At 68.8% G+C, this 112,031-nt stretch carries 115 protein-coding genes, 2 tRNA genes and 1 riboswitch (2 of these 118 cut by a window edge); of the genes, 71 read left to right on the forward strand and 46 right to left on the reverse strand.

Annotated features, from left to right (window positions below; translation table 11 throughout):
• Positions 1-251: the 3' portion of a very short patch repair endonuclease gene (locus IU476_RS19610; protein ID WP_228823966.1), read on the forward strand. The gene continues 133 nt to the left of window position 1, outside the view; the window shows 251 of its 384 coding nt (coding positions 134-384); its start codon lies off the left edge, out of view; it ends in the stop codon at positions 249-251.
• 575 nt (positions 252-826) lie between these two features.
• The gene (locus IU476_RS19615) at positions 827-1,771 is read left to right on the forward strand and encodes a NaeI family type II restriction endonuclease (protein ID WP_324194145.1); all 945 of its coding nucleotides are present in this window, start codon (positions 827-829) and stop codon (positions 1,769-1,771) included.
• Between the two features lie 512 nt (positions 1,772-2,283).
• On the opposite strand, the gene IU476_RS19620 is transcribed toward IU476_RS19615, so the two are convergent.
• On the reverse strand, positions 2,284-2,628 hold the full coding sequence (locus IU476_RS19620) for a VOC family protein (protein WP_195102157.1): 345 nt from the start codon (positions 2,626-2,628) through the stop codon (positions 2,284-2,286).
• A gap of 167 nt (positions 2,629-2,795) precedes the next feature.
• Between IU476_RS19620 and IU476_RS19625 the strand changes: the two genes are divergently transcribed.
• From IU476_RS19625 to IU476_RS19635, 3 genes are all read left to right on the forward strand, one after another.
• Complete coding sequence (locus IU476_RS19625; protein ID WP_195102159.1) at positions 2,796-4,208, forward strand: NAD(P)/FAD-dependent oxidoreductase; 1,413 nt, start codon at positions 2,796-2,798, stop codon at positions 4,206-4,208.
• 62 nt (positions 4,209-4,270) lie between these two features.
• Entirely contained in the window at positions 4,271-4,675 is a 405-nt protein-coding gene (locus tag IU476_RS19630) for a MerR family transcriptional regulator (protein WP_195102162.1), read from the forward strand.
• Positions 4,672-5,541, forward strand: a complete 870-nt coding sequence (locus IU476_RS19635; RefSeq protein ID WP_195102163.1) for an LLM class F420-dependent oxidoreductase — start codon at positions 4,672-4,674, stop codon at positions 5,539-5,541. The genes IU476_RS19630 and IU476_RS19635 overlap by 4 nt, the downstream gene beginning before the upstream one ends.
• A gap of 74 nt (positions 5,542-5,615) precedes the next feature.
• On the opposite strand, the gene IU476_RS19640 is transcribed toward IU476_RS19635, so the two are convergent.
• Positions 5,616-6,161: a TetR/AcrR family transcriptional regulator gene (locus IU476_RS19640; protein WP_195102164.1), complete on the reverse strand. Its 546-nt coding sequence runs from the start codon at positions 6,159-6,161 to the stop codon at positions 5,616-5,618.
• A 92-nt stretch (positions 6,162-6,253) separates the two neighbouring features.
• Here IU476_RS19640 and IU476_RS19645 point away from each other — a divergent pair, with 92 nt between their 5' ends.
• From IU476_RS19645 to IU476_RS19665, 5 genes are all read left to right on the forward strand, one after another.
• On the forward strand, positions 6,254-6,733 hold the full coding sequence (locus IU476_RS19645) for a nuclear transport factor 2 family protein (RefSeq protein WP_195102165.1): 480 nt from the start codon (positions 6,254-6,256) through the stop codon (positions 6,731-6,733).
• A gap of 224 nt (positions 6,734-6,957) precedes the next feature.
• Positions 6,958-7,707 carry a bestrophin-like domain gene (locus tag IU476_RS19650; protein WP_228823967.1) on the forward strand — a complete coding sequence of 250 codons (750 nt, stop codon included), beginning with the start codon at positions 6,958-6,960 and terminating at the stop codon, positions 7,705-7,707.
• A gap of 14 nt (positions 7,708-7,721) precedes the next feature.
• Positions 7,722-8,654 carry a hypothetical protein gene (locus IU476_RS19655; RefSeq protein ID WP_195102168.1) on the forward strand — a complete coding sequence of 311 codons (933 nt, stop codon included), beginning with the start codon at positions 7,722-7,724 and terminating at the stop codon, positions 8,652-8,654.
• A 130-nt stretch (positions 8,655-8,784) separates the two neighbouring features.
• The gene (locus IU476_RS19660) at positions 8,785-9,243 is read left to right on the forward strand and encodes a pyridoxamine 5'-phosphate oxidase family protein (RefSeq protein WP_195102171.1); all 459 of its coding nucleotides are present in this window, start codon (positions 8,785-8,787) and stop codon (positions 9,241-9,243) included.
• 85 nt (positions 9,244-9,328) lie between these two features.
• Positions 9,329-10,132 (forward strand): SAM-dependent methyltransferase, encoded by an 804-nt coding sequence (locus tag IU476_RS19665; protein ID WP_324194146.1) that lies wholly within the window; start codon positions 9,329-9,331, stop codon positions 10,130-10,132.
• Positions 10,133-10,200: 68 nt separating this feature from the next.
• On the opposite strand, the gene IU476_RS19670 is transcribed toward IU476_RS19665, so the two are convergent.
• Positions 10,201-10,680, reverse strand: a complete 480-nt coding sequence (locus IU476_RS19670) for an SRPBCC family protein (protein WP_195102173.1) — start codon at positions 10,678-10,680, stop codon at positions 10,201-10,203.
• A 248-nt stretch (positions 10,681-10,928) separates the two neighbouring features.
• Here IU476_RS19670 and IU476_RS19675 point away from each other — a divergent pair, with 248 nt between their 5' ends.
• A complete protein-coding gene (locus IU476_RS19675) occupies positions 10,929-11,924 on the forward strand; it encodes a hypothetical protein (protein ID WP_195102175.1) in 996 nt (331 codons plus the stop codon).
• Positions 11,925-11,969: 45 nt separating this feature from the next.
• Here IU476_RS19675 and IU476_RS19680 read toward each other — a convergent pair whose 3' ends face one another.
• From IU476_RS19680 to IU476_RS19690, 3 genes are all read right to left on the reverse strand, one after another.
• A complete protein-coding gene (locus IU476_RS19680; RefSeq protein ID WP_228823968.1) occupies positions 11,970-13,196 on the reverse strand; it encodes an alpha/beta hydrolase in 1,227 nt (408 codons plus the stop codon).
• Positions 13,197-13,574: 378 nt separating this feature from the next.
• Entirely contained in the window at positions 13,575-14,579 is a 1,005-nt protein-coding gene (locus tag IU476_RS19685) for a Gfo/Idh/MocA family protein (RefSeq protein WP_195102180.1), read from the reverse strand.
• On the reverse strand, positions 14,576-15,583 hold the full coding sequence (locus IU476_RS19690) for a LacI family DNA-binding transcriptional regulator (RefSeq protein WP_228823969.1): 1,008 nt from the start codon (positions 15,581-15,583) through the stop codon (positions 14,576-14,578). Before IU476_RS19690 ends, IU476_RS19685 begins: the two co-directional genes overlap by 4 nt.
• 273 nt (positions 15,584-15,856) lie before the next feature.
• Here IU476_RS19690 and IU476_RS19695 point away from each other — a divergent pair, with 273 nt between their 5' ends.
• The 6 genes from IU476_RS19695 to iolD all read left to right on the forward strand — a co-directional run bounded on the left by IU476_RS19695 (position 15,857) and on the right by iolD (position 22,475).
• Complete coding sequence (locus tag IU476_RS19695; protein WP_195102182.1) at positions 15,857-16,759, forward strand: TIM barrel protein; 903 nt, start codon at positions 15,857-15,859, stop codon at positions 16,757-16,759.
• Positions 16,760-16,891: 132 nt separating this feature from the next.
• A complete protein-coding gene (locus IU476_RS19700; protein ID WP_324194147.1) occupies positions 16,892-17,824 on the forward strand; it encodes a substrate-binding domain-containing protein in 933 nt (310 codons plus the stop codon).
• Complete coding sequence (locus IU476_RS19705; protein WP_438944045.1) at positions 17,821-18,882, forward strand: ABC transporter permease; 1,062 nt, start codon at positions 17,821-17,823, stop codon at positions 18,880-18,882. Before IU476_RS19700 ends, IU476_RS19705 begins: the two co-directional genes overlap by 4 nt.
• Positions 18,879-19,661 (forward strand): ATP-binding cassette domain-containing protein, encoded by a 783-nt coding sequence (locus tag IU476_RS19710; RefSeq protein WP_195102188.1) that lies wholly within the window; start codon positions 18,879-18,881, stop codon positions 19,659-19,661. Before IU476_RS19705 ends, IU476_RS19710 begins: the two co-directional genes overlap by 4 nt.
• Positions 19,658-20,632, forward strand: a complete 975-nt coding sequence (gene iolC / locus IU476_RS19715; RefSeq protein WP_324194148.1) for a 5-dehydro-2-deoxygluconokinase — start codon at positions 19,658-19,660, stop codon at positions 20,630-20,632. Before IU476_RS19710 ends, iolC begins: the two co-directional genes overlap by 4 nt.
• Positions 20,633-20,645: 13 nt before the next feature.
• Complete coding sequence (gene iolD, locus IU476_RS19720) at positions 20,646-22,475, forward strand: 3D-(3,5/4)-trihydroxycyclohexane-1,2-dione acylhydrolase (decyclizing) (protein WP_195102191.1); 1,830 nt, start codon at positions 20,646-20,648, stop codon at positions 22,473-22,475.
• Positions 22,476-22,491: 16 nt separating this feature from the next.
• Here the strand turns inward: iolD and IU476_RS19725 are convergent, their stop codons facing one another.
• Positions 22,492-23,139, reverse strand: a complete 648-nt coding sequence (locus IU476_RS19725; protein WP_195102193.1) for a dihydrofolate reductase family protein — start codon at positions 23,137-23,139, stop codon at positions 22,492-22,494.
• Positions 23,140-23,238: 99 nt separating this feature from the next.
• On the opposite strand from IU476_RS19725, the gene IU476_RS19730 reads away from it, so the two are divergent.
• The 3 genes from IU476_RS19730 (at position 23,239) to IU476_RS19740 (ending at position 24,790) form a co-directional block, all read left to right on the forward strand.
• On the forward strand, positions 23,239-23,727 hold the full coding sequence (locus IU476_RS19730; protein ID WP_195102196.1) for a winged helix-turn-helix transcriptional regulator: 489 nt from the start codon (positions 23,239-23,241) through the stop codon (positions 23,725-23,727).
• 93 nt (positions 23,728-23,820) lie between these two features.
• Positions 23,821-24,033 carry a cold-shock protein gene (locus tag IU476_RS19735; RefSeq protein ID WP_195102198.1) on the forward strand — a complete coding sequence of 71 codons (213 nt, stop codon included), beginning with the start codon at positions 23,821-23,823 and terminating at the stop codon, positions 24,031-24,033.
• Positions 24,034-24,583: 550 nt separating this feature from the next.
• Positions 24,584-24,790 carry a cold-shock protein gene (locus tag IU476_RS19740; protein ID WP_195102200.1) on the forward strand — a complete coding sequence of 69 codons (207 nt, stop codon included), beginning with the start codon at positions 24,584-24,586 and terminating at the stop codon, positions 24,788-24,790.
• Positions 24,791-24,854: 64 nt separating this feature from the next.
• Here IU476_RS19740 and IU476_RS19745 read toward each other — a convergent pair whose 3' ends face one another.
• Positions 24,855-25,970, reverse strand: coding sequence for an alkaline phosphatase family protein (locus tag IU476_RS19745; protein ID WP_228824001.1), 1,116 nt, complete (start codon positions 25,968-25,970; stop codon positions 24,855-24,857).
• Positions 25,971-26,222: 252 nt separating this feature from the next.
• On the opposite strand from IU476_RS19745, the gene serA reads away from it, so the two are divergent.
• The 3 genes from serA to IU476_RS19760 all read left to right on the forward strand — a co-directional run bounded on the left by serA (position 26,223) and on the right by IU476_RS19760 (position 30,063).
• Complete coding sequence (gene serA / locus IU476_RS19750; RefSeq protein WP_195102203.1) at positions 26,223-27,821, forward strand: phosphoglycerate dehydrogenase; 1,599 nt, start codon at positions 26,223-26,225, stop codon at positions 27,819-27,821.
• Positions 27,822-28,363: 542 nt separating this feature from the next.
• Complete coding sequence (locus IU476_RS19755) at positions 28,364-29,371, forward strand: 3-isopropylmalate dehydrogenase (protein ID WP_195102205.1); 1,008 nt, start codon at positions 28,364-28,366, stop codon at positions 29,369-29,371.
• Between the two features lie 92 nt (positions 29,372-29,463).
• Complete coding sequence (locus tag IU476_RS19760; RefSeq protein WP_195102207.1) at positions 29,464-30,063, forward strand: Uma2 family endonuclease; 600 nt, start codon at positions 29,464-29,466, stop codon at positions 30,061-30,063.
• A gap of 113 nt (positions 30,064-30,176) precedes the next feature.
• Here the strand turns inward: IU476_RS19760 and IU476_RS19765 are convergent, their stop codons facing one another.
• Entirely contained in the window at positions 30,177-31,364 is a 1,188-nt protein-coding gene (locus IU476_RS19765) for an MFS transporter (RefSeq protein WP_195102209.1), read from the reverse strand.
• Positions 31,365-31,544: 180 nt separating this feature from the next.
• On the opposite strand from IU476_RS19765, the gene IU476_RS19770 reads away from it, so the two are divergent.
• The 4 genes from IU476_RS19770 (at position 31,545) to IU476_RS19785 (ending at position 34,235) form a co-directional block, all read left to right on the forward strand.
• On the forward strand, positions 31,545-32,318 hold the full coding sequence (locus tag IU476_RS19770) for a fumarylacetoacetate hydrolase family protein (RefSeq protein WP_195102211.1): 774 nt from the start codon (positions 31,545-31,547) through the stop codon (positions 32,316-32,318).
• Positions 32,319-32,332: 14 nt separating this feature from the next.
• The gene (gene gltX / locus IU476_RS19775; protein WP_195102213.1) at positions 32,333-33,793 is read left to right on the forward strand and encodes a glutamate--tRNA ligase; all 1,461 of its coding nucleotides are present in this window, start codon (positions 32,333-32,335) and stop codon (positions 33,791-33,793) included.
• Positions 33,794-33,962: 169 nt separating this feature from the next.
• Positions 33,963-34,034: transfer RNA gene (locus tag IU476_RS19780), tRNA-Gln, on the forward strand.
• A gap of 128 nt (positions 34,035-34,162) precedes the next feature.
• Positions 34,163-34,235: transfer RNA gene (locus IU476_RS19785), tRNA-Glu, on the forward strand.
• Between the two features lie 44 nt (positions 34,236-34,279).
• On the opposite strand, the gene IU476_RS19790 is transcribed toward IU476_RS19785, so the two are convergent.
• Positions 34,280-34,777, reverse strand: a complete 498-nt coding sequence (locus IU476_RS19790) for a pyridoxamine 5'-phosphate oxidase family protein (protein ID WP_195102216.1) — start codon at positions 34,775-34,777, stop codon at positions 34,280-34,282.
• 63 nt (positions 34,778-34,840) lie between these two features.
• Positions 34,841-35,542 carry an IclR family transcriptional regulator gene (locus IU476_RS19795; RefSeq protein WP_195102218.1) on the reverse strand — a complete coding sequence of 234 codons (702 nt, stop codon included), beginning with the start codon at positions 35,540-35,542 and terminating at the stop codon, positions 34,841-34,843.
• Between the two features lie 96 nt (positions 35,543-35,638).
• Between IU476_RS19795 and leuC the strand changes: the two genes are divergently transcribed.
• From leuC to IU476_RS19810, 3 genes are all read left to right on the forward strand, one after another.
• Positions 35,639-37,063, forward strand: coding sequence for a 3-isopropylmalate dehydratase large subunit (leuC, locus tag IU476_RS19800; protein ID WP_195102220.1), 1,425 nt, complete (start codon positions 35,639-35,641; stop codon positions 37,061-37,063).
• A gap of 34 nt (positions 37,064-37,097) precedes the next feature.
• Positions 37,098-37,706: a 3-isopropylmalate dehydratase small subunit gene (gene leuD / locus IU476_RS19805; protein ID WP_195102222.1), complete on the forward strand. Its 609-nt coding sequence runs from the start codon at positions 37,098-37,100 to the stop codon at positions 37,704-37,706.
• Positions 37,707-37,862: 156 nt separating this feature from the next.
• On the forward strand, positions 37,863-38,522 hold the full coding sequence (locus IU476_RS19810) for an HU family DNA-binding protein (protein WP_195102224.1): 660 nt from the start codon (positions 37,863-37,865) through the stop codon (positions 38,520-38,522).
• Between the two features lie 75 nt (positions 38,523-38,597).
• Here the strand turns inward: IU476_RS19810 and IU476_RS19815 are convergent, their stop codons facing one another.
• The 3 genes from IU476_RS19815 to cofC form a co-directional block, all read right to left on the reverse strand.
• Positions 38,598-39,563: an NUDIX hydrolase gene (locus IU476_RS19815; RefSeq protein ID WP_195102226.1), complete on the reverse strand. Its 966-nt coding sequence runs from the start codon at positions 39,561-39,563 to the stop codon at positions 38,598-38,600.
• Between the two features lie 35 nt (positions 39,564-39,598).
• Positions 39,599-41,782, reverse strand: a complete 2,184-nt coding sequence (locus tag IU476_RS19820; RefSeq protein ID WP_195102228.1) for an RNA degradosome polyphosphate kinase — start codon at positions 41,780-41,782, stop codon at positions 39,599-39,601.
• A 66-nt stretch (positions 41,783-41,848) separates the two neighbouring features.
• Positions 41,849-42,568 (reverse strand): 2-phospho-L-lactate guanylyltransferase, encoded by a 720-nt coding sequence (gene cofC, locus IU476_RS19825; RefSeq protein WP_195102230.1) that lies wholly within the window; start codon positions 42,566-42,568, stop codon positions 41,849-41,851.
• Positions 42,569-42,723: 155 nt separating this feature from the next.
• Here cofC and IU476_RS19830 point away from each other — a divergent pair, with 155 nt between their 5' ends.
• Positions 42,724-43,719, forward strand: a complete 996-nt coding sequence (locus IU476_RS19830) for an NAD(P)H-dependent glycerol-3-phosphate dehydrogenase (RefSeq protein ID WP_195102232.1) — start codon at positions 42,724-42,726, stop codon at positions 43,717-43,719.
• A gap of 34 nt (positions 43,720-43,753) precedes the next feature.
• The gene (locus tag IU476_RS19835; protein ID WP_195102234.1) at positions 43,754-44,848 is read left to right on the forward strand and encodes a D-alanine--D-alanine ligase family protein; all 1,095 of its coding nucleotides are present in this window, start codon (positions 43,754-43,756) and stop codon (positions 44,846-44,848) included.
• A gap of 128 nt (positions 44,849-44,976) precedes the next feature.
• Here IU476_RS19835 and IU476_RS19840 read toward each other — a convergent pair whose 3' ends face one another.
• Complete coding sequence (locus tag IU476_RS19840; RefSeq protein WP_438944046.1) at positions 44,977-45,711, reverse strand: DUF3515 domain-containing protein; 735 nt, start codon at positions 45,709-45,711, stop codon at positions 44,977-44,979.
• A gap of 325 nt (positions 45,712-46,036) precedes the next feature.
• Between IU476_RS19840 and IU476_RS19845 the strand changes: the two genes are divergently transcribed.
• Genes IU476_RS19845 through IU476_RS19855 form a run of 3 tightly spaced genes read left to right on the forward strand, consistent with a single transcriptional unit; the run spans position 46,037 to position 48,003 of the window.
• Positions 46,037-46,981, forward strand: a complete 945-nt coding sequence (locus tag IU476_RS19845; protein ID WP_195102238.1) for a thiamine-phosphate kinase — start codon at positions 46,037-46,039, stop codon at positions 46,979-46,981.
• Between the two features lie 39 nt (positions 46,982-47,020).
• Positions 47,021-47,698, forward strand: a complete 678-nt coding sequence (locus IU476_RS19850; RefSeq protein ID WP_195102674.1) for a uracil-DNA glycosylase — start codon at positions 47,021-47,023, stop codon at positions 47,696-47,698.
• A 38-nt stretch (positions 47,699-47,736) separates the two neighbouring features.
• A complete protein-coding gene (locus tag IU476_RS19855) occupies positions 47,737-48,003 on the forward strand; it encodes a hypothetical protein (protein ID WP_195102239.1) in 267 nt (88 codons plus the stop codon).
• Here the strand turns inward: IU476_RS19855 and IU476_RS19860 are convergent.
• On the reverse strand, positions 47,966-48,502 hold the full coding sequence (locus tag IU476_RS19860) for a GNAT family N-acetyltransferase (protein WP_195102241.1): 537 nt from the start codon (positions 48,500-48,502) through the stop codon (positions 47,966-47,968). The two genes, IU476_RS19855 and IU476_RS19860, sit on opposite strands and share 38 nt — an antisense overlap.
• An 84-nt stretch (positions 48,503-48,586) precedes the next feature.
• On the reverse strand, positions 48,587-48,778 hold the full coding sequence (rpmB, locus tag IU476_RS19865) for a 50S ribosomal protein L28 (protein ID WP_011210730.1): 192 nt from the start codon (positions 48,776-48,778) through the stop codon (positions 48,587-48,589).
• Positions 48,779-49,077: 299 nt separating this feature from the next.
• Between rpmB and IU476_RS19870 the strand changes: the two genes are divergently transcribed.
• Positions 49,078-51,018 (forward strand): DAK2 domain-containing protein, encoded by a 1,941-nt coding sequence (locus IU476_RS19870; RefSeq protein ID WP_195102243.1) that lies wholly within the window; start codon positions 49,078-49,080, stop codon positions 51,016-51,018.
• Positions 51,019-53,286 (forward strand): ATP-dependent DNA helicase RecG, encoded by a 2,268-nt coding sequence (gene recG / locus IU476_RS19875; RefSeq protein WP_195102244.1) that lies wholly within the window; start codon positions 51,019-51,021, stop codon positions 53,284-53,286. It begins immediately after the preceding gene.
• A gap of 3 nt (positions 53,287-53,289) precedes the next feature.
• Here recG and IU476_RS19880 read toward each other — a convergent pair whose 3' ends face one another.
• A complete protein-coding gene (locus IU476_RS19880) occupies positions 53,290-53,754 on the reverse strand; it encodes a VOC family protein (protein WP_195102245.1) in 465 nt (154 codons plus the stop codon).
• A gap of 216 nt (positions 53,755-53,970) precedes the next feature.
• On the opposite strand from IU476_RS19880, the gene IU476_RS19885 reads away from it, so the two are divergent.
• Positions 53,971-55,092, forward strand: coding sequence for an alpha/beta hydrolase (locus tag IU476_RS19885; protein WP_195102246.1), 1,122 nt, complete (start codon positions 53,971-53,973; stop codon positions 55,090-55,092).
• A 26-nt stretch (positions 55,093-55,118) separates the two neighbouring features.
• On the opposite strand, the gene IU476_RS19890 is transcribed toward IU476_RS19885, so the two are convergent.
• Complete coding sequence (locus IU476_RS19890; RefSeq protein ID WP_195102247.1) at positions 55,119-55,679, reverse strand: TetR/AcrR family transcriptional regulator; 561 nt, start codon at positions 55,677-55,679, stop codon at positions 55,119-55,121.
• Between the two features lie 249 nt (positions 55,680-55,928).
• On the opposite strand from IU476_RS19890, the gene IU476_RS19895 reads away from it, so the two are divergent.
• Together IU476_RS19895 and IU476_RS19900 are read left to right on the forward strand one after the other, a co-directional pair.
• The gene (locus IU476_RS19895; RefSeq protein WP_195102248.1) at positions 55,929-56,807 is read left to right on the forward strand and encodes an alpha/beta fold hydrolase; all 879 of its coding nucleotides are present in this window, start codon (positions 55,929-55,931) and stop codon (positions 56,805-56,807) included.
• A 38-nt stretch (positions 56,808-56,845) separates the two neighbouring features.
• The gene (locus IU476_RS19900; protein ID WP_195102249.1) at positions 56,846-57,904 is read left to right on the forward strand and encodes a GlxA family transcriptional regulator; all 1,059 of its coding nucleotides are present in this window, start codon (positions 56,846-56,848) and stop codon (positions 57,902-57,904) included.
• A 104-nt stretch (positions 57,905-58,008) separates the two neighbouring features.
• Here the strand turns inward: IU476_RS19900 and IU476_RS19905 are convergent, their stop codons facing one another.
• From IU476_RS19905 to IU476_RS19915, 3 genes are all read right to left on the reverse strand, one after another.
• Positions 58,009-58,320 (reverse strand): EthD family reductase, encoded by a 312-nt coding sequence (locus tag IU476_RS19905; RefSeq protein ID WP_195102251.1) that lies wholly within the window; start codon positions 58,318-58,320, stop codon positions 58,009-58,011.
• Between the two features lie 235 nt (positions 58,321-58,555).
• Positions 58,556-59,014: a hypothetical protein gene (locus IU476_RS19910; RefSeq protein ID WP_195102253.1), complete on the reverse strand. Its 459-nt coding sequence runs from the start codon at positions 59,012-59,014 to the stop codon at positions 58,556-58,558.
• Positions 59,015-59,203: 189 nt separating this feature from the next.
• The gene (locus IU476_RS19915) at positions 59,204-59,791 is read right to left on the reverse strand and encodes a hypothetical protein (protein WP_195102256.1); all 588 of its coding nucleotides are present in this window, start codon (positions 59,789-59,791) and stop codon (positions 59,204-59,206) included.
• A gap of 121 nt (positions 59,792-59,912) precedes the next feature.
• On the opposite strand from IU476_RS19915, the gene IU476_RS19920 reads away from it, so the two are divergent.
• Together IU476_RS19920 and IU476_RS19925 are read left to right on the forward strand one after the other, a co-directional pair.
• The gene (locus tag IU476_RS19920; protein ID WP_195102257.1) at positions 59,913-60,422 is read left to right on the forward strand and encodes an HIT family protein; all 510 of its coding nucleotides are present in this window, start codon (positions 59,913-59,915) and stop codon (positions 60,420-60,422) included.
• A gap of 270 nt (positions 60,423-60,692) precedes the next feature.
• Positions 60,693-61,529, forward strand: a complete 837-nt coding sequence (locus tag IU476_RS19925; protein ID WP_324194150.1) for an EamA family transporter — start codon at positions 60,693-60,695, stop codon at positions 61,527-61,529.
• Positions 61,530-61,615: 86 nt separating this feature from the next.
• Here the strand turns inward: IU476_RS19925 and IU476_RS19930 are convergent, their stop codons facing one another.
• Both IU476_RS19930 and IU476_RS19935 read right to left on the reverse strand, forming a co-directional pair.
• A complete protein-coding gene (locus tag IU476_RS19930; protein ID WP_195102260.1) occupies positions 61,616-61,828 on the reverse strand; it encodes a DUF397 domain-containing protein in 213 nt (70 codons plus the stop codon).
• Positions 61,825-62,715, reverse strand: a complete 891-nt coding sequence (locus IU476_RS19935) for a DUF5753 domain-containing protein (RefSeq protein ID WP_195102262.1) — start codon at positions 62,713-62,715, stop codon at positions 61,825-61,827. Before IU476_RS19935 ends, IU476_RS19930 begins: the two co-directional genes overlap by 4 nt.
• A 588-nt stretch (positions 62,716-63,303) precedes the next feature.
• Here IU476_RS19935 and IU476_RS19940 point away from each other — a divergent pair.
• The 6 genes from IU476_RS19940 (at position 63,304) to IU476_RS19965 (ending at position 67,198) form a co-directional block, all read left to right on the forward strand.
• The gene (locus tag IU476_RS19940; RefSeq protein ID WP_195102264.1) at positions 63,304-63,486 is read left to right on the forward strand and encodes a hypothetical protein; all 183 of its coding nucleotides are present in this window, start codon (positions 63,304-63,306) and stop codon (positions 63,484-63,486) included.
• Positions 63,487-63,499: 13 nt separating this feature from the next.
• Positions 63,500-63,847 (forward strand): hypothetical protein, encoded by a 348-nt coding sequence (locus IU476_RS19945; RefSeq protein ID WP_195102267.1) that lies wholly within the window; start codon positions 63,500-63,502, stop codon positions 63,845-63,847.
• Positions 63,848-63,912: 65 nt separating this feature from the next.
• The gene (locus IU476_RS19950) at positions 63,913-64,440 is read left to right on the forward strand and encodes a DUF3558 domain-containing protein (protein ID WP_195102269.1); all 528 of its coding nucleotides are present in this window, start codon (positions 63,913-63,915) and stop codon (positions 64,438-64,440) included.
• 26 nt (positions 64,441-64,466) lie between these two features.
• Positions 64,467-64,850, forward strand: a complete 384-nt coding sequence (locus IU476_RS19955; RefSeq protein WP_195102270.1) for a hypothetical protein — start codon at positions 64,467-64,469, stop codon at positions 64,848-64,850.
• Positions 64,851-64,855: 5 nt separating this feature from the next.
• Entirely contained in the window at positions 64,856-66,217 is a 1,362-nt protein-coding gene (locus IU476_RS19960) for a hypothetical protein (protein ID WP_195102271.1), read from the forward strand.
• Positions 66,218-66,472: 255 nt separating this feature from the next.
• The gene (locus IU476_RS19965; RefSeq protein ID WP_324194151.1) at positions 66,473-67,198 is read left to right on the forward strand and encodes an ESX secretion-associated protein EspG; all 726 of its coding nucleotides are present in this window, start codon (positions 66,473-66,475) and stop codon (positions 67,196-67,198) included.
• Between the two features lie 68 nt (positions 67,199-67,266).
• On the opposite strand, the gene IU476_RS19970 is transcribed toward IU476_RS19965, so the two are convergent.
• The 6 genes from IU476_RS19970 to IU476_RS19995 all read right to left on the reverse strand — a co-directional run bounded on the left by IU476_RS19970 (position 67,267) and on the right by IU476_RS19995 (position 73,933).
• A complete protein-coding gene (locus IU476_RS19970; RefSeq protein WP_195102273.1) occupies positions 67,267-67,641 on the reverse strand; it encodes a hypothetical protein in 375 nt (124 codons plus the stop codon).
• 157 nt (positions 67,642-67,798) lie between these two features.
• The gene (locus tag IU476_RS19975; protein WP_195102274.1) at positions 67,799-69,223 is read right to left on the reverse strand and encodes a short-chain fatty acyl-CoA regulator family protein; all 1,425 of its coding nucleotides are present in this window, start codon (positions 69,221-69,223) and stop codon (positions 67,799-67,801) included.
• 152 nt (positions 69,224-69,375) lie between these two features.
• Complete coding sequence (metE, locus tag IU476_RS19980) at positions 69,376-71,640, reverse strand: 5-methyltetrahydropteroyltriglutamate--homocysteine S-methyltransferase (RefSeq protein WP_438944038.1); 2,265 nt, start codon at positions 71,638-71,640, stop codon at positions 69,376-69,378.
• 141 nt (positions 71,641-71,781) lie between these two features.
• Positions 71,782-71,981: riboswitch (cobalamin riboswitch) on the reverse strand.
• Between the two features lie 97 nt (positions 71,982-72,078).
• Positions 72,079-72,795 carry a GAF and ANTAR domain-containing protein gene (locus IU476_RS19985; protein ID WP_195102277.1) on the reverse strand — a complete coding sequence of 239 codons (717 nt, stop codon included), beginning with the start codon at positions 72,793-72,795 and terminating at the stop codon, positions 72,079-72,081.
• A gap of 32 nt (positions 72,796-72,827) precedes the next feature.
• On the reverse strand, positions 72,828-73,634 hold the full coding sequence (locus tag IU476_RS19990) for a GAF and ANTAR domain-containing protein (RefSeq protein WP_195102279.1): 807 nt from the start codon (positions 73,632-73,634) through the stop codon (positions 72,828-72,830).
• Positions 73,631-73,933: a hypothetical protein gene (locus tag IU476_RS19995; protein ID WP_195102281.1), complete on the reverse strand. Its 303-nt coding sequence runs from the start codon at positions 73,931-73,933 to the stop codon at positions 73,631-73,633. The genes IU476_RS19990 and IU476_RS19995 overlap by 4 nt, the downstream gene beginning before the upstream one ends.
• A gap of 565 nt (positions 73,934-74,498) precedes the next feature.
• Here IU476_RS19995 and IU476_RS20000 point away from each other — a divergent pair.
• Entirely contained in the window at positions 74,499-77,903 is a 3,405-nt protein-coding gene (locus IU476_RS20000) for a pyruvate carboxylase (protein ID WP_195102285.1), read from the forward strand.
• A 43-nt stretch (positions 77,904-77,946) separates the two neighbouring features.
• Complete coding sequence (rsmD, locus tag IU476_RS20005) at positions 77,947-78,510, forward strand: 16S rRNA (guanine(966)-N(2))-methyltransferase RsmD (RefSeq protein WP_195102288.1); 564 nt, start codon at positions 77,947-77,949, stop codon at positions 78,508-78,510.
• 15 nt (positions 78,511-78,525) lie between these two features.
• Here rsmD and IU476_RS20010 read toward each other — a convergent pair whose 3' ends face one another.
• Complete coding sequence (locus IU476_RS20010; RefSeq protein WP_195102290.1) at positions 78,526-79,104, reverse strand: helix-turn-helix domain-containing protein; 579 nt, start codon at positions 79,102-79,104, stop codon at positions 78,526-78,528.
• An 80-nt stretch (positions 79,105-79,184) separates the two neighbouring features.
• Between IU476_RS20010 and IU476_RS20015 the strand changes: the two genes are divergently transcribed.
• Positions 79,185-80,204, forward strand: coding sequence for an NAD(P)/FAD-dependent oxidoreductase (locus IU476_RS20015; protein WP_195102292.1), 1,020 nt, complete (start codon positions 79,185-79,187; stop codon positions 80,202-80,204).
• Between the two features lie 155 nt (positions 80,205-80,359).
• Here the strand turns inward: IU476_RS20015 and coaD are convergent, their stop codons facing one another.
• The 3 genes from coaD to IU476_RS37085 all read right to left on the reverse strand — a co-directional run bounded on the left by coaD (position 80,360) and on the right by IU476_RS37085 (position 82,958).
• Positions 80,360-80,845: a pantetheine-phosphate adenylyltransferase gene (gene coaD, locus IU476_RS20020; protein ID WP_195102294.1), complete on the reverse strand. Its 486-nt coding sequence runs from the start codon at positions 80,843-80,845 to the stop codon at positions 80,360-80,362.
• Between the two features lie 62 nt (positions 80,846-80,907).
• Positions 80,908-81,855 (reverse strand): PDDEXK family nuclease, encoded by a 948-nt coding sequence (locus IU476_RS20025; protein WP_324194152.1) that lies wholly within the window; start codon positions 81,853-81,855, stop codon positions 80,908-80,910.
• Between the two features lie 368 nt (positions 81,856-82,223).
• Positions 82,224-82,958 (reverse strand): GtrA family protein, encoded by a 735-nt coding sequence (locus tag IU476_RS37085; protein WP_324194153.1) that lies wholly within the window; start codon positions 82,956-82,958, stop codon positions 82,224-82,226.
• A 287-nt stretch (positions 82,959-83,245) separates the two neighbouring features.
• Here IU476_RS37085 and IU476_RS20035 point away from each other — a divergent pair, with 287 nt between their 5' ends.
• The 7 genes from IU476_RS20035 to IU476_RS20065 all read left to right on the forward strand — a co-directional run bounded on the left by IU476_RS20035 (position 83,246) and on the right by IU476_RS20065 (position 88,253).
• Positions 83,246-83,992, forward strand: a complete 747-nt coding sequence (locus IU476_RS20035) for a DivIVA domain-containing protein (protein WP_195102682.1) — start codon at positions 83,246-83,248, stop codon at positions 83,990-83,992.
• Positions 83,993-84,075: 83 nt separating this feature from the next.
• Complete coding sequence (locus tag IU476_RS20040) at positions 84,076-84,738, forward strand: YceD family protein (protein ID WP_195102684.1); 663 nt, start codon at positions 84,076-84,078, stop codon at positions 84,736-84,738.
• 2 nt (positions 84,739-84,740) lie between these two features.
• A complete protein-coding gene (gene rpmF / locus IU476_RS20045; protein ID WP_195102298.1) occupies positions 84,741-84,923 on the forward strand; it encodes a 50S ribosomal protein L32 in 183 nt (60 codons plus the stop codon).
• A gap of 20 nt (positions 84,924-84,943) precedes the next feature.
• The gene (gene rnc / locus IU476_RS20050; RefSeq protein ID WP_438944039.1) at positions 84,944-85,681 is read left to right on the forward strand and encodes a ribonuclease III; all 738 of its coding nucleotides are present in this window, start codon (positions 84,944-84,946) and stop codon (positions 85,679-85,681) included.
• A gap of 9 nt (positions 85,682-85,690) precedes the next feature.
• Entirely contained in the window at positions 85,691-86,548 is an 858-nt protein-coding gene (mutM, locus tag IU476_RS20055) for a bifunctional DNA-formamidopyrimidine glycosylase/DNA-(apurinic or apyrimidinic site) lyase (protein ID WP_195102300.1), read from the forward strand.
• Positions 86,549-86,640: 92 nt separating this feature from the next.
• The gene (locus tag IU476_RS20060; protein WP_195102301.1) at positions 86,641-87,222 is read left to right on the forward strand and encodes a dihydrofolate reductase family protein; all 582 of its coding nucleotides are present in this window, start codon (positions 86,641-86,643) and stop codon (positions 87,220-87,222) included.
• A complete protein-coding gene (locus IU476_RS20065) occupies positions 87,222-88,253 on the forward strand; it encodes a PHP domain-containing protein (RefSeq protein ID WP_324194154.1) in 1,032 nt (343 codons plus the stop codon). Before IU476_RS20060 ends, IU476_RS20065 begins: the two co-directional genes overlap by 1 nt.
• Positions 88,254-88,256: 3 nt before the next feature.
• On the opposite strand, the gene IU476_RS20070 is transcribed toward IU476_RS20065, so the two are convergent.
• The 8 genes from IU476_RS20070 to IU476_RS20105 are packed head-to-tail and all read right to left on the reverse strand — an operon-like array spanning position 88,257 to position 95,040.
• A complete protein-coding gene (locus IU476_RS20070; RefSeq protein WP_195102302.1) occupies positions 88,257-88,706 on the reverse strand; it encodes a DUF350 domain-containing protein in 450 nt (149 codons plus the stop codon).
• 39 nt (positions 88,707-88,745) lie between these two features.
• Positions 88,746-89,912: a glutathionylspermidine synthase family protein gene (locus tag IU476_RS20075; RefSeq protein WP_195102303.1), complete on the reverse strand. Its 1,167-nt coding sequence runs from the start codon at positions 89,910-89,912 to the stop codon at positions 88,746-88,748.
• On the reverse strand, positions 89,912-90,856 hold the full coding sequence (locus IU476_RS36235; protein ID WP_228823970.1) for a hypothetical protein: 945 nt from the start codon (positions 90,854-90,856) through the stop codon (positions 89,912-89,914). Before IU476_RS36235 ends, IU476_RS20075 begins: the two co-directional genes overlap by 1 nt.
• A gap of 24 nt (positions 90,857-90,880) precedes the next feature.
• Positions 90,881-91,159, reverse strand: coding sequence for an acylphosphatase (locus IU476_RS20085; protein WP_195102304.1), 279 nt, complete (start codon positions 91,157-91,159; stop codon positions 90,881-90,883).
• A 7-nt stretch (positions 91,160-91,166) separates the two neighbouring features.
• The gene (locus IU476_RS20090; RefSeq protein ID WP_195102305.1) at positions 91,167-91,616 is read right to left on the reverse strand and encodes an OsmC family protein; all 450 of its coding nucleotides are present in this window, start codon (positions 91,614-91,616) and stop codon (positions 91,167-91,169) included.
• Between the two features lie 46 nt (positions 91,617-91,662).
• Positions 91,663-92,358, reverse strand: a complete 696-nt coding sequence (locus tag IU476_RS20095; protein ID WP_195102306.1) for a response regulator — start codon at positions 92,356-92,358, stop codon at positions 91,663-91,665.
• 46 nt (positions 92,359-92,404) lie between these two features.
• Positions 92,405-94,894 (reverse strand): ATP-binding protein, encoded by a 2,490-nt coding sequence (locus IU476_RS20100; RefSeq protein WP_195102307.1) that lies wholly within the window; start codon positions 94,892-94,894, stop codon positions 92,405-92,407.
• Entirely contained in the window at positions 94,891-95,040 is a 150-nt protein-coding gene (locus IU476_RS20105) for a hypothetical protein (RefSeq protein WP_195102308.1), read from the reverse strand. The genes IU476_RS20100 and IU476_RS20105 overlap by 4 nt, the downstream gene beginning before the upstream one ends.
• 282 nt (positions 95,041-95,322) lie before the next feature.
• On the opposite strand from IU476_RS20105, the gene IU476_RS36240 reads away from it, so the two are divergent.
• From IU476_RS36240 to IU476_RS20125, 5 genes are read left to right on the forward strand one after another with little or no spacing between them, the layout of a single operon-like run.
• Positions 95,323-95,415 carry a potassium-transporting ATPase gene (locus tag IU476_RS36240; RefSeq protein WP_228824085.1) on the forward strand — a complete coding sequence of 31 codons (93 nt, stop codon included), beginning with the start codon at positions 95,323-95,325 and terminating at the stop codon, positions 95,413-95,415.
• Entirely contained in the window at positions 95,412-95,498 is an 87-nt protein-coding gene (locus IU476_RS36245) for a potassium-transporting ATPase subunit F (RefSeq protein WP_324194170.1), read from the forward strand. The genes IU476_RS36240 and IU476_RS36245 overlap by 4 nt, the downstream gene beginning before the upstream one ends.
• Positions 95,499-97,175 carry a potassium-transporting ATPase subunit KdpA gene (kdpA, locus tag IU476_RS20115; RefSeq protein ID WP_195102310.1) on the forward strand — a complete coding sequence of 559 codons (1,677 nt, stop codon included), beginning with the start codon at positions 95,499-95,501 and terminating at the stop codon, positions 97,173-97,175.
• A complete protein-coding gene (gene kdpB, locus IU476_RS20120) occupies positions 97,172-99,322 on the forward strand; it encodes a potassium-transporting ATPase subunit KdpB (protein WP_195102312.1) in 2,151 nt (716 codons plus the stop codon). Before kdpA ends, kdpB begins: the two co-directional genes overlap by 4 nt.
• Before the next feature lie 16 nt (positions 99,323-99,338).
• Positions 99,339-100,232 carry a potassium-transporting ATPase subunit C gene (locus IU476_RS20125; protein ID WP_195102313.1) on the forward strand — a complete coding sequence of 298 codons (894 nt, stop codon included), beginning with the start codon at positions 99,339-99,341 and terminating at the stop codon, positions 100,230-100,232.
• Between the two features lie 44 nt (positions 100,233-100,276).
• Here the strand turns inward: IU476_RS20125 and IU476_RS20130 are convergent, their stop codons facing one another.
• The gene (locus IU476_RS20130; protein WP_195102314.1) at positions 100,277-100,891 is read right to left on the reverse strand and encodes a TetR/AcrR family transcriptional regulator; all 615 of its coding nucleotides are present in this window, start codon (positions 100,889-100,891) and stop codon (positions 100,277-100,279) included.
• Between the two features lie 151 nt (positions 100,892-101,042).
• Here IU476_RS20130 and IU476_RS20135 point away from each other — a divergent pair, with 151 nt between their 5' ends.
• The gene (locus IU476_RS20135) at positions 101,043-101,540 is read left to right on the forward strand and encodes a nitroreductase family deazaflavin-dependent oxidoreductase (protein WP_195102315.1); all 498 of its coding nucleotides are present in this window, start codon (positions 101,043-101,045) and stop codon (positions 101,538-101,540) included.
• 73 nt (positions 101,541-101,613) lie between these two features.
• Here the strand turns inward: IU476_RS20135 and IU476_RS20140 are convergent, their stop codons facing one another.
• The gene (locus tag IU476_RS20140; protein WP_195102316.1) at positions 101,614-102,960 is read right to left on the reverse strand and encodes an SCP2 sterol-binding domain-containing protein; all 1,347 of its coding nucleotides are present in this window, start codon (positions 102,958-102,960) and stop codon (positions 101,614-101,616) included.
• Positions 102,961-103,218: 258 nt separating this feature from the next.
• On the opposite strand from IU476_RS20140, the gene IU476_RS20145 reads away from it, so the two are divergent.
• Positions 103,219-104,544, forward strand: a complete 1,326-nt coding sequence (locus IU476_RS20145) for a cytochrome P450 (protein WP_195102317.1) — start codon at positions 103,219-103,221, stop codon at positions 104,542-104,544.
• Positions 104,545-104,550: 6 nt separating this feature from the next.
• Here the strand turns inward: IU476_RS20145 and IU476_RS20150 are convergent, their stop codons facing one another.
• Positions 104,551-105,780: a L,D-transpeptidase gene (locus IU476_RS20150; RefSeq protein WP_195102318.1), complete on the reverse strand. Its 1,230-nt coding sequence runs from the start codon at positions 105,778-105,780 to the stop codon at positions 104,551-104,553.
• A 231-nt stretch (positions 105,781-106,011) separates the two neighbouring features.
• On the opposite strand from IU476_RS20150, the gene IU476_RS20155 reads away from it, so the two are divergent.
• Genes IU476_RS20155 through thpD form a run of 6 tightly spaced genes read left to right on the forward strand, consistent with a single transcriptional unit; the run spans position 106,012 to position 110,971 of the window.
• The gene (locus IU476_RS20155) at positions 106,012-106,734 is read left to right on the forward strand and encodes a response regulator transcription factor (RefSeq protein WP_195102319.1); all 723 of its coding nucleotides are present in this window, start codon (positions 106,012-106,014) and stop codon (positions 106,732-106,734) included.
• Positions 106,721-107,737 carry a sensor histidine kinase gene (locus tag IU476_RS20160; protein ID WP_195102321.1) on the forward strand — a complete coding sequence of 339 codons (1,017 nt, stop codon included), beginning with the start codon at positions 106,721-106,723 and terminating at the stop codon, positions 107,735-107,737. Before IU476_RS20155 ends, IU476_RS20160 begins: the two co-directional genes overlap by 14 nt.
• A 51-nt stretch (positions 107,738-107,788) precedes the next feature.
• Positions 107,789-108,412: a diaminobutyrate acetyltransferase gene (ectA, locus tag IU476_RS20165; RefSeq protein ID WP_267466516.1), complete on the forward strand. Its 624-nt coding sequence runs from the start codon at positions 107,789-107,791 to the stop codon at positions 108,410-108,412.
• Positions 108,409-109,671, forward strand: a complete 1,263-nt coding sequence (gene ectB / locus IU476_RS20170; protein ID WP_195102322.1) for a diaminobutyrate--2-oxoglutarate transaminase — start codon at positions 108,409-108,411, stop codon at positions 109,669-109,671. Before ectA ends, ectB begins: the two co-directional genes overlap by 4 nt.
• 3 nt (positions 109,672-109,674) lie before the next feature.
• Positions 109,675-110,067 (forward strand): ectoine synthase, encoded by a 393-nt coding sequence (locus tag IU476_RS20175; protein WP_195102323.1) that lies wholly within the window; start codon positions 109,675-109,677, stop codon positions 110,065-110,067.
• 19 nt (positions 110,068-110,086) lie between these two features.
• Entirely contained in the window at positions 110,087-110,971 is an 885-nt protein-coding gene (gene thpD / locus IU476_RS20180; RefSeq protein ID WP_195102324.1) for an ectoine hydroxylase, read from the forward strand.
• 146 nt (positions 110,972-111,117) lie between these two features.
• Here thpD and IU476_RS20185 read toward each other — a convergent pair whose 3' ends face one another.
• A protein-coding gene (locus IU476_RS20185; RefSeq protein ID WP_195102325.1) for an acyl-CoA dehydrogenase family protein crosses the window boundary here: on the reverse strand, positions 111,118-112,031 show its 3' portion. It continues 214 nt past the right edge of the window; the window shows 914 of its 1,128 coding nt (coding positions 215-1,128); its start codon lies beyond the right edge, outside the window — the gene reads right to left on this strand; it ends in the stop codon at positions 111,118-111,120.

The following is a 112,031-nucleotide window of genomic DNA, read 5'->3' on the forward strand; positions in this document are numbered from 1 at the left end:
TTACCGCTCGCAAGGTGGCCGTGTTCGTGGACGGTTGCTTCTGGCACGTCTGTCCGGAACATGGACGAGAGCCGACTACCAACGAGTGGTACTGGACGCCGAAGCTTCGCCGGAACGTCGAACGCGACCGTGCCGCGGATGCGGCACTTGCCGCCTCTGGCTGGCAGGTGGTCCGCCTGTGGGAGCACGAAGATCTGGACAGCTCTGTCGCCACTGTCACCAGAGCTTTGGAGGCGGACCCGAACATGTGAGCGATCATATGGGATGGATCAGGGGGTGACGGGGACACGCCCTCGACACGCCTCGAATTGAGCAATCGATGGCGCGTCGGCGAGAGTTGTGCCGCTGGATGGACGTCGCATGAACTGGCACGGCTGGTCGAGTGGTAGTACACCTCGGGACATGCCACTGTGCCAAGTCCTATCCGCAGGGTCCATATCTGGAGATCGCCTAGGCTGCCGTGACCCGTCGTGACGCACGGGCTCGCGTTCGGGCGTGTCGACGTGTCCAGGATGCACCGGCCGAAGCGAAGGGTTGATGACACACCGAGCACTGTCGCGAGCGTCCGCTCTTCTGACTCGGGCGGTCAGGAGGTCGACAACTTCGAACGAGCAAGTCTGAGAACCGCTGTCGCGCAATTCGCACGCCGACAACTATGCGTGAAATCTTCGTAGCGCTATGATTACTGATTGTGCTCTGACCTCGGATCTAAGTCAGTGTGCGTCGCTTGTTTGTGTTGACGATCTGCAGTAATTCCGGGATGGGCGGCGCCATTGGACGCAATCACGCTATGATGGTGACCTGAAGCCTAGTGTGGGGAGTAAGGGTGTCCTGGGATTTTCAATGGCTTGACATTGACGGTGAACTCGCCATGGTGCGGGCCGAGTTATATCGAATGGATAGCACTGGTGCCCGCGTAGCCATGGTATTACGTGACACATTGGATCAGCTTTATGATGGTCAACGCACAGGGCGCTGGGCTTTCTCTCAGTTATTCAAAACCGAAAAAACCCATATGGGCACACTCGTTGAGATCAACCTGCAGCGAGAATTCAAGTTTGCAGACGGTGATGCGACTGACTACCGAATCGCTGGCATCGAGGTCGATTGCAAATATTCTATGAGAATCGGCGGCTGGACTCTCCCGCCGGAGGTAATCGGTCATCTAGCTCTGCTTGTTAACGCTGACGATCAAGCTTCCACTTGGAGAGTGGGCCTCGTTCGGGTCAAAGAGGAGCATCTCAATCTGGGTAAGAACAGGGACGCGAAGACTACGTTGTCCGAATTTGGCCGTGAGCAGATAGTATGGCTCTGGGGCGGCACTCAACATCTGGCGCCCAACTTGTTCATCCACATAGATCCGGATACTCGAAATAGGATATTTTCCGCTAAGGCAAAACGCGGTGACAAGCATGGTCAGGCGAGGGTGAACGAACTTTTCCGTAGCGTTCGCGGGAGAATAATAAGGCGGGCAGAGCTGGCAACTGTCGCACAACAAGATGATTTCATGAAACGGGCTCGCGGTAATGGGGGAGCGCGAACACATCTCAGAGACGAAGGGATCCTCGTACTCGGGCATCAGGATAGAGATCCTGATGTAGCAAGAGCTCTCGGTCTCCCTGTGCCCCGGAAAGGGGAATTCGTGTCGGCTCGCGTGATTCCTGCACGTACTGAACGATCCGATCCGGTAGCGGAAATAAATGGAACCTTCTGGGCATTGGCGAGAGAAGGCGATGCCGCTGTCACTGCACCAGATGTGCCGCGAAAATAGCACACGCACTATGGATCAAATATTCCATAGAGGCAAATGAGCTAATTCCGACAAGAGGTTCAGTGCGCAAGGGGTATTTCAGAAATCTATTTTATTGGGTAGCATCAACGATCTCCAACGCGCTCGGATTGAGATTCGACGAATTCCGAAACCGAACTTTTCCGCGTATATGTCATAGAGCTCCAACTTGGGCGGGGGATTCCCCTTATCCCGCTGTTTGCAGTCGATTTCGGATATTCAGGCGTAGTCGATCTCGCGGTTGCTAGAGGTGGCTCGTGCGCATGGTGCGGATGCTGTCGTTGTTGCCGATCTAGGGCACGTCGCCGGAAGTCTCGCATGTCTGCGTGCGGTGTGTGATGTCGAGACTGTTTATCCGCCAGCTACTTTCACGTGCACGGGCGACGGCGTCGAGGGCGAGATATGAGTTGCCGATCGGGGCCGTACGGTTGGAGGCGACCGGGCGGCTCGTACGTCATTGGTCGAGGCACCTGTGAGAGTCGCCCGCGTGCCGTTCAGCCCTGGGCCAGGCCGATGACATTGCCTTGTGCATCGGCAACGATCGCGACCTGCTTACCCCCGCCGACATCGTGCGGCTCCTCGCTGACGGTCCCGCCGGCCTCGACCAGAGACTTGACCTGGCCGGCGATGTCGTCGACGGTCCAGAACGGGGTGGGGCCGGTCATGCCGCGCTGGTGGCCGTTGGGGACCAGGCCGACTGCCAGGCCGTCGGAGGTTTCGAAGTGGACGTAGTAGGGCTGGTCGACGGCGGGGGCGGTGCCGAGCAGGGCGGTGAATTGGGCCTTGGCGGCGTCGATGTCGGTGACCGGGTAGAGGATCGCGTCGAGGGTCTTGGACATGGGAGGGGCTCCTTTTAGGGGGTGGGAACTTCGTTGGTTCACACGTTATGGCGGGGGCGGGGCCTGGGACTTCTTGATTCCTGACCGATGCGCGGGCGGTGTCGCGGACTGCAGGGCGGGCGTCCAGCGGGGTAGGGTCGCGGTGCTCGCTCGTGGAATGAGGACGGGTGGGCGTGGAAGCGGTGGCCGCCCCATGGCCGAGTGGTGTGGCGGCCGCGGGCACCGATGAGGAGGACGCCGTGGGCCGGACAGGCGAGCGCCGCGCCGGAGGCCACGCGGTGGTACTCGGGTGTGGGATGGCGGGATTGTTCGCGGCGCGGGTGCTCGCGGATCATTTCGCGAATGTCACGGTGTTGGAGCGAGATCGGTTGGGGGAGGGGGCGAAACGTCGAGGCGTCCCGCAGGGGGAGCATTCGCACGGACTGCTGATGCGTGCCGCGGAGATCGCGGAGGCGCGGTTTCCCGGGCTGATCGACGAGCTGATCGCCGACGGCGCAAAGCCTTTCGGCGCGTTCGAGGACTTCCGCGCGGTGTTCTTCGGCAATGTGCTGAATCGTGCTGCGACGGGACGAAGTTCGCTGGCTGCCAGCCGGCCGTTTCTGGAGTCGCATGTGCGGGCGCGGGTGGCGGCGCTGCCGAATGTGACGCTGTGCGAGGACGTTGTCGTGGCGGGGCTGGTCGCGTCGGGGTCCGGTGTCGGCGGCGTGTGGGTTATCCGCCGGGAGACCGAGGGCGAATCGGAGTCCATCGCCGCCGATCTGGTCGTCGACGCGATGGGGCGTGGTTCACGGGTCGGCGCGTGGCTTGCCGAGCTGGGGTACCCGCGGCCGCGCGAAGACCGTGTTCCCGTCGACATCGGTTATGCCACTTGCCATTTCCATTTGCCGCTGGATGCGGTGGGTGGCGATCGGGTCGTCTTGGTCGGGCCGACGCCGAACAGGCCACGCGGGTTCGGGTTCGCCGCGCAGGAGGGGCCGACGTGGGTGCTGTCGGCGTTCGGCGTCGGAAAGCACGATCGTCCGCCGGCCGACCCGGAAGCGTTGCGGGAGTTCGCCGCCGACTTCGCACCGCGTGACGTCGGTCCGGTGATCCGCCGCGCGACGCCCGTCGACACGGTGGCGACCTATCGGTTCAAGACCGCGGTGTGGCGCAGATACGAACTGCTGCAACGGTTTCCCGACGGGATTCTGTCGATCGGTGATGCCGTGTGCTGTTTCAACCCCGTCTACGGGAGCGGAATGACGGTCGCGGCCGTCACGGCGGAACTGCTCGACGAGGTATTGAGCGAGGGAACCGAGGAGCTGCCTCGCCGCTATTACCGCCGCGTCGGTCGCATGTTGCGGACGCCGTGGTGGGTGACGAAGGTCAGCGATATGACGCTGCCGCCAGTCCCGGTCGGGCCGCCGTGGGTGAAGTCGCTGCTGTATTCGGGGGCCGACCGAGTATTCCGCGCCGCCGCGAACGACCGGGTCGCGGCGGCCGCGTTCCTGGACGTGCTGAATATGGATAAATCGCCGCTGCACATGCTCAAACCGCGGGTCGCCGCCGCTACCGTCGGGCTGGTGGGCCGTCGTCGCTAGTCGCACACCTTGCCTTGACATCGACGTCAAGGTTTAGCGTCGGGGTGTAGCGAGGAGGTTGCATGCTGATCGGAGAACTGGCCGAACGAGCCGGGACGAGTACGCGGACGCTGCGGTATTACGAGCAGCAGGGGTTGGTTCGGCCGGAGCGGTCCAGTAGTGGATATCGGGTGTACGACGAAGGCGAATTGCGGGTCGTCCGGAAGATTCGGGCGCTGCTCGAATTGGGATTCGAGCTCGCCGATACGCGGCCGTTCGTCACCTGTTTGCGGTCGGGATTCGACAGCGGGGACGAATGCCCGGAATCGGTGGAGTCGTTGCGCCGCAAGCTCGCCGAGGTCGACGAGGCGATGGACCGGCTCGCGGACGTCCGGAAACGGCTGACCGAACGACTCGACGACACGATCGGAGAACCGCCGGAACCATTGTGCGAGTTCACCTATCAAGGGTCGGAGGCGCATCGGTGAAGTTCGCGATCAGCTACAACACGGCGTTCAACGGCACCGACCCCGACCGCCTGACCGCCTTCGCGCAGCACGCCGAGAACTGCGGGTTCGAGGCGATCTACGTGCAGGACCACATCGCCCTGTATCCCGGTGCCTCGTACGGAGGGAACGAACTCCCGCCGACGCTGACCTACCTCGACCCCCTGGACTGCCTGAGCTTCATCGCCGCGGCCACCACGCGGATCCTGCTCGGCACCGGCGTGCTGTTGCTGCCCTACCGGCATCCGGTCGTACTCGCCAAACGCCTTGCGACAGTGGATGTGCTGTCCAAGGGGCGGATGCGGCTGCTCACCGTCGGGCTCGGCACCTTGCCTGGTGAGGCGCGGGCGGTCGGCGTGGACTTCGCCACCCGAGGACGACGCGCCGACGAGGCCATCGACGTGCTGCGGCTGTTGTGGGCGGGCGGCTCGGAAGGCGTCACGCATCACGGTGAGTTCTTCGGCTTCGACAAGCTGTGCAGCTACCCGAAACCTGTTGGGGTGCAGACGCTGCCGATCCATGTCGGCGGCTCCAGCCGTGCGGCCGCGCGTCGGGTCGGTCTGCGCGGTGACGGGTACTTCGCCGGAGGCATGCTCACCGAGCACGAGCGCGACCACCAGATGACGTTGGCGCGCAAGGTTGCTGCGGAAGCGGGTCGAGACCCTGCCGCCCTGGAGTATACGCGTTGGGGGTCGAGCGACATGCCTGTCGAGCGCGTGCAGGACCTGGCCGAGCACGGGGTGGATCGGGTCGTGGTGAACTTCGCGGGGAGCGAACCGGCGCAGCAGTACGACCAGATGTCGGAATTCGCAGTACGATTCGGCCTCTCCTCCGTGCCCGCGGCATAACCGCTGGGTTCGAGGCTCTGCGGGATTGCCGACGACACCGCGGCCGAGTCGCCGGTGTGTTCGTTGCCAGCCGGTCAGGTGCTCCGAATCCCCGCGAGCACGATATCTATTGCCCGGCTCAGGGTCTCGGCATCCGTAGGCTGAGAGGCCGAGGCCTGCGCCAAACCCCTGATGAGTAAATAGATCTCGTCGACGGTCACCGCGGAGCGGACCGAACCGTCCTCGCGAGCACGGGACAGCACCGCGTCGACCTTCCCGCGCAGATCTCGCGAGATCGACCGCACCGAGGCGGGCATCCGCCCGTCGGCGTCGAGCAGCGAGGCCAGTGTCAGCTTGGTCGCGCCCGTTTCGATCATCACGCGGATCAGTGTGCGCAGCGCGTCCCACGCGTCGTCGCCCGCAGCGAGCTCGTCCGCTCGACTGCCGAGGTCGCTGAAGTGGGCGAGCAGGGTGGCCTCGAGCAGGTCGGCCTTGGTCGGGAAGTGGCGGAAGACCGTCGCCACGCCCACGCCGGCGCGCCGTGCCACCTCCTCGGTGGAACCGGCCGCGCCCTGCTCGCCGAACACCGACGCCGCGGCGGCGAGGATGCGCTCGCGGTTCTGCCGGGCGTCGTGCCGCACAGTCCTTCTCCTCTCGACGGCCGCGACCACTTTAACCGGAGTCGAGACTTCGCTACAGTAAGCGGAGTCGTCACTTCGTTTAGGGGATGGATATGAAGACTCCGGCCGACGTCGTCGAAGCCGTGACCGCCGGCGTGAGCCGTTTGGTGGCGGGCGGGCTCGATGAACGTGAGCGCGAGGCTCAGCTGGACGAGCTCGCCGGGTACTACGCCGAGCGGACCGACGTGCGGCACCCGTTCGCTCCGCTGGGCGACACCCCGCTGCGCACACGCGCCGAGCTGCGAGCGCATTTCGCCGCCGGGCCGGGGCGGACCGGAGCGGTCGAGAAGTTCGGGCCGCGGCAGGTGGTGGTGCACGAGACCAAGGATCCCGAGGTGGTGATCGTCGAATTCGCTTATCACGGAAGGGCGCACGGCCGGGAGTTCGAGATGCCGTGCATCTTCGTCGTGCGGGTGCGTGACGGGTTGATCGTCGAATCCCGGGATTACGCAGACCATGTCGGTTCCGCGCGCGGCTTCGGCAAGCTCGGCGCGCTCGCCGCCGCGCTGGCTGCCGAGGCCGAAAACGACTGAGCGGCAAGGCTTAAGTGGCGCGCTGGGCCGCCGTCGAAGTTTCGCGAGACCATGCCTCGCGCGGTGACACGCCCGGGCGGGATCGGTCGGACGAGGGGCCAATCCGCCGCGGGTGACGGGCACGAATACACCTTGACCGCAAGCTGTTTCGTTGTGCCGGGCTTGCACCAGATGGCTGGTGTGCCCGGTTCGTGGTGCCCGGAGGCGGAGGCATGGTTCCGGAATTGGTTGTCACAGTGCTGGCCGCGTTGGCGGCGGTGCTGGTGTTCCTGATCGGTTCGCGGTTGCGGCCCAAATCGTGGCAGCAGACCGAGGAACATGCCGCCGGGGAACTCGTGCTCGACGTGGTGAAGAACTTCTTCGTCGCGGTCGTGGCATTCGTGGTGGTGCTGTGCTGGCAGCAGTACGACAACGCGCAGACCCACACCGTCGCCGAGGCGAAGGGCCTGGTCGACACGTATTGGGCCGCGCATCAGCTGCCCGAACCCGAACACGAGCGCATTCAGGGCCTGGTGCGCGAATACACCGAGCAGGTAGTCGGGCCGGAATGGGACGCCATGAATCACGAGGGGCGCCTCAGCGAGGACGCGGAGCACACCCTGGATTCGCTGCGCGACGCCGCGCAAGCCCTGCCCGCCGACGAACCCGCCGCCGAGGACCTGCGCTCGCGGGCGCTCGACAGCCTCGACGATGTGGCCGACGCCCGGCACGACCGCGAGGTCGACGTGCGGCGCAGCGTGCCCGGATTCCTGGTGGTGGCACTGATTTTCGGCACGATCCTGATGTTGCTGATCCCGGTGCTGTCCGGGTTCCGGCCGACCGTCAGCAGCGTGCTGATGATCGCGGTGCTGGGCGTGGTGGTGGGCCTGATCCTGCTCGAGATCCGCAACCTCGACCGCCCCTTCTCCGGCGCGACCATCGTCCCCCGCGACGCCTACGAGCTGGCCCTGTCCCGCTACCAGCACGTCGACTAGCGACGGAGGGTCGGATGATTGCCGAAAACCACAGGGGCGCAACGGCACTCGCCCTCGCCGCACTGACCTCGCTGGCGCTGTGCGGTCCGGCGGCGGCCGAGCCGGTCGATGCCCCGTCCATATCCGGTGACAGTCCGCGTAGCAATGGTGCCCCCGATGCGGTCCGCGATGTTCTGGGTTGGACCGGCAGTGCGGATCCGGAGCCGGGAAACGCCGGGGCGCGCAGCGCGGATGACGGTACGGAGTTGCGTATCACCGGCAGTGCGGAGTCCGGCCCGAGCCGCAGTGCCGGCCAGCGTTTCGGCGGCGCTCCCGACGAAGTACCGCTGATTTCGAGCACAGCCGATCCACCAGCGGTCGTCCGTCCACCCTCGGAGACACGGGATTATGCCGCGGCCCCCACAGCGGCTCTCGGCCTGGACACCGGCAGTGTCGCCGCCGCGTGCACGGGCAGTGCGCTCGTCGGTGGCTCGGCGCTCGTCCTCGGATCGGCGGCGGGTAGCGGTGTGCCCGGGCTGATCGGCACCGGTTCGGGTGGATCGGCGGGGAGCAGCCTGGTGCCCGGCCTGGTGGGTACCGGTTCGGGGTCGGGCGTGGGCAGTTCCGCGGTGGGCAGCGCGATGACCGGCAGTGCGCTGCTGACCTGCCTGCTGTTGCTGCCGACCGGGCCGCCACCCGAACCCGAACAGCCGCTCCGACTGCGCCCGCCCGAACCACCGCACGCTGTCACCCCCGCTCCGCCCGTGGCCATCGCCCGCAACGCGACCCCACCGATATCCGAGTCCGAACCCGACGCCGAACCGCCACGACACGAGGCCCGAGCCGCTGCGCAACAGCCCGAACCGCACAACGCCTGGAACACCGTGATCATGATGACCATGCTGGTCACGGTGATCGTCGCCGCCAGCGCGCGCGGCCGCGCCTCCATCCGCCGCGGCTATCACTGACCCGAGTCGGGATTGATCGTGAGCCGCACCTCGCCGTCGCTGGCCGCCGCAGTGTCGCCATACCGCGCCTGTTCGCCCCACCTTCCCTGCCAGCCGCCTTGTCCGCCGCCCTGTCGCTAAGGTGCATTGCGTGCGGGAACGCGAGGTGTTGGAGGACTACATCGGCGGGGGCGGGCTGATGCAGTTGTCGACCGTGGGGGTCGAGGGGGCGCCGGTGGTGTGCACGGTTTGGTATGTGTCGGCGTTTCGGCCGGATCGGCTGTACTTCGTGTCGCGGACGGATCGGGAGCATTCGGTGAATATTCGCCGCAATCCTGTTGTCGCCGGGGCTGTTGTGCAGCAGCGACCGGCGGAACTCGGGCTGACGGCGCGCGGGACGTCGTTCACGGGGCGGGCGGTGGAACTGCCCGGTACCGGCATCGACGCGGTGAAGGAGGCGTTCGCGGCACAGTGGCCGCGCGCCGCGGGTCTGCTCGAGGCCATGCCCGACTGCGCGTCGCGGATGTACGAGATCGCCGTCGACCGGTGGGTGCTGTACGACGAGGAGAATTTCCGGGAGCGCCCGCGCCGGGAGATCGCCGCGCGGTAGGCGCGATAGGTCTCGAAGAGCGATGATGGTCGAGCCGGGCGGCTCGAGGGCGAGCGCGCGATCCGGCCGAGTGCGAGGAGGTCGCGTGGAGCGCACACCCGATTGGTCGCCCGACGACATCGATCCGGCCGTGCCCAGCTCGGCCCGCATGTACGACTACGTACTCGGCGGATTCAACAACTTCGAGGTCGACCGCAAACTCGCCGACTGGGTGTCGCAGACCATGCCGGAGGTCGCGCAGGGCGCCCGCGACAATCGCGCGTTCCTGCGGCGGGTGGTGACGTTCCTCGTCCGCGAGGCGGGAATCCGGCAGTTCCTCGACCTCGGCTCCGGCATCCCGACCGCCGGCAACGTGCACGAGATCGCGCAGCGCCTGGACCCCGACACGCGGGTCGCCTACGTCGACATCGACCCGGTCGCGGTGACCGTGTCGCAGCGACTCCTCGCCGGGGACCCGCACGCCACCGCCGTCCGCGGCGACCTCACCGACATCGCGCCGATCCTCGCCGATCCCGAAGTCCGCGGCCTGCTCGATTTCAGCCGGCCGGTCGCGGTGCTGCTGGTGTCGGTGCTGCACTTCGTGCCCGAGAGCGCCCGCCCGGCGGACATCATCGCCGAACTGCGAAAGACGTTGGCGCCGGGCAGTTCTCTGGCCATCTCGCACTTCACCCACGAAGGGCGGGAGGAGTACGCGAAACGCATCGTCGCCATGTCGCGGCAGACGCCCACCACCACGACACCGCGCACCCGCGAACAGATCGAGGAGTTGTTCGCCGGGTTCACCCTGGTCGAACCCGGTCTGGTGGACGCGGTCGAGTGGCGGCCCGAGGAACCGGAGCCGCCGACGACGCGATCGGGTTGGTACGCCGGCGTCGGCATGTTGAACTGACGCGACCAGGCCCGCTTCGGCAGCGGGCCGCGAGGCGACCGGCGTGTCGGTCCGACCAGAAGTCGCTGCTACGCCGCGGCGCGTAGGGCGCGCACCACGGGACTCCACCGCACCGGCCGGCGCACCGATCCGGTGACCGCCTGTTCCGCGCGATCGAACGCGTCCTCGACGCACGCGTCGTGCATCCACCGGATGGCGAGTGGCCAGCTCAGGCGTGCCCGGCCGCGCAGACGCAGGACCAGCAGATGTCGCAGTTCGACCATCGTGTTCCCGTCCGGCCGGACCGAGAATTCGTGGAAACCCTCGAGACCGCGTGATTCGTTGAACGCGAACCGGATTCGGCGGCCGGGCTCGTATTCCTCGACGGTGTAGCGCACGGGTCCGTGCCCGCCGACCGCACCGACGCCGAGCGGCCGGTCGAACCGCATGGGCGGCCAGCGATCTCCCGGCCAGAGTCGATCGTCCTCTCCCGCAAGGGAATCGAGGAGTGCACCGGCTTCGGTGACGCTGCCGGGGAATCGTCGAATGTGGATGTTGAGCACGGCCATTGTCGTACAGCCTTTCGGTTCGATATGAAGTGAACGCTCTAGATTGAATTAGAGCATGCCTTCCATTTCGGCGGAACCGGTCCGGTGCATGACCTGGGCCACTCCGAGATTCGGGTGAAGGCGGACGGGCGAGATTGCTAGCTGGTTGCCGATAGCTGTAGGGGGCGAGGGGTGACACTGTTCACAAATCCGCTTCCTCGCGCGAGATCGATTAGGCGTCGCGCCCCGGATCCGCTGTACCGTCGTGCATGACCTCCGAAGTGATCGCGAACGCGAACCACCCCGGTGGGACGGCGACCGCCCGGCGCACCGTGGCGGACCGGGCGCGGGTGTGGGCGGCGTTGTTCCTGGCCGCGCTACCGTCCGCGGCGGTGATGACCGTACTGCTCTACGGACTCGGGCTGGCGCTGGGATTCGCTGCGGCCGCAGTTGTTCCGGTGCTGTGGTTCCTAGTGTGCACGGCGTGGGGCGCGGTGTATTTCCGTGCTGCGGAACGGCGTTGGCCGCTGCGCCGATTCGGCCTGCGGCCGCCCACCTTCGACGAGCGAGCCGTCCTCACCGCCGCGTGGGACGACGTCGCCCGCACCGCCGGCGTCCCCGCCTCGTCGTCGTCGCTGTGGGTGCGCGAAGCCCATCGACAAGACCTACCGCCGGACCGGTTGGTATCGGTAACCGCGGGATCGCTGAACGCGTTGTCGCCCCGGGAGCTGGAGGCGGTGCTGGCCGTGAAACTGGCGCGCCGAACGCATGGTCGTGCGGCGTTCTGGCGGTTCGTGTTCCGGCGCTACAACGCGCCGGTGGTGCTGGGCGAGCAGGTGTTGCTGTCGGGTCCGGTGATCGCCGGTGAGGCGTTGGCACGGCAGGTCCCGGCGCGGAGCGCGCGCGTCTTCTCGAGTGTGTGGAATGCGGTGAGCCGGCTGCTGGTGGCCTGTCCGATCGTGGCGACGGCCACGGTGATCGTGGGGCTGCCCGCCGCGTTGCTGCTGCGTGTGGCGCCCGAGGTCGCGGTGGTCGTGCTGCTTCCGCTGGTGCGGAGCGCGGTGTTCCGAGCCGACGCGACCGTGGTCGACCTGGGCTACGGGCCGGATCTCTGTGCGGTGCTGCGAGATCGGCCGTCCCCCGGAACTCGGATGTCGGACCCGCTCTCGCTGTCGGCGTCGGTGCTCGACCCGACCTCGGACGATCGGATCGGGCGGATGCGTGACCGGCTCGATGAACTGGCCCGGCTCGGGCGGGTGGGGTGAGCGTGGTGCCCTACTCGGCGGACGGCCTGTCCCGCGGCAGAGCGACTAGCCTGCGGGGCAGTGGGAATTGGGCTGCGGGACAGTGAGGTCGAGGAGGTATCGGTCGGCTGTGCCGGTGGTGCAATCGTTTCGGCCGTAGACACCGTGGCCCCACCCGTCATAGGTGAGCAGTACCGAATTCGGTGTGTTGGCAGCGACATTCGTGGCCCACTCGTAAGGGGTCGCGGGGTCGTGCCGTGAATTCAGCAGCAGCACAGGGGGTGCGGCGGTGACGCGGGGCCGGTGGGGCGGATCGGGCGGCGGCGGCCAGTTCGAGCAGACGCTCGCGGCGATCCAGGCGAAGTGGGAGCGCAGGGTGCCTGCGTGTTGTTGCTGGTCTCGCCAGAGCTGTTCCCAGCGCGCCTGATCGGGGATGTCGAAGGACCAATCGGAGCAGGCGATCAGCTCGGGGGCGGGTGCCGCCTCGCCGCGTCGCTGCGGTGCCGGGACAGGCGCCGGTGCGGGCGGCTGATCGTGCATCGTGCGCAAGGCGTTCGCGAGACCCGGCCAGTCGGGCTGGTAGAGGGGCTGGATCGCGGTGCGGCCCAGATCGAGCGGGCCGAGCGGGGTTCCGGTCGGGCTCGACAGCTCGCCGCGGACCGCGCGTTCGTACAGTTCGTCGTAGCGCGCCGACACATCGGTGCCGTGCAGTGCGCACGTGGCGTCCCGAGCGCACCAGGAAACGAACTTCGCGAAGGCATCCCGGCCGGCGCGCGCCTCGGTGGCGAGGAAATCGGGTCCGCCGAGACTGTGATCGTCGATGCTGTCGAGCACCATGGCGCGCACCTGCCGGGGGAACTGTTCGAGATACGCCTGGCCGGACATCGTCCCGTACGACCTGCCGTAGAGGCTGATGGTGTTCTCGCCCAGCGCCTTTCGTAAGGCGTCGACGTCCCGTGCCACGCTCGCGCTGTCGAGATGGTCGAACAGCGGGCCCGTGTATTCGCGGCAGCTCTCCGCGAGTTGCCGTGCGTAGGACGCGACTTCGGACAGTCGGCCGCCCGCGTCCGGCACCAGGTTCGGCCGGGCCGCCGCCAGTCCCGCGTCGCAGCGCATCGGGTGGCTGCGTCGCACCCCGCGCGGGTCGAAGCTGACGATGTCGAAGCGGGCACGTACTTCCGGGGAGAAGCGGTCGCCGCGCAGCAGTTCGTCGACGCCCGATGTGCCGGGGCCGCCGGGTAGCGAGATCAGGGTGCCGATCCGGGCGGCGTCGCGGGTTCGCTTGCGTGCCATGGCCATATCTATCGTCGAGCCGTCCGGGTGCGACCAGTCGACCGGAACTGCGACTGTCGCGCACTCGACCTCCGCGTTCTCCGGACACGGTTGCCATGCGGGGGTCGGTGGTCGGCTCTCCGCCGGAGAGCATGCGGCCAGCCCGGCCGTCACGCTCAGCAGGGCCAGCACAACCATGAGAACGGTTCGGCGCAATCGCATGGGAGCAGCCTGTCCTGCCGGGGTACCGCCAGGCATCACCATGTGGGGGGATGTCGCCGTCCCTCCGGGGTACCGGTCGGCCGGAATCGTGCGGTCTATTGCACGGGCTGCGGTCGCGGGTCAAAGGCCGTGGGTCGCAGGCCAAGCACCACAGCCCGCCCTGTACCACCCGCCCCCTCAGCGCGTCTCGTCCACGGCAACCGGTCGTCGTTCGCGCCGCGACAATTCGCACGCCTCGGCAATGTAGAAGGCCTCCAACGCCTCTCGCGGGGTACAGGGGCTCTCGACGCGGCCGGTCACCACCTCGGTGAATACCGCCAGCTCTCGTGCGTATGCGCGACGGAAGCGCTCCATGAAACCGGGGTACGCCGAATATGGTGATGCGGAGCGACCGGGCTCGACCGAGCGCAGGGGCGCCCGATCGTCCAGCCCGACAACGACATTGCCCTTGGAGCCGAGGGCTTCCAACCGCACGTCGTATCCGGCCCCGTTGTAGCGGCTCAGCGAAACCGTCGCCAGCGCACCGTCGTCCAGCCGCAGCAGCGCCGCGGCGGTGTCCACGTCACCGGCGTCGGCGAAGAATCGCGCACCGCGATTGGCGCCCAGCACGAACACCTCGGTCACCTCGCGCCCGGTGACCCAGCGGATGATGTCGAAATCGTGCACGCCGCAATCCCGGAACAGCCCACCCGAGCGCGGGATGTAGTCCGCGGGCGGCGGGGCCGGGTCCAAAGTGGTGGCGCGCAGGGTGTGCAGCCAGCCGAGTTCGCCGGACGCGACGGCGGCCCGCGCGGCGGTGTACCCGGCATCGAAACGACGCTGGAAACCGATTTGCACTGGCACCGAAGCTTTTTCGACGTGGTCGACGACGGCGCGGGTGCCCGCGATGTGGGCGGCCACCGGCTTCTCGCAGAAGACCGGGAGGTTGCGGTCGACGGCCGCGAGCACGAGTTCGGGATGGGAGTCGGTGGCGGTGGCGACCACCAGACCCGAGATATCGGCGTCGAACAGGGCATCGACGTCGGGCGCGAAGTCGACGCCGAGCTTCGTAGCGGTGGCCCTCGCTCGTTCGGGATCGGCGTCGGCGACCACGACCCCGGCGACGTTCGGGAGGCTCTTCAGGATCTCCGCGTGCGCGCCGCCGATGCGGCCCGTGCCGGCGAGGCCCAGCCTGATGGTCATGAGGGACTCCTGTCGGTGGTCGATCGGACGACCAGCGTCGGCCGCACGCGCCGGCGCACCGGTGCGGTACGGCCGTCGCGCAACCGTTCGGCCAGCGCCGTGACCGCCAGTCGGCCGATCTCGACGCGCGGCTGGTCGATGGTGGTCAGCGAGAGGTGACGCAGCGCGGCCAGCGACGAGTTGTCGTAGCCGACGAGGGAGACGTCCCGCGGGATCCGCAGTCCCGCGTCCGCGAGCGCGGACATCGCGCCGACGGCGTTGAAGTCGTTGCCGCACACCAGTGCGGTCGGAAACGCGCTGGGAGAGAACACCTTCAGCAGCTTCTGAACCGCGGCGGCCCCGGCCGCGTCGGTGTGCTCACTCCGAATCACCATGGGCTCCAGGCCGTGTCGCTTCATGGCGGCCAGGTAGCCCCGGCGGCGCGGGGCGGCGGTGAAGGCCGCGCCCCCGTCGAAGTGCACGATCCGCCGATGCCCGAGCGACACCAGATGTTCGACGGCCAGCGCGGTACCGGCCGCGCCGTCGTCGTTGACGGTGTCGACGGTGCCGAGCGTCGAACCGCGCGACACCAGGACGACCGGACACTGCCGCGACGCCTCCCGGATGGCCGCCGCGGGCAGCACCGGAGACAGCAGAACGATCCCGCCGGGCCGGAACCCCTGCAGACTCTCGAGCGCGGCGCGTTCGCGAGAAGCGTTGCGGCACCCGGTGTTCAGGATCAACTCCAGCCCTACCTGCTGGGCCGCCGCGTCCATACCCGCCACGACATCGGCGAAGAACGGGTTGCGCAGATCCGAGACCAAGACGCCGACGAGCGCCGAGGTGCGACTGGCCAGCGAGCGCGCCATCGCGTGCGGCCGGTAACCCAGCTCCGCGGCCGCTCGCTGCACCGCGCGGCGACGGTGGTCGCTCACCTTCGGCGACCCGCGCATGACCAGCGAGACCAGCGCGCGGGAGACGCCCGCCTCGGCGGCGACGTCCTCCATGGTGGGCCGGGTCGTCATGGGTGCTCCTGGGCGCTCGAACGCGGCGGATCACGGCACGCGTGCTGGACGTTACAGCGTTCCCGATCGGCGGACAATAGAGCGCTCCAACAGCTGGAAACGCCCGGGCGGCAAGCCCTCCGGGCTGCGGGTTCGCGGCCATATCTGCAGGTAGAAGAGTGGATGGCGGACCGGCCCGGTGCCTTGACACGGAAGTGACGCAGGTTACATAGTTGGAGCGCTCCAAGAGTGTGAACGCCGCCGATCGCACACCCGACAGGCCGGAGAAGTCCGATGACCGAACCGCTGCAGCCGCTGCGAGTCGCCGCCGCGCCGATCTCCTGGGGTGTCTGCGAGGTGCCGGGCTGGGGGCACGTCCTCGACGCGGCCACCGTGCTGGGCGAGATGCGCGCGCTCGGGCTCACCGCTACCGAATTCGGGCCGCCGGGGTATCTGCCGGGGCGGCCGAGTGCCGCGCGGGAGTTGTTGGGGCGCTACGGAATCACCGCTGTCGGCGGGTTCCTGGCGCTGCCGCTGCACCGAGCGACCGGCCACGTTCGCACCGCCGCCGCGACCGCCGCGGCCTTGTTCGCCGCCACCGGCGCGGAGGTTCTGGTGCTGGCGGCCGCCACCGGCGCACACGGCTACGACCTCCGCGTGCCGCTCAGGGACCGCGAGTGGCGGATGCTCGTCGACACCGCCGCCGCCGTCCGCGATATCGCCGCCGAACACGGCCTGCGCACCGTGCTGCATCCGCACGTCGGGACGCATGTGCAGACCGGGGCGGAGGTGGAGCGGTTTTTGGCCGATTCCGACCTCGACCTCTGTCTCGACACCGGTCACCTGCTGGTCGGCGGCACCGATCCGGTGGACTGGGCGCGCGACCACGCCGACCGGATCGGGCATATTCACCTCAAGGATGTCCGAAACTCCCTCGCCGACGAGATCCGCGGCGGAACAATGGCATACGGCCGAGCCGTGCGGCAGGGGCTGTTCGCCCCGCTGGGGGAGGGGGATATCGACATCGAGGCCTTGGTGCGCTGCGTACACGATGCCGGCTACCGCGGCTGGTACGTCATCGAACAGGACACCGCGCTGCGGCCGGGCGACACCGCCGCGGCCGCGACCCGCGACACCGCCCGCAGCCTGCGCTGCCTGGCGGACATCGGCGCCGCGCTGGAGACGGCGCGAATCTAGGTTGGAGCCATGACGACGAAGTCTCGACCACCCGGCCCGGGGCCAGGGCCCAACGGTGATGAGCGGCGTGACCTGCGTGCAGTGCGTGGTGGGGTGGGCTGGTGGCGTGTACTGCCGTGGTTGGTGGTCGGGGTGGTGTTGGCTGCTTGCAGTGGGCCGGGTGCCGACGCGCCGGTGGGGGAGACCCGGGCACCGGTGGCCGCGGGGAAGCTCGAGTCCGTCGCGGTGGTTACGCACGGGACGCCCGGCGACGCGTTCTGGAATGTGGTGAAGAACGGGGCGCAGGCCGCCGGGAAGGATCTGGGGATTCGAGTCGAGTACAACTCGGCCGGGGATCCCGGTGAGCAGGCCAAGCTCGTGGACAACGCGGTGGCGCAGGGCGTCGGCGGGCTCGTGGTGTCGATGGCCAACCCGCAGGCGCTGGGCCCGTCGATCGAACGTGCTGTGACAGCGGGCATTCCGGTGGTCACCATCAACTCCGGCGAGGCCGAGAGCGCGCGGTTCGGGGCCATCGGGCACGTGGGCCAGAGCGAGCGCGCCGCGGGCGAGGCCGCGGGGCGGCGGCTGAAGGAGGCCGGAAAGTCCAAGATGCTCTGCGTGATCCACGAAGCGGGCAATGTCAGCGCCGCCGAACGCTGCGGCGGCGCGATCGGCGGCTTCGGCAATGCCACCACCCTGCAGGTCGACATCAACAACCCGACCGACGCGCAGTCCCGCATCAAAGGCGCGCTGGAGGCCGACCGTGCGATCGACGCGGTGCTGACCCTGAATTCGCAGATCGCGGCGCGGGCCGTCGCGGCGGCGGGGGAGTCCCGGTCGAGCGCTACGGTCGCCACCTTCGACCTGAATTCCGATGTGGTGGAAGCGATCCGGGCGGGCAAGCTGCTGTTCGCCGTCGACCAGCAGCAGTACGAACAGGGCTACCTGCCGGTCGTGATGTTGCAGCTGTACCGCACCAATCTCAATGCCGTCGGCGGCGGCCGGCCGGTCCAGACGGGACCGGCCTTCGTCGACTCCGGCAATGTCGACGCCATCGCCGCGCTGGTGGCGCAGGGCACCCGCTGAGTACAGGAGTGGACGAGATGAGTGCTGCCACAGCCACTTCCGACGCGGTCCCGGCGCGCGCCGCGCTGCTGAACCGGCTGGTCGTGCGGCCGGAGATCGGTTCCGCGCTGGGCGCGGTGCTGGTGTTCGTGTTCTTCTCGGTCATCACGGACAAGTTCCTGAGCCCGCTCGGCGTTGCCACCTGGCTCGACGACGCCTCCACCCTGGGCATCATGGCGGTGGCCGTGGCGCTGTTGATGATCGGCGGCGAGTTCGACCTGTCCGCCGGTGTGATGACCGCCTCGACCGCGCTGGTCACCGCGCTGCTGGCGGTCGAGGCGGGCTGGAACGTGTGGCCCGCGCTGCTGGTTTCGCTGCTGTTCGCGCTGGCTGTGGGCGCGCTCAACGGCTGGCTGGTGATGCGCACCGGCCTGCCGAGCTTCATCGTCACCCTCGGCACCTTCCTGGCGCTGCAGGGCGTGAATCTCGGCGTCACCCGCCTGGTGACCGGCACCGTGCAGGTCTCGGGCATGCGTTCGGCGTCCGGATACTCTTCGGCCGGTTGGGTTTTCGCCTCGACGACCGATCTCGGCGAGGCCCGGATCCAGGCGTCGGTGGTCTGGTGGGTCGTGCTCACCGCGATCGCCGCGCTGGTGCTGATGCGTACTCGGTTCGGCAACTGGGTCTTCGCTGTCGGCGGGGCGCCGGACAGCGCCCGCGCCGTCGGCGTGCCCGCGGTGCGGACGAAGATCCTGCTGTTCATGACCACCGCCGCCGCCGGCTGGGTGGTCGGCTCCTGCAACATCCTGCGCTTCGCGAGCGTGCAGGCCAATCAGGGTGTGGGACTGGAGTTCCAGTACATCATCGCCGCCGTCGTCGGCGGGTGTCTGCTCACCGGCGGGTTCGGCTCGGTGCTCGGAGCCGCGATCGGCGCGTTGATCTTCGGCATGGCGCGGCAGGGAATCGTGTTCGCGCGCTGGGACAGCGACTGGTTCATGTTGTTCCTCGGCGTCCTGCTGCTCTCGGCGGTGCTGGTCAACAACGCGTTCAAGAAGCGGGCGGAAAGGGTGCGGCGATGACGGTTCCGCTGATCGAAACCCGCGGCGTCGGAAAGAGTTACGGCGGCGTGGTGGCACTGCGCGACGTGTCGACGGTGGTGAATGCCGGTGAGGTCACGTGCGTGCTCGGCGACAACGGCGCGGGCAAGTCCACGCTGATCAAGATCCTCGCGGGGGTGCACCGCCACGACACGGGCGAACTGCTGGTCGCCGGTGAGCCGACCGTATTCGGTTCTCCCCGTGCGGCTCTGGACGCGGGGATCGCCACCGTGTACCAGGACCTGGCCGTGGTGCCGCTGATGAGCGTGTGGCGCAATTTCGTGCTCGGTTCCGAGCCCACGATCGGGGCCGGGCCCTTCCGGCTGCTGGATCGGCGCAAGGGCACCGACATCGCCCGGAAGGCGCTGGCGGAGATGGGGATCGAGCTGCGCGACCTGGAGCAGCCGGTGGGGACGCTGTCCGGCGGGCAGCGCCAGTGCGTCGCCATCGCCCGCGCGGTGCACTACGGCGCGAAGGTGCTGATCCTCGACGAGCCGACCGCGGCGCTGGGCGTCAAGCAGTCCGGGATCGTGCTGCGCTACGTGGTACAAGCCCGCGACCGGGGTCTCGGCGTCGTGCTCATCACCCACAATCCGCATCACGCCTATCCTGTCGGCGATCGGTTCCTGCTGCTGAAGCGAGGCAGTGTCCTGGGCTCCTACGAGAAGTCCGACATCGACCTGCCCGAGCTGACCCGTCAGATGGCCGGCGGCGCGGAACTCGAAGCGCTACAGCACGAATTGGAGCGGACGGAGCCGTGACCGGGACGGCGGAGCCGCTGGAGGTGCTGACGGTAGGACGGGTCGGAGTCGACCTGTACCCGCAGCAGAGCGGCGTGCCGCTGGCCGAGGTGCGGACGTTCGAGAAGTTCCTCGGCGGCACCGCGACCAATGTGGCGGTGGCCGCCGCCCGGCTCGGTCGGCGCAGCGCGGTGCTGACCAAAGTGGGGCCGGACGGGTTCGGCGACTTCGTGCGCACAGCGCTCACCGGTTTCGGCGTCTCGCCCCGCTACGTGTCGACCGCGCCGGGCTTGCAGACGCCCGTGGTGTTCTGTGCCTTGCGGCCGCCGGCCGATCCGCCGCTGGTGTTCTACCGCGCGCCGATCGCGCCCGATCTGACGATCACCGCCGACGAGGTGCCCTGGGACGTGGTGGAAACCGTTCCGCTGCTGTGGGTTACGGGGACGGGCGTGAGCGCCGAGTCCGCCCGCTCCACGCAGCACGCGATCCTGGAGCGGCGGGCGCGGTCCGGCCACACCGTGCTCGACCTCGACTACCGGCCGATGTTCTGGCCCGACGCCGCCACCGCGGCCCGCGCGATCGGCGCGCTGCTCGAGCACGTGAACGTGGTGGTGGGCAACCGATCCGAGGCCGAAGTGGTGGTCGGCACCGCCGATCCGGACGAGGCAGCCGATCGCCTGCTGGACCGCGGAGTGCGGCTGGCAGTGATCAAATGCGGCTCCGAGGGCGTACTGGCCGCCACCGGAGACGGGCGCTGGACGGTCCCGGCCTGCCGCGTCGACGTGGTGTGCGGGCTCGGCGCGGGCGACGGCTTCGGCGGAGCACTCGTACACGGCCTACTGTCCGGCTGGCAACCCGACCGCATCGCGGCCTATGCCAACGCGGCCGGGGCAGTGGTGGTTTCGCGCCTGGCATGCGCCGACGCCATGCCGACCCCGGCCGAAATCGAGGCCATGCTGTGCGGTGAGTGTGCGGCCTCGCAGCGAGGGTGAAGGGTTGTTGGATATGAGGCTCACTACCGCACAAGCACTTGTCGCCTGGCTGATAGCGCAGCACTCCGAGACTCTCGACGGTCGCGAAGTGCCGTTGTTCCCGGCGGTTTTCGCGATCTTCGGGCACGGCAATGTGCTGGGCCTAGGTACCGCGCTGGAGGAGCGTCGGGACATTCTGCCGGTCTGGCGTGGTCACACGGAGCAGGGCATGGCGCTGGCGGCGGTGGGACTGGCCAAGGCGACCCATCGGCGACAGGTGGGTGTGGCCACCTCGTCCATCGGGCCCGGGGCACTGAACATGGTCACGGCGGCAGGGGTGGCACACGCGAATCGCCTTCCGCTGCTATTGCTTCCGGGTGACACCTTCGCCGGCCGCGCGCCGGATCCGGTCTTGCAGCAGGTCGAGAATTTCGGCGACGCCACCGTCACCGCGAACGACGCGTTCCGGGCCGTCAGCCGCTACTTCGACCGCATCACCCGCCCCGAACAGCTGATCTCCACGCTGCCGCAGGTGGCCCGCGTCCTCACCGCCGACGTCGGTCCGGTGACACTCGCGCTGCCACAGGACGTTCAGGCCGAGACTTACGACTTCCCGCCCGCACTGTTCCAGCCGGTTGTGCATCCACTCGTCCGGCCGCGTCCGGATCGCGGCCTGCTCGCACGGGCGGCGCGAGCCTTGACCGCCGCCGCCCGGCCGCTGCTGGTACTCGGCGGCGGGGTCCGCTACTCCGGCGCCGGTGGGCGCGCGCTGGAATTCGCTCAGCAGCACGGTATTCCGGTCACCGAGACCACGGCGGGGCGCACGCTGGTGCCGCACGACCACCCGCTGTACGCCGGGCCGCTGGGCATCACCGGTTCCGCGTCGGCGAATGGCGTTGCGGCCGAGGCCGATCTGGTACTCGCGGTCGGTACCCGTTTGCAGGACTTCACCACTGCCTCGTGGACGGTGTTCGGTCCCGACGCCGATGTGGTCAGCGTCAACACGGCCGCCTTCGACGCTGTCAAGCACGGTGCGCTCGCCGTCGTCGGCGATGCCGAAGCGGCCCTGGACGAGCTGTCCCCGCACCTGGCCGGCTGGCACGCCGACCGCGCCTGGAGCGCCAGGGCCGCGGCCGTCCGCGCGCAGTGGGACGACTACATCGGCACACTGCGCGAGCCCACGGCCGGTGTGCCGAGTTACGCCCAGATCGTCGGCGCGGTCAACGATCTCAGCGAAGCCACCGACTACGTGATGACCGCGTCCGGCGGCCTGCCCGGGGAACTGGTCGGCGGCTGGCGCGCGGTCGGCGGCGAGCCGACCATGGACGTCGAGTACGGATTCTCCTGCATGGGTTACGAACTCGCCGGGGCGTGGGGCGCGGCCATGGCCCACCGCCGCGGCCTGGTGACCACGCTGCTCGGCGACGGCTCCTACCTGATGCTCAACTCCGAGTTGTTCTCCGCCGCCTTCGCCGGTCACCCGCTGGTGGCGGTGGTGTGCGACAACGACGGCTACGCGGTGATCGCGCGGCTGCAGGAAGGCCAGGGCGGCAACGCCTTCAACAACCGGTACGACGACTGCCGCTCCAATCACGCCGAGCCGCCGCGGGTCGACTTCGCCGCGCACGCGCGGTCCCTCGGCTGCGCCGTGTTCACCGCGACCGACCTCGCCGAGTTCCGGTCCGCCTACGCCGAGGCCCGCACCGCGGCGCTCGCCGAGTCCCGCCCGGCGGTGGTCGTGGTGCGCACCCGGCCCGCGTCTTGGACGGAGACGGGCGCGTGGTGGGAAGTCGGTGTGCCGGAACACCTTTCCGGGCGGGCGAACTACGACGAGGCCAAGCCGCGGCAGGTGCGGTACCTCTGAGCCGCGGGCGCTCCGATCAGCGTTCCGCCTTCGTGAACCGGACGTGGGTGACCCGCTCGCTCGACACCAGCTGGGTGCACTCGTACCCGGGCAGCGTCCCGAGGCCGTCGAAGATCCGTTCGCCCCCACCGAGCAGGATCGGCACCACCGCCAAGTGCAGGTCATCGACCAATTGCTCCTGGAGGTACTGCCGCACGGTGGCCGCCCCACCGCCGAGCCGCACGTCCTTGCCCGCCGCGGCCTCGAACGCGCGGTCCAGCACAGCTCGGGGAGAGTCGTCTACGAAGTGGAAGGTGGTGCCGCCCTCCATCTTCAGCGACGGGCGCGGGTGATGGGTGAGGACGAAGACGTCGTGGTGGTACGGCGGGTTCGGGCCCCACCAGCCGGTCCAGGTGTGATCGGGCCACTCGCCGCGCACCGGGCCGAACATGTTGCGGCCCATGATCGTCGCGCCGATGTTCTGCTCACCGGCGTAGCCGAAATCGTTGTCGACGCCGGTCGACCCGCCCGGTTCTCCCGTCATCTCCCGGCCGAATCGGGTCTCGAAGATCCACTCGTGCAGTTGTTCGCCGCCGATCCCGAGCGGGTTGTCGCGGCCCTGATCGGGTCCGGCCAGGTAGCCGTCCAGGGAGATCGACAGGTTGTGGGCACGCAATGCGGGCATGAAACTCACCTCAAACTGGTTGTGTTTTGCAATCGGTAGATACGATAACGCAAGCAGTTGTAGACTGCAACCAGTTCGTCGAGACGGAGGTGAGCGATCGTGCAGGCACGCTCGGGATGTCCCATCAACGCCACGATCGAGGTGATCGGTGACAAGTGGACGATGCTGGTGCTGCGGGACGTCATGTTCGGCAACCGGCGGCACTTCCGGGAGCTGCTGGCCGGCTCCGAGGAGGGCATCGCCTCCAACATCCTCTCCGACCGGCTGAAACGGCTGGTCGCGGCCGGTCTGCTGAGTCGCGAGGACACGCGTCCGGGGCAGAAGGCCGAATACCGCCTCACCGAGCCGGCCATTCAGCTGGTGCCGGTGATGGCGCAGCTGGGCAGCTGGGGCCTGCGGCACCGCCAGACCACCGAGCGGCTGCGCGTGCGCGCGGAACTGCTGGAGGAAGGCGGGCCGCGGCTGTGGGAGGAGTTCATGGACGAACTGCGCGAATCACACCTGGGCATCCCGCGTCCCGCCGCGGCCGGTCCGGCGCCTTCGGAACGGCTGCGCGAGGCCTACGAGCGCGCCGTGGCGAACGGCTGACCGCGCGCCGTCGGCAACGCGCCGGGCCCGCTTGGACTCTCGCCGCTGACCTCGTTATCGTCTGCCTGGCTCGTAGGCGAGAAGGTAAGTGGGATGGCGCACGGCACGGTCAAGTGGTTCGACAGTAAGAAGGGCTTCGGTTTCATCACCGCCGACGACGGTGGCCCGGATGTCTTCGTCGACTACGCCGAGGTCGAGGGCGTCGGGTTCCGATCGCTCGAGGAGGGCCAGTGGGTGGAGTTCGAAATCCGCCGGGCCAAGGCGGGCCCCGAGGCGCGGGGTGTGCGGGTGCTGCGCGGCCGATAGGTGTGGCCTGGCGCACATTTTGGCGATTATGTCGCTCGAGTCACTTTCCAGCAAATCTGGATAACGGTTGTTTATCTAGGTCGTATATACCGGTTGTCAGCCAGTTCGACTGGGATTCGCAAAGGAGAGTTATTCAATGATCCCCGTTATCATCGACACCGGTAGCGCCGCCCTGAACGGCCTGTGGGACACCTTCGGCGCCGCCTTCCACGGCCTGATCGACACCCTGTGGACCGGCTCGTTCGGGGGCTGACCTCGTACGATGGTCGTGTTGATCGACCCTGGGCCCGGCCTCGGACGCTAAGCGTCCGAGGCCGGGCCATTTTCGTCGGAAACCGGCTCCGACGTCCGGAAGTGCGGCCTCCGCGCCAATCACGGTGCGATAACGTCGCGGTGAACCGGATGTTGTGGACGATCTCGCGGCGTGACCGCAAACACTGTCCGCACCGGACCGAGGGTGGCGAGGCCGCCGGGGTGATGGCAATGTGGACGAGTGAGACCGAGGCGGCCGTAAGGTTGGTCGGCTCGGCTCGTCAACAGAAGGTATGAAATGGCGCAAGGCGTAGTTAAGTGGTTCAACAGCGAGAAGGGCTTCGGCTTCATCGCGCAGGAAAACGGCGGCCCCGATGTGTTCGTGCACTACTCGGCGGTCTCCGGGTCGGGCTTCCGCTCCCTCGATGAGGGTCAGCGTGTGGAGTTCGAGATCGGCCAGGGCCAGAAGGGCCCGCAGGCCCAGGGCGTCCGCGTAATCGCGTGACCTGACCCCACCGACTTGCCAAGGGCCCCGCGCCGTTTCGGTGCGGGGCCCTTGCGCGTTCGGATCAGTCGTCGCGCGAACCGGCGCCGACCTTGCAGCCGGCGTCGGCCGGAAACGGCAGTGCCGCAAGGCGAGTGGTCGCGGGATCGGCGGGGTGGCCGATCACCGGAGTGTGCGGCGGCGCGACCTTCGGATCGCCGGATCCGCCCGCGCGCAAGGACTTTCCGTCCAGCCCGGGCGCCACGGGCAGGCCGAGCAGGTCCAGCACCGTCGGGGTGACATCGATCAGCGAGTAGCCGTTGTAGTTTCGGCCGCCGGTGAAGTCCGGTCCCCACGCGATCACGAAACTGGCTGTCTCGTAGGCGGTCTGGCTGCCGTGTCCGCCCTCCGGTTTGTGGCCGTGGTCGGTGGTCACCAGGATCGTCCAGCGCTCCTCGGGGTGCTCTTCCGAGCGCGACCGGACCGCGTCGGCGATCCGGCCGACCAGCACGTCGACCCGGCTGATCGCGTCCCGGTAGGCCTGCGGATTGCTCGCGCGCAGCCGGTGACCGGCGATGTCGACCTGGTCGAAGTGGGTGAACACGAAGTCGGTGCCGTCGGCGACCGCGCGGACCGTCTCGGCGGCGGTCGCGGTGTCGATGTCGGCCTCGCAGCCGTAAGTGCCCAGGGGATTGGCGCCGGTGGTGAGGACGGTGTCGGCGTGCGGATCGCCCAGGCGCGCGATCATCGAGATGGTGTCCCAAGTCGCGATCGACGCTGTACGCCGTTGTGGCGCAGCGGTTTTGATCCGGTTGAACACCGTGGGGAAGCGGCTCAGACGTTCGGGGGAGCAGGAGTCGCCGTTGTCGCAGACGCCGGTGCGGGTGTCCCACACCCCGGTCAGCACCGCCGACCAGGACGGGCACGACACCGTCGTGTGCGGGGCGATCGAGTACCGGCTGAGGGTGCCCTCCGCGGCCAGGCGCTGCAGATTCGGCGTGATCGCGGCGAGCAGTTCGCTGTAGAGGCAGCCGTCGATCCCGATCACCGCCACCTTGCCGGTCGCGGGCGCGGCCCCGGCCCGCGGCAGCGAAGCGCCGGTGACCAGCGCCGCGAAGGATGTCACCAACAGTGCCGAACACGTACGCCGCGTGATGACCATGATCACACCATGACCGCCGAAATGCCCGCCGACCAGCATGTATGCCAAGGTTTCGCGCAACCCTCACGCGGCCGACGGACCCGGTTCACCCCGTTCACGCACCGGACGCGCGGTGGTCATGCTGCGCGTAAGTGCGGGAGGGACACACTGGTGGGAGCCGTCGGAGAGGTGGCGAATGGGATCGCGGCGTACTGACGGCACCCGCCTACCGGGCGGTACCCCGGCCCCGAAACCGGCACATTAAGCTGGGCGGCGGTAAATGCCGATCCTCTTCCCCAGGAGTGCCCCACAGTGAGCCAACATGGCCGTCCGGTAGTTCTGATCGCCGACAAGCTCGCCCAGTCGACCGTCGATGCGCTCGGTGACGGTGTCGAGGTTCGCTGGGTCGACGGCCCGAACCGACCCGAACTGCTGGCCGCGGTGCCGGAGGCGGACGCGCTGCTGGTGCGCTCGGCCACCACCGTCGACGCCGAGGTGCTCGAGGCCGGGAAGAACTTGAAGATCGTCGCCCGCGCCGGTGTCGGCCTCGACAATGTCGACGTGCCCGCGGCCACCGAGCGCGGCGTCATGGTCGTCAACGCGCCGACCTCCAACATCCACACCGCCGCCGAGCACGCCGTCACCCTGCTGCTCGCCGCGGCCCGCCAGATCCCGGCCGCCGACGCCACGCTGCGCGAGCACACCTGGAAGCGCAGCAAGTTCAACGGCGTCGAGATCTTCGGCAAGACCGTCGGCGTGGTCGGCCTGGGCCGCATCGGCCAGCTGTTCGCCGCGCGCCTGGCCGCGTTCGAGACCAAGATCATCGCCTACGACCCCTACGTGTCGCCCGCGCGCGCCGCGCAGCTGGGCATCGAGCTGGTCTCGCTGGACGAACTGCTCCAGCGCGCCGACCTGATCTCGGTGCACCTGCCCAAGACGCCGGAGACCAAGGGCCTGCTCTCGCAGGAGAAGCTGGCGCTGACCAAGCCGGGCGTCATCATCGTCAACGCCGCCCGCGGCGGGCTGATCGACGAGCAGGCGCTCGCCGACGCCATCACCTCCGGCCACGTGCGCGCCGCCGGCATCGACGTGTACGAGACCGAGCCCTGCACCGACAGCCCGCTGTTCGAGCTGCCGCAGGTCGTCGTCACCCCGCACCTGGGCGCGTCCACCTCCGAGGCGCAGGACCGGGCCGGCACCGACGTCGCCAAGTCCGTGCTGCTGGCGCTGGCGGGTGAATTCGTGCCGGGTGCGGTGAACGTGACCGGCGGCGCGGTGGGCGAGGAGGTCGCGCCGTGGCTCGAGATCGTGCGCAAGCAGGGCGTGCTGCTCGGCGCGCTGGCCAGCGAGCTGCCGGTCAGCCTGGAGGTCGTGGTGCGCGGCGAGCTGTCCTCGGAAGACGTTGCGGTGCTGAAGCTTTCGGCGCTGCGCGGCATCTTCTCGGCGCTGGTCGAGGACCCGGTCACCTTCGTCAACGCGCCGCAGCTGGCGCAGGACCGCGGCATCGAGGCGTCGGTCTCCACCGTGTCGGAGAGCCCGTCGCACCGCAGCCTGGTCGACCTGCGCGCGGTGTTCGGCGACGGCCGCACCCTCAACGTCGCCGGCACCCTGACGGAGCCGCAGCAGGTCCAGAAGATCGTCAACATCAACGGCCGCAACTACGACATGCGCGCCGAGGGCCTCAACCTGGCCATCCTCAACTACGACGACCGTCCCGGCGCGCTGGGCCGCATCGGCACCAAGCTCGGCGAGGCCGAGATCGACATCCAGGCCGCGCAGCTGAGCCAGGACATCGACCAGGAGGGCGCCACCGTGGTGCTGCGCGTCAACAAGGACGTGCCGGCGGACGTGCAGGCCGCGATCGCCGAGGCCGTGGGCGCCGCCAAGGTAGCCCAGGTCGACCTGAGCTAGCTTCCGCGTCCGCAGCGCTCCCGTCATTCCGGCCTGCGTGCGCAGCGCCCTTCCTCACGGCTTGCGTGCGCAGCGCCCCCGTCATTCCGGCTTGCGTGCGTAGGCCCCTTCTTCACGGCTTGCGTGCGCAGCGCCCCGTCATTCCGGCATGCTTTTAGCCGGAATCTACTGGTGGATCCCGGCCAAAAGCATGCCGGGATGACGAGGCACGGCCGGGGATGACGGGGGCGGCCGGGATGACGGGGGACGGCCGCGGATGACGGGGAGCGGCCGGGGACGACGAGGGACGGCCGGGGACGGCGGAGGCCGGATTTCGTCACCTGACGATGTGTCGGCAGGTTGTCCCCCCACCCCACGGCAGCTCGAATTCCACTATGCGGGACCGGCTTGCCCTGGTGGGCGGGCTGATTCGGGCACCGGATAGGGTGGCGATGCTCGCGAGCCCGGCCGCCGCCGGTGCGCGCGAAGTCGGGTGCGGGCTGGCCGAAGCCCACCGCCGAGAACGCTTGTCCGGCGCACGAACGAAACGGAGCCGTAGTCCTATGAAGCTGGCTGTCATCCCCGGTGACGGAATCGGGCCCGAGGTCATCGCGGAGGCGCTGAAGGTGCTCGACGCGGTCGTGCCCGGCGTCGAGCAGACCCACTACGACCTGGGCGCGAAGCGGTATCACGCGACCGGCGAGGTGCTGCCGGCGAACGTGCTGCCCGAGCTGAAGCAGCACGACGCCATCCTGCTGGGCGCCATCGGCGACCCGTCCGTGCCGAGCGGCGTGCTCGAGCGCGGCCTGCTGCTGCACACCCGCTTCGCGCTCGACCACCACGTGAACCTGCGGCCGTCCAAGCTGTATCCGGGGGTCACCAGCCCGCTCGCGGGCAACCCGGACATCGACTTCGTGGTGGTGCGCGAGGGCACCGAGGGTCCCTACACCGGCACCGGCGGCGCGATCCGGGTGGAGACCCCGCACGAGGTCGCCACCGAGGTCAGCACCAACACCCGCTTCGGCATCGAGCGCGTGGTCCGCTACGCCTTCGCCAAGGCGCAGCAGCGGCGCAAGCACCTGACCCTGGTGCACAAGACCAATGTGCTCAGCTTCGCCGGTTCGCTGTGGCAGCGCACGGTCACCGAGGTCGGCGCCGAATACCCCGAGGTCGAGGTCGCCTACCAGCACATCGACGCCGCGACCATCCACATGGTCAACGACCCGGGCCGCTTCGACGTGATCGTCACCGACAACCTGTTCGGCGACATCATCACCGACCTGGCCGCCGCGGTCTCCGGCGGTATCGGCCTGGCCGCCTCCGGCAACATCGACGCCTCGGGCACCAACCCGAGCATGTTCGAGCCGGTGCACGGCAGCGCCCCCGACATCGCCGGCCAGTCCAAGGCCGACCCCACCGCCGCCATCCTCTCGGTCTCCCTCCTGCTCAACCACCTCGGCCGCACCGACGAGGCCACCCGCATCGAATCCGCCGTAGCCAAGGACCTCGCCTCCCGCACCGGCACCGCCTCCACGGTCGAAATCGGCGACCGCATCGCCGCCGCCGTGTAAGACCATCGGGCTCTGCTGCCATACTCGGATAGCATCGCTTCGATCGAACTAGCATCGATACAGTCGCTGACCACACGAAATCGGAGACGGGTATGACAGCGGAGAACTCCACCTACGCTGCTGGCTTCGGGCCCTACACCGTCCTCGATCTGCACGATCTCCCGGAAGACGGCAAGGGTTTCGAACTCGAGGACGGGTGGCTGATCGAAGTGGCGGCGGGGGCTCGGCACAACTGGATCGCGCGACGGTTGGCGAGAATTATCGAGGCGGCCGGCGGCGATTCCGTCGTAGCGCTGGACGGTGGGGAATGGGAGGTGAGCACTCCTGGTGGGGTTCGCAAACCTGATGTTGCCGTCGTGCCCAAGGATCTCGCGCGGGCAGTGGTCCTCGATCAATCGCCGAGGCTGATTCCGGGCCCGGAGCTGTTGCTGGTGGTCGAGGTCGTTTCACCCGGTAGCGGCAGCGAGCGTACCGACCGAGTGCGGAAGGTGCGCGAGTATGCCGGGCTGGGTATCCCCGAGTATTGGCTCGTGGAGCATCAACCGGCCGTTCGCATCCACCGTGCTCGGTTGGACGGTGCTTCCTACCATTGGGAGCCTGCTGTCGATGAGGGAACCGAGTTCGCAGCGGATGTGGAGTGGGACAAGCCGTTTCGAGTCGTGTTCGATCCGGCGGCGTTGCTGGACATATGATCTCGCGACGGCGCGCGTGAGATCGGTTCGGTGACAACGCACTTCACACCCGTCATCCGCACGCACGTTCGTGCTGAAATCGGGTACTGGACCGTGCGGGTTGCCGGTCGCGGTCAGGCGACCTTCGCGTGGCGGGCGAGGGGGACCAATGGGATTGCGGCGGTGGCTATTACGGCTGTGACCGCGTAGGTGGCGGGGAAGCCGGAGGCGGTGATGAGGGCGCCGAACAGTGGGGCGATGGCGGCGGAGGCCAGGTTCTGGCCGGTGTTCTGGATGCCCAGGCCGCGGCCGCTCCAGTAGGGGCCCGCGATCTCGGCGACGGCGGTGAAGGCCAGGCCGTTGTCGGCGACGGTGATGACCGAGGCGGCCACCAGGATCGGGATCGCGGCCCACCACCAGTGCAGCCAGGACGCAAACGCCAACGCGCCCATGGAGATCGCGGCCGCGACCGCGACGGTGCGCAGCGGGCGCAGGCGGCTGCCGACCCGGTCCGACCAGACGCCCGCGCCGATGCGACCCGCCGCGCCCAGCAGCTGCGAGCACGTGACCAGAACGCCGGCCGCCGTCAGCGACAGGCCGACGTCGCGATGCAGCCACAGCAGCGCGAACGTCCACACGGTGGCCTGCGGGACGACCAGCAGCACCGACACCAGGTGAATCCGCCACAGCGTGGTGTCGCCGCGGTACGGGTTCGCGGGGCGCTCGCCGCCGGAGATCTCCGGGCGCGGCGGGTCGATGATGCCGATCGCGCAGCCCACCGCGGCCAGGCCCGCCATCGCGGCCGGAATCGCGATCGCGGTAGAAAAGCCGTGTGCCGCAGCGGCGGCCGGGATCGTCAGGGCGCCCACCGCGACGCCCAGCGGCTGCGCGGTCTGCCGGATCCCCATCGCCAGACCACGCTGATTCGGCGGGAACCAGCCGACGATCACCCGGCCGCTGGCGCCGTTGGTCGAGCCCGCGCCCATGCCCGCCAGGAACAACAGTGCCCCCAAAGCGACGTAGTTCGTGACCATGGCGGCGGCCGCCCCGGCCACGCACATCACCACCGGCCCGGCCACCAGTACGGCACGCTCGCCGACCCGGTCGACCGCGTAGCCCCACGCGATCAGCGTGCAGACCAACCCGACCGTGGGCATCGCCACCAGCAGACCCGCTGTGGCCAAAGGCATCCCGCGGTCGGTCAGCGCGGGCAGCAGGAACGGGGTGCCGTGCACGATGACGGCGCTCGAGCTCTGCGCGAAGACGCCGAGGGCGAGCATGATCCACCGGCGGGTCGCGTGCAGCTGGGTCGCGGCGGTCATGGCGTCACCTCGGAATCTCAAATATTGGGAACACAGTCCTACTGTGTGAACACGCCTTCACGGTACACCGCCGCGCCCGGCCGTATCCACCGCCCCGGCGCCCCGCGCGAAACCCCGCCCGTCCGCGCAGGCAGACCACCCGGTCGGGCCCATACCACGAGGTGGATAGACTGTCGAGCCATGCGCCTAGGTCGAGTTGCCAGTCCCGAGGGAGTCGCGTTCGTCAGCATCGAGGGATCGAGTTCGGACGGAGTGGCGAAAGAGATCGCCGAGCACCCGTTCGGCACGCCGACGTTCACCGGCCGCAGCTGGCCGCTGCCCGATGTGCGGCTGCTCGCCCCGATCCTCGCGAGCAAGGTGGTGTGCGTCGGCAAGAACTACGCGGCACACGCCCAGGAAATGGGCGGCGAGGCCCCGGCCGAACCGGTCATCTTCCTCAAGCCGAACACCTCGATCGTCGGCCCGAACGTCCCGATCGTGCTGCCGCCCAGTTCCTCTCAGGTCGACTACGAGGGCGAGCTCGCCGTCGTCATCGGCCGGCCGTGCAAGGACGTGCCCGCCGCGCGCGCCCGCGACGTGATCCTCGGCTACACCGTCGCCAACGACGTTACCGCCCGCGACCAGCAGCGCCACGACGGGCAGTGGACGCGCGGCAAGGGGTACGACACCTTCTGCCCGCTGGGGCCGTGGATCGAGACGAGCCTCGACCCGGGCGATCTGGAAATCACCACCGAACTCGACGGCGAGGTGCGCCAGCGCAGCCGGACTTCGCTTCTCCTGCACGACATCCCGAAGCTGATCGAATGGGTCACCACGGTGATGACGCTGCTGCCGGGTGACGTGATCCTCACCGGCACACCGGAAGGTGTAGGACCGATGCAGGATGGGCAAACCGTCTCCGTGACGGTAGAGGGCATCGGCACCCTCACCAATCCCGTTGCCGCCAAACGCTGATCGAGAGAAGGAACATGTCTGACGTACGGGTCCGTTTCTGCCCGTCGCCGACCGGCACGCCGCACGTCGGCCTGATCCGGACGGCGTTGTTCAACTGGGCCTACGCCCGCCACCACGGCGGCGCCTTCGTGTTCCGCATCGAAGACACCGATGCCGCACGCGATTCCGAGGAATCCTATGCCGCGCTGCTGGACGCGCTGCGGTGGCTCGGGCTCACCTGGGACGAGGGCCCGGAGGTCGGCGGACCCTACGGGCCGTACCGGCAGTCGCTGCGGCGTGAGATTCATCTCGATGTGGTGCGGCGTTTGCTGGCGGCCGGGGAGGCCTACGAATCCTTCTCCACGCCAGCGGAAGTCGAGGAGCGCCACCGGGCCGCCGGCCGCGACCCGAAGCTGGGTTACGACAACTTCGACCGCGACCTGACGCCCGAGCAGATCGCCGCCTACAAGGCGGAGGGCCGCGGGGCGGTGGTCCGGCTGCGGATGCCCGACCACGACCTGTCCTGGAACGATCTGGTGCGCGGCGAAACCACCTTCAAGGCGGGCACGGTGCCCGACTTCGCGCTGACCCGGGGCACCGGCGATCCGCTCTACACGCTGGTGAATCCGGTCGACGACGCGTCGATGAAGATCACCCACGTGTTGCGCGGCGAGGACATTCTCTCGTCGACCCCGCGGCAGCTGGCGCTGTACGAGGCGTTGCAGCGGATCGGGGTCGCGGAGTTCACGCCGCAGTTCGGGCATCTGCCGTTCGTGATGGGGCAGGGCAACAAGAAGTTGTCCAAGCGTGATCCCGAGTCGAATCTGTTCGTCCACCGCGACCGCGGATTCATCCCGGAGGGTTTGCTGAATTACCTGGCTTTGCTGGGTTGGAGCCTCACCGACGACCGCGACGTCTTCTCCATGACGGAGATGGTCGAGGCCTTCGACATATCGAAAGTGAATTCGAATCCGGCGCGCTTCGACCAGAAGAAGGCGGACGCGATCAACGCCGAGCACATTCGTTTGCTGGAACCCGGTGATTTCGCCCACCGACTGCGCGAGTACCTGACCGCACAGGGACACATCGGCGCGGAAGTGGACGAGAGCCTTTTCGCAACCGCCGCGGAGTTGGTACAGACCCGGATCGTGGTACTCGGCGACGCTTGGGATCTGCTGAAGTTCCTGTTCGTTCCGCCGGCCGAGTTCGCTGTCGACCCGGCCGCGGCGGAAAAGAATCTGGGCGCCGACGCGGCCCCCGTGCTGCGCGCCGCCATCGCCGCGCTGGAGGGCGTTTCGGACTGGTCGGCGGTCGCACTGGAAAGCGCGCTGAAAACGGCTCTGGTGGACGATCTGGGGCTCAAACCGCGCAAGGCCTTCGCGCCGGTGCGAGTCGCGGTGACCGGATCGCACATCAGCCCGCCGCTGTACGAGTCGCTGGAGTTGCTCGGGCGCGAGCTGACGATGCAACGGCTGCGCGCGGCCGAGGCGGCGTAGCGCGGTGCGGGCGCGGCGGTCCGACGACCGGCCGCCGCGCCGAACCGCCCCCGAAATACGGCCGCTGAGCTGCTGATTTGTAGTTTTCCGGGAGGGGTTTGGTAATCTTTCTCTCGGCCCGGAACGAGGTCCTCTCCCCGCCAGGGAGTCGGCTGAAAGCCCAGGTCATTGGGGTATGGTGTAATTGGCAACACAGCTGATTCTGGTTCAGCCATTCTAGGTTCGAGTCCTGGTACCCCAGCGGAGCATGCCACTCCGGCTCGGTTCGCGGCCGCAGCGGAACGCATGTGGTGAATTTGGTTCACCGGGCTCCGGCCGGTTAAGCTGGCCGAGCCTCCTCGGAGGCCTCCCCTCGCGGAGACCATTCCTGGCCCCGTCGTCTAGCGGCCTAGGACGCCGCCCTCTCAAGGCGGTAGCGCGGGTTCAAATCCCGTCGGGGCTACTGAAACCCTCCAGCTCACGGCTGGAGGGTTTTCTCGTTCTCGCTCAGGCCTGCGGCCAGGTGCTGCCGCCCGGAGGCAGCTCGGGCAGGCCCAGCTTGCGGTGGTCCCAGCTGCGGGTGCGCTCGGGCACCACGCGGATCGCGACGCGCTTGTTCAGCATCGCCTCCACCATCGGGCGGACCTCCTCGCTGTAGGGCCCGGTGTAGCGCTCCCAGACGCTGACGCCGACCCGGAACAGCGCCTCGGCGTCGTCCACGATCTCCGCCCGGCCCTCGATCGAGACGCCGCGCAGCTGGTCGTAGGTGTCGCCGGCCTCCACGAGCACCGTCACCCGCGGGTCGCGGCGGATGTTGACCGCCTTCTGCGACTTGGCCTTCGTCTCGAACCAGATCGCGCCGTCGACAAGCCCGTACCACATGGCGGTCAGGTGCGGCAGGCCCGACTTGCCCAGCGTGGCCAGCGTGATGATGCGGCTGTGCTCCAGAAACTCGGCGATCTCCGCGTCGGACATCACGATCTGCGCGCGTTGATTAGCTCCCATGGGCCGACTCTACTTTACGGCGTATGGCCTGCGTCACTGCCTCGGAGCGGCTCGTGGGAGGCCTCAGAGCCGCTTGTGCAGGGCGTCGGCCGCGGCCACCAGGTCCGCCGCCCACCGCGCGCCCGGCCGGCGGCCCATCCGGTCGATCGGGCCCGACACCGACACCGCCGCGACCACGGCCCCGGACGCGTCCCGCACGGGCGCGGAGACGCTGGCCACCCCGGCCGCGCGTTCGGCGGCGCTCTGCGCCCAGCCGCGGCGGCGGACCTCGGCCAGCGCCCGCTCGCCGAAGACCGCGTCGGTCAGCACGCCGCGTTGCAGTTCCGGATCTGCCCAGGCCAGCAGCACTTTGGCGGCCGAGCCCGCGGTGAGCGGGAGCCGCGCGCCCACGGGCACGGTGTCGCGCAGGCCGGAGGTCGGCTCGAGCGCCGCGACGCAGACGCGCGAATGGCCGTCGAGCCGGTAGAGCTGCACGCTCTCGCCGGTGATCTCGCGCAGCCGGGGCAGGATGGCGTTCGCGGCGTCCAGCAGCGGATCCGCCGCGGTGGTGGCCAGTTCGGACAGCGCGGGACCGGGCCGCCACAATCCGTTGACGTCGCGGGCCAGCATGCGGTGCACCTCGAGCCCCACCGCCAGCCGGTGCGCGGTGGCGCGGGGCAGGCCGGTGCGGGTGCACAACTCGTTGAGGCCGCAGGGCTGCTCGGCCACGGCGTAGAGCACGGCCATGGCTTTGTCGAGCACCCCGATGCCGCTATGCTGTCTCATAGAACGATACTAGCGTCTCGCATACTGAGAAGCGCAAATCATGAACGCGTCGTCAGCCCATTTTCGGCGCGTCGTCGTAGCGAAAGGTGATATGAGATGGCCGAGCGGCCACGCACCCTGGCGGAGAAGGTCTGGGAACAGCACGTCGTCACACGCGGAACCGGCGAGGGCGATGCGCGCGAACCCGATCTCATCTACATCGACCTGCACCTGGTGCACGAGGTGACCAGCCCGCAGGCCTTCGACGGCCTGCGCGCGGCCGGACGCCCGGTCCGGCGGCCGGATCTCACCATCGCCACCGAGGACCACAACGTCCCGACCGTCGACATCGACAAGCCGATCGCCGACCCCGTTTCCCGCACCCAGGTCGAGACGCTGCGGCGCAATTGCGCCGAGTTCGGGGTCCGGCTGTACCCGATGGGCGATCTGGAGCAGGGCATCGTGCACGTGGTCGGCCCGCAGCTGGGCCTGACCCAGCCGGGAATGACCGTGGTGTGCGGTGATTCGCACACCTCCACGCACGGCGCGTTCGGCGCGATCGCGATGGGCATCGGCACCAGCGAGGTCGAGCACGTGCTGGCCACCCAGACGCTGTCGCTGCGCCCCTTCAAGACCATGGCGATCAACATCGATGGGCAGCTGCCGCCCGGTGTCACGAGCAAGGACGTGATCCTGGCCGTGATCGCGCAGATCGGCACCGGCGGCGGCCAAGGCTACGTGCTGGAGTACCGGGGCGAGGCCGTGCGGGCCATGTCCATGGAGGCGCGGATGACCATGTGCAACATGTCCATCGAGGCCGGCGCCCGCGCGGGCATGGTGGCTCCCGACGAGGTCACCTACGAATTCCTGAAGGGCCGCCCGCACGCGCCGCAGGGCGCGGACTGGGACGCCGCGGTCGCCGCCTGGGAGGCGCTGAAGACCGACGAGGGCGCCGAATTCGACGCCGAGGTGCATATCGACGCCTCGACGCTGACGCCGTTCGTCACCTGGGGCACCAACCCCGGCCAGGGCGCGCCGCTGGGCGCGGCCGTGCCGAATCCCGCCGATTTCTCCGACGAGACGGCGCGGGAATCGGCCGAGAAGGCACTGCGATACATGGATTTGGAGCCCGGTACTCCGCTTCGCGAGGTCGCGGTCGACACCGTTTTCGTCGGCTCCTGCACCAACGGGCGTATCGAGGATCTGCGCGCCGTGGCCGGGGTATTGCAAGGTCGCAAGGTCGCCGACGGCGTCCGGATGTTGATCGTGCCCGGTTCCATGCGGGTGCGCGCGCAGGCCGAATCCGAGGGGCTGGGCGAGATTTTCACCGCGGCCGGCGCGGAATGGCGCCAGGCGGGCTGCTCGATGTGCCTGGGAATGAATCCCGATCAACTTTCGCCCGGTCAGCGCTGCGCCTCGACGTCCAACCGGAACTTCGAGGGCCGGCAGGGCAAAGGCGGCCGCACGCACCTGGTTTCGCCGCTGGTCGCGGCGGCCACGGCGGTGCGCGGAACGCTGTCCTCACCTGCGGATCTGAACTGATCGGCCGAATTACACGGACTTTGGAGGAGAACTGATGGAAGCGTTCAAGGTACACAAGGGGATCGGCGTGCCGCTGCGCCGATCCAACGTCGACACCGATCAGATCATCCCGGCGGTGTATCTGAAGCGGGTCACCCGAACGGGATTCGAGGACGGGCTGTTCTCGGCGTGGCGGTCGGATCCGGGGTTCATTTTGAACACCGAGCCCTTCAACCGGGGCAGTGTCCTGGTGGCCGGTCCGGATTTCGGCACGGGTTCCTCGCGCGAGCACGCCGTTTGGGCGCTGCTCGACTACGGCTTCCGGGTCGTGATCTCGTCGCGCTTCGCGGACATCTTCCGCGGCAACGCCGGCAAGGGCGGTCTGGTGGCGGCCCGGATGTCACAACATGATGTCGAATTGCTCTGGAAGTTGCTCGAGGAACAGCCTGGCCTGGAATTGATCGTCGATCTCGAGGCGCGCACGGTGGCCGCCGGAACCACCGTGTTGCCCTTCGATATTGACGACTACACCAGGTGGCGCCTGCTGGAGGGTCTGGACGACATCGGGCTGACACTCCGGCGGGAAGACGCCATCAGCGCCTTCGAAAAGGCAAGGCCGGCATGGAAACCCACCACCATTCCGGACGCTATTTCGCAGGCGTAAACAGTCCTGGGTGTTAGCTGGGAGCTACCAATCACGGTTGCTGCGCGTGTGCCACGCCACATGAAATTTGGCGTGGCACATAGACTCTTGCCCATTGAGGGTTTACCGTGGTACCTAGTCGGTCCGACGACGGGCCATTAGTCTGCGGAGGATTCAATGAACAAGGCGGAACTGATCGACGTTCTGACCGAAAAGTTGGGTACTGACAGGCGCACGGCCACTGCGGCAGTCGAGCAGATTGTCGACACGATCGTGCGCGCGGTGAACAAGGGTCAGAGTGTCACCATCACCGGATTCGGTGTGTTCGAACAGCGCAAGCGCGCGGCGCGGGTGGCGCGTAACCCCCGCACCGGCGAAACCGTGAAGGTGAAGCCCACTTCGGTGCCGGCTTTCCGGCCGGGCGCGCAGTTCAAGGCGATCATTGCGGGTAAGCAGAAGATCGCCGCGGCCGGTCCGGCCGTGAAACGCGGTGTCGCAGCGCCGGTGTCGGGTGCGGCCAAGAAGACGGCCAAGAAGGCCGCGGCCAAGAAGACTACGGCGAAGAAGACGGCCGCCAAGAAGACCACGGCCGCCAAGAAGACCGCCGCCAAGAAGGCGCCGGCCAAGAAGACGACCGCGGCCAAGAAGACCACGGCGGCCAAGAAGACCACCGCGGCGAAGAAGACCACGGCGGCCAAGAAGACCGCCGTGAAGAAGGCGCCGGCCAAGAAGGCCACGGCGACCAAGGCCACCGCCAAGAAGACCACGGCGAAGAAGGCCCCGGCGAAGAAGACCGCCGCCAAGCGCACCGCCGCCAAGCGGACCACGCGGCGCTGACGGCTCCACGCGAAAGCGGCCCCGGCCCTCCGGCCGGGGCCGCTTCGTGTGTGCGGTCCTTTTGTGCGAGAAGGTTTATCGCGCTCCGTTGGTGGAACTCTTCGCGCCCGGCGCCGCCTCGTGCTTGTGACCGTGCGCCCGCAGGGCCTTGTCGAGGTGGTCGGCGGCGACCAACCGGCCGTCGGCGATCGACAGCACCCACATGCTGCCCTTGCGGTTGCGCGCGGGCGGCAGTGTGACACCGTCGATTTCGGCCCAGCGGCGCAGCAGCGGCGGAATCACCTTGCCCTGACTGCAGATCGCGCGCACGACCGGGGCGGACACCAGCTCGCGCACGCGGGCGAGAGTGTCGTCCGGGGCTGCGGCATAACCGCTTTCGGACAGCAGCGGCTCCAGCCCGATCTCGACGCCGAGCGACCGCGCCAGCGGCTCCACGGTCTGCACGCACCGCAGCGGCGGCGCCGAGTACACCTCGGCGGCACCGAATGCCAGCAGATTGGGCGTCAGTGCCGCCGCCTGGTCGCGACCGGCCTTCTCCAGCGGGCGTTCGTCGTCCGGGCCCCGGAAACGTTCGCGCCGGCCCGCCTTCGCGTGGCGCACCAGCACCAGCGTCGCGGTATCCGGGGGCAGTCGCAGGAAATTGCGCACCATGGTGCGGTCCATCGGATAAGACAGCTGATCCATCACCCGGTCGACGCGCTGCCAGCGCAACTGGTCGACCTCGGAATTGGGGACGAATTCGCCCTCGGCGACCGAGGCGGCCCAGTAGTCCACCCGCTTGAGTTTGCGATGGCCGGTGACCGGATAGGTCACATGGCCCAGATAGCGGCCCAGGCGGCTGTGCAGACCGGTTTCCTCGGCCACCTCGCGCACGGCCGTGACCATCGGCGTCTCGCCGGGGTCGAGCTTCCCCTTCGGCAGCGACCAGTCGTCGTACTTGGGCCGGTGCACGAGCGCCACCTCGACCGCCCCGGCGGGCGTGCGCCGCCACAGCACCGCGCCGGCGGCGAGAATATTGGCTTTGACCCGGGGATCGGACACCCCGTAATCCTCCAGATCCGGTGTCGCCGAGCGATTCACTGCTGACCCGGTCGACGTAGCCGCATGAGGAACTCCTGGTGGTCGCGGACCTGTTCGCTGTGGTCGAGGTCGGGGTCCGGCTGCGCCTGCCAGTTGCCGTCGGCTTCGAGCACCCAGCAGCGGGTCGACGGATTCAGTGCCGATTCGAACACCTGCTCCAGCTGCTCGCACAGCCTGGGGTCCTTCACCTGCGCCATGACCTCCACCCGGCGGTCGAGATTGCGGTGCATCATGTCCGCGCTGCCGATCCAGAACTCGTCCTGCGCGCGGAAGTGCAGTATCCGCGAATGTTCCAGGAAGCGGCCCAGGATCGAGCGCACCTCGATGTTGTCGCTCATGCCGGGCACGCCGGGGCGCAGTCCGCAGATGCCGCGCACCACGATCTGCACCGGCACGCCCGCCTGCGACGCCCGGTACAGCGCGTCGATGATCTGTTCGTCGACGATCGCGTTGGCCTTCAAGCGAATCCGCGCGGGCAGGCCCTGCTGGGCCAGCTCGGTCTCGCGGCGGATCCGCTCGACGATGCCCGAGCGCACGCTCGACGGGGCCACCAGGAGGTTGCGGTAGTTGGCCTTTCGCGAATACCCGGTCAGCGAGTTGAACAGGTCGGTCAGGTCCGCCCCGATTTCCGGTGCGGCGGTGAGCAATCCGACATCCTCGTACAGCCGCGCGGTCTTCGGGTTGTAGTTGCCGGTGCCGATGTGGCAGTAGCGGCGGATGGTGGCGCCCTCGCGGCGCACCACCAGGCAGGTCTTGCAGTGGGTCTTGAGGCCGATCAGCCCGTAGACCACGTGCACGCCGGCCTGCTCCAGCTGGCGCGCCCACTTGATGTTGGCCTGCTCGTCGAAGCGGGCCTTGATCTCCACCAGGGCCACCACCTGCTTGCCGGCCTCGGCGGCGTCGATGAGGGCGTTGACGATGGGGGAGTCGCCGGAGGTGCGGTACAGCGTCTGCTTGATGGCCAGCACCTGCGGGTCGGCGGCGGCCTGTTCGATGAACCGCTGCACGCTGGTGGAGAACGAGTCGTACGGGTGGTGCACCAGCACGTCGCCCTCGCGCAGCGCCGCGAAAACGTTTCTGGGCGTCTCCCTTTCGCCGAACGCCGGGGGCGTGGCGGGGACGTAGGGCGCGTCCTTGAGGTGCGGCCGGTCCACCCCGTACACCTGCCACAGGCACGACAGGTCCAGCAGGCCCGGCACCTGGATCACGTCGCCCGGATCCACGTCGAGTTCACGCAGCAGCAGATCGAGCATGTGCTCGGTCATGTCGTCGGAGACTTCCAGGCGCACCGGCGAACCGAAGCGCCGCCGGGCCAGCTCGCGCTCCAGGGCCTGCAGCAGGTCCTCGTCGCGGTCCTCGTCCACCTCGAAGTCGGCGTTGCGGGTGATCCGGAACGAATGCTGTTCCACCACATCCATTCCCGGGAACAGCTGATCGAGATGGGCGGCGATCAGATCCTCCATCGGGAGGAACGCGGCGAGCCGGGCGGCGGCGCCCTCGGCGGTGGTGCGGCGCACCCGCACGAACCGATCGACGTTGTCGGGCACCTTGACTCGCGCGAAGTGCTCGCCGCCGGTCTCGGAATCCTTCACCGTCACAGCGAGATTGAGGCTCAGGCCGCTGATGTAGGGGAACGGGTGGGCGGGATCGACCGCCAGCGGGGTGAGCACCGGGAAGACCTGGTCCTGGAAGTAGCCCGAGAGCCGGCGGCGCTCCTCGTCGTCCAGATCCGCCCAGCCGATGATGGCGATGCCCTCCTCGACCAGCGCCGGCTGCACCTGGTCGAGGAAGACCCGGGCGTGGCGCTCTGCCAGGTCCTGGGTGCGCTTGGCGATCAGCTCGAGCTGCTCGGTGGGTGTCAGGCCGTCGGCCGAGCGCACCGACAGACCCGCCTCGGCGCGGCGTTTGAGGCCCGCGACGCGGACCATGTAGAACTCGTCGAGATTGGAGGCGAAGATGGCCAGGAACTTGGCCCGCTCCAGCAACGGTTCCGAGGTGTCCTCGGCGAGCGCCAGCACGCGGGCGTTGAAGTCCAGCCAGCTGAGTTCGCGATTGAGGTAGCGATCGGCGGGCAACTGCGGTGTCGCGGTGTCGGTGGGTGGCGGCGTGGCCGCCGGGGGCGCTGCCGGCAGACGCGGCTGCTGCTGGACGGTCTCCGTTTCACTCACACTCACGATCATCCCTTACCCTCGGGCGGTGTCACGCGCAACACCGCCGTTACACTGTCTACGGCGCCGCTCCGGCGATCATCCAGCACACATGTGATTCAGCGCGTACCTCCGTGTGAGCTTGCGGTGAACATGTTCCGGCCAGCCGATGGATTCCAGGACCGCCGCGGTGGCCGGTCCCACGCCCAGCGCCACCGCCCGCTCCAGGTCGGCCTCGGTGTCGACGTCCAGCCGCAGCCCGGGCCAGTCGCCGGGGAGCTCCTTCGCCCCCGAATCCCGGTGGCGGCGTGCGGAATCCCCGCCGAACAGCGGATTCAGCTCGACGCCGTCGCGGACCAGCAGCGCCGCGGTGCCGCGCCCGGCGTGGTCGGCGACGAGCGCGCGGCCGGCGGGCGCGGTGGCCAGCATGTCGGTCAGTTCGTCGGGACGCAGCGCGGGCAGATCCGCCTGCAACGCAAGCAGATCCACCGCTCCGTGCCGGGCCCGGACGGCCGCCGCGCCCGCCGCCAGCGCGGTGTTGAGACCGTTGTCGGCGCCCGCGGGCGGCGTCGCGGCGACCGTCTCCGGGTCGGGGTGCGCGTCCGCGCCCAGCTCGCGAACGGCGGCCGCGACCGCTTGGTCGGGCGTCACCACCGTCACCGAGCCGAGCCCGGCCGTCAGCGCGGCGCAGACGGTGTCCGACAGCATGGCCAGCACCAGGCGCGACCGGTCACCGGTCGGCAACCGGTCGGCGAGTCGGCTCTTGGCCCGATCGAGGTGCTTCACCGCGATCACGGCGTGGACGGTATCCGGACGCATGCGCCAATCGTCCCACGCGGTGTTTTCTCGTGCCGCCTCCGGCAGCGCGGGCGTACGGCGTCCCGTGGGGGAGATCACCACTGGCGATCGTCCGGCATCCGGGTGCGTGGGCGGACTTGCCGCGGGTGCCGCGCGGTGAGTGGCATATTGGCTGCATGACTAGGGCGGCAGTGATGGGCGCGGGGTCGTGGGGCACCGCGTTCGCGAAGGTGTTGAACGACGCGGGCACCGAGGTGACGGTGTGGGCACGACGTCCCGAAGTGGCCAAAGTCCTGGCCACCGAGCATCGCAACCCCGCCTACCTGCCCGATGTGCTGCTGCCGGGCATCGCCGCGACCGACGATTTCCGCGCCGCGCTCGACGGGGCCGACACGGTCGTGCTCGCGGTGCCGTCGCAGTCGCTGCGCGCCAATCTCGCCGACTGGAAGGACGCGATCGGTCCCGACGCCACCCTGCTGAGTCTCGCCAAGGGCATCGAGACCGGCACGCTGCTGCGGATGAGCGAGGTGATCGCCGAGGTCACGGGCGCGGCCGCGAGCCGCATCGCGGTGCTGTCGGGACCGAACCTGGCGCGCGAGATCGCGGGGGAGCAACCGGCCGCCTCGGTGGTGGCGTGCACCGACGCCGCGCGCGCGGAGGCCGTGCAGCACGCCTGCGCCACCGGCTACTTCCGGCCGTACACCAACACCGACGTGGTGGGCTGCGAGATCGGCGGCGCGAGTAAGAACGTCATCGCCCTGGCCTGCGGGATCGCGGCGGGAATGGGGTTGGGCGACAACTCGATCGCGAGTCTGATCACGCGCGGGCTGGCCGAGATCATCCGGCTCGGCGTCGCGCTGGGGGCCAACCCGGTCACCCTCGCCGGGCTGGCCGGGGTCGGTGACCTGGTCGCCACCTGCACCTCGCCGCTGTCGCGCAACCGCTCGTTCGGGCACGTGCTGGGCGAGGGCGGGTCGATGCAGGCCGCCCAGGAGGCGACGCACGGGCAGGTCGCCGAAGGCGTCAAATCGTGCACGTCGATCCGCGCGCTGGCGGAGCGGAACTCGGTGGAGATGCCGCTGACCACCGCGGTGCACCGGGTGTGTCACGAGGGCTTGTCGGTGGCGGAGGCCGTCGGCCAGTTGCTCGGGCGGCGGATGAAGCCGGAATGATTGGTTCGTAACCTGTCCGGGTACGGTTCGCTTTATGACTCGGATCAGGGTGGCGGTCGTTTTCGGCGGGCGCAGTAACGAACACGCCGTCTCCTGCGTGTCGGCCGGTTTCGTGCTGCGCGGGCTGGACCCAGAACGATTCGAGGCGGTGCCGATCGGCATCACCCGCGAGGGCACCTGGGTGCTGGGCGGTGCCGACAGCCGTGAACTCGCCATCTCCGACCGGTCGCTGCCGGCCGTGGACGCCTCCGGCACCGAACTGGTGCTGGCGGCGGATCCGACCCGGTCCGGCAACCTGCTGGCACTCGGCGATCCCGGCTCCGGGCTCGGCGCGGTCGACGTCGTGTTTCCGGTGCTGCACGGCCCGTTCGGCGAGGACGGCACCATCCAAGGGCTGCTGGAATTGGCGGGCCTGCCGTACGTCGGGCCCGGCGTGCTCGCCAGCGCCACCGGTATGGACAAGGAGTTCATGAAGAAACTCCTGCTCGCCGAGGGGCTCCCGGTCGGCGATCATCTGGTGCTGCGGCCGGGCGAGACGAGCGTGTCCGAGGACGACCGGCAGCGGCTGGGGTTGCCGGTGTTCGTGAAGCCGGCCCGCGGGGGGTCGTCCATCGGCATCACCAAGGTGGACCGGTGGGCGGACTTCGACGAGGCCGTCGCCGTCGCGCGGCGGCACGATCCGAAGGTGATCGTGGAGGCGGCGATCGTCGGCCGCGAAATCGAGTGCGGCGTACTGGAATTCCCCGACGGCCGGGTGGAAGCCAGTGTGCCCGCGGAGATTCGGATGCCCGAGACCGAGACCGACGCGGCGGGCTTCTACGACTTCGACACCAAGTACCTCGACGACGTGTGCGAGTTCGACATCCCCGCCAAACTCGACGACGATGTGGCCCAACAGGTTCGGGACCTCGCGGTGCGTGCCTTCCGGGCATTGGACTGCCAGGGGCTGGCGCGGGTCGACTTCTTCGTCACCGATTCGGGCCCCGTGCTCAACGAGATCAACACCATGCCGGGCATGACCTCCATCTCGATGTACCCGCGGATGTGGGAGGCGACGGGCATCGACAACTCGGCCCTCATCACCACGCTGATCGACACCGCGCTGGCACGGGGGACCGGGCTGCGCTGAGTTGGTGCGGTGGTGGCTGTGCGTTCGAGCGGCCACCGAATCGCTCGTGGCTTCCGCTCTCGTAGTTCCGGGATGACGGCTGGTGGGGGCGTGCCGGGGCGGTGACGAGTTGTGTGGACTCTCCCAGGTCAGTTGGGGAGCGGGCCCGGGTCCATCGGCTGGGCGGGGATGGTTTTGGTGATCGTGTCGGAGACTTCTTGCAGGGGCGTGGGGCCGGCGCTGTCGGCGACGGTGAGGGCGATGTAGGTGCCGCGGTCGACGGCGAACCAGGTGCCCGAGGTGACGCCTGAGGTCTGGTCGCGAACCTCGAACCAGTTGACGCCGTTGACCACCTGCAATGCCGAGGCCCGGTTGAATTCCAAGGGCCGATCCAGCCCGCAGCGCAACACGATCGGATCACCGCCGTCGGGCAGCTGCCACGCGACGGTGGCGGGCGGAGCGGGCTGAGCCAGCTCGGCCCGGGTGTACTCACCCACCTTGTCCGGCAGCGCGGGCAACAACGCGCCACACGCGGGCCCATCGGCCGCGGGCGCGGGAATCGACCCCAGCGCCAACGGCTCCCGCACCGGATTCTGCCGCGACAGCACCGCGATCACGAGAATGGCGACGATCAGCGCCACCGGCAGCGCCACAGCGGTGGCGATCAGCGCGGGGGAGTACTTCGGGGCGTCGGAGGAGTCGTCGTAGCCCTCGGCGGCTTGCTCCTCCTCGGCCTTCGAACTCCCATCGGTTTCCGAACTCTCATCGGCCTCACCGCTCGTCTTGTCGGCTTCCGGCTTGCTGTCGGGTACGGCCGCATTGCTCGGCTGGGTGGCTTCCGACTCGCTGTCAGGCTTGGCCGCACTGCTCGCCCCGTCGCTCACCGACGCCGCGGCGGGCTCGGCCGCACTGCTCGCCTGGGCGGCTTCCGACTTCCCGTCAACTTCGGCCCGGGACGGGGTGGTGTCTTCCGGCCGGTCCTTGTCGCTGCTCATCCGGGGGTTCGTCTCCGCTCGTCCGCGCTCGGGCCGCTAAGCCGCGGTCCGGCAGTGCCGCTACTGGGAAATTCCGGACCCGAGCGTATCGAACGCCTCGCGGCGGGCAGCCGGTGTGTGGGCGGGGCGCGGTGCGCCCCCGGGCGGCGTCAGTAGTGTCGATGGGTCCAGCCAGGGAGAGGAGAGTGTCATCGGCGACAACGGCCCGCGCACGGTGCGTGAGTTGGGGGAGTTCGCGTTGATCGCGCGTATGAACGGCGGTCGCAGGCAGAGTTCGGGGGTGCTGCTCGGGCCGGGGGACGATGCGGCGGTGGTGGCCGCGCCCGCCGGGCGGTACGTCGTGAGCACCGACATGCTGGTGCAGGATCGGCATTTCCGGCTGGACTGGTCCGCCCCGCGCGACATCGGCCGCAAGGCGATCGCGCAGAACGCCGCCGACGTGGTGGCGATGGGCGCGGCGCCGAGCGCGTTCGTGGTGTCGCTGGGCTGCCCCGCCGACACTCCGGTCGCCTTCGTCGACGAGTTCGTCGAGGGCATGTGGGCCGAGGCGCGCCGGGCGGGCGGTTCGATAGCCGGGGGCGATCTGGTGCGCAGCCCCCTGCTGGTGATCTCCGTGACCGCGTTCGGCGACCCGCCCGACCGCCCGGTGCTGCGTTCGGGGGCCCGGCCCGGCGACATCGTCGCGGTGGCGGGGCGGCTCGGCTGGTCGGCGGCCGGACTGGCGGTGCTGGCGTCCGGCGCCGATCCGGAGAAGTTCCCCGAAGTCGTTGCGGCGCATCGTGTTCCGCAGCCGCCGTACGACACGGTGCTGGGTATGCCCGCGGCGGCGGCGATCACGGCCATGGCCGACGTCTCCGACGGCCTGCTCGCCGACCTCGGTCATCTCGCCGAGGCCTCCGCGGTGTCGATCGATGTCGACTCCGCCGCGCTCGCCGACCCGGCGCTGCGGCCGGTGGCCGACCTGCTCGGCGCGGACCCGCTCGGCTGGGCACTCACCGGCGGCGAGGATCACGCCTTCGCCGCCACTTTCGCTGCGGGACAACAACTTCCGGAAGGCTGGCGAGCGGTGGGGCGAGTCGCCGCCGGAACCGGCGTCACCGTCGACGGCGCGTCGTGGGACGGACCGGGCGGCTGGGAATCGTTCGCGGAAGGCGGGTGAGGTATCGCCGTGCGACTCGCCAGGCTATGTTGTCCCGACATGGGCGCAAAACCACTGTCGGAGATCATCGATACGGGCTGGGCCGAGGCGCTGGAGCCGGTCGCCGACCGGATAGGCGAGATGGGCGAGTTCCTGCGTGCCGAGAACGCCGCCGGCCGCGGCTATTTCCCGAAGGGCGAGAACGTGCTACGGGCGTTCCAGCGGCCCTTCGACAAGGTGCGCGTGCTGATCGTCGGCCAGGATCCGTACCCGACGCCGGGCCACGCCATGGGCCTGAGTTTCTCGGTGGCGCCGGATGTTTCGCCGGTCCCGCGCAGCCTGGCCAACATCTTCTCCGAGTACTCCAAGGACCTCGGGCACCCGACGCCGTCCTGCGGTGATCTCTCGCCGTGGTCGGATCAGGGCGTGCTCCTGCTGAACAGGGTACTCACCGTGCAGCCGGGCCAGCCCGCCTCGCATCGCGGCAAGGGCTGGGAAGCGGTGACCGAGCAGGCGATTCGCGCGCTCGTCGCCCGCGAGCAGCCGCTGGTCGCGATCCTGTGGGGCCGCGACGCCTCGACGCTGAAGCCGATGCTCGGCGACGTTCCCTACATAGAATCGGCCCATCCCTCACCGCTGTCCGCTTCGCGCGGATTCTTCGGATCGAGGCCTTTTTCCCGGACGAACGAATTGCTCGGTACATTGGGGGCCGCTCCGGTCGACTGGCGCCTGCCCTGACCGGGGCGATGTCGTTCGAGCTAACCAGGAGAAGTTGCATGCAGAAGAAGTCCGTGCGTGGCGCTGTCGTCACCGTTGCCGCGGGAGCGGCCATCCTCGGCGCGTCGGCCGTCGCCGAGGCCGCGCCGCTGCGGTTGGAGCCGGCCACCCCGCAGGAGACGGTCCCCGAGCACGGCGCGCCGGTGCTGGCGCTCTACGACCCGCAGACCGGTTCGGCCTCGCTGTCGTCGAACGTGAATGCCTTCGGACTGTGCGCGCTGCAGAGCATCAGCTCCGACGTGCAGTGCATCGGCGGGGCCAACTGATCGGTCCGGGCGTGCGCACCATGCGCACTTCCCATGCGGGCGTGAAGGCTTCGACTCGGCGGGTGCCGTCGAGTCCGAAGCCGTATTTTCGATAGAACGCCTGGGCGCGCGGATTGTCCTCGAACACCCACAGCGACGTGTCGGTGTCCGGACGCAGCACCGCGCGCATCAGTTCGTGTGCGACATCCGTGCCGTACCACGCGGCGCGGACGTACATGGCGTTGAGTTCGCGCGCGGCGACCGGGGGTTCGTCCTGGGACGGGCCGCTACTTGCGAAGCCGATGACGGTGTCCGCGGCCAGCACGACCACGGTGGAATCGGGGTAGCGGACGCGGACACGCTCCCACTGCTCGGCGCGGCGGTCCACGTCGAAGGCGGCCAGCACGTGCGGCGGCACCAGGTCGCGGTAGGCCTCGCGCCAGCAGGCGATGTGGCATTCGGCGAGGCCGCGGGTGTGTTCGGCGGCCAGCGGTGCGATCCGCCAGGTGCGTTCGGTCATGATCTCTCCGGACCTGCCGACGACAACGGCGCCCCGGTCACCCTCTCGGGTGCGCCGGGGCGCCGTTCTACGGGTTCGCGCAGCTCAGCCGCGGACGACCTTGCCCGCCTTCAGGCAGGAGGTGCACACGTTCATCCGACGGGTGTTGCCCGGCGCGACCTGCGCGCGGACGGTCTGGATGTTGGGGTTCCAGCGACGGTTGGTGCGCCGGTGCGAGTGCGAAACCGACTTACCGAAGCCGGGGCCCTTGGCGCAGACGTCGCAGACGGCAGCCATAGTCGCGAGCTCCTTCATGTCATGTGGGGACCGCTGTCTTGGAGGGACAGCCTGTCCGGAAACTTGTCGTCAATGCCTGCCCGCGGAGACCCGTGGGCGAACGCAACCGAAGACGGTCGCGTGAGGCAACCCTGCAAGAGTAGCGGGGGCCGGTGATCGATGTCCAATCGCGGGTGGACTGCCCGCACGCGGGAACTCGCCGCCTGTGAGATCGCGCACAACGGCAGTCGGAGCGATGTGCGACTGCGCTGCGGATGTGTCGGTCGGGCCTATTACGCTGGCGAACGGGGTGTCGTGCAATGGACTGCGGTGAGAGGAGCGGCGACGTGCCCGGGGTCCGGGAGGAGCTGAACGGTGCTGCGCTGGCGCGCTGGGCTCGCCTCTGCCTGGACGGCCTCGACCACCACCGCGACGAGATCAACGCCCTCAATGTCTTCCCCGTAGCCGACGCCGACACGGGGACCAACCTGCTCGCGACCATGCGGGCCGCGGTGGTAGCGGCCGAGGCGGTGCCGGGGGTGGTCGAGGGGGCGGCTGAGGTCGGTGGGGCGGAGGGGTCGGTGCGGGCCGTGGCCGCGGCGATGGCGCGGGCGGCGACTGCGGGGGCGCGGGGGAATTCGGGGATTATTTTGTCGCAGGTGTTGCGGGGGATCGCTGAGGCGGTGGTGAGTGAGCCGCTTACGGCGGCGACTCTGCGAGTGGCGTTGCGGCGGGCCGCCGTGCTCGTGCGGGAGGCATTGAGCGAACCGGTCGAAGGCACCATGTTGACCGTGCTCGACGCCGCCGCGGACCGCGCCGGTGACTGCGCCGAGGAAACTCTCGCCGCGGTCGCGCAGGCGGCGGCCGACGGAGCCTCGAAAGCGCTGGGCGACACACCTTCCCAGCTGAGCGTGCTGCGTGCCGCGGGCGTGGTGGACGCGGGGGCACGCGGATTGCTCGTTCTGCTGGACGCCCTGGTCACCGAGGTGACCGGCCAGGTTCCGGCACGTCCGGCGTACGCGGGATCGGAGCGGGTCCCCGCCCCCGGCCAGGCGCGCCCGACCAACGGCCGTCGGCCTTTGCCGCCGGACGAGAATTCGCCACGGCGGCGAGACGCTGTCGATTGGTCGGCACGCTTCGAGCAGAACGTAGCCGCCGTGCCGCCGCCGGACGGCATCGCTGCCTCGACCGCCGGGCCGGGCGGGTGCGCCCTCGAGACCACCGCTTCGCCGAAGCCCCAGGGCAAAGTCGCGACGGCTGTTGACCCGGCGGCGCGGGCAACGATTCCCGCGCGGCCCGGGGCGGAGGCGGGACAGGCTGTGGCGGCGGTTTTCCGTGGCGGGGTAGGGGAGGGATCGGTTGCGCGGCCGCAGTACGAGGTGATGTATCTGCTGACGGGGACCGAGGAGCGGCGCATCGACGCACTGCGGGATTCGCTTGCGCGACTGGGGGATTCGGTCGTCGTGGTCGGGGATGGGGACGGTACCTGGTCGGCGCACGTGCACTGTGCCGATGCGGGGGCGGCCGTGGAGGCCGGTCTGGCGGCCGGGCAGCTGAGCGGGATCCGGATCGAAGGCCTGGCGGTGTCCTCGCATGCCGAAGACGGTGCGGCCGATCGCGGGATCCTGGCCGTGGTGACCGGTGCGGGGGCGGCACGGTTGTTCGAGGACGCCGGGGCCGTCGTGCTGGAAGGCGAGGTCACCGCCGACGCATTGCTGTCCGCCATTCGGAACATGCCGCATCGCGAGGTGGTGGTGCTGCCGAACGGCGCGCTGCCCGCACACGAACTGGTCGCGGTCAGCGTCGCCGCCCGCGACGGCCGCCGCGACGTGCTGATGCTGCCCAGCGGTTCGATGGTCCAGGGCCTGGCGGCGCTGGCGCTGCACGACGGCGGCCGCACCGCCGCCGACGACGTGTTCGCGATGTCGGAGGCCGCCGCCGCCACCCGCTGGGGCGCGCTGCGGGTCGCTCGCGAGCGCGCGCTCACCATCGTGGGCACCTGCGAGCGAGGCGACGGCCTGGGCCTGGTCGGCAACGACGTCGTCGTGATCGACGCGGACGCCGGCGCGGCCGCCCGCACCCTGCTGGACCGAATGCTCGGCCTCGGCGGCGAACTCGTCACGCTACTGCTGGGCGCGGACGCGCCGCCCGGCCTCGGCGAGGAGTTGACCGAGCACATCACCGTGACCTTCCCGGGCGTGGAGGTCATCACCTATACCGGCGGACAGGCCGCCGACCTGGTGCAGATCGGGGTGGAATAGATGACGACGCTGCGAGACCGGCTCGACCAGGTGCTGGGTGTGAAGGCGGCCGAATCGCTGGCCGACGCCTTCGACATGCACACCGTCGAGGACCTGCTGCGCCACTACCCGCTGCGCTACGCGACGCAGGGCCAGCCGCTGACCGAGGAGGCGCCCGAGGAGGGCGCGCACATCACGGTCGTCGGGCGGGTCACCAAGACCGAGAAGCGCCCGATGCGCCAGCGCCGCGGCAACCTGCTCAAGGTCGAACTCGACACCGGCGCCAACCGCCCGGTGGAGATCACCTTCTTCAACGGCGACAAGGTGAATTACCTTGTGAAGCAAGGTGTTCGGGCGATGATGTCGGGCACCGTGCACTACTGGCGGCCGGACCGCTGGAACCTCTCGCACCCGTCGTACCTGATCATGCCCGAGGCGGGTGAGTCGGTGGAGAACCTGACCTCCGTGCGCGGTTCCGGCAGCCTGCGCGGGCTGGCGCAGACCGCGAAAGGCGCCGAGGGCGTGGATGTCTCGTTCTTCGAGCGCGAGTACATCCCGGTGTATCCGGCCACGGCCAAGGTGCAGAGCTGGGACGTGCTGGCCTGCGTGCGCCAGGTGCTCGACCAGCTCGATCCGATCGACGACCCACTGCCGCAAGATCTTCGCGACGAACGCGAGCTGATGCCGGTCACCGACGCGCTGCGGCTCATCCACCTGCCCGAGCGCAAGTCCGACATCGACCAGGCCAGGGAGCGTTTGCGTTTCGACGAGGCCCTGGCGTTGCAGCTGGTGCTCGCCGAGCGCCGTCACGACGCGGAAGGCCGTGCGGCACAGGCCTGCCCGCCCCGCGGCGACGGCATCGCCACGGCCTTCGAGCAGCGCCTGCCCTTCGAATTGACCGCCGGGCAGCAGAAGGTGATCGCGGAGATCTCCGGCGACCTGTCCCGCCCGCACCCCATGCATCGGCTGCTACAGGGCGAGGTCGGCTCCGGCAAGACGATCGTGGCGCTGCACGCCATGCTGCAGGTGGTCGACGCCGGATTGCAGTGCGCGCTGCTGGCGCCGACGGAAGTCCTTGCCGCACAGCACTACCGGTCGCTGCGCGCGATGCTCGGCGACCTCGGGAACGCGGGGGAGCTGGGCGCGTCGGAGAATGCCACCAAGGTCGTGCTGGTGACGGGATCCATGTCGGCGGCCGCGAAGAAGGCGGCGCTGCTGGACGCGGTCACCGGCGAGGCCGGCATCGTGATCGGGACCCACGCGCTGATCCAGGACGCGGTCGAGTTCTACAACCTGGGCATGGTGATCGTCGACGAGCAGCACCGCTTCGGTGTCGAGCAGCGGGACGCGTTGCGCGCCAAGGCGAAGCGCGGCCTCACCCCGCACCTGCTGGTGATGACCGCGACGCCGATTCCGCGCACCATCGCCATGACCACGCTCGGCGACCTGGAGACCTCCACGCTCACCGAACTGCCCCGCGGCCGGTCGCCCATCACCACGAAAGTGGTTCCCGCCAAGATGCATCCGAAGTGGGTGGACCGCGCGTGGGAGCGCATCCGCGAGGAGGTCGCCGCCGGGCGGCAGGCGTACGTGGTGTGTTCGCGCATCGGCGACGAGGAGGACGGCGCAACCGGCAAGGGCCGCAAGGGAAAAGCGGCCGAGGAGAAAGAGCCTCCGACCACGCACGCGGCGGTCGACATGTTCGACACGCTGCGGTCGGGTGAGCTGGCGGGGCTGCGGGTCGGGCTGCTGCACGGCAGGCTGCCCAACGACGAGAAGGACCGCGTGATGCGGTCTTTCAACGAGGGCGAGGTCGACGTGCTGGTGTGCACGACGGTCGTCGAGGTCGGCGTGGACGTGCCCAACGCGACGGTCATGGTGATCGTCGACGCCGACCGCTTCGGCGTCAGTCAGCTGCACCAGCTGCGCGGCCGGGTCGGCCGCGGCAAGCACGCGGGCCTGTGCCTGCTGATCACCGAGACCTCGCCGATGGGCGGCGCCATGGTCCGGCTGGAGGCCGTCGCGGGAACTCTGGACGGCTTCGAACTCTCGGTCCTGGACCTGCGCCAGCGCCGCGAGGGCGACGTACTCGGCTCCGCCCAGTCCGGCACCGCCCGCTCCCTGCGCCTGCTCTCCCTCCTCGACGACCTCGAAGTCATCACCGCCGCACAACAACTCGCCCGCGAGCTGGTCGAGGCCGACCCGGGACTGAAGAAACACCCCGGCCTCGCCACCATGATGCGAGCCGCCGTCGACGGCGAGCGCTTGGAGTACCTGGCCAAGTCCTGAGCGTCACGGTTCGGATGCCGGGTTGCCGAGATCGAGGCCGGGCATCGGAGCCCCACCAGGATTCCATGAATTCAAGAACCCTTCTTGGACCGCGAGATCGACCAGTTCGACTCGCGCACCGATGCTTTCGATGCGGTGATAGGTGAAGGATCGCCCGTAGGGGCAGGAATCGAACTCGATCGGAGCACCCCGCTCCGCCAGCCGATGTTTGTCCGTCGCGACGTCCTCGGACCAGTAACCGATGTGGTCGAACCGAGAACCGTCCGTCGCATCCCACGGGCTACCGGGATCGCCCTGGATCACCTCGAAAAATGGTGGCCCGTCGGCGGAGAAGACGATGCTGTATTCCCACTCCCCGAGCTTTCCGGTGCGGATCGGGCTCCACCGCACGCCCAGCACGCGCGTGAGATCTTCGGTCGCGCGCCGGATGTCCTGGACGACGAAGCACAGGTGATAGAAGTTGTTCACCCTCGAGTTCTACCAATCTCGGTTTCGGCGGTGAGTCCTCATGTCGTGCTTCGGTTCGGAGGTAGTCAGCGGCCGGCGTGCGGGTTCGGGTCGCCGTCAGCGCAGCCCCGTGGCCCCCGACTTCTTGACTGGCGTCCAAGAAACCTTTACTGTAGCCACGACCTACTTCTTGGATGGCGTCCAAGAAGAGCGGTGGTGAAGCGGAGGGCGCGAGTCATGGAAATCAGTGAGTCTGCCGATCGGCGCGAGGCGGCGACGGTGCGACGGCGTGAGGTCTCGTTTCCCTCCGGCCAGGACGAGTGCGCGGCCTGGTTGTACACCGCCTCCGACGTGACCGGCCCGCGCCCGATGGTGATCATGGGCCACGGGCTCGGCGCGGTGCGGGAGATGCGCCTGGATGCCTACGCGGAACGGTTCGCCGAGGCGGGGTGGTCGGTGCTGGTGTTCGACTACCGTCACCTCGGGGCCAGCGGCGGAGCGCCGCGCCAGCTCCTCGACATCGGCCGGCAACGCGCCGATTGGCATGCCGCGCTGGCCTTCGCGCGCACCCTGCCGGAGGTCGATGTCGACCGGATCGCGTTGTGGGGCAGCTCTTTCGGCGGCGGACATGTCCTGCAGATCGCCTCCGAGGACACCCGCATCGCGGCGGTCGTGGCCCAGTGCCCCTTCACCGACGGACCGGCATCGTTGTGGTCGCGTATGCGGGTCAACCCGCTGAGTGCGGTAGCGCTGACAGTGGCCGGCGTCCTCGACACAGTCGGTTCCTGGTTCGGCGCGAAGCCGATCCTGTTGCCGATGACGGGGACGTCCTGGATGCCCGCGTTCGTGGCCTCACCCGACGCTCTCGCCGGTGCTTCCGCGCTCCTGCCCGCGGGGACCCGGCTCTCGCGGCGCACGAGTGCGGTGTTGAAACGGCTGCCGTCGGTGCGGGCTCAGGTGTCGAAGAATATCGAGCTGACCGAAATCGACGGTGCGGAAGAACCCGCGAGCGGTGTCGGGCGCGACAGCGTATGGGGTGTAATGCGCGGCCCGGACGGCGAATTCGATGCCGCCAACGCACTGGCCGCAAGGCTGGTGCTGCACCTTCCGCTTTATCGGCCCGGTCGCGCGTTGGCTCGCTTCAGCACGCCGACGCTGCTGTGTGTCTGCGACAACGACGCCGCCGCGCCCGCGAAGACCACGAAGCGTCGCGCGCGGGGACTCGCACACGTGCACGTCGAGAACTACCCCTGCCACCACTTCGACATCTACGTGGGCGAGCACTTCGAACGCGCCGTGCGTGACCAACTCTCGTTCCTGGCAACACAATTCGACGACACCGCACGCATCACGCAGTAGCCCACTGTGGGCTGGAGTCCAGGCGTTCAGCGGGCGGCTGCGGCAAGGCCGCGAGCGCTGTTCAGCAGCGTCTCGATCACCGCGCGCCGCTGCGCCTGCTCCGCCGGATGCGTCAGCAATCCCTCGACAACGAAAACGCCGATCGCGACCAGCGAATCCACGTCGTCGGCGGGCACGCCGAGTTCGATCAGCTCGGCTCGGAACAATCCCTCGGCCAGCGCGTGGAACTGCTCGTGCCATTCCTGGATTGCCGCGGACTCCTCGGCGCGCGTGTGCACCGTGCTCACCAACCGGCCCAACTGCTCCAATTCCTCGACCAGCCATAACAGCCGATCAGCCAGGCTCGAGCCCAGCACTTCGCTGTAGGCGGCCATCGAGTCGGCCAGGACCGCGTCCAGGACCGCGATCAATACCGCGTCCTTGTCCTGGAAGTACCAGTACAGCGTGTTCGACACCACTCCGGCGTCGCGCGCGATCCGCGCCATCGAGGCGGCGTCGTATCCCTCCTCGACGAACAATCGCCGAGCGGCCACGATTATCTCCGCACGCTTCTCTTCCCGATCCTGCGGACGTCTGTTGCGAGGCATCTCCAGTCCTGACCTTTGTTTCCGGACCCGATGCTATCTTGACCGGTCCTCAAGAGCGGCCCCCGGCAGGGGAACTGTCAGGCGATTATGTGACGGCAGCGAGGTTCGACGATTCCGCAGCGACTGACCGGATCGGCCACCCGACTGATTCGTTCCGCCAGGGGTCTCGGCCGCCTGCCGATCCCGGCGTTCAATTCCGACATGCCGCAACCCGCGGCGGGAGATCGAATCGCTTGGAAGGACCGGCAGATGACCGAGTTCGTAGACCTCGAAAACGGACAGATCGCGTGTGACGTGGTCGGCGACGGCCCCTTGGTGGTGCTGGCACACGGCATGGGGTGCCGGCGCCAGGATTTCCGGCATCTGATCGGCCCCTTGGCGGCGGCCGGATACCGCGTGGTGAATATGGATATGCGCGGCCACGGCGAATCCAGCCTCGACTGGCCCTCGGTCACCGGCAAATCCGCCATCAGCCGCACCGACGTCGCCCTCGACATACTCGGCGTCGTCCGGCATTTCGGGGGTCCGGCAGTGCTCGTCGGGCATTCGCTGGCGGGCGGGTCGGTGACCATCGCGGCGGCCGAGGCCCCGGAACTGGTATCGGCGATCGTCGAGATCAATCCCTTCACGCTGACCGTCGGCCTCGATCTGGGCGCATTCTGGTCGGTCCGCCGATACCGTCGCGGGATAAGCCAGTTGATCGGCACGCAGCTGTTCAACTCTCCGCGCCTGTGGTTCCGCTATCTCGAGGGTGTGGCCTATCCGACCAAACCCGCCGACCAGGACCGGCACCTACACGAATTGCGGAACCTCTTGGCGCAGCCCGGCAGGTGGGCCGAATTCCGCAAGACCGGCAAGACGACTCCGGCGGACGCGCACGCCCGGATAGCCGAAGTCCGCTGTCCCGCACTGGTGATCATGGGTTCGGAGGACCCGGACTACGCCGACCCGGAAGCGGAGGGCAACAGGATCGTCGCGGCCCTGCCACCGGGTCTCGGCCAGGCGGTCGTCGTCGACCAGGGCGGACACTATCCCCACGCCCAATTCCCCGACCGAGTCGCCGCACTGATGATCCCCTTCCTGGACCGTCACACCACCCGCGATCCAGCGGGATCGCTCAGCCACTGACCGTGGCGACCGACCGCGGCGACTGCGATGATGGCGAGATGCCGGCCCCTCGCACCATCGTTTTCGTTGTCTTCCAAGGCATGCAGATCTCCGAACTAGCCGGACCGATGGACGTGTTCGCGCTACTCAACGAGATCGCCGAGCGGCCGTCGAGTCAGCTGCCACCGGAGCTGTGGTGGCATGTGATCACCGCCGGGGCCGAGGCGGAAATCGCGAACGGTGGTGCCACGACACCGCCGTATCGCTTGCTGACGGCCTCGCCCGGTGGTCGCGCGATCAGCGCCGGCGGCGGCCTGACCCTCTCGGTCGAACATTCGCTCACCGATATCGCCGTGGGCGAGGATTTCGACACTCTCGTCGTGGTCGGCGGTGATGTCGCGGGCCCCGGTGCCGCCGAAGTGGTTCCGGAATTGGCAGACCTTGCCCGCAAGGCCCGGCGAGTGGCGTCGGTGTGCGGGGGTGCATTGCTGCTCGCCGCCGCTGGGCTCTTGGACGGTTACCGAGCCACCACCCACTGGACCACAACCGGCATACTCGCCCAGCGGTTTCCGCGGGTCACCGTCGAACCGGACCGGATATACGTCCGCGACCGCGATCGTTGGACATCGGCGGGGATGTCCGCGGGCGTCGATCTGGCGCTGGCTCTGGTCGAAGACGACCACGGCCGCGAAACTGCCGCCATGATCGCGCGGCTCTGCGTGGTTTTCACGCGGCGGCCGGGCGGACAAGCGCAATTCAGTGCCCAATTGCGCGCCCAGCCGGCCAAGACTCCGGCGATTCGCGCGGTGCAGCAGTGGTTGCCCGACCACCTCGGTGAGGACCTCACCGTAGCCGCCCTCGCACGCCGCACGGGCATGGGCGAACGCAGTTTCGCTCGTGCCTTCCGCGCCGAAACCGGAAGCACCCCGGCCACATTCATCGAAGATCTGCGCGTCGAATCCGCGCGGCGCCTACTGGAATCCACCGAATTGACCGTCGGGGCGATCGCCCGCCAGGTCGGCTACCGGCACGGCGAGACCCTGCATCGGGTCTTCGCCCGCCGCGTGGGCACCACGCCGGAACGTTACCGGCAGCATTTCGGTTCCAGCGCAGCGTAGTTGCACCGGAGCCGCACAGCAGATCTCAGCGTTGAACGCTCATGCCGAAGAGTGCGGGGACCGATCTCGCGAACAATGGTGCACCGCGGATACGGCGATGGGGTTCAGCAGGTGCCGTTCTGAACCGGATAGTGGATGACGACCGCGCCACCGGTGGCGTAGTTGGCGACATCGGCAGCCACCCGCAGGCCCTCCGGAGACTCTCTCGCTGCGGTCATTGCCGCGGCGTCGGCGAATTCGGCCTCGAAGACCGCGAAGTACGGCGACTGCCCCTGCGTCGCCGCCACCTCGAAGCTGTAGCGCCACGCGAGCAGGCCGGGCATCCGCGCGACCAGCGGGAGGTGGTTGTTCACGTAGTAGTCGCGGAATTGGTCGGGATCGGCGGGTTCGGGATACAGGACCATCAACTTGTGCACGACAACCTCCGTTCAGCGGCGAGCGACCACAACTCCCGGAGTGCGCGACCGACGTGAGGTGGACGGTAGAGGAGATTCCACCCCGAGATCAAGCGCATTGCGGGTGCGAGTGCTTGATACCGCGTGCGGTCACGGCCTCACCGGAGCAACGTCTAGGGATGTCCAGACGTCGAGTGGGATTCCGCGGAATGTTCTGTGGGATTGCGGAGAACCTCGGCGTCGGGAAGTTCGCCGTTCAGCCGGCTGATCCGCTGGGGAGGCCGAGGAGAGATTGGAGGGGGGAGGGGGCGGGTGGCTGTGAATTGTCCGGGGTGGCTTCGAGGTAGTGGGCGTCGCGGACCACGCCTCTGTGGGTGTCGCCGGGGACCCAGCGGGGCTGGGGGTGAATGAGGTAGTGCGGGCCGTTGGTGTAGTAGTCGGTGTAGTAGGGCGGGTCTTGGACCCATTGGCCGGGTTCCTGTTCGACGGGGCAGTCGGCGCGCATGCCTGCCCAGTTGTGCGGGCCTACCCAGGTGTGTTGTCCCGGTACCGTGACCCATTCCTGTGTTGCTCCGGGGTTGTGGCAGATTGCCTCCCAGTCGACGCGGTAGGTCTGTTCGGAGTCGTTGCGGCACACCATTCCCGTGCACCAGATACCGGGGGCGAGCGTGTGTATCTCGGGATCGGCGGAGGCGGTAGGTGCCAGTAGTCCCACGGCCGCGATTCCGCCTGCTGCTATTCCGAGGGCGGTTCTCGCTCGTCGATTCATGGTGAGCCAACTCCTGTCTGCGCTGTCCTGGCTGTCGGCAAATGACAGCGGCGCGGACTTGCGATCGCCTTAACGTCGACTTGGGTGCCGCGAATGTCGGCGGTGTCGCTGAGCGAGCGAGATGTACGGAATGGCTCACTGCCGTTGTCGCTCCGGCGCTTTCAGCCAGGCGGAGATCAGGTCCTCGGCTCGGTCGGGTGTCGGGTCGGCTTTGATCAGGGAACTGAGACGTTGGGCTTGGGCCGTCGTCGGCAGGAGGCCGATGAGCAGGGCGGGCAGGAGCAGGCGGCGGGCGAGAAGTTCCTGGGCGGAGGTCACCTGTGGCCGGCGGACGACCGAGATGTTGACGCGAATGGCGTGTTCGTTTCCGGGCGGAACTCCCGGACGATCGGTTTCTATTGCGGCGTAACGGTATCCGTGCGCGAGGTTGCACGGTGAGCAGGTCGTCGGGCCGAGGCCGAGGTGGTGGCCGCACTCGTCGCAGTCGATCCGGTCGAGGGCGGCGTCGACGACGCGCCAGTCGTGCTCGTCGGGTTGGGCGGTGACGAGGCGGGCGAGTTCGGCTTCGGGTTCGTTCTGCCATTCGCCGCGGAAGAGTTGCCATTCGTCGTCGATCAGGGCCTCGACGAGTGCGCGGCAGTAGTGGCAGTCGGGTGCGCCGCCGTATTCGTAGCCGCCGCATTCGGCACAGCGAGTCGGTTCGGCTCCGACGGCAGGTCTCATGGCTTCCATCGTTATATCGACGCCGTCATCTTCGCCACCGATTTCCGCTGCCTCGGGGAGTGCACTCGACTTCCGCACAGGCTATTGAATCCCAGAGCGAGGAGACCGCAGAATCGCTGGTATGCAACGTATTCCCTTCGATGTGGATGTCTATGCTGAGCGAGTTCGGTCGAATCCCTGTTTCATCTGTGCGGTCGTCGCCGAGCCGGGCAGCGACGGGTGGCACGAGGTGGTCGCGGAAACCGAGGACAACATCGCGTTTCTGAGTAAGTATCCGACCCTGCTGGGCCATGTGCTGGTCGCCCCGAAGACGCATCGCGAGCACGTGGTGGGCGACTTCAGCGAAAGCGCCTACCTGGAGCTGATGACCCTGGTGTATCGGGTGGCGAAGGCCGTGGAAGCGACGGTCGAGGTCGAACGGACCTATCTGCTGAGCCTGGGCAGTCAGCAAGGCAATTCTCACGTGCACTGGCACATCTCACCGCTGCCGCCCGGAGTGCCTTATCACGAACAGCAGTTCCACGCGCTGATGGCGGAGAACGGGGTGCTGCCGTGGACGCAGGAGCAGGCCGGAGTGCTGGCGCGGCGGTTGCGTGCCGTCTTGGCTGATCAACTTCGTAAGAGTTGGTGAACGATCTTTTCGCGGGGTAGGCGGGTGTGGCGTGACCATGCGTTCGATGAGCGTGCCGTATAGCCCCGGGGCGAAGTCGTGGTTGTAAGTACAACTTCGTGAGGCGTGTGTACAAAGAGAAGGGGGTGTGTTTTGGGAAGGTGAGGTAGGCGGGCTCGGGCGGGTGAGTCGGAAGGAGTGCCTGTGGTTGCGATCGATGTCGGGTGGGGGCGTAAATCCCTGGTACCGCAGGTGTTTTCGACGGCGCGATTGCGGCAGAGGTTGGGTGGGGTGCCGCCTACCTTGCTGGTGCTCACCGGGATTGTGAGCGTGCAGGTGGGGGCCGCGGTGGCGAACAAGTTGTTCGCGGCTACCGGGCCCGCGGGGGCGGTGGGGTTGCGGTTGTTCTTCGCCGGGGTGGTGTTGCTGGTGTTCTGGCGGTCGTCGCTGCGGATCGAGCGGCGGGCGCTGCCGGTGGTGCTGGCGTTCGGCACCGTGTTGGCGGCGATGAATCTGTTCTTCTACGAGTCGATCGACCGCATTCCGCTCGGCATGGCGGTGACCATCGAATTCCTGGGGCCGCTCGCGGTGGCGCTGGCCGGGTCGCGGCGCTGGGTCGACCCGGTGTGGGCGGTGCTCGCGGGCGGTGGGGTACTGCTGCTCACCCGCGCGAACGGCGCGGTGGCGTGGACCGGTGTGCTGTTCGCGCTCGCCGCCGCCGGCTGCTGGGCGGCCTACATCCTGCTGAGCGCGAAACTCGGCGAGAAGACCAGTGGGGGAGGCGGTTTGGCGCTCGCCATGGCGTTCGGCGGCGTGCTCATGGCACCGGTCGGCATCGCGAGCGCGGGGACCGCTCTGCTCGAACCCTCCGTGCTCGCAGCGGGATTCGGTGTCGCGATGCTGTCGTCGGTGCTGCCCTACTCGGTCGAACTGGAGGCGCTGCGCCGCATCCCGCCCCGCGTCTTCGGCGTCCTGATGAGCCTCGAACCCGCCGTCGCGGCCCTGGCCGGGCTCGCCGTCCTCGGCCAACTACTCAACTTCCAGCAGTGGGGCGGTATCGCCTGCGTGGTCGCGGCGTCGGCGGGGGCCACCAGATCCGCGAGAGGCACCACACCACCCGAGGCGTGATCGGGTCGAGGTTCTTCGGGACGGAATAGCAGCGGCCCCAGCCCGTTTCGTGCCGGGCTGAGGCCGCATGATCGCGCGTGGATCCGCTACGCCGTCGGCAGAGTGAACCTGCCGTGCTGTACGTCTGCGGTGAAGGCGTCCCACTCGTTCGGCGTGAAGATCAACGACGGTCCGCTCGGGTTCTTCGAATCACGGACACCGACGAGGCCCTTGTCGAGGTGCGCGACCTCGACGCAGTCCCCGCCTCCCTGGCTGTGACTACTCTTGAACCATCTCGCGCCGGATACATCCGTGGTCACGCTTCGTACTCCTCTGCGATCACTTGCATCAGACGTCTGGTGTCGTCCTCGGTCAACGCTACATCGCGAAGAGCGGTGGCAGCCGTCCTGTGACGTTCGATCACGTCATCGTCTTCGAGGAACAGCGCACCGATGAAACCTTCCACAAACACGACGGGCGGTGCCGGTGTCCGGCTCGTGTGAAGAGGCGGGAACTCGAACAGCGTGAACGACTGGATCACCAGTCCGGGATGTGGTCCGGCGCTGAACGGGACTACTCGAATCGACACATTCGGTCGAACGCTGACATCAATCAAGTGCCGCAGTTGCCCAGCCATCACCTCACGACCACCAACCAAGTGGCGCAACGTCGATTCCGACAGCATCACCTCCATCGTGAACTCCGCGTCTGAGAGTCGCCGTTGCCGCCGTTCGGTCAACTCCAGTCGCCGTTCGACATCCACCGGTGCCATGTCGGGGTCGTTGATCCCGACAATCCACCTGCGGTAGTCGGGTGTTTGCAGCAAACCCGGCAGAAGTGTGAGCTGGAAGGCCGTCATCGTCGAACACGCCTGTTCGAGACTCATGAAGTGATTGAAGTGCGGGTTAACGACATCGGCGTACGCCCGCCACCATCCGTTGGACGAATTGCCCTTCGCCGCTTTGATTTCCTGGATAAGGCCCATTACCTCGGCCCTGGCGTCTTCGCTGGCGCTGTAGAAGTCCAGCAGGGCGCGGAACTGCAATGTGCTGATTCGTACGACGTGACCGTCCTCCAGCCGTCCGATGCCCTGCTTGGACACCTCGATCGCCACTGCGGCGGAGAGTTGGCTCTTCTTGGCCTCGATCCGCAGTGCGCGGAGGCGGCGGCCGAGGGCGCGCCGGGGAAGGGTGGATCCACCTGCCATTGCTTAGCCTCGCTATCTGATGTGGTCCGTACTGGACCGGGTGATGGGAAACCGCACCGCACTGGACCTCTGAGGGATTGGTAGAAAACGCAGCGTAAGGCAGTCCAGCAATCGAATCGTGGGGTCTAATTGATCTCGCCCCCGATGACAGGGTAATCCTCGGAACAGTCAGTAGCGCAAGGTTTTTGCAAACTTCGGCGGCTACTCGATCTGTTCGAATTCGTGTCGTTCGCGTAGCGCGTGGTGCTGCGCGGCAAACCCTGTCGTCGATCGATCCGAAGAGCGAAGGGTTCGAGCGATTGTGTGTGGTTTTCGGGAGTCGGGAACGTGCGATCGAGCTACGGAAGTCGATGGCTGGCAAGCCATCTGGCGCATCGAGCGGCAGCGCACTCGAATTCTGTTGGTGCGCAGACACTCCGAGGCGCGTCCGCTCATGTCCGCGCCGGTTCCGGGGGCCGCGCCGGACCTGGCGCAGATGCGTGAGCGGTTCCCGGATCTCTCGCGGCTGTGGGATGCCGTGCGGCGCGAGTACTGGACGGAACTCATTGCGCCTCAGAAACATTCATGAGTCTCGGAGAGGTGTGGCCGATGACCTTCGATCGAGGCGCGCGGCGACTGTGGCTGCTGGCCGAGCGTGCCTCGCGGGCGGGCTATCGGCTGATGCCCGGGCTCGGCTGGCCCGGCGCGTGGGTGCTGCTGGATGCCGAAGACGGTGTGCCGCTGTACGCCGCCGAGACGCTGGACCTCATCGAACAGTGGCTCTCCGAATGACCGAGGCGGGCCGGTGAATCCGCGTGCCTACGGCATCGTGCGGGCCGACCTCGCGCCCGAAGCGGTCGACGGTCACGTCCACGCCATTCGGGCCTTCGCCGTGGAACGGGGATGGGATCTGCGTGCCGTCTTCGTGGAACCTTCCGACGCGTGGTTTCCGATGCTGGTCGCCTCGATCGGGGCGCCGGGCAACTGGTCGGTCGTCGTGCCGACCTCCGCGCATCTCGGCGGGTGGATGGATGTCGTCCGGCAATCCGTGGAGGTGTGGACGCTCCATCCCCCGATGCGCCGGCCGTGCACCGGAACCGGCCGGTACCTCCGTCGCGGCGGCGATGCGCCGTTCGGCACGGGGATCCCCTAGAGCAGCAGGTTTGGTAAGGTCGGGCGGTCACGATGCGGCAGGGATCGAGCTGAAGGGGGCGGTCGATGACACGCCGACTCGCGGTAGTTCTGCTGGCGGTTATGGTGCCGGTGCTGGGGGCCTGCAACGACGGGGATGGGGGTGATGCGCCGGGCTCGGCGACTACCACTGCCGAAGCGAAGCTGTGGGATCCGTGTACTCAGATTCCCGACGATGTGCTCCAGCGGGCGGGGGTGAATCCGGCGGCCAAGGAGAGCGGGATCGCAGGGGTTCATCAGCATGGCTGGGAAATCTGCAACTGGAAGGGGAAGCGATACACCGTCACGGTCTTCTCCGGGAGCCGACCGCTGCAAGAGATCGAGACCAAGCCTGGCAATGTCGATTTCGAAGATGTCGTGATTGCGGGACGTAGCGGCCGACAGTACCGAGTCGAGGGCGCTAGCAAGAACGATACTTGCGACGTCGCATTCTCCGCCTCTCAGGGCGTCTTCGAAATTATGGTCGGTAACAGTCTGATCGTTGATAATCCCGGCGATCCTTGTGTCTCACTCCGTGAAGTCGGTAACCAAATCGTTCCATTGCTGCCTCAGTAAGTCACCAGGGGAGGGAAGTGCACATTATGGCTGACGAAGATGTTGCGAAATGGCAGAAGTTGGCCGAGCAAGCGCGCTCAGGTGTGTTATATCTCAACGATGAGGCTGTGGCACGGGAATGTCTCGCCGCCTGCGACCAGCGATTGACCGACCTGAACGATCTTGCGACCATCGGCAATATCACGCAGCGTGTGTCCGGTTTCGGTGATTTCGATATGGGCCGTGCCCTCGAATCCGGCTTCCTCAAACAGGCCACCGGCGAACCGAACTCGATCGATCAGATCATCCGCGATCACATCGAGACCGTGAAGAACATGCGCGAAGTCATGGCGCTGTCCATCAAGCAGCTCACCGGCCAGGACGTCGACAATGCCGGTGAGATCGGTGCTACCGATCCGGCGGGTAGGTAAACGTCATGACGTATCCCAACTACGGTATTCCCGATATGTCCCTCCCGGCCCTCGGCTCGCGGTTGGGGCACGCGTTGACCAGTTTGATTGCCGGTGAGGACATTCCCGACGCGACGACTCCCGGTCAGGTGCAGGATCGGTACAACCGGCAGCGTGACTGGGTTCGCGGGGATGTGTCGAAGATCGGGTTCGAGGGTGCGTTTCGGCCCCAATCCGTGCACAGCACCGATAATTTCGAGCAGCATGATCTGTCGACGTTGCGGGCGAAGGTCGACAAGATCGATCTGAAGGCCGTGAACGATCTGGTGGAGGCCTGGCGGCAGATCGGTGTGAAAGAGACGACGTCGCTGGACACGTTCAAGCAGGCGATGACGAAGGCGACCGGGGCGGATATCTGGCGCGGTGAGTCGAGTACGGCTGCCGCGCAGGCTGTTACCGATTACACGACGCAGGCGTCGCAGGTCGCGAAGGCCGCCGCGCTGACCAGCAACAAATTGGCGGAGTTGCGGACGGGTCTGGAACCGACCAAAGACCTTGTGCCGCATGTGCCGGAGCATCGGTCGGGCATGAGCAATCTGCGGCACTGGGTGGCCGGCCGCGGCTGGCGCAACGACGATACGGCCTATGCGAACGCCTACGCCGAGGCCAAACGGGTGCTGCAGACTGTGTACGCGCCGGTGGTCCGCGAGAGTGACACCAACGTTCCGGTCATCCCGAAACCCAACGAGCAGAAGCCCGTCACGCCGGGTGTCGAGCCGCCGTGGAAGCCGGGCACCGGCGGGCCAGCACCGTCGTCCGGTCCGGACGGAAAGACCGTGACGCCCACGCCGGGGGATGGCGGCCCGAATCCCCAAGGCGCGGAGCCGGAGAACCCGCAGTCCGGGCAGGCCGACACGGGCCAGTCGACGGGTGCGGCGAATTCGGGAGACCAGGCCGCGACCGATCCGGCGGCCGCGACGACCTCGGCCGGCGCGGACCCGAACGGCGCGGGATCGCAATCGGGTTCGTCCGTGCCGCGAGGTGTCGGCGGAGGTACCGGCAGTTCGGGCGGCCCGATCGGATCCGGCACGGGCGGACCGGGTGGCGTCGGCACGGGTGGTCCGGGCGGAGTCGGCAGCAGCGTGCCGTTCGCGGGGCGTCCCGGTGCGGCGGCCGCCGCCGCGCGCCCAGGGGCGTCCGGCGGTCGCGGGGGAGCAAACGGCATGCCTGGCATGGGCGGTCCCGCCGCGGCCGGACGAGGCAAGGGCGACAAGGACGAAGAACGCACCAAGGAAATCCCCGACTACTTGGTGACCAAGGAACACGGCGACGAGCTGACGGGCATCCCGGACCTGCCGAAGACGGTACCGCCCGTCCTCGGCGCATGATCCCGCCCGTGCGATTTCCGGATAGTGGAGCCCTTGCACGAGACGGCTGCGGGCAGCGATGCGGGACGCGTCGGAGCGCGCTGTGCGTGTTGTCGTTCGGCGGCGCAGAGGGTGGTGGGGCAGCGATGCGTGAAGGTGCTGGGTGGCGCGGGGTGTGGCGTCGTATGCGAATGTTGCCGGGGTGTCGGGTGAGTGGGCGAGGGGCCGGTAATGCGGCGTGAGAGGCAGTGGCGGTTCGGGGCGGTGGAGTTTCGGGTGTTGTGGGACTCGACCGGGCGGGACGTGTTGCCGTATCCGCTGGTGCATCGGTTCACCGAGGAAAGTACGTGGGAGGAGGTGAACCGGACTCGGCAGCGGGTTGCTCGAACGGTCCTGCCGCAGTTGGACGAGGATCTCGAGCGTGCCGTTGCGGTGCTGCTCGCGCCGGAGGCTCGCGTCGAGGTGTCGGGATTCGTCGGACGGCGTCGTGAGCGGCGGATACGCATCCACGGGGCGGTACACGATCGGCACGGTGCGATCGCCGTGCAGGAACCCGGGCCGGAGGACGGCGTCGGCGGTGACGTCCGCCTGACATTCCTGCCCGCCGAACGCCTCGCCTCCGCCCTGATCGCGCAGTTGCCGGAATGCGCTGCGGGGCAAGGGAAAACCGTGTCGATCCCGGTGGAGGAGCTGGATCGGCCCGCCCCGCAGGACCCGTGGGTCGTCGGGCCGAGGGACCAGCTGGCGCGCCTGTTCAACCGACCGGCCAGCGCGACATTCCACATCGCCGTCTACCCCTGGGGCAGCCCCGACAACCGGCATACCGAGGGCCGCAAGGACTTCCAGATCATCGACTGGATCGACGACGGCCGCTACGCGAGCTTCGGCGACCGCACCGTCACCGTGAAGCCCACCGACTCCGCCCGGATGATCGCGCAGGTGCGGCAGATGCTGTCGCGCACGGTCGCCGAGGTTCGCAGCGGGAAACACCCGCGACCGTAAGAAGCTGTCCGTGAACCCCGAACATCGCGAGTCATCATGTCGGAGCAGGTCGTAGGAAGCACGAACTATCAGTCGCGATAGTCGAGATCTCCCCAGAGGTTGCTACCCGACGAGCTGCCGCCGGGCCCCGTATAACCGCCGCTATCGGTCGGGCGGCCCAAGGGAAACCACGATGTACCGGTGTTCGTAGTCGAGGAGTCGCTGCTGTACTGGCTGAACGACGCCTGCCTGCGTCGACGCCGCCGGCGGTCGTACCAGTCCTGCTCGGCATCGGCCGCGAGTTGCTTCTCGTACTGCGCCCGCTGGTCCTGCGTCATCGATTCCAGAAGCTTCGCCTCGTTTCTCGATATCCGATCGCGGACGCGCTCCAACTCTTCCCGCGCTCGTGCCTGCTCGTCGCGCTGTCGTTGTTGTTCGCGCTCGAAGCGACTCTTCCACCACATAGGACTCGACTCCAACGCTGCCGGACCTGATGAGCGACACCACATCTCGCGGCGTAGCGCCTGCTCACCTCAACTGTCCGCCCGTTGCCGGATGCGCGCAAGGAGAGCTATCCGCTCAGGAAGAGCTTCACGGACAACTTCTGAGTTCGGCAAGCGCTCATGTCTCGTTGATGCGGGGGTAGGGGAGGTCTATGGACGTTGTCTCCGTGACCGCGAGAGGCCGCCCGATCTGCGGAAACGCCCGCTGCGGGCAGGAAGACCGCTCACACACCTTGCAGCCCGCGCCGATCGGGATAGCCGCCGACGGGTCGTCCAGATGTAGTCCCTTGGAATACACCAGCCGGTCGGCGTATTCGATGTCGCAGCCCAGCCCGATCGCGAATTCCTTACTGGCCGTGCCGTATCCGCGGGCGGCGGAATGGGCGGTGCGGGCGATCCACAGGTAGCGCCGCCCGTCCGGCATGGAGGCGACCTGGGTGAGGATGCGCCCCGGGTGCGCGAACGCCTCGTGCACCACCCACAGCGGGCAGCTGCCGCCGACCCGGGAGAAGTGGAACGCGGTGGCGGACTGGCGTTTCGAGATGTTCCCGGCCCGATCGGTCCGCACGAAGAAGAACGGCACCCCGCGCTGCCCCTGCCGCTGCAACGTACTCAGGCGATGGCACACGGTCTCGAAACCCACCTCGAAACGCAGGCCCAGCAGATCGATGTCGTAGTGGAGTTCCTCGGCCGACCGCAGGAACTTCCCGTACGGCAGCACCAGCGCCCCGGCGAAGTAGTTGGCCAGCCCGACCCGCGCCAGCGAGCGGGATTCGCCGGTGAGGGAAGGCGTGTCGCTCAACACCTCGTCCAGCAGCGGCCCGTACAGCAGGAATGCCAGAGTGGTGGCGATCTGGAAGGCGCGCTGCCCGGGACGCAACCGCCGGGCCAGGGTCAGCGTGCGCGACTCGGCGTCGAAGTGGCGCTTGGGGATGTTCGGGTCCGCGCCGTCGCCGCGGACCAGCACCGTGACCCCCGCCCGCTCCTCGGCGACCCGGGCCAGCTGCCGGTCCAGCGAGCCGATCGTCAACCCGCATTCGTCGAACAGCCGCTCCGCCGCGAGATCCAGCTGGGCGATGTGATTGTGGTGGTCGTAGAAGAAATCGCGGACGTCCTCGTAGGGCATCGGCACCCCGGGCGCGCCGGTAGGCGTGGCGACCTTGGAGGACAGCAGATCCAATTGGTCGGTGGCCGCGCGTAGTCGGCGGTGCATGGCGACGATGGTCTTGGCGACCTCGGGTAGGCGGGTGGCCAGATCCTCGACCTCCGCGGCCGGCGGCGCCGTGCCCCCGGCCGCCTCGACCAGCACCTCGTGCAGATCCGACACCAGTCGCGCGTCGGAGTCCGCGGCGAAGAACTGGACATCCAGGTCGAAGGTCGAATTGAGTTTCAGCAGCACCGGAATCGTCAGGGGCCGCTGATCGCGCTCGAGCTGGTTGAGATAACTGGGGGACAGCTCCAGGGACTTGGCCAGCGCCGCCTGGGTCATCCGCCGTTCCTCGCGCAACCGCCGTAGTCGGGCACCCGCATACATCTTGCGCACGCCGCCGATGCTACCCATTGGCTTCGCAAACATTGCAATATTGGTGGTAGTCGGGCCCAAAATAGCGCCGTTGCGAGGTGTTTTGTCCCGATGTCCGGATGCGTAGCGTGCGAATCCGTCCCGCCCCGGACGGCCGGGGCGGGACGGCTCGGTCAGCGCACGGCCTGGGCGGCGGCGACCATGTTCCGCAGCGACGCCTCCACCTCCGCCGGTCCGCGGGTCTTCAGCCCGCAGTCCGGGTTGACCCAGAGGCGTTCGGCGGGAACGGCTTTCAGCGCCGCCCGCAGCGACGAGGTGATCTCCTCGACGCTCGGCACCCGCGGCGAGTGGATGTCGTAGACGCCCGGTCCGACGCCGAGGTGGAAACCGGCCGCGTTCAGATCGTCGAGCACCTCCATGCGCGAGCGGGCCGCCTCGATCGAGGTCACGTCGGCATCCAGATCCGCGATGGCCCCGATGATCTCGCCGAACTCGGAATAGCACAGGTGGGTGTGGATCTGCGTGGCGTCGGAGACCCCGCCGGTCGCCAGCCGGAACGCGCCCACCGCCCAGTCCAGGTACGCCCCCTTGGCCGCCGCCCGCAGCGGCAGCAGCTCGCGCAGCGCGGGCTCGTCGACCTGAATGATCCGGATGCCGGCGGATTGCAGGTCCACCGTCTCGTCCCGGATGGCGAGCGCGACCTGCCGGGCGGTGTCGGCCAGCGGCTGGTCGTCGCGGACGAACGACCACGCCAGGATCGTCACCGGGCCGGTCAGCATGCCCTTGACCGGCTTGTCGGTGAGCGACTGCGCGTATTCGATCCACCGCACCGTCATCGGCTCGGGCCGCGACACGTCGCCGTACAGGATGGGCGGACGCACGCAGCGGGTGCCGTAGGACTGCACCCAGCCGTTGGCCGTGGCGAAGAACCCGTCCAGCTGTTCGGCGAAGTACTGCACCATGTCGTTGCGTTCCGGCTCGCCGTGCACCAGCACGTCCAGGCCCAGTTTCTCTTGCAGCGCAACGACGTCCGCGATCTCGGCGCGCATCCGGTCCTCGTACTGCGCGGTGCCGATCTCGCCCTTGCGCAGCGCCGCGCGGGCCTGCCGGATCGCGGAGGTCTGCGGGTAGGAGCCGATCGTGGTGGTGGGCAGCAGCGGCAGTCGCAGCCGTTCCCGTTGCAGCGCAAGGCGTTCCGCGGCGGGGGAGCGGTGTGTCGCGTCGGGTCCGAGCGCGGCCAGGCGAGCGCGCACCGCGTCGTCGCGCAGCCTGGCGTCGGTGCTGCGGCTCGCGAGAGCCGCACGGGCCGTGGCCAATTCGTCCGCGACGGCCTCGGTGCCGGTGTGCACCGCCGTCGCCAGCAGCCGTACCTCGCGGATCTTCTCCGCGCCGAACGCCAGCCATGACCGCAGAGCGGGATCCAGCTCGGTCTCGCCGTCGAGCGAATACGGCACGTGCAGAAGCGAACTCGAGGTCGACACCGCCAGCGCGCCCGTGCTGCCCAGCAGGGTGCCCAGCGTGGCGAGCGCCTTGTCGAGATCGGTGCGCCAGACATTGCGGCCGTCGACCACGCCCGCGACCACCAGCTTGCCCGCGAGCGCGGGAACGGCGGCCACCTCGTCGACCGTCGCGCCGGAGCCGAAGTCGAGGGCGATGCCCTCCACACCCATGTCCGCCAGCGCGGGCAGCGCCGGGCCCGGGCTGCCGAAGTAGGTCGCCACCAGGATCGCCGGGCGCTGCGGCAGGCCCGCCAGCTCGGCGTAGACGCGCCGCGTCAGCGCCAATTCGGTCGGAGTGAGGTCGGTGACCAGCACCGGCTCGTCGATCTGCACCCACTGGGCGCCCTCGGCCGCGAGCAGCTGCAGCAACTCGCGGTAGTGCGGGAGCAGGTCGTTCAGCCGGTCCAGCGGGGTGCCGCCATCGACGCCCTTGGCCAGTTTCAGGAACGTCAGCGGGCCGATCACCACCGGGCGGGCGGGTACGCCCAGCTCGCGGGCTTCGCGCAGCTCCGCGATCAGCTTGTCGGGGTGCAGCGCGAACGCGGTGCCGGGCCCGATCTCCGGGACCAGATAGTGGTAGTTGGTGTCGAACCACTTGGTCATCTCCAGCGGCTCGACCGTGTCCGTGCCGCGGGCGGCCGCGAAGTAACGGTCGAGCGGGTCGGCGATATCGGCCACGCGCGGCGGCAGCGCCCCGAACATGACGGCGGTGTCGAGCATCTGGTCGTAGTAGGAGAAGGTGCCGACCGGAACGGAATCCAGTCCGGCGGCGGCCAGTTCGGTGAGCTGCCGGGTGCGCAGCTCACGGCCGACGGCCTGTAGTTCGCCGGCGTCGATGCGTCCGGCCCAGTAGCTCTCGGTCGCGCGTTTGAGTTCGCGCCGCGGCCCGATCCGCGGAATGCCGAGAACCGTTGCGGTGAAAGGGTTGTGCACAGTCACGGTCTCTCTCCAGTGCTGGAAGCCACGGGTCACCGCCACAAAAAGCGAACGGAGCCCGAGACGTGTTCCCGCACCGAAGGATTCGATGCGACGCGCTGGTGTCCGCCCGCCCGGTCCACGAGGCGGTGGCCGCCGGATACGGCGTATCCGGCACAGCCGGCAGGTCTTCGGACTCGCAGGCAATCCCCGTCGGGGGCGGTCCTACTGGCCGTCGCTTCCCAGATGTCGCGCATCCAGTGCTGGTGACGGCGGTCGTTCCTGCATACCGCTGCGGGACAGTCCCGGATTCCCACCGGGTTCCCTCTGGCCGGCCCGTACGGACCGGTTTCGACGCTGCCGTCCGACGCTCGGGGCTCCAACTCGCCGGCGCAGCGAACCAGCTGCACAGAAGAGGATAAGCCACGCGGGCAAGCGGATATTCCGCGGTGTCGCGGGCTTTCAGGGCGCCGGGTGGCGGCGGGCGAGGATGGCGGCGGTGTCGGCGGTGTGGTCGATGACGGTGCGCGCCAGGTCGATCAGGCGGGTGTTGGTGGCGCGGGCGTGGTTGCGCAGGGCGGCGAACGCGGCGTCCATATTGATGTCGGCCTGCTCGATGACCAGCCGGCTGTTGAGCGCGCCCTGCAGTTGCGCCGACACCTCGAGGGAGTCGGCGAGGGCACGGGCGTGGAGGATGCCGATCGTCGCGACGTCGGCGATGGCCTGCGCCAGGGCGACATCGTCGTCGCCGAGGTAGCGGGGGCGGGGCGCGAACAAGTTGATGACGCCGATCCGGTCGTCCCGCAGCCGCATCGGCAACGCGTACATCGCCGCCCAGCCCTCGGCGCGGACGTGGTCGGTGAACACGGGCCAGCGTGCGCGTTCGGCGGTCAGGTCCTCGATACGGACCGCGCGCCCCTCCTTGTAGGCGGTCAGGCACGGCCCCGAATCCGCCTGGATCTGGAACAGTTCCAGGAGCCGGGTCGACTCGCTGGCGGAGGACAGCACCTGCAGCCGATCCAGGTGGTCGGCCAGCAGCACCGCGCAGGAGGTGCCCGGGAGCAATTCGCCTAGCACGTCGACGATTTCCTGCGCCAATTCGACCGGGTCGTAGTCGGCGACCAGGGAATCGGCGAGGCGGACGAACGCTGCGATCAGGACGCGCTCTCGACCTGCCATGGCTGTTCAAACCTCCGTGCTGTGTCGGACTTCTATGGCCGCGACCGGCCGGGTGCGCTGTCGTCGCCGGGCTCGAAGCGGAGCCGGCGCGCCACGACATCGGCGGCGACCTGTGCGATCGGCTGCCCGCCGATGAGCGCGTGCGCGACCAGGCGGGCATACGCGTCGGCGATGTCGACGCTCAGCTGGACAGCCACCATGCCGGTGGCCTGATGGATCTCCCGGGTGGACACCGCGGCCTCCCACCACGGGCCCAGCGCCGTGCCATTGCCGAGCGCGGCGAGCGCCTCGATCGGGGAGACGCCCGTGGCGTCGAGCAGCTCCGGATCCGGCGACCGCAGCGCCGCGAGCAGCACCACGGTGAGTACGTCGGCGACCTGTATCGCCGCGGCGAACTCGGCCCTGGTCAGAGCGGCGGGCGCGTCGGTGTAGAGATCGAGGGTGCCGACTCGGATCGCGCCCCGGTGCAGCGGGAAGGCGAATACCGCGCCCTCGCGGCGGCCTTGGCCGCTCGCCGCCAGCAGCGGCCAGCGCCCACCCGCCAGCGCGCCGCCGAAATCCGGGACCAGGACCGGGGCGTCGAGCCGGTAGGCCTCCGGGCCGGGCCCCTCGCCGGCGGCCACCTGCACCTGAGACCAGCCGACGGCCACCGGATCCGACGCGCCCAGCATCTCCCAGTCGTCGTCGCCGGTGCACACCATGATCGCCGCCCGATCCACCGAGAGCAGCCGCACACACAATTCGCACAGCAGGCTCGCGTTGCGCTGCTGGTCGGGGTCGGCCTCCGCGTGCCGCAACGCCGCCAGGAACCGCACGCCGACCGTGTTCGCTTCGTTCACCACTCGCCTCGCGAGGTTGTCAGCGTGGCGTCGGCGAGGCGCCAGTCGCCGTACGCCACCGCCCCGGTTTCGGGATCGCGAAGGACCGGAGCGACCACTCGCATCGCATCGCCCACGTCGCGCGGGTCGAGGGAACCGCGCGAGGCGAACAGGCGGCAGCGTCCGCTGTCGACGAGTTCGTCGTCGAGGTAGGCGCACAGTTGTTCGGCCGCCAGCCGCAGGTCCGCGGCCACCACCACTCCGCCGTGCCGTGCGGCCGCGGCGTCGTCGACTCCCGCCGCGACCGACCACACTCGCACCGGGTGTGCGCGTGCGCCACCCGGGGCGGGCCCTGTCCGTTCGAACCCGGTCCATGTCATGACCAGTCAGCGCCCGCCACGGCGGCACGAGACGCGACCGATCACCAGAGTGCCGGGCACCCCGTCGGTCGGTTGATCATCATCGTGCACGCCACTGTCGAAGAATCGAGACAACAGGCCAACCAGGGACCGGGGACGGCATCGTTGTCGGGAACGGAATCCGCTGGTGTGGCGAAAATCCGTGCCGCGCAATCCTACCGCCCTGCGTGCGGCCGGAGAAGGATCGATGGGGTAGCGGGGCAGACACACATCCGTGCGGGGGCGAACGAACATTCTCCCTGGCGTATCGCCGCATTGCCGTCGCTACGGTCTGTGATTGCCCGGAAACCGCACGGCTCGAGCGGATTTCGTCCCGGCGACGCCCGGCGGATGCCAGACGTCGCGGAGCACGCGGGGTTACCGGCCGATTACGCAACTTTGCAGATCGACACGGTTGGGTTGTGAGGTTGGCTGCGAAGGTGTATTCGCCGTCCGGAGTCGCCCCGGAGCCAGGTACCTTAATCGGATGTTCTCCAAAGTGCTGGTCGCCAACCGCGGGGAAATCGCCATTCGGGCGTTCCGCGCCGCCTACGAACTCGGCATCGGCACCGTCGCGGTGTTCCCCCACGAGGATCGCAATTCGGTGCATCGGCTCAAAGCCGACGAGTCGTACCAGATCGGGGAACCCGGTCACCCGGTGCGGGCGTACCTGTCGATCGAGGAAATCATCAAGGCGGCCCAGACGGCCGGCGCCGACGCCGTCTACCCCGGCTACGGTTTCCTCTCGGAGAATCCGGACCTGGCCGCCGCGTGCGCCCGCGAGGGGATCACGTTCATCGGGCCCTCGTCCGAGGTGCTGGAGCTGACCGGCAACAAGGCGCGCGCGATCGCCGCCGCCCGGGCCGCGGGGCTGCCGGTGCTGAATTCGAGCGCGCCGTCGGAGGACGTGGACGAGCTGCTGGCGGCGGCGGAGTCGATGGAGTTCCCGGTCTTCGTCAAGGCCGTGGCCGGCGGCGGCGGGCGCGGCATGCGACGGGTGGCCGACCGCGCGCAGCTGCGCGAATCGGTGGAGGCGGCCATGCGCGAGGCCGAGTCGGCATTCGGTGACGCGACGGTGTTCCTCGAGCAGGCGGTGGTCAATCCCCGGCACATCGAGGTGCAGATCCTGGCCGATCAGCACGGCAACGTCATGCACCTGTTCGAGCGGGACTGTTCGTTGCAGCGGCGCCATCAGAAGGTGATCGAGCTGGCGCCCGCGCCGAACCTGGATCCCGCTCTGCGCGAACGCATTTGCGCCGACGCGGTGGCGTTCGCGCGGGAGATCGGCTACTCGTGCGCGGGCACGGTGGAGTTCCTGCTCGACGAGCGCGGCAACCACGTGTTCATCGAGATGAACCCGCGCATCCAGGTCGAGCACACGGTGACCGAGGAGATCACCGATGTCGACCTGGTGGCCGCGCAGCTGCGCATCGCCACCGGGGAAACCCTCGCCGACCTGGGCCTGAGCCAGGACGCGATCGCCATCCGCGGCGCGGCCATGCAGTGCCGGATCACCACCGAGGACCCCGCCAACGGGTTCCGGCCCGACACCGGCCGCATCAGTGCCTACCGCAGTCCGGGCGGCGGCGGCATCCGGCTCGACGGCGGCGCCAACCTCGGCGCGGAGGTCGGGGCGTACTTCGACTCGATGCTGGTGAAGCTGACCTGCCGCGGGCGCGACTTCGGCCAGGCGGTGGCGCGGGCGCGGCGGGCGCTGGCCGAGTTCCGCATCCGCGGCGTCGCGACCAACATCCCGTTCCTGCAAGCCGTGCTCGACGACCCGGACTTCCGCGCCGGGCGGGTTACCACCTCGTTCATCGACGAGCGGCCGCACCTGCTGACCCAGCGCGGCTCGGCCGACCGCGGCACCAAGATCCTCAACTACCTCGCCGACATCACGGTCAACAAGCCGCACGGCGAGCGCCCCACCACGGTGTACCCGCACGACAAGCTGCCCGCGATCGACCTGTCCGCGCCGCCGCCGGACGGCTCGCGGCAGCGGCTGCTGGCGCTGGGGCCGGAGGGTTTCGCGCGCTGGCTGCGAGAGCAGAAGGCGGTCGGGGTCACCGACACGACCTTCCGCGACGCGCATCAGTCGCTGCTGGCGACGCGAGTGCGGACCAACGGGCTGTTGCAGGTGGCCGGGCACGTGGCGCGGATGACGCCGGAACTGCTGTCGATCGAGTGCTGGGGCGGCGCGACCTACGATGTGGCGCTGCGGTTCCTGTACGAGGACCCGTGGGAGCGGCTGGCGGCGCTGCGCGAGGCGATCCCGAACATCAACCTGCAGATGCTGTTGCGGGGCCGCAACACCGTCGGGTACACGCCGTATCCCGAAAAGGTCACGCGCGCTTTCGTTTCCGAGGCGACCGCGACGGGGATCGACATCTTCCGCATCTTCGACGCGCTGAACAACGTCGACCAGATGCGCCCGGCGATCGACGCGGTGCGCGAAACCGGTACGGCGCTGGCCGAAGTCGCGCTGAGCTACACCGGCGACCTGTCGAATCCGGACGAGAACCTCTACACCCTCGACTACTACCTGAAGCTCGCCGAGCAGATCGTGGCGGCCGGGGCGCACATCATCGGCATCAAGGACATGGCCGGGCTGTTGCGCGCGCCCGCCGCGCACACGCTGGTGACGGCGCTGCGGGAAAACTTCGACCTGCCGGTGCACGTGCACACCCACGACACCCCGGGCGGGCAGCTGGCGACGTACCTGGCGGCGTGGCAGGCCGGTGCCGACGCGGTCGACGGGGCGTCGGCTCCCATGGCGGGCACCACGTCTCAGCCCGCGCTGTCGGCGATTGTCGCGGCGGCGGCGCACTCGCCCTACGACACCGGGCTGAACCTGCAGAACGTGTGCGATCTCGAGCCGTACTGGGAGGCGCTGCGAAAGGTCTACGGGCCCTTCGAATCCGGGCTGCCGGGGCCGACCGGGCGCGTCTACCACCACGAGATCCCGGGCGGGCAGCTGTCGAACCTGCGGCAGCAGGCCATCGCGCTGGGGCTGGGCGACCGATTCGAGGAGGTCGAGGCGAAATACGCGGCGGCGGACCGGCTGCTGGGGCGGCTGGTGAAGGTGACGCCGTCGTCGAAGGTGGTCGGGGATCTGGCGCTGTCGCTGGTGGGATCCGGTGTCGAGGTCGACGACTTCGCCAGTGACCCGGGGCGTTTCGACATTCCCGACTCGGTGATCGGTTTCCTGCGTGGGGAACTCGGCACGCCCGCCGGTGGCTGGCCCGAGCCGTTCCGCAGCCGGGCCCTGGCCGGTCGCGGGGCCGCGAAGCCGGAGACACAGTTGACCGCCGCGGACGAGGCGGGGCTCAATGGCACCTCAGAGGAACTCCGGGCGACGTTGAATCGCTTGCTGTTTCCCGGCCCGACGACCGAATTCCTCACCCACCGTGAGAAATACGGCGACACGTCGGGGCTGTCGGCGAACCAGTTCTTCTACGGGCTGCGCCGCGGCGAGGAGCACCGGGTCCAGCTGGAGAAGGGCGTCACCCTGCTGATCGGGCTGGAGGCCATCTCCGAGCCCGACGAGCGCGGCATGCGGACCGTGATGTGCATCCTCAACGGGCAGCTGCGCCCGGTCACCGTGCGGGACCGGTCGATCGCCAGCGAGGTTCCGGTCGCGGAGAAGGCTGACAAGGCCGAGCCGGGTCACATCGCCGCGCCCTTCGCCGGTGTGGTGACCCTGGTCGTCTCCGAGGGCGACACGGTCGCCGCGGGCGACACCATCGGCACCATCGAGGCCATGAAGATGGAAGCCGCCATCACCGCTCCCCGCGCGGGTGTGGTCCGCCGCATCGCCATCGGCAAGGTCCAGCAGGTGGAGGGCGGCGACCTCCTGGTCGACCTGCGCCTGAACGAGACCGCGGCGGAGTGAGGGCCTCGACCGCTGCGGGTGCGGCAGGGCCGGTGGTTCGGCGATGACCCGGATCGTGGCCGGGGTGGTCGGCGGGCGGCGGTTGCGGGTGCCGCCCGCGGGGACTCGGCCCACCTCGGATCGGGTGCGGGAAGCGCTGTTCAATGCGCTTGCGGCGCGGATGGATTTCGAGGGGGTGCGGGTGCTGGATCTGTATGCCGGGTCGGGGGCGCTTGGGCTGGAGGCGCTTTCGCGGGGGGCGGGGCATGCGCTGCTCGTGGAGTCCGACCGCAAGGCGGCGGCGGTGGTGCGCGGCAATATCGCGGACCTGGGTGTGAAGGGGGCCGAGTTGCGGGTGGGCGCAGTAGGTTCCGTGCTGGCCGGGGTGCCTGCCGCTCCGTACGATCTGGTGTTCTCGGATCCGCCGTACGCCGTTTCGGGGGAGGATGTGGCGGCGGATCTGGTGGCGCTGGTCGGTAACGGCTGGTTGCGCGAAGAGGCCATCGTGGTGGTGGAGCGCTCTACGCGGTCGCCCGAAACCGTTTGGCCGCGCGGGTTTTCGGTGCGGAAGGCGCGTCGCTACGGCGAAACCCGGATCGAGACAGCCGAATACGAGCCGGAGAACTGAAAGCCGTTATGCGCCCTAGCTTTTGGGCCTGGCGCGCAGGTGGGCCCGCTCGCCCTGCTTGCCGAAGAGGCTGAGCAGCTCGACCGGTTCGTCGCCCGCCGCGCCGAACCAGTGCGGCACCCGGGTGTCGAATTCGGCGGCCTCGCCGGGGGACAGGACCAGGTCGTGCTCGCCGAGGATCAGCCGCAGCCGGCCGTTGAGGACGTACACCCAGTCGTATCCGTCGTGCGTCTGCGGGTTCGGTTCGCCGGGGCGGTCCTCGGGGGCCAGCACCATCTTGTAGGCCTGGATGCCGCCCGCCCGGCGGGTGAGCGGCACCATGGTCATCCCGTGATGGGTGATCGGCCGCATGTGCACGCGCGGGTCGCCCGTGGGCGGCGCGTCGACGAGCTCGTCGAGGGTGACGCCGTGGGCGCGGGCCAAGGGGAGCAGCTGCTCCAGCGTGGGGCGGCGGGCCCCGGACTCCAGCCGGGACAGGGTGCTCACCGAGATGCCGGTCGCCGCGGACAGGTCGACGAGGGTGGTCTCGCGCTGGCGGCGCAGGGCGCGCAGTCGCGGACCGACCGCGTCCAGTGCCTGATCGATGTCTTCCATGCCTCCAGTTTGCCATTTCGGCAAAGAAGTTTGCGCGATCGGCCGATGTGACCGCATGGTCGTGGGGAGGAGGTGGTCACATGACCGAGGAGCTGAAGGACCGTTACGACGTCGTGGTGATCGGCGGTGGCGCGGCCGGGTTGAACGGTGCGCTGATGCTGGCCCGCGCCCGCCGGTCGGTGCTGGTGATCGATGCGGGGGAGCCGCGCAACGCTCCGGCCGAGGGCGTGCACGGGCTGTTGGGCCGGGAAGGCATGTCGCCGAAGGAATTGCTCGAGCGCGGGCGCGCGGAGGTCCGGCAGTACGGCGGGCAGGTGGTGACCGGGACGGTCGCGACCGCGGCGCGCGAAGGCGAGGATTTCGTCGTCACGACAGCGGACGGGCGCGGCGTGCGGGCGCGACGGCTGCTGGTGGCCAGCGGTCTGGCCGACGAACTTCCCGACGTCGCCGGGCTGTGGGATCGGTGGGGTCGCGACGTGGTGCACTGCCCGTACTGCCACGGCTGGGAGGTGCGCGACCGGCCGATCGGGGTGCTCGCCAACGGTCCGATGTCGGTGCACGGCGCGCTGCTGTGGCGGCAGTGGAGCGACGACGTCACGCTGTTCTGCCACACCATGGACACACCCACCGGCGAGCAGGCCGAACAGCTTGCCGCACGGGGGATTCGGGTGGTGACCGGCGAGGTGGCGGGGCTGGAGAGCGCCGACGATCGCCTCACCGGCGTGCGGCTCGCCGACGGCACGGTGATCGCCCGCGAGGTGATCGCGGCCCCGCCGCGCATGGTGGCGCGCGCCGACTTCCTGGCCGACCTCGGGTTGCGCCCGGCGGACCATCCGAGCGGCATGGGCGAGCACATCCCCGCCGACCCCACCGGCCGCACCGAGGTCCCCGGAGTCTGGGCCGCGGGCAATGTCACCGACCTCTCCGCCCAGGTCGGCGGTGCCGCAGCGGCCGGAGCCGTCGCCGGTGGACATATCAACGCCGACCTGATCACCGAGGACACCGACCGAGCCGTGGAAGCCGCTCGCACCCCGTTCTCCCCAGCCGCGGAAGCCGAAGTCGCCGAGCTGGTCACAGGCGACCGCCGCCACGGGGTCTGAGCACGGCAGCTATACGCGCGACCGCTGCCGGGATCCCTCCCGCGCGTCGTGGATCCCGGCCGAAACCGTGCCGGGATGACGTGGTGTGAGTGGTGAGCGACAGCTCCCTTTGTGTGGCGAAGGGAGCTGTCGGTTCGGAGTGGGGCTGGGGCCGGTCAGGAGCGGCGTTCGGCTATGCGGGAGAGGAGGCGTTTGTGGACGTTCGGGGGGAGCATGTCGGCTACGTCGCCGCCGAAGGTGGCCACCTCCTTGACCAGGGAGCTGGACAGGTAGCTGAAGGCGGGGTTGGCGGCTACGAAATAGGTGTCGACGCCGGAGAGCTTGCGGTTCATCTGCGCCATCTGGAGTTCGTAGCCGAAGTCGTTGCCGTCGCGCAGGCCCTTGACAATCGCGGTGAGGCCCTGTTCGCGGGCGAAATCCACCAGCAGGCCGTGCCAGGACTCGACGCGGACGTTCGGCAGGTCGGCGGTCGCCTCGCGCAGCATCTCGATGCGCTCGTCGACGGTGAACATGCCCTGCTTGCTCTTGTTGATCATCACCGTCACGACGACCTCGTCGAACTGCGCGGCGGTCCGCGTGATGACGTCGATATGCCCGTTGGTCACCGGGTCGTAGGACCCGGGGCACAGTGCTCCAGCCATGTCCGAACGCTAACAGGTGCGCGGCCCGGCCGTACCGCGCGGCAGGCGGGGTACGGCCGGGCTCACAGTGCGCGCAGGGCAAGCGGTTTCGGCTCCGGCAGCGGCGCCTGGCAGATGAACCCCGCCGGGCGGACACGGCGGGTGCGGGCCAGCGCGGCCCGCAACCGCGGCGCGACCTCCCCGGTCGCCAGCTCGTCCCAGGTCCAGCGAACGACCTGGAAGCCGTTGGCGCGCAAGGCCGCTTCCCGCCGACTCTCGGCGCGCACCGCCTCCTCCAGATCCTCGCCGGGCCGTAGCAGGCGCCCGTAGCGCACGCGCCCGTCGAATTCGCCGACCACCCCTGTGTCGCCGAAGTAGAAATCGACCCGCCCGAGCATTCGCCCCTCGCCGCCGTAGACGTCGCCCTGCGCCCGCGCCCGCGGCAGGCCGAGTCGGTGCAGCGCCACCCGGCTGCGGGATTCCCCGGCGCTCTCGCTGTGCGGATCCAGGAACTCCACCACGCGCCGCGCCGCCCCGACACCGTGCCTGCGATGCGCGAGATCCAGTTCCGCGGCCAGTTCCCGTGCGGTGACGCCGTAGTCGCGCGCGAGCGCGTCACCGGCGACCACCGCCGCCTCGAACGGCGCGGCGCGGGCCAGGTCGACGATCGTGCGCGCGGGCGTGGTGAGGACGAAGCCGTCCAACTCGGCGACCGTCTCGACCGGCGCGCAGTGCACCTTGGTCTTCGGCCGGATCCGCCCGCCGTTGCGCCGATTGCGCGTGACGTCGATCCGGTCCAGCAGCGCGGCCCACACCGGCGCGCCGTACACCGCGGCCGCGGACTGATGACTCAGAATCGCGTCGGCCGACAGGTCCGCGAGCACCGCGTCGGCGAGGACGCGATGGCGTGCCACGGCATCGAGCCCCGCGAAGACCGCCTCGTCGGCATAGGACCCGCGGCGCAGCCGCCGCCACCGCCCGCCCGAGCAGCGCCGCCGGATCTCGTCGTCGGTGACCCCGTGCCGGACCACCTCCCGCCGCCGATGGACTCCGAAAGCCGCGCATGGCTTTTCGGCGCACTCCGGACGGCCGGGCACACTCATTCCGGCTCGCGATCGGTGCGCGGCCGGCGCCGGCGCGAGGTGAAGCTCTCGCAGAACTCGTCCGGTTTGAGGGCGGGGCGGATCCGGAACGGAACCGCGCGCGTCCCGCTCCACGCCGACGTGCGACATCCCGGGCAGTGCCTCATTGCAGGCCTCCACATCGAATACTCGGATTGCGTTTGCTGTCCTTGGACGGCGGGTAATCCGACGCGGTTCCTTGCTCATCCGACCAGCTTCTTCCCGCACCCCGTGCGGGTTCACGCACCCGTTGCGCGCCCGGGATTCAGCGGCCGGACTCAGAAGACCCAGAGCCGCAAGGTGAGGAAGCGCAGCGCACCGACGGCCGCGGTGATCGCGATGACCGCCAGCGCCTCGGCGACATCACTCAGCCCCGGCGCGACGAAATCCAACGCCGCCAGCGACGCCGACGTGATGGCCAGCCCGGCCAGCGCGAGCCCGCCGCCCTCGAGCTGGGCGGTGAGCCAGCCGACCCGATTGGCGGCATGGAAGGTCAGCCGCCGGTGCATTTCGTTGGCCAGCGCGGTGCTCACCACCGACCCGGTGAGATTGGCCAGCTGCGCGCCCCCGCCGTAGCAGGCCATGAACAGCAGGAAGTAGCCGATATTGCTGAACCCGCCGACCAGCGCGAACCGGATCAGCTGCGGCAGCCACTTGTCGCCGCGCAGATAGGCACCCAGTTGTGTGAGCAGCCGGGGCGTCGCCCGCTCCGAGGTGCGCACCGGCGCGTCGTCCACCGGCGTGTCCCACTCGGCGTCGGCGGCCGGGAGATGCTTCGCGGCCCCGCGCGAGAGACCTCCGGTGGACAGCCGCGACAACAGCGTCGGGGAGTCGGCGCGCGCCTGCTCGTCCGCCGCGCGCAGGGCCAGCCGGAAGGCGTCCGGCGGCGGCACGGCCAGGCCCATGCCGACCCATGCCAGCCAATCGATCAGGAACCGACCGCGCGAGGCGGGCTGAACAGCGGTTTTCTCGTCGGCCTGTGCGGGTACAAGAGAGCCGGGCTGGGGGTCCACCCCCAGTCCTCGATGTACCGGATACAGGACAGCCATTGTCATTCCGATCCAACGTCGCCGGGTGTCACAGGCCGGCGGCACCCAGCTGGTCTACCGCTCAGTAGAAAAGATAACACCAAGTGGAGAGATTTCCTCCACTTGATTTCTGTGGCATAGGAAACACCCGCCCGACACACCGCGGGTGAACTGGGCAGATGCCCGTGACGAGAGGCACACTGGGCCCAGGCTGCAATAGGCCGGGCGGCGTGATCCGCCGCGAGAGTTCGGTAGGAGAGTGGGGTCAGCAGATGTACCGCGTATTCGAGGCACTCGACGAACTGGTCGCGATCGTGGAGGAGGCGCGGGGCATCCCGCCCACCCGCAACTGCATCGTTCCTCGCGGCGACGTGCTCGAGCTGCTCGACGACGTGCGTGACGCCATCCCGGGCGAACTCGACGACGCCCAGGACGTGCTGGATCACCGGGACAAGATCGTCTCCGACGCCCGCGAGACCGCCGACACCACGGTCACCACCGCCGACGAGCAGGCCAGGCAGACCGTGACCGCGGCCCGCGAGGAGGCCGACCGGATCCTGTCCGACGCCAAGGCGCACGCCGACCGGATGGTCGCCGAGGCGAGCGCGCACGCCGACCACCTCGTCGCCACCGCCCAGGCCGAGGCCGAGCGAGTGGTCGCCGACGGCAAGGCCGAATTCGAGGCCGTCACCGGCCGGGCGCGCACCGAATCCGACCGGATGATCGCCGCGGGCCAGGCGTCCTACGACCGGTCCGTCGCCGACGGCCGCGCCGAGCAGGAGCGCCTGGTGAACCAGACCGAGGTGGTGCGCGCCGCGCACGCGGAGTCCGCCCGGCTCATCGACGCCGCGCAGGCCGAGGCCGACCGGCTGCGCGCGGAATGCGACCACTACGTCGATTCCAAGCTGGCCGATTTCGAGGAGACGCTGCACGGTGCGCTGCGGACCGTCGGGCGCGGGCGCCAGCAGCTGCGGACCGGGTCGGCCGTGCCCGACTACGCCGCCGAATTCCGGCACTGAGCTGCGGTTTGGGCGTGGGCCGCGGATTCGCGTACCGTAGACTGGTTGCCCGAAACCCCCAGCCCAACGTGAGTGAGTTCGTGATGCCCGCCGAATCCGGTTCCGGTTCGCGTCGTCGTTCGACCGACGCGGACTTCGTGCTGGACACCCGCAGCCTCGGACGCGCCCCCGGCTCGATCAAGCAGGTGCGGCGCACCGCGACCGCGCACGCGCGGATCGGGCTGGAGATGATCGCCATCCCGGCCGGCAGCGAGGTCGATCTCGACCTGACGCTGCAGGCGGTGTCCGAGGGCGTGCTGGTCACCGGCACGGTGACGGCCCCGCTGGCCGGGGAGTGCTCGCGCTGCCTCGAGCCGTTCACCGATGAGGTGGAGCTCCAGATCACCGAGCTGTTCGCCTACCCGGACAGCGCCACCGAGCAGACCACTGAAGACGACGAGGTCTACCGCCTGGTGGACGACCGGATCGACCTGGAGCCGGTGGTCGTCGACGCGGTCGGCCTGGAGCTGCCGCTGCAGCCGCTGTGCGAGCCGGACTGCGCCGGACTGTGCCCGGAATGCGGTGTGCGGATGGCGATTGCGGGCCCGGATCACCGGCATGAGATACTGGACCCTCGCTGGGCCGGGCTCGCGAATTTCGCGGCCGAGGAGCCCGGCGCCGGTGTTTCCGACACCGACGCACCCGACGTAAACCGATCGCTTGCGAGCCGCAACGGCTCGGCAGGTTCCAAGACAGAGGAGAAGTAGTCGTGGCCGTTCCGAAGCGCCGCATGTCCCGTGCCAACACCCGTTCGCGGCGCAGTCAGTGGAAGGCCACCGCGCCTACCCTGGTCACCTGCCCGAACCGGGCCTGCGGCCAGAAGACGCTGCCGCACATCGCGTGCCCGAACTGCGGCACCTACAAGGGCCGCCAGGTCGCTTCGGCCATCTGAGCGCCCATCGGTAGCCGAACGTGACCGCCAGCAAGGACGGAGCGGACGCGCCCGCCGTGGGCGAGACCGCCGACCATACCCCTCTGCTCGAGGCACTCGGCGTCGACGTGCGCCCGGACCTACTCCGGCTCGCGCTCACCCATCGGTCCTACGCCTACGAGAACGGCGGTCTGCCGACCAACGAGCGCCTGGAGTTCCTCGGTGACTCGGTGCTCGGCCTGAGCATCACCGAGCGCCTGTACCTGGAACACCCGGACAAGTCCGAGGGCGAACTCGCCAAACTGCGCGCGAGCGTGGTGAACATGCACGCGCTGGCGGAGGTCGCCCGCGGTCTCGGCGCGGGCGGGCTCGGCCGGCACCTGCTGCTCGGCAAGGGCGAGGAGATGACCGGCGGCCGCGACAAGCCGAGCATCCTCGCCGACGGCATGGAGTCGCTGCTGGGTGCGGTGCACCTCGAGCACGGCATCGACGTCGCCCGCACGGTGGTGCTGCGGCTGTTCGCGGATCTGCTCGAGCGCGGCCCGCGGATGGGCGCCGGGCTGGACTGGAAGACCAGCCTGCAGGAGCTGACCGCCGAGCGCGGCATCGGCGTGCCCAGCTACGAGATCACCTCGACCGGGCCGGACCACGACAAGGAATTCACCGCGACCGCGATGGTCGGCGGACAGGCCTACGGCAAGGGTGTCGGCCGCTCGAAGAAGGAAGCGGAGCAGAAGGCCGCGGGCGCCGCCTGGCAGTCGCTGACCGGCGACGGCTAGAGGAGCAGCGTGCCCGAACTTCCCGAGGTCGAAACCGTCCGGCGCGGGCTCGCCGACCATGTGGTCGGCAGCGTGATCGAATCGGTCGCCGTCAAGCATCCGCGTTCGGTGCGCCGCCATCTGCTCGGCGGCGACGACCTGGCGGCGCAGCTGGCCGGGCTGCGCGTCGAATCCGCGCAGCGGCGCGGCAAATTCCTCTGGCTCACCTTCGACGACCCCGACCTGGCCCTCGTCGTGCACCTCGGCATGAGCGGGCAGATGCTGGTGCAGCCCGCCGACGCGCCGCTGGAGAAGCACGCGCACATCGTCGCCATGCTGGACACGGGCGCGCAGCTGCGATTCGTCGACCAGCGCACATTCGGCGGCTGGGCACTGAATTCCCTGATCGAGGTGGAGGGCACGCGAGTGCCGGAATCGGTCGCGCACATCGGCCGCGACCCGCTCGACCCGCGCTTCGACGCCGACGCGGTGGTAAAAACCATGCGCGCCAAGCAGTCCGAGATCAAACGGGTGCTGCTGGATCAGACCGTGGTCTCCGGCATCGGCAACATCTACGCCGACGAGGCGCTGTGGCGGGCGCGCCTGCACGGCGAGCGGATCGCCGCGAAACTCACCCGCCCGGCCCTGCACGGGCTGCTGAACGAGGTGCGCGCGGTGATGTCCGAGGCTCTGGACGTCGGCGGCACCTCTTTCGACGCGCTGTATGTCAATGTCAACGGGCAGTCGGGGTACTTCGAGCGCGCCCTGGCCGCCTACGGACGCGAGGACGAGCCGTGCCGGCGCTGCGGCGCACCGGTGCGCCGGGAGAAGTTCATGAACCGCTCGTCGTTCTCCTGCCCGCGGTGCCAGCCCAGGCCGCGGCGCTAGCTCCACCGGGAACCATCGCTGCCGTTCCGGGCGACGCGCTACCGTTTTCAGTGTGACCGCCGACGACGTCGGCGGACGGGAAGGGAGCACGGATGCGCAAACTGACCTACTACGTCGCCTCGACCATCGACGGTTTCATCGCGACCGAGGACGGTTCCGTCGATTTCTTCCCGGTCGGGGGAGACCATCAGCCGGCGATCACCGCGCAGTACCCGGAGACGCTGCCGGCGAAGGTGCGCGAATCGCTGGGAATCGACAAGGCCAACAGCTACTTCGACACCGTGCTGATGGGCCGCAAGACCCACGACTTCGGCGTGCGGACCGGCACCTCCAGCCCGTACTCGCATCTGCGCCAATACGTGGTGTCCACCACGCTGCCGGAGAATCCCGCGCCGGACGTCGAACTGATCTCCGCCGACCCGCTCGAGCGGGTGCGAGAACTCAAGCGGGAGAAGGGCGTCGGCATCTGGCTGTGCGGTGGCGGTGAACTCGCGCAGGAACTGCTGCCGGAGATCGATCAAGTGTTCTTGAAGCTGTACCCGATCGTGCTCGGCCGCGGCCGCCCGCTGTTCGGCGCGGGCCCCCAGCTACCGGAACCGGCCCGGTTCCGGGTGCTGACCAGCCGGGTCTTCGAGGACGGTGTCGCCTTCGTGAAGTACGTGCGGATTCGCTAGTGGCCGAGCAGGTTCCGGGCCCGGTGCAGGCGCTGCGGGAGATCGCGTTCTGGATGGAGCGCTCCCGGGCCGAGACGCACCGGGTCAAGGCCTACCGGCGGGCCGCCGACGTGGTGGCCGGGCTGTCGCCGGAAGAGTACGACGCCTACCGCAGAAACGGTGGCTGGCAGGAACTTCCGGGCATCGGCCCGAAGACCGCCGACGCCATCGCGCAGGCCGCCGCCGGGCGGCTGCCCGACCGGCTCACCGAATTGCGGATGGCCGCAAAGCCGATCGCCCCGGACGGCGCACCGCTGCGCAAGCGGCTGCGCGGGGACCTGCACACCCACTCCGACTGGTCCGACGGCGGCAGCCCGATCGAGCAGATGATGCGCACGGCCGTCGCGCTCGGCCACGAGTACTGCGCGCTGACCGACCACTCGCCGCGGCTGACCGTCGCCAACGGGCTGTCCGCCGACCGGCTGCGGCGGCAGCTCGACGTGGTGGCGGAGCTGAACGAGGAACTCGCGCCGTTCCGCGTCCTCACCGGCATCGAGGTCGACATCCTCGACGACGGCACCCTCGACCAGGACGCCGACCTGCTGGCGCGGCTGGACATCGTCGTGGCCAGCGTGCATTCCAAACTGCGCGCCGACCGCGACACCATGACCAAACGCATGGTCTACGCCGTCGCCGACCCGAACGTGGACGTGCTCGGGCACTGCACCGGGCGGCTGGTCACCGGCGGACGCGGCACCCGCCCGGAATCGCAGTTCGACGCCGAGGTGGTGTTCGAGGCCTGCCGCCGCTACGGCACGGCGGTGGAGATCAACAGCCGCCCCGAGCGCCGCGACCCGCCGAGCCGCCTGATGCGGCTGGCCGCGGAGATGGACTGCTACTTCGCGATCGACACCGACGCCCACGCGCCCGGCCAATTGGATTGGCAGGGTTACGGATGCGAGCGGGCGCTGGCCAACGGCGTTGCGCCCGAACGGATCATCAACACGTGGCCGCTGGAGCAACTGCTGGACTTCACCCGCCGGGCCGCCTGAGCGCTACAGGATCGCGAACGCCACGACCAGGCCGAGGCCCAGGTGCGCGGCCGCGACCACCAGGGACTGCACCTTGTACTCCTCGGCGTGCAGCAGGTCGCCGATGTCCAGCCCGAGCACCCACTCCAGAATCCGCACCGAGATGACCTGCGCGACGATGCCGAGCAGGCCGTAGATGGCCGCGGCGATCAGGCCCTCGGCGAGCTTGCCGCCGGAGGAGTAGATGGCCAGGACCACGATCAGCGCCATGCTCACCATGCCGGCGGCGGTGACCACTACGGCGTTCGGGTTGCCGGAGGACACCAGGGTGCGCAGCGGGCCGGGCGTGGTGATGTCGATGGCGAAGAAGCCGATCAGCATGAGCGCCAGGCCGACGACGGCGTACAGGATGATGGCGCCGATGCCGTGGCCGACGTTCCCCCAATACCCCGACTCGAGCGCGTAGGTGGTCATCGATGGTCCTCCAGATGATGTGGTGCGGTGCCGGTGGTGTCAGTGCTGTGGAATGCGGTGCGGGACGAAGGTGGAACTGTCGTCGGTGATCAGGCCCGGAGTCTCCCGGATGCCCAGGCCCGCCGAGGTGTCGCCGACGATCCACGCGCCCAGTACGGGGCGCATGCCGTCGAAGTCGGGGAGCGGGTCGAGCAGCTGGTACACGTAGCCCTCCTCGCCGTACACGCCGCCGGTCGCGGTCTCCATGCCCGCGCCCACGATCGTCATGTTCGCGCCCTCGCGGCCCAGCTTCGGCTTGCGAATGTACTCGGTGAGCTCGTGCGGGTCATCGATGTAGGCGGGCAGCAGGTTCGGGTGGCCGGGGTACATCTCCCACAGCACCGCCAGCAGCGCCTTGTTCGACAGCATCGCCTTCCACAGCGGCTCCACCCACATCGTCTGCGGCAGCGAGTCGACCACGCGCTTGCCGAACTCGTCGTCCAGCGCCCACTCCCACGGGTAGAGCTTGAACAGCGAGTCGATCGGCGCCTCGGCCAGATCGACGAAACGTTCCAGCTCCGTGTCGAATCCGATCTCCTCGATCGGCAGCGCCACGGTGTGGAAGCCGGCCTCGGCGGCGGTCTCCTGCATGTAGGCGGTGGTGACGTTGTCCTCGCCGGAGGAGTCCGCCGAGGACCAGGTGAAGTGCAGATCACCGGTGGGCAGCGACTCGCGCAGCTCGCCCCAGCGCTCGACCAGCTTCTCGTGCAAGGAGTTCCACTGGTCGTCGTCGGGGTGGGTGTCGGTGAGCCAGTGCCACTGCACGATCGCCGCCTCCAGCAGCGAGGTCGGCGTATCGGCGTTGTACTCCAGCAGTTTCGCCGGGCCGCGGCCGTCGTAGCGCAGGTCGAAGCGGCCGTAGACGTAGGGGTCCGAGCGCTGCCAGGACTTCTTGATCGGCTCCCAACTCCATTGCGGCAGACCGAATTCGGCGAACCGCTCGGTGAGCACGATCTGCTCGACGGCGTGCAGGCACATGGTGTGCAGCACCTCGACCTGCGCCTCCAGCGCGAGAATCTCGTCGAGATCGAATTCGTAGTGCACCGATTCGTCCCAGTAGGGCCGGGGCCCGCCGTTCACGTCACGGCCGGGTGACCCGAAGACCAGGCCTTGATCCTGAATGATCTTCTGCCAGCCCGGTCGCGGTTGGCTGCGCACTCGGCGCACTAGGAACCTCCACTGGTGCTGCTGCTCTTGGAACCCAACCCGCCGCGAACGACGGTGCCGCTCTTGGTCTTCACCGACGCGCTCTTGGGCGCGACGGTGCTGCCGCCGGTCGGCGGGCGGCCGACGGTGTTGTTGCCGCCGTAGTAGTAGCGGTACTGGTGGCCGTTGTAGATGAACACGCCGGGGAAGCCGCCGCCGTAGTAGCCGCCGCCGGAGGTGGTGACGTACTGCTGCGCGCGGTCGCAGTCGTCGTCGGGGACGACGGTCTGCTGGCCGTTGTCGTCGGTGACGCAGTAGGCGGTGACCTCGTCGGGCGCGGTCACGGCGCGGTAGGTGAGATAGCCCGCGCCGACCACCGCGGCGATGCCGACCACCGCGACGCCGCCGATCAGCAACCGCTTGCGAGTGCGCTTCTTCGCCGCGAGTGCTTCCTCGGCCGCGCGCTGCGCCTCCTCGGCCCGCCGCCGCGCCTTGTCGCGCGCGCGAGCCTCGGCCAGCGTCGGCGGCCGCGGCTGGGTGACCCCCGCCTCCTGCCGCTGAATACTGCCGCGCATGGACCGCGGGGGAGTGGATTCGCTTGCGCTGCCGGGTGTTTCGGGCGGCGCGAATTCGTTGCGCCAGGTTTCGGGCGGCGGGAAGGGATCGGGCAGGCCCGGGAGCGTCGCGGTGGGCTCGGCGAAGGCGGGAGTGGGGCCCGGAATGGTCGGCGGCTCGGGCGATTCAGTAGCGCCGCGTTCCGGTTCCGTGGTGGGTTCGGCGCCTCCCGGCTCCCGGCCGGAGGGCGGCGGCGTGCCGGGGCGTTCGGGCGGGCCTTCGGACTCCGGCCGATTTGTACGGACGGTGGGGTCGGCGTCGCCGTGCGGGGGTGTCGCCTTGCCCGGTTCTTCGGAACGGTCGGGGTCCGGAGGGTTTCCGGAACGGTTGCCGGACTGTTCACTTGCCAACGTTCGACTCCCTGTTCCCCGGCGCTAGCGTTCCTCGAATCCGGTCATTTCGCCCTGCGCGGCGCCCCAGTCTTCCACAACCAGGTCGACGCGGCCAGGCGTGTTGCCGGACCGCAACAACGTCAGCAGTGTGTCACATCGGTCCCTCGGACCCTCTGCAATAACATGCACCCGGCCGTCGCGCGTGTTACGCGCGTAGCCGACCAAACCCAATTCCAGCGCGCGCGAACGGGTCCACCAGCGGAACCCGACGCCCTGCACCAGACCGTGCACCCAGGCGCTGAGCCGGACGGATGCGGTCATCCGGCGCTCACGATTCCACCTGGAAGGTCAGGTCGATCTTGCTGCCCGCCTTCAGCGTGCGGCCCACCGTGCACACCTTGTCGATCGCGCGCTGCACGGTGACGAGCAGCCGCTCCCGCCCGGCCTCGTCGAGTTCGGACAGGTCGATCTCCATCACCTCGTTCAGCTCCGGGTAGACCTCGTTCTCCCGGTCCGCCGCGCCGGAGACCCGGATGGTGACGTCGTAGTTCTCCCCGAGCCGGTTCGACAGCGGGAAGTCCGAGCTCATTCCCGTGCACGCGGCCAGCGCGATCTTCAGCAGCTCGCCGGGCGTGAACACACCCTCGACGCCCTCGGACCCGATCAGCACCTCGGCGCCCCGCGAGCTCCGCCCGGTGTAGCGCCGGGTCCCGGTGCGCTCGACCCACAGCTCGGCCGGCCCCTTCGACGATGCGATCCCGGCGGTTTGTTCAGTCATGCCTCGATCCTGCCATCACCGCGTGAGCACCCGGTCCGCCCGTCCGTCACGACTGGAAGCGGTAGCCCATGCCCGCCTCGGTGAGCAGGTGCTTCGGATGTGACGGGTCGTCCTCGAGTTTGCGCCGCAGTTGCGCGAGATATACACGCAGATAATGGGTTTCGGTGGCGTACGACGGCCCCCACACCTCGCGGAGCAGCTCGCGGCGGCCGACGAGTTTGCCCTGGTTGCGCACCAGCATCTCGAGCACGCCCCATTCGGTCGGGGTCAGGTGCACGTCGGCGCCGTGCTTGGTGACCTTCTTCGCCGCCAGATCGACCACGAAGGAGGAGGTCTCGACGACCGGGTCGGAGCCCTCCCCGGTGTCGGCCGCGCGCCGCACCGCCGCGCGCAGCCGGGCCAGCAGTTCGTCCATGCCGAACGGCTTGGTCACGTAGTCGTCGGCCCCGGCGTCGAGCGCCTCGACCTTGTCGGCGGAGTCGGTGCGGGCGGACAGCACGATCACCGGCGACCGGCTCCAGCCGCGCAGCCCGGCCAGCACCTCGATCCCGTCCATATCCGGTAGCCCGAGGTCGAGCACCACCACGTCGGGGTGTTTCTCCGCGGCCGCCCGCAGCGCCGCGGCACCGGTGGCGGCGGTGATCACCTCGTAGCCGCGCACCGACAGGTTGATGCGCAGCGCGCGCAGGATCTGCGGTTCGTCGTCGACCACGAGCACCTTGGTCGGCACCGGTGTAGTCACCCGTTCTCCTGTTCTAGTGCTGAGTAGTACGCCCGGCGCTGGGCTTTCACTCGCCGGCGGGCAGATCGATCACCATGGTGAGCCCGCCGCCGGGGGTCGGCTCGGCGTGCACCGTGCCGGCCATCGCCTCGACGAAACCGCGGACCACCGACAGGCCCAGGCCGACGCCGGTGGAGTTGTCGCGGTCGCCGAGTCGCTGGAACGGTTCGAACATCTGGTCTTCCATGCCCGTGGGCACTCCGGGACCGTAGTCCACCACGGTGATCGACACGCGGTGGCCGGTGTGTTCCGCGGTGACACGCACGGGTGTGTCGCGCGGGGCGTAGCGCAGCGCGTTGTCGATCAGGTTGGCCAGCACCCGTTCCAGCAGTCCGCTGTCGGCGCGCACCGCCACGTCGCCGACCTCGACCTTGACGCGTTCGACCACGGCCTGCCGCAGGCCGCGGGTGCCCATCCCGACGCTCACCACCGCGCGATTGACCACTTCCTCCAGGTACACCCGCTTCAGCTGCGGCCGCACCACGCCGACGGCCAGGCGTGAGGAGTCGAGCAGATTGCCGACCAGGCTGGTCAATTGGTCGGTGGATTCCTCGATGGTCTCCAGCAGTTCGGCGGTGTCCTCGGGCGAGAATTCGACGTCGTCGCTGCGCAGGCTCGAGACCGCGGCCTTGGCGGCGGCGAGCGGGGTGCGCAGGTCGTGGCTGACCGCGGACAGCAGCGCGCGGCGCAACCGGTCGGCCTCGAGGACGCTGGCCGCGGCTTGCGCCTCGTCGGCGAGGCGGCGGCGCTGCTGCATCCCGGCGGCCTGGTTCGCGACCGCGCCCAGCACGAGACGTTCGCCGGAGGTGAGCGAGCGGCCGGTGAGCAGCAGCCAGTGCGTGTCGTCGCCGGCCTCGATCGCGACGTCGGCGTCGGCGACCCGGCGCGGCGGATCGTCGCCCACGCAGGCGATCACCTCGTCGTCGGTGGCGAAGCTGACGGCGCGCTGCCCGAAGGTCTCACGCGCGCGTTCGAGCAGATCGTGCAGGTCGGCGCCGTGCAGCACGGCGCCGGCGAACATGGTCAGCAATTCGGCCTGCTGCGACGCCCGGCGCGCCTCCCAGCGCCGGGTGGCCGACACGTCCACCAGGACCGCGACCGCCACCGCGACCATCAGCATCACCACGATGGTGAGGAAGTTGTTCAGCTCGGCGATGGTGAGGCTGTGGCGCGGGGAGACGAAGAAGTAGTTGAGCAGCAGTCCGCCCAGCAGCGCCGACAGCGCGGCCGGGGCGACGCCGCCCAGCAGCGACACCGCGATCACGCCGACGAAGTACAGCGCGCTCTCGCCCGCCAGCTCCAGGTGGTGGTCCAGCCAGAACGCGCACACGGCGGTGATCAGCGACGGCACCAGCACCGCGGCCGTCCAGGACGACAGCTTGCGTTGCCGGGGCGTCACCGACGACCAGCGGAAACCGCGTTTGGACTCCTCGTGGGTGACCATGTGTACATCGATCTTCCCCGACAGCTGCACGACGGTCGAGCCGATGCCCTCGTCGAGGATGCGCGCCCAGCGCGACCGCCGCGAGGTGCCCAGCACCAGCTGGGTGGCGTTGACCTGCCGGGCGAAGTCCAGCAGCGCGACCGGCACGTCCTCGCCGGTCACGGTGTGCAGCTCGGCGCCGAGGCTGTCGGCCAAATCCCGCAGCCGCGCGAGCCGCTGGGTGGACACCCCGGCCAGACCGTCGCCGCGCACCACGTGCACCGCGATCAGATCGGCGCTGGACTTGCTCGCGATGCGCCCCGCCCGCCGCACCACGGTCTCCGATTCCGGTCCGCCGGTGACCGCGACGACGACGCGCTCGCGGGCCTCCCAGGTGTCGGTGATGCGGTGGTCGTCGCGGTACTTGGCGAGCGCGGCGTCGACCTGGTCGGCCAGCCACAGCAGCGCCAATTCCCGTAGCGCCGTGAGGTTTCCGGGCCGGAAGTAGTTGCGCAGCGCCGCGTCGACCCGTTCGGCGGCGTAGACGTTGCCGTGCGACATCCGCCGCCGCAGCGCCTCGGGGGTGATGTCGACCAGTTCGATCTGCTCGGCCCCGCGCACCACCCGGTCGGGCACGGTCTCGCGCTGCACCACGCCGGTGATCTGCTGGACGACGTCGTTGAGGCTTTCCAGGTGCTGCACGTTGACCGTGGAGATGACGTCGATGCCCGCGTCGAGCAGTTCGTGCACGTCCTGCCAGCGCTTCTCGTTCCGGGATCCGGGCACGTTGGTGTGGGCGAGTTCGTCGACCAGCACCACGGCGGGCCGCCGCCGCAGCACCGCCGCCACATCCAGTTCGGGCAGCGAGGTGCCGCGATATTCGATCAGCTTCGGCGGGATCCGCTCGATGCCCTCGAGCAGTTCCGCGGTCTTCTTGCGGCCGTGCGTCTCCACCACGGCGGCGACCACGTCGCGCCCGCGTTCCAGGCGCCGGTGTGCCTCGCCGAGCATCGCGTACGTCTTGCCCACGCCGGGGGCGGCCCCGAGGTAGATGCGTAGCCGGCCGCGCTTCACTCGTCCATCATGGCGCGGGTGGCGGTGCGCCTGCCGCGCGCCACGCGCGCTCGGGCCGGCGTGCCGGTGGCGGCGAGTGTCCGCAGGCCCAGCGCGCAGAGCAGGTAGCCGAGGAGCACCGAGGCGGTGACCGCGAGGTCCGGCACTGTCTTCTCCTAACCGTGGGTTCGATGCGGCCGGGTCTTCGTCCGCGGCCGAGCACACCACTGTCTACCGGCCGGAGTCGCTCGGGCGGTGCTCTTTACGGCTTCTTGACGGTCGATCGTCCGACCTTGACGGCATCCGAGCAGGCCGCCAGGGCGCGCGTAAGCGCGGCGTCAATCCGGGGCCTCGAAGCGCAAAGAACACGTCAACGATCTCGAAAACGGCCCCGCCGAGCGCTGTACTCGCTTCGGCGCACCTGCGGGTGCGCTGCTGTCCAGGAGAGGTTGTCCCACATGTCTGTCGTGGTGTTCACGCTGCTGACCGTGGCGGTGTTCGCGCTGCTCGGTCTGATCCAACGGGGAGTCGAGCGGCTGTGACGCAGAATATCGTCGGTTTGCTGCTCGCCCTCGGTGTCGCGGTGTATGTCGTTGCGGCACTGCTGTTTCCGGAGAGGTTCTAGGTGAACGCGACCACCGCGGGGATACTCTTCGTCGTCTCCCTGATCATCGCGCTCGCCGTGGTGCACGTCCCGCTCGGCGACTACATGTACCGGGTGTACTCGGGCGCGAAGCACTCCCGGCTCGAACGCGGCGTCTACAAGCTGATCGGCGTCGAACCGGGCGTGGAGCAGAGCTGGGGCGTGTACGCCCGCAGTGTGCTGGCGTTCTCGGCGATCGGCGTGCTGTTCCTGTTCTTCCTGCAACTGGCGCAGGGACACCTGCCGTGGCACCTGAGCGATCCGGGCACCGAGATGACCGGCGGGCTGGCCTGGAACACCGCGATCAGCTTCGTCACGAATACGAACTGGCAGAACTACGCCGGTGAGTCCACGCTCGGGCACACCGTGCAGATGGCCGGGCTGGCGGTGCAGAACTTCGTATCCGCCGCCGTCGGCATGGCCGTGGCCGTCGCGCTGGTCCGCGGTTTCGCGCGCCGCGACACGGCCGATCTGGGCAACTTCTGGGTGGATCTGGTGAGGGGAACCATCCGGATCCTGCTGCCGATCGCGTTCGTGTTCGCGATCGTGTTCGTCGCCGCGGGCATGATCCAGAACTTCCACGTCTACGACCAGGTCGCGCAGACCGTGGCGGGCACCGGATCGCAGACCCTGCCGGGTGGTCCGGTCGCGAGCCAGGAAGTGATCAAGGAGCTGGGCACCAACGGCGGCGGCTTCTTCAACGTGAATGCCGCGCACCCGTTCGAGAACCCCACCGGGTGGACGAACTGGCTGGAGATCTTCCTGATCCTGCTGATCGCCTTCTCGCTGCCGCGCACCTTCGGCCGCCTCATCGGCAGCCCGAAGCAGGGGTACGCCATCACGGCCGTGATGGCCACGCTCGCGCTCGTCAGCGTGGCGCTGACCAACCTGTTCCAGCTGCTGCACCACGGCACCGTGCCCACCGCCGTCGGCTCGGCCGTGGCCGACGTCGAGACGCGGTTCGGGGTGTCGCAGTCGGCGACCTACGCCGCGGCCACCACGCTCACCTCGACCGGTGCGGTCGACTCGGCGCACGACTCCTACACCAGCCTGGGCGGATTGTGGCCGCTGTTCAACATGCAGCTGGGCGAGGTCGCGCCCGGCGGCGTGGGCTCGGGCCTGTACGGCATGCTGATTCTGGCGGTGATCACGGTGTTCGTCGCGGGCCTGATGGTCGGGCGCACACCGGAATACCTCGGCAAGAAGATCACTCCGCGCGAAATCAAGCTGGCCGCATCGTATTTCCTGGTGAGCCCGCTGATCGTGTTGGTGGGCACCGCCTTCGCCATGGCCATGCCGGGCCAGCGCGCGAGCATGGCCAACACCGGGCCGCACGGACTGACCGAGGTGCTGTACGCCTTCGCCTCGGCCGCCAACAACAACGGCTCGGCCTTCGCGGGCCTGTCGGGCAACACCGACTGGTACAACACGGCGCTGGGTTTGGCCATGGTGTTCGGCCGGTTCGTCCCGATCATTCTCGCCCTCGCGCTGGCCGGATCGCTGGCGGCACAAGGACATACCCCCGAGTCGATCGGCACGCTGCCGACGCACCGGCCGCAGTTCGTCGGCATGGTCGTCGGCGTGACGCTGATTCTGGTCGCACTCACCTTCCTGCCCGCGCTGGCGCTCGGGCCGCTCGCCGAAGGAATCCATTCATGACCGTCCTCGACACCGCGGAACCGAAACTCGAGGGAGGACAACGCGGTTCGAGCCGCATCGGCGGCGGCGTGTTCAACCCGCGGATGCTGGTGCGGTCGCTGCCGGAGGCGTTCCGGAAGCTGGATCCGCGCACGCTGTGGCGCAATCCCGTGATGCTGATCGTGGAGATCGGCGCGGTGTGGGCGACCGTGCTGGCGGTGGTCGACCCGTCCTTCTTCGGCTGGGCGATCGTCGTATGGCTCTGGCTGACAGTGCTTTTCGCGAATCTGGCCGAGGCCGTCGCGGAGGGGCGCGGCAAGGCGCAGGCGGATACGTTGCGCAAGGCCAAGACCGACACCGTCGCGCGCCGGTTGGTGGAGTGGCAGCCGGGCCAGGGGCAGGTCGCCGAGGAACAGGTGCCCGCGCCTCAGCTCGCCCGCGGCGATCACGTCGTGGTGGAGGCGGGACAGGTGATTCCCGGCGACGGCGATGTCGTGGAAGGCATTGCGTCGGTGGACGAGTCGGCCATCACCGGCGAATCCGCGCCCGTGATCCGCGAGTCCGGCGGTGACCGCTCGGCCGTCACCGGCGGCACCACGGTGCTGTCGGACCGGATCGTCGTCCGGATCACCCAGGAGCCCGGCGGCTCGTTCATCGACAAGATGATCGCGCTGGTCGAGGGTGCCTCGCGGCAGAAGACGCCGAACGAGATCGCGCTCAACATCCTGCTGGCCGCGCTCACGATCATCTTCGTGTTCGCGGTGGCGACGTTGCAACCGCTGGCGATCTTCTCGAAGGCGAACAACCCCGGCGTGGCGGACACCCTGGCCCTGGACGCGAACGGTGTCACCGGGATCGTCCTGGTGTCGCTGCTGGTGTGCCTGATCCCGACCACCATCGGCGCGCTGCTGTCGGCGATCGGCATCGCGGGAATGGATCGGCTGGTACAGCGCAATGTGCTGGCCATGTCCGGGCGGGCCGTGGAGGCCGCCGGCGACGTGAACACGCTGCTGCTGGACAAGACCGGGACCATCACCCTCGGCAATCGGCAGGCGTCGGACTTCGTGCCGATGCCGGGCGTCTCCGCCGACGAGATCGCCGACGCCGCACAGCTTTCCAGCCTCGCGGACGAGACGCCCGAGGGGCGCTCGATCGTGGTGTACGCCAAGCAGGCCTACGGCAAGCGCGAGCGCACGGCCGGGGAGCTGACGGGGGCTACCTGGGTGGAATTCACCGCGCAGACGCGCATGTCGGGCGTGGATCTGTCCAGCGGGCACCAACTGCGCAAGGGGGCGGCCAGTGCCGTCACCGAATGGGTGCGCGCGCACGGCGGGGAGGTGCCCAGCGAGGTCGGGGTGACCGTCGACGGGATCTCGGCTTCGGGCGGCACGCCGCTGGTGGTCGGTGAGATCGCCGGTGGAAAAGCGCGGCTGCTCGGCGTGATTCACCTCAAGGACGTCGTGAAGCAAGGCATGCGTGAGCGTTTCGACGAGATGCGGCGGATGGGCATTCGCACGGTGATGATCACCGGCGATAATCCGTTGACCGCCAAGGCGATTGCGGACGAAGCGGGCGTCGACGACTTCCTCGCCGAGGCCACGCCCGAGGACAAATTGGCGCTGATCAAGTCCGAGCAGGACGGCGGCCGCCTGGTCGCGATGACCGGTGACGGCACCAACGACGCGCCCGCGCTGGCCCAAGCCGATGTCGGCGTCGCCATGAACACCGGCACCTCGGCCGCCAAGGAGGCCGGGAACATGGTCGATCTGGATTCGGATCCGACCAAACTCATCGAGATCGTCGAGATCGGCAAGCAGCTGCTCATCACGCGCGGCGCGCTGACCACGTTCTCCATCGCCAACGACATCGCCAAGTACTTCGCGATCATTCCGGCGCTGTTCGTGGTGTTGTTCCCCGGTCTGGACGTGCTCAATGTGATGCGGCTGCACAGCCCGCAGTCGGCGATCCTGTCGGCGGTGATCTTCAACGCGCTGGTCATCATGGCGTTGATTCCGCTGGCGCTGCGGGGCGTGAAGTACACGCCGTCCAGCGCGTCGAAGCTGTTGTCGCGCAACCTCGCGATCTACGGCGTCGGCGGCATCGTCGCGCCGTTCATCGGCATCAAACTCATCGACCTAGTCGTCCGATTCCTTCCTGGGATGTCCTGATATGCCTACCTTCTCGATGCGGAAGACCACCTGGATCCGCCAGCACCTGGCCGCCCTGCGGGCCCTGCTGGTCCTCACGGTGATCACCGGAATCGCTTATCCCGTCGCGGTTTTCGTGGTCGCGCAAGTACCGGGCCTGCACGATAAGGCGGAGGGCTCGCTGCTCGAGCGGGACGGCGGCATCGTCGGCTCGTCGCTCATCGGGCAGGCGTTCACCGACGGCAACGGCAACGCCCTGCCCCAGTACTTCCAGAGCCGCCCTTCGTCATCGGGCAAAGGCGACGGCTACGACCCCACCGCCACCAGCTTCACCAACCTCGGCCCCGAAAGCATCGTCGACACCCTCGCCGCCGACCCCGACGACGCGAAACAGAGCCTGTTGACCCAGGTCTGCGCGCGCAGCAAGGCGATCGGCGAACGCGAGGGCGTCGACGGTGCCCGCCCGTACTGCACACCCTCCGGCGTCGGCGCGGTCCTGGCGGTCTTCGGCCCCCGCGACGCGCAGGGCACGGTCCCCACCCCCAGCCGCGTAGTCAGCGTGAACGAACCCTGCCCCACCACCCCGTTCCTCACCACCTACCGAGGCGTCCACGTCGACTGCGCCACCCCCGGCGACGACTACACCCCCGCCCTCACCCTCCCTGTCCGCGGCAACGCCCCCGCCGACCCACCGGTCCCCCCGGACGCCGTAGTAACCTCCGCCTCCGGCCTCGACCCCGACATCTCCCCGTCCTACGCCACCCTCCAAATCCCCCGAATAGCCAAGTCCCGCAACATCCCCGAAGAAGAAGTCCACACCCTCGTCACCACCCACACCGCCAACCGCACCCTCGGCTTCCTCGGCGAGCCCCGAGTAAACGTCCTCGAACTGAACCTGGATCTGGACCGAAAGTACCCGGTCAAGGGATAGAACCGGGGCGTGCCGAGCCGCCCTCGCGATACGCGAGGGCGGCTTCACGTTGTGTTCAGGGGGTTTCGGGTGTGGAGGGCGGGGGCTATCCAGGTGGTGAGGTAGGTGCGGAGGGTGGGGCCTTGGCGTGGGGGGCGGCCGGGGTCGATGACGAAGGATTGGACTGTGCGGAGCATATGTTCTACCAGGCCGTCGAGGTCTGGTTCGGTGAGGCCGGCGGCGGACCAGTCGACGGGGAGGCGGCGGAGGATCGAGCGGCCGAAGGCCAGGGCCGTGTCGGAGGTGACGCCGGCGGAGGAGGCGCCGGGGCGGCCGGGGTTGAGGAGGAGGCCGAGGTATTTGTCGTGGGGGAGGCGTTCGAGGGTGTAGGCGATGCTTTCGACGACCGCGGTGGCGGGGTCGTGGATGGCGGCCAGGTGTTCGGCGAGGACGTCGAGGAAGTGGCCGGTGTGTGCGACGGCCGTCGCGGTCAGCAGGGCCTCGGCGCTGGGGAAGTAGCGGTACACGGTCTGGCGGGTGACGCCGAGATCGCGCGCGACCTCCGCGATCGTGAAGTCGCCGCCGGAACGATCGATCGCCGTGGTCGCCGCGGCCAGAATCCGGGCGATGGCCTCCTCGTCGTCGGCGGGGGCCGCCCCGGACCATCCATGCGTGCGCACCGCTCACCCCTTCGCCTGCACCGGTCACGGCAGACGCCTGTGCCGGTCACGGCAGACATTACCGCTCAGCGGTCGATGTCGCCGGAAACCCGACCATACACATGGAAGTAGCTGTATGGTCGGCTGCGACCTGCCCGGAGGAAGGGAGCCCATGACCGCCACGACGCCACCGCGCCCCAAACAACTCGATTCGCCGATCCTGCCGAAGATCTTCAAATACGCGGGCAGAGCACAGGTTTGGGTCTACCGCCGCACCGGCGGACGCATCGGCGGCAAGTGGCGCATCGGCGCCGGGTTCCGCAAGCCCGTGCCGACGCTGCTGCTGGAGCACCGCGGCCGCAAATCGGGCACTGTCTACACCGTGCCGCTGCTCTATATCGCCGACGGCGACGACATCGTCATCGTCGCGTCGCAGGGCGGGCTGGCCAAGCACCCGCAGTGGTACCGCAACCTGCGCGCCCATCCCGACACCCACATCCAGATCGGCCGCGACCGTCGTGCCGTGCACGCGGTGACGGCCGACCCGCAGCAGCGCGCCCGCCTGTGGCCGCTGCTGCTCGAGGCCTACGCCGATTTCGAGACCTACCAGGCCTGGACCGAACGGGAGATCCCGGTCGTCATCCTGCGGCCGGGCCACGCCACCGCCTGAGAGCCGCGATCCGGCCCGCGTCGGGATCCGTTCCGCGTGAGACGAACTCGCGGGGACGGGTATCGACCGACACCTACATCGGGAAGCAGCGGTTGAAAGCGAACATCAGTCGCGGTGACCCGTGCACCCGGATCCGCCCGAGCAGCAGCGCGCCGGGCAGCACCGACTTCTTGCCCAGCAGGCGCAGCCAGGTGCGGGAGTCCGCGGTGACCCGGAGATCGGGGTCGCCCTGGTGGCCGTCCGAAATCTCCAATGTCCGGTCCCGGATGGTGACGGTGATCCGGCGCTGCTCGGCCCCGGTGAAGGTGAAGTGGTAGGTGGCGTCCAGGCCGCGCGACCGTTCGCGCTGGAACAGCAGCGGCAGCCCGGCCACGAAGCGCCCGATGCTGGTGGGCCGCAGCCCGCGCCCGACCAGCTTGGTGCGTTTGGCCGGGAAGCGTTGCGCCACATACTGTTCGGCGTCCGAGCCGCGCACGACGAAGACGGTTTCCGCCTTGTTCTGCAACGGCCGCACCACCTGCTCGAGATGGTTCCGGCGGTTGTCGAGGTAGGTGCCGATCACGTCCTCGCCCGCGGGGCAGACCGACATGCAGTAGGCCGCTTTGTAATTCGCGCCGAACGACAGGCTCTGCCACATCGAGGCCGTCTCGTCGTCGCTGACCCGGGACCGGTAGTCCGCGGCATTGCGGCTTTCGGCGACCTGCTCCACCCACTCGCCGAAATTGCCCAGGAACTCGCGGTAGTTGTGGGTGTAGCAGGCGGAGAAGTCGAAGTAGCCGTCCGGGGAGATGGCCCCGGTCGGGCAGGCCGCCACGCACAGCTTGCACTCCAGGCAGGGATCGAAGGCGATCGGCCGGGAGTACTCGCTGACCTCGGCATCCATCAGGACGGTGCCGAGCAGCACGAAGTTGCCGTACTTCGGGTGAATCACGTTGCGGTGGATGCCCATCTTGCCCAGGCCCGCCGCCACGGCCACCGGTTTGTGCGAGACGACCCAGATCCGGTCCGGGAAGCGGTCCATCTCCATCGGGAACCCGACCGCCGGATTCACCGCCCGCACACCGCGCTCCTGCAGCACCGAGACGATGCGGCGCGCCACGTCGTTGGTGTCGTCGGCGCCGTGGTGGAACTCCAGATTCGCCACCGACCGCGCCGGGCTGCGGATGTTGTCGCGATTGAGCCGGCACACGAAGCTGAGCAGGGCGCGCGTGCCGGGCAGCGCGGCCTCGACCTCGGCGCGTTCCGCCGCCAGCTCCGGACGCTCGATCTCGACGAAGCCCACGTCGTCGGCCCCGGCCGCGCGGGCCACCTCGCGCAGCCAGTCCGCGTCCAGTGGTGCGGCCGGGCGGCCGGGCACGGTCGGGCGCTCGCGCACCCGCAGGACGGTGGGGTGCTCGTCGAGCTTCTTCCGTTCGACCATCCGGCAACACCTGTTCGTCGACCACCTGCGCGTGCGGCCGCATCGTATCCCGCACCGCCGCACCCGCATCGCGCTCTTCGCGAATCACGCGGGCCGACGGCGCATTTCGCCAAAGATACGTACCGGATGGTTGTGACCGTGTACACCTACATGACCGGCGGAGCCGATAGCGGAACGGAAACCGGGCGTCGGCCGGCAGTTCGCCCGCACTCCGCCGCAGGCTGTCCGACCGATGCCCCGGAGGCGACGGTGAATGCGATGACCAGGCGCGACACGGCACCGGGCCCGAAGCTGCCGATCGATATCCGGCGCTACCGCCGCGAGGCTGCCGGCCTGGCCCTCGGCCTGCACCGGCGGTACGGCGACATCGTCCGGTACCGGGTCGGGCCACAGCTGGTGCATTCGGTCGCCGCGCCGGAACTCGTCGGCGAGATCCTGCACGACCGCGACTCCTATCGGCGCGGCAAGGTCTACGGCGGGTTCGGCCTGTTCCTCGGCGACGGCATGCTCACTGCCGACGGCGAGAACTGGCGCGTCCGCCGCCGGGCCGGGCAGCCACACTTCCACACCGGCCGGCTGCACGAGGCGATCCCGGCGCTGACGGCCGCGGTGCGGTCCTCGCTCGCCCGCTGGGAGGCGCGCGCGGCCGCGGGCGAACCGGTCGACCTGGTGCCGGAGGTCATGCGCCTGACCCTCGACGCCGTGTGCCGCGCGCTGTTCGGCGCGGCACTCGACGAGCGGGCCGAGCGGCTGGTCGCGCACGGCCCCGCCGTGCTGTCGGCCATGTTCCCGGGCAGCCCGGAGCAGCTGCTGCCGTCGTGGCTGCCGACCCCGGTGCGCCGCCGATTGCGTACCGCGCAGGGCGTTTTCGACGCCGTGACCGAAGAGTTGCTCGAGCGGTACGCGCGGGACCCCTCCGGTTCCGCGCTGCTCGCCGAGCTGTTCACCGCGCGCCGCCGCGACACCGGCGCGGCACTGACCAGAGCGCAGATCGCCGAGGAAGCGCGGACCTACCTGTGGACCGGCTACGAGACCACCGGCTGCGGGCTGGCCTGGACGCTGTTCGAACTCGCCCGGCATCCGGACGTGCAGGAACGCGTCCGCGCCGAACTCGGCACGGTGCTCGGCGGGGAGGGTCCCAGCGCGGCGGACCTGCCCCGGCTGCGCTATCTGCGGCAGGTCGTCGAGGAGGCGCTGCGGCTGCATCCGCCGATTCCCAGCTTTCCCCGGGAACCGGTGCGCGCCTTGCGGATCGGCGGCTACCGCGTCGCGGCCGGGAGCACCGTCTTCCTGGCTTCGCAAGTGGTGCACCGTGATCCGCGCTACTGGCCCGACCCCGACTCCTTCGATCCCGGCCGCTTCGCCCCGGAGCGCCCGAAACCGCTGCCCTACACCTATTTTCCCTTCGGCGGCGGCCCCCGGCGCTGCATCGGCGCACCATTGGCCGAGCTGGAACTGATCGTGGCGGTCGCGCTGATCGCCCAGCGCTTCGGCCTCGCCGTCGCACCGGGTCAGCGCGTGGACGAGCACTTCCTGATCTCGCTGCGACCGCGACCCGGGGTGCTGCTCACACTGCGGCCGTGACCGGGATCAGTGCAGGGCGCTGCCCGCCAGCCACTCGTCCCACGGGATGGTCCAGTCGCCGTTGTCCCACGACTGGAGCGGCGGGCCGGTGGTGTTGCGCACCTCCACGACGTCACCCGGAATCGACCAGTTGAAGAACCATCTGGCGTTCTCGCCGTTGAGGTTCAGACAGCCGTGCGAGGTGTTCTGACTGCCCTGCGCCCACACCGTCGAGTCCAGCTGGTGCAGGTAGATGCCGTCGCTGCTGATCCGGGTGGCCCAGTTGATGCTCTCCTTGTAGCCCAGCCGCGAGTTCACCGGCAGGCCGTAGCTGGCGGAGTCCATGATCACCGGGTTGCCCTTGTCCATCACGGTGTAGATGCCGCGCGGGGTGTTGAAGTAGATGGTCTTGCTGCCCACCTGCTCGCTGCCGCCGCGCCCCATCGAGGTGGGCATGGTGCGGATCAGCTGTCCGTTCTCGAAAACCTGCACCTGATGGGTGTTGTCGTCGGCGATCGAGATGTGCGAAGGCCCGATGGTGAAGGTGGTCTTGGAGTCCTCCTGGCCGTACATCCCCGAGCCCAGTTCCTGGCCGTAGATGTTCGCCGCGACCGTCACCTTGGTGTTCGGCGCCCAGTACTGCTGCGGCCGCCAGTGCGCGTTGCGGTCGTCGAGCCAGTACCACGAGCCCTGCACCGGCGGGTCCGAGGTCACGCTGAGGCGCTTCTCGGCGGCCGCGCGGTCCGGGATCGACTCGTCGAAATGCGCGACGATGACGGTGCCGACGCCGAAGGTGCCGCCCTCGGTCAGCGGCTGCCCGCCCGTGGTGGTCAGGTACGCCTTGGTCTGGTTGCGCGGCGTCAAGGTCGAGAAGGAAGCCGTCAAGGGACCGCTGGGACCGGTGATGGTGACGCCCTGCGCGGTAACCTCGTAGGTATGGCCGTAACCGAGCGGTCCGGTCGGTTTCCAAGCCGTTTTGTCCGGTGTGAGAATCCCCTCCACCGGTTTGCCGTCCTCGTTGGTCATCGAGACCGACGTGAGAATGCCATCGGAGGTGGAGACCTCGATCTTGCCTAGCGGGTCGACATCCTCACTCCCGGCCGCCGGGGTCACCGAGAGCACCGGCGCCGCCGGCTTCGGTGTTGCCGGGCCCGGTTTCGATCCGGATCCCGACGAGGATGAGCACGCGGCCATCAGCATCGTCACCAGGGCGAAAACACCCAATGCGACACCGAATCGGCAGCGGCGACCTGACATGGTGTCTCCTGCGCTCGCCGTGCGCCTGCCGAGCGAGTCCCCCGCAGCGCACCATCGCCTTACTGTCTTGCCCGGCAGTTTACGGGGAGACCCGGTGCGGTGGCACATCGAGGTGTTGCCCCACGTTTACGAAACGGTCGTACGGGTACTCCAGTTACCGTTCTCTGTCCTCCGTAACCGTGCCGTCGCGGCACTGGGGCACCAGGCCGAGTATCTGTTAGGGAAGAAGCTATGAGCGCGAACCTGATGATCGTAGAAGACGACGACCGGGTCCGGAGCGCCCTGCGGCTGGCGATGGAGGATGAGGGCTACGACGTCGAGGAAGCCGAGGAAGCGGAGGACGCGCTCGAGCACCTGCGCGACAACGGCGCACCCGATGTGATGATCGTCGACCTGATGCTCGGGGAGATGGACGGCTTCACCTGTATTCGTGAGATCCGTCGCGATCACGACGTGCCGATCATAGTGGTCAGCGCCCGTGACGATACTCACGACGTGGTGGCCGCGCTGGAGGCCGGGGCCGACGATTTCGTCACCAAGCCGTTCGAGATCAAGGAGATCACCGCGCGCATGCGGGCGCTGCGCCGCCGCGCCCAGCAGTTCGCCGAGCCCGATCCGGAGCCCGCCGCCCCCGAGGAGATGGTGCTCGACGCCGACCCGGACGAGCCGCTGGTGCTGTCGGTCGACGGCGGCACGGTGCGCCGCGGCGACGAGGAACTGCACCTGACGCTCACCGAGTTCCGGCTGCTCTGCGAACTCGCCGAAATGCCGGGCCGGGTGCTCTCGCGCAGCGTGTTGCTCGAAAGAGTCTGGGACCGTGGCTTCTTCGGCGACGAGCGGATCGTGGACGTGCACGTGCGCCGGCTGCGCACCAAGATCGAGCGGGATCCCTCGGAGCCCAGCCTGGTGGTCACCGTACGAGGACTCGGTTATCGACTCGATGTCCAGCGCTGAGTCGCGGGGCCTGCGCGAACTCGGTCGCCGAAGTCTGCGCGGCCGAGCGATTTTCGCCTTCGCCGTAGCGTCCGGGCTGGTGTCGGGACTGCTGGTGCTCGTCGTCTCCGCACTGCCCGGCGGCCTGTGGGTGACCCTGCCCGTGTGCCTGCTCGGCGGGGCCGCGATGGGCGCGGGTTTCGGGCTGTGGCTCTCGCGCCGGCTGCTGGTGCCGCTGCGGCGGCTGACCCGCACGGCCGCGCGCATCGCCTCGGGCGAACTCGGCACCCGGCTCTCGGACACCGACGACCCCGATCTGGCGCCGACGGTCGACACCTTCAACACCATGGTCGATTCGTTGCAACGGCGTATCGATCGCGAGCGGCGGCTGGTCGGCGACGTGAGTCACGAACTGCGCACGCCGCTGACCACACTGACCACCAGCGTCGGCGTCATGTCCCGCTACGAGGACGAACTCCCGCAACGCTCGCGGCAGGCGCTGGTGCTGGTGCGCGCCGAACTGGAACACCTGCGCCGCCTGCTCGACGACCTGCTGGCGCTCGCCCGCGCGGAGGCTCGCATGCACCGCGCCGACGCCGAGCCGCTGTCGGTGCGCGAGTTGCTCACCCACACGCTGTCCGAACTGCGCTACCCGCCGGACCTGCTGACCGTCGCGGCCGACGCCACGGTGACCGGCCGCAAGCTGGAACTCGAACGGGCGCTGGTGAATCTGCTCGAGAACGCCGACCGTCACGGCGGCGGCGTCATGCAGGTCGGCGTCGATCGCGTGGGCGCGCAGGTGGTGATCACCGTCGACGACCACGGACCGGGCGTGGCTCCCCAGGACCGCGAACGCATCTTCGAACGTTTCGTGACGGTGCGCCGCGGCCGGCGCACGGTCGCGGGCACCGGCATCGGGCTGGCGCTCGTCGCCGAAACCGTTGCGGCGCACGGGGGAACGGTGGAGTGCACGGACCGGCCGGGAGGTGGGGCGCGCTTCGTCGTGCGGCTGCCGCGAACGTGACGAAATTCACGGATTATACGGATGTAACACAACCGTAAAGTTCTCGACCGGTTGGCCTCAAAGAACTTTGGCAATTCTGGAAGGGTGATAGAGACCCGAACACGGATTACTCCATTCGGTTCCCCTCCTCCCGAACCACGCGAAAGCGATCGGGATACCTCTGCGCCGGCGGTCATTCGCACGCCGCGGCTCGGTGACGGGGCGCCGATGTGGCGTATTGCCGTCGAATCCCAGGTGTTGGATGCCAATTCGAGCTACGCGTATCTGCTGTGGTGCCGAGATTTTCGGGCAACGTCCGTCGTCGCCGAAATAGGCTCGGAAATCGCCGGTTTCGTCACCGGATATCTCCGGCCCGAGGCGCCGGAGACGGTGTTCGTCTGGCAGGTCGCCGTCGACCCCGCCTTCCGCGGTCGCGGGCTGGGTGTGGCGATGCTGGAACACCTGGTCGACAACGTCGCCGAACACGGCGTGACCACGTTGGAGACCACCATCTCACCGGACAACGCGGCCTCGCGGACGATGTTCGCCTCGCTGGCGCGGCGCCGGGGAGCCGAGCTGACCCAGGAGTCGCTCTTCGAACCGCAAGATTTCCCGGACGGTCACGAATCGGAGGACCTGTACCGGATTGCGCCATTGCATTCTGTGGCGTTCACCACACGAAAGGATCATCGATGACCACCACTGAGATGACCGTTTTCGAATCGCTCGAATCCAATGTTCGTGGATACTGCCGATCTTGGCCCACACTGTTCGACACCGCCCAGGGATCCTGGATTCGCGACAGCAGCGGCCGGGACTATCTGGATTTCTTCGCCGGCGCCGGCGCGCTGAACTACGGGCACAACAATCCCGTGCTGAAACAGGCCCTCATCGATTACATCGCGGGTGACGGCATCACCCACGGCCTGGATATGTCGACCGTCGCCAAGCAGCATCTGCTGGAGACCATCGACAACGTGCTGCTGGGCCCGCGCGGCCTGGACTACAAGGTGCAGTTCCCCGGCCCGACCGGTGCGAACGCGGTCGAGGCGGCGCTGAAGCTGGCCCGCAAGGTCACCGGCCGCACCACGATTCTCAACTTCACCAACGCCTTTCACGGCATGACTCTGGGCGCGCTGTCGGTCACCGGCAACGCGGCCAAGCGCGCCGGCGCGGGAGTGCCGCTGGTGCACGTGAATCCGATGCCTTACGACGGCTATCTCGAAGACGGCGACGGCCTGGCCTGGATGGCCAAGGCGCTCGACGACAATTCCTCCGGCGTGGACAAGCCGGCCGCGGTGATCGTGGAGACCGTGCAGGGTGAGGGCGGTGTCAACGTGTCGCGGGCCGAGTGGCTCAAGAACCTGTCGGAGCTGTGCGCCGCGCGCGGCATCCTGCTGATCGTCGACGACGTGCAGATGGGCTGCGGCCGCACCGGCCCGTTCTTCTCCTTCGAGATCGCCGGCATCACCCCCGACATCGTCACGCTGTCGAAGTCGATCGGCGGCTACGGCATGCCGCTGGCGCTGGTGCTGATGCGCCGCGAGCTCGACCAGTGGGCGCCCGGCGAGCACAACGGCACCTTCCGCGGCAACAACCCGGCCTTCGTGACCGCGACCGCCGCGCTCGAGCACTTCTGGTCCGACGGCCGGCTCGAGGAGGCCACCGCGGCCAAGGGCGCGCGCATCCACAAGTCCTTCAGCGCGCTGTCGGACAACTACGAGGGCGTGTCCACCCGCGGCCGCGGGCTGGTGCACGGCTTGGTGTTCGACGAGCCCTCGGAGGCGAACAAGGTCAGCCGGATCGCCTTCGAGCAGGGGTTGCTGGTGGAGACCTCGGGCGCGCAGGATGAGGTCGTGAAGCTGCTCCCGCCGCTGACCATCACCGACGATGAACTCGACCACGGCCTGGGCATCCTGGGCAACGCGGTCGACATGGCCCGAGGAGGAAACTGACCCATGATCGTTCGCACCACGGAAGAGATCACCGGCACCGACCGCGACGTCGCGGATGCCGGGTGGCGCAGCAAGCGCATCGTGCTCGGCGGCGACAAGGTCGGCTTCTCCTTCCACGAGACCACGATTCAAGCGGGCACCGTGCACGAGTTCCATTACGCCAACCACGTCGAGGCGGTGTGGTTGATCGAGGGTGAGGCCACTCTCACCGATCTCACGAACGTTGTCAGCTACGAATTGGGGCCTGGCTCCATGTATCTGCTGAACGGACACGAACGGCATCGCATCGAGACACGCACGCAGATGCGCGCGTTGTGCGTGTTCAATCCGCCGGTCACGGGCCAGGAGGTGCACGACGAGAACGGCGTCTACCCGTTGGTCGCCGTTCCAGAGTAGGTAGGAGGACAACACCGCGATGACGTTGGCCGACAGTCGAATCGATCGTTACCGCACCCGCACCCTGACCGCGGTGCCGCCGATCGAACGCAGCGATCCGACCGTGTGGGGGCGGATCACGTCGCCGGAACTGGCGACTTTCGACGACGACGGGTACGCGATCATCGACCAGCTGCTGTCGCCGGAGGAGGTGGCCGATTACTCCTTCGAGATCGACCGCCTGGCAGCGGATCCCGAACTGCGCCTGGACGAACGGGTGATCATCGAGAAGAAGTCGAACCGGGTGCGGTCGATCTTCGAGGTGCACAAGATCAGCCAGGCGGTCGCGGATCTGATCCGGGACGAGCGTGTGGTCGGGCTCGCCCGCCAGGTGCTCGGTTCCGAGGTGTACATCCACCAGAGCCGGGTCAATTACATGCCGGGCTTCGAGGGCGCGGGGTTCTACTGGCACTCCGACTTCGAGACCTGGCATGCCGAGGACGGGATGCCGTCCCCGCGCGCGGTCAGCCTGTCGATCGCGTTGACCGAGAACTATCCGTTCAACGGCAGCCTGATGGTGATGCCGGGCTCTCACCGCACGTTCGTGCCGTGTCAGGGTGAGACGCCGGCCGATCACTACCGGGAGTCGTTGCGGGAGCAGCAGATCGGGGTGCCGTCGCATGCCGACATCACCGATCTGGCCAACAAGCACGGCATCGCGCAGTTCACCGGGGCGCGCGGGTCGGCGTTGCTGTTCGATTCGAACGTCATGCACGCGTCGGCCAACAACATCACGCCGTTCCCGCGCTCGAACATCTTCCTGGTGTTCAACAGCGTGGAGAACACCCTCGCGCCCGAGCCGTACGCGGCCCGGGAGATCCGGCCGACGTACATCGCGAGCCGGGACTACACCCCGGTGCGATAGCACGCCGCGCCGCGCAACGGGGCGCGGCGTGGAGTCGGGCCCGGCCGCCGAGCGAGCGCATCTTCAGGTGCGGCCGGACACCGAAAGACGAGGCGCCGCCCGCTTCCCTCGGAAGCGAGCGGCGCCTCGTCGGTGTCGCAGCCGGCTCAGGACTGGCGGGTGAGAGCCGCGTACCGGGCGATGTGGTGGTCGGCCGGACCCCACTCGTACTGCACCGCGGTGAGGCGCTTGAAGAAGTGGCCGATGGGCAGTTCCTCCGTCATGCCCATGGCGCCGTGCAACTGCACCGAGTGCTGGCCGAGGAAGCGCGCGGCGCGCGCCACGGTGGCCTTGGCGGCGGCCGCCGCGCGGGCCCGCTCACGCGGCTCGGCGGCCAGCTTCAAGGTGACGAGATACGTTGCGGCAACGGCCTGTTCGAGTTCCAGATGCATGTCGACCATGCGGTGCTGCAACACCTGGAAGCTGCCGATCGGCACGCCGAACTGCTGGCGCTGCTTGGCGTAGGCCACGGTGTCGGCCAGCACCTTGCGCATGCCGCCGACCGCCTCCGCCGCGATCGCGGCGATCGCCTCGTCCACCGCGAGGGCGAGCGAATCGTCCGCGCCCCCTTCGGTTCCCAGCAGCGCGTCCGCGGGCACCCGCACGCCCGCGAACTCCAGATCGGCGGCCCGGCGCTCGTCGATGGTCCGGTACGGGTGCTGGGTGAGCCCCGCCGCGCCGGCCTCGACCACGAACAGCGACAGGCCCGGCGCGTCGGAGGTGCGGGCGGTGACCAGCAGGTGCGTCGCCAGCGGGGCGCTCGTCACGACCGTCTTCGCGCCGTCGAGCACCCAGTCGTCGCCGTCGCGCCGCGCGGTCGTCGACACCTTGCGCACGTCGTAGCCGGACTCGGCCTCCAGCGCCGCGAACGCCGTGACGACCGCGCCGGACACGATGCCGCGCAACAGTTCCGCGGCGCGCTCGCCGCCGGCGCGGCGCAGCAGGCCGCCGCCCAGCACGACGGTGTCCACGTACGGCTCGACGACCAGGGCGCCGCCCAGCGCCTCGGCGATGAGCATGG

It is taken from the genome of Nocardia blacklockiae (assembly GCF_015477355.1).
GTDB classification, from domain to species: domain Bacteria; phylum Actinomycetota; class Actinomycetes; order Mycobacteriales; family Mycobacteriaceae; genus Nocardia; species Nocardia blacklockiae.

Excerpts from the sequence above, each read along its gene's own strand:
- thpD (WP_195102324.1), top strand. The coding sequence starts at position 110,087 with ATGACGTTGGCCGACAGTCGAATCGATCGTTACCGCACCCGCACCCTG.
- IU476_RS19620 (WP_195102157.1), bottom strand. The coding sequence starts at position 2,628 with ATGTCCAAGACCCTCGACGCGATCCTCTACCCGGTCACCGACATCGAC.
- IU476_RS20175 (WP_195102323.1), top strand. The coding sequence starts at position 109,675 with ATGATCGTTCGCACCACGGAAGAGATCACCGGCACCGACCGCGACGTC.
- leuC (WP_195102220.1), top strand. The coding sequence starts at position 35,639 with ATGGCCGAGCGGCCACGCACCCTGGCGGAGAAGGTCTGGGAACAGCAC.
- IU476_RS19920 (WP_195102257.1), top strand. The coding sequence starts at position 59,913 with ATGCAACGTATTCCCTTCGATGTGGATGTCTATGCTGAGCGAGTTCGG.
- IU476_RS20155 (WP_195102319.1), top strand. The coding sequence starts at position 106,012 with ATGAGCGCGAACCTGATGATCGTAGAAGACGACGACCGGGTCCGGAGC.
- IU476_RS20035 (WP_195102682.1), top strand. The coding sequence starts at position 83,246 with ATGTACCGCGTATTCGAGGCACTCGACGAACTGGTCGCGATCGTGGAG.
- IU476_RS19895 (WP_195102248.1), top strand. The coding sequence starts at position 55,929 with ATGACCGAGTTCGTAGACCTCGAAAACGGACAGATCGCGTGTGACGTG.
- leuD (WP_195102222.1), top strand. The coding sequence starts at position 37,098 with ATGGAAGCGTTCAAGGTACACAAGGGGATCGGCGTGCCGCTGCGCCGA.
- IU476_RS20010 (WP_195102290.1), bottom strand. The coding sequence starts at position 79,104 with ATGGAAGACATCGATCAGGCACTGGACGCGGTCGGTCCGCGACTGCGC.
- IU476_RS19835 (WP_195102234.1), top strand. The coding sequence starts at position 43,754 with ATGACTCGGATCAGGGTGGCGGTCGTTTTCGGCGGGCGCAGTAACGAA.
- IU476_RS19950 (WP_195102269.1), top strand. The coding sequence starts at position 63,913 with ATGACACGCCGACTCGCGGTAGTTCTGCTGGCGGTTATGGTGCCGGTG.
- IU476_RS19960 (WP_195102271.1), top strand. The coding sequence starts at position 64,856 with ATGACGTATCCCAACTACGGTATTCCCGATATGTCCCTCCCGGCCCTC.
- coaD (WP_195102294.1), bottom strand. The coding sequence starts at position 80,845 with ATGGCTGGAGCACTGTGCCCCGGGTCCTACGACCCGGTGACCAACGGG.
- IU476_RS19810 (WP_195102224.1), top strand. The coding sequence starts at position 37,863 with ATGAACAAGGCGGAACTGATCGACGTTCTGACCGAAAAGTTGGGTACT.
- IU476_RS19850 (WP_195102674.1), top strand. The coding sequence starts at position 47,021 with ATGGGCGCAAAACCACTGTCGGAGATCATCGATACGGGCTGGGCCGAG.
- IU476_RS19745 (WP_228824001.1), bottom strand. The coding sequence starts at position 25,970 with ATGCTGGTCGGCGGGCATTTCGGCGGTCATGGTGTGATCATGGTCATC.
- IU476_RS20085 (WP_195102304.1), bottom strand. The coding sequence starts at position 91,159 with ATGACCGCATCCGTCCGGCTCAGCGCCTGGGTGCACGGTCTGGTGCAG.
- iolD (WP_195102191.1), top strand. The coding sequence starts at position 20,646 with ATGAGGCTCACTACCGCACAAGCACTTGTCGCCTGGCTGATAGCGCAG.
- IU476_RS20000 (WP_195102285.1), top strand. The coding sequence starts at position 74,499 with ATGTTCTCCAAAGTGCTGGTCGCCAACCGCGGGGAAATCGCCATTCGG.
- IU476_RS19740 (WP_195102200.1), top strand. The coding sequence starts at position 24,584 with ATGGCGCAAGGCGTAGTTAAGTGGTTCAACAGCGAGAAGGGCTTCGGC.
- IU476_RS20160 (WP_195102321.1), top strand. The coding sequence starts at position 106,721 with ATGTCCAGCGCTGAGTCGCGGGGCCTGCGCGAACTCGGTCGCCGAAGT.
- IU476_RS19695 (WP_195102182.1), top strand. The coding sequence starts at position 15,857 with ATGACCGAACCGCTGCAGCCGCTGCGAGTCGCCGCCGCGCCGATCTCC.
- IU476_RS19855 (WP_195102239.1), top strand. The coding sequence starts at position 47,737 with ATGCAGAAGAAGTCCGTGCGTGGCGCTGTCGTCACCGTTGCCGCGGGA.
- IU476_RS19735 (WP_195102198.1), top strand. The coding sequence starts at position 23,821 with ATGGCGCACGGCACGGTCAAGTGGTTCGACAGTAAGAAGGGCTTCGGT.
- IU476_RS20145 (WP_195102317.1), top strand. The coding sequence starts at position 103,219 with ATGACCAGGCGCGACACGGCACCGGGCCCGAAGCTGCCGATCGATATC.
- IU476_RS19955 (WP_195102270.1), top strand. The coding sequence starts at position 64,467 with ATGGCTGACGAAGATGTTGCGAAATGGCAGAAGTTGGCCGAGCAAGCG.
- cofC (WP_195102230.1), bottom strand. The coding sequence starts at position 42,568 with ATGCGTCCGGATACCGTCCACGCCGTGATCGCGGTGAAGCACCTCGAT.
- IU476_RS19675 (WP_195102175.1), top strand. The coding sequence starts at position 10,929 with ATGACCTCCGAAGTGATCGCGAACGCGAACCACCCCGGTGGGACGGCG.
- IU476_RS19890 (WP_195102247.1), bottom strand. The coding sequence starts at position 55,679 with ATGCCTCGCAACAGACGTCCGCAGGATCGGGAAGAGAAGCGTGCGGAG.
- IU476_RS20135 (WP_195102315.1), top strand. The coding sequence starts at position 101,043 with ATGACCGCCACGACGCCACCGCGCCCCAAACAACTCGATTCGCCGATC.
- IU476_RS19685 (WP_195102180.1), bottom strand. The coding sequence starts at position 14,579 with ATGACCATCAGGCTGGGCCTCGCCGGCACGGGCCGCATCGGCGGCGCG.
- IU476_RS20090 (WP_195102305.1), bottom strand. The coding sequence starts at position 91,616 with ATGACTGAACAAACCGCCGGGATCGCATCGTCGAAGGGGCCGGCCGAG.
- IU476_RS19860 (WP_195102241.1), bottom strand. The coding sequence starts at position 48,502 with ATGACCGAACGCACCTGGCGGATCGCACCGCTGGCCGCCGAACACACC.
- IU476_RS19770 (WP_195102211.1), top strand. The coding sequence starts at position 31,545 with ATGCGCCTAGGTCGAGTTGCCAGTCCCGAGGGAGTCGCGTTCGTCAGC.
- IU476_RS19680 (WP_228823968.1), bottom strand. The coding sequence starts at position 13,196 with ATGGCACGCAAGCGAACCCGCGACGCCGCCCGGATCGGCACCCTGATC.
- IU476_RS19970 (WP_195102273.1), bottom strand. The coding sequence starts at position 67,641 with ATGTGGTGGAAGAGTCGCTTCGAGCGCGAACAACAACGACAGCGCGAC.
- IU476_RS19765 (WP_195102209.1), bottom strand. The coding sequence starts at position 31,364 with ATGACCGCCGCGACCCAGCTGCACGCGACCCGCCGGTGGATCATGCTC.
- rsmD (WP_195102288.1), top strand. The coding sequence starts at position 77,947 with ATGACCCGGATCGTGGCCGGGGTGGTCGGCGGGCGGCGGTTGCGGGTG.
- IU476_RS19795 (WP_195102218.1), bottom strand. The coding sequence starts at position 35,542 with ATGAGACAGCATAGCGGCATCGGGGTGCTCGACAAAGCCATGGCCGTG.
- IU476_RS20125 (WP_195102313.1), top strand. The coding sequence starts at position 99,339 with ATGCGGAAGACCACCTGGATCCGCCAGCACCTGGCCGCCCTGCGGGCC.
- rpmB (WP_011210730.1), bottom strand. The coding sequence starts at position 48,778 with ATGGCTGCCGTCTGCGACGTCTGCGCCAAGGGCCCCGGCTTCGGTAAG.
- IU476_RS19655 (WP_195102168.1), top strand. The coding sequence starts at position 7,722 with ATGATTGCCGAAAACCACAGGGGCGCAACGGCACTCGCCCTCGCCGCA.
- recG (WP_195102244.1), top strand. The coding sequence starts at position 51,019 with ATGACGACGCTGCGAGACCGGCTCGACCAGGTGCTGGGTGTGAAGGCG.
- IU476_RS19755 (WP_195102205.1), top strand. The coding sequence starts at position 28,364 with ATGAAGCTGGCTGTCATCCCCGGTGACGGAATCGGGCCCGAGGTCATC.
- IU476_RS19630 (WP_195102162.1), top strand. The coding sequence starts at position 4,271 with ATGCTGATCGGAGAACTGGCCGAACGAGCCGGGACGAGTACGCGGACG.
- IU476_RS19760 (WP_195102207.1), top strand. The coding sequence starts at position 29,464 with ATGACAGCGGAGAACTCCACCTACGCTGCTGGCTTCGGGCCCTACACC.
- IU476_RS19790 (WP_195102216.1), bottom strand. The coding sequence starts at position 34,777 with ATGGGAGCTAATCAACGCGCGCAGATCGTGATGTCCGACGCGGAGATC.
- IU476_RS20150 (WP_195102318.1), bottom strand. The coding sequence starts at position 105,780 with ATGTCAGGTCGCCGCTGCCGATTCGGTGTCGCATTGGGTGTTTTCGCC.
- IU476_RS19915 (WP_195102256.1), bottom strand. The coding sequence starts at position 59,791 with ATGAGACCTGCCGTCGGAGCCGAACCGACTCGCTGTGCCGAATGCGGC.
- gltX (WP_195102213.1), top strand. The coding sequence starts at position 32,333 with ATGTCTGACGTACGGGTCCGTTTCTGCCCGTCGCCGACCGGCACGCCG.
- IU476_RS19900 (WP_195102249.1), top strand. The coding sequence starts at position 56,846 with ATGCCGGCCCCTCGCACCATCGTTTTCGTTGTCTTCCAAGGCATGCAG.
- kdpB (WP_195102312.1), top strand. The coding sequence starts at position 97,172 with ATGACCGTCCTCGACACCGCGGAACCGAAACTCGAGGGAGGACAACGC.
- IU476_RS19940 (WP_195102264.1), top strand. The coding sequence starts at position 63,304 with ATGACCTTCGATCGAGGCGCGCGGCGACTGTGGCTGCTGGCCGAGCGT.
- ectB (WP_195102322.1), top strand. The coding sequence starts at position 108,409 with ATGACCACCACTGAGATGACCGTTTTCGAATCGCTCGAATCCAATGTT.
- IU476_RS19820 (WP_195102228.1), bottom strand. The coding sequence starts at position 41,782 with ATGATCGTGAGTGTGAGTGAAACGGAGACCGTCCAGCAGCAGCCGCGT.
- IU476_RS19690 (WP_228823969.1), bottom strand. The coding sequence starts at position 15,583 with ATGACGACCCGGCCCACCATGGAGGACGTCGCCGCCGAGGCGGGCGTC.
- IU476_RS20140 (WP_195102316.1), bottom strand. The coding sequence starts at position 102,960 with ATGGTCGAACGGAAGAAGCTCGACGAGCACCCCACCGTCCTGCGGGTG.
- IU476_RS20060 (WP_195102301.1), top strand. The coding sequence starts at position 86,641 with ATGCGCAAACTGACCTACTACGTCGCCTCGACCATCGACGGTTTCATC.
- IU476_RS20070 (WP_195102302.1), bottom strand. The coding sequence starts at position 88,706 with ATGACCACCTACGCGCTCGAGTCGGGGTATTGGGGGAACGTCGGCCAC.
- IU476_RS19985 (WP_195102277.1), bottom strand. The coding sequence starts at position 72,795 with ATGGCAGGTCGAGAGCGCGTCCTGATCGCAGCGTTCGTCCGCCTCGCC.
- IU476_RS19670 (WP_195102173.1), bottom strand. The coding sequence starts at position 10,680 with ATGGCCGTGCTCAACATCCACATTCGACGATTCCCCGGCAGCGTCACC.
- IU476_RS19935 (WP_195102262.1), bottom strand. The coding sequence starts at position 62,715 with ATGGCAGGTGGATCCACCCTTCCCCGGCGCGCCCTCGGCCGCCGCCTC.
- IU476_RS20015 (WP_195102292.1), top strand. The coding sequence starts at position 79,185 with ATGACCGAGGAGCTGAAGGACCGTTACGACGTCGTGGTGATCGGCGGT.
- IU476_RS19645 (WP_195102165.1), top strand. The coding sequence starts at position 6,254 with ATGAAGACTCCGGCCGACGTCGTCGAAGCCGTGACCGCCGGCGTGAGC.
- IU476_RS19870 (WP_195102243.1), top strand. The coding sequence starts at position 49,078 with ATGGACTGCGGTGAGAGGAGCGGCGACGTGCCCGGGGTCCGGGAGGAG.
- IU476_RS19830 (WP_195102232.1), top strand. The coding sequence starts at position 42,724 with ATGACTAGGGCGGCAGTGATGGGCGCGGGGTCGTGGGGCACCGCGTTC.
- IU476_RS19710 (WP_195102188.1), top strand. The coding sequence starts at position 18,879 with ATGACGGTTCCGCTGATCGAAACCCGCGGCGTCGGAAAGAGTTACGGC.
- IU476_RS19885 (WP_195102246.1), top strand. The coding sequence starts at position 53,971 with ATGGAAATCAGTGAGTCTGCCGATCGGCGCGAGGCGGCGACGGTGCGA.
- IU476_RS19725 (WP_195102193.1), bottom strand. The coding sequence starts at position 23,139 with ATGCCCGCATTGCGTGCCCACAACCTGTCGATCTCCCTGGACGGCTAC.
- IU476_RS20040 (WP_195102684.1), top strand. The coding sequence starts at position 84,076 with ATGCCCGCCGAATCCGGTTCCGGTTCGCGTCGTCGTTCGACCGACGCG.